Origin of the sequence: Arthrobacter alkaliphilus (genome assembly GCF_021483235.1) — a bacterium.
GTDB classification, from domain to species: domain Bacteria; phylum Actinomycetota; class Actinomycetes; order Actinomycetales; family Micrococcaceae; genus Arthrobacter; species Arthrobacter alkaliphilus.
The window spans coordinates 1-89,339 of the sequence record NZ_JAKEEC010000018.1 but is presented as its reverse complement, the minus strand read 5'-3'; the positions used below and the strand labels follow the sequence as shown (position 1 = coordinate 89,339).

General features: G+C 64.2%; 83 protein-coding genes, 2 pseudogenes and 3 riboswitches. Of the genes and pseudogenes, 38 read left to right on the top strand and 47 right to left on the bottom strand.

All coding sequences use genetic code 11. The annotated features are described in order from the left end of the window. Positions 1-92 precede the first annotated feature (92 nt). Positions 93-201: riboswitch (glycine riboswitch) on the bottom strand. A gap of 85 nt (positions 202-286) precedes the next feature. Continuing rightward, positions 287-385, bottom strand: a riboswitch (glycine riboswitch). 85 nt (positions 386-470) lie between these two features. Continuing rightward, a complete protein-coding gene (gene trmB / locus L0B83_RS13450) occupies positions 471-1,394 on the bottom strand; it encodes a tRNA (guanosine(46)-N7)-methyltransferase TrmB (protein ID WP_234758961.1) in 924 nt (307 codons plus the stop codon). 58 nt (positions 1,395-1,452) lie between these two features. Between trmB and L0B83_RS13445 the strand changes: the two genes are divergently transcribed. Beyond that, positions 1,453-2,730: an MFS transporter gene (locus tag L0B83_RS13445; RefSeq protein WP_234758960.1), complete on the top strand. Its 1,278-nt coding sequence runs from the start codon at positions 1,453-1,455 to the stop codon at positions 2,728-2,730. A gap of 134 nt (positions 2,731-2,864) precedes the next feature. Here L0B83_RS13445 and L0B83_RS13440 read toward each other — a convergent pair whose 3' ends face one another. Together L0B83_RS13440 and L0B83_RS13435 are read right to left on the bottom strand one after the other, a co-directional pair. Then, a complete protein-coding gene (locus L0B83_RS13440) occupies positions 2,865-4,157 on the bottom strand; it encodes an MFS transporter (protein ID WP_234758959.1) in 1,293 nt (430 codons plus the stop codon). A gap of 28 nt (positions 4,158-4,185) precedes the next feature. After that, complete coding sequence (locus L0B83_RS13435; protein WP_234758958.1) at positions 4,186-5,406, bottom strand: M20 metallopeptidase family protein; 1,221 nt, start codon at positions 5,404-5,406, stop codon at positions 4,186-4,188. Positions 5,407-5,558: 152 nt separating this feature from the next. Here L0B83_RS13435 and L0B83_RS13430 point away from each other — a divergent pair, with 152 nt between their 5' ends. Beyond that, positions 5,559-6,614: an Lrp/AsnC family transcriptional regulator gene (locus L0B83_RS13430; RefSeq protein ID WP_234758957.1), complete on the top strand. Its 1,056-nt coding sequence runs from the start codon at positions 5,559-5,561 to the stop codon at positions 6,612-6,614. Positions 6,615-6,657: 43 nt separating this feature from the next. Here the strand turns inward: L0B83_RS13430 and L0B83_RS13425 are convergent, their stop codons facing one another. Further along, positions 6,658-7,809 carry an alkaline phosphatase family protein gene (locus tag L0B83_RS13425; protein ID WP_234758956.1) on the bottom strand — a complete coding sequence of 384 codons (1,152 nt, stop codon included), beginning with the start codon at positions 7,807-7,809 and terminating at the stop codon, positions 6,658-6,660. After that, a complete protein-coding gene (locus tag L0B83_RS13420) occupies positions 7,806-9,071 on the bottom strand; it encodes an alkaline phosphatase family protein (RefSeq protein ID WP_234758955.1) in 1,266 nt (421 codons plus the stop codon). Before L0B83_RS13420 ends, L0B83_RS13425 begins: the two co-directional genes overlap by 4 nt. Positions 9,072-9,224: 153 nt before the next feature. Here L0B83_RS13420 and L0B83_RS13415 point away from each other — a divergent pair, with 153 nt between their 5' ends. Further along, a complete protein-coding gene (locus L0B83_RS13415) occupies positions 9,225-10,643 on the top strand; it encodes an MFS transporter (RefSeq protein WP_234758954.1) in 1,419 nt (472 codons plus the stop codon). Here L0B83_RS13415 and L0B83_RS13410 read toward each other — a convergent pair. Beyond that, positions 10,640-11,344: an SAM-dependent methyltransferase gene (locus L0B83_RS13410; protein ID WP_234758953.1), complete on the bottom strand. Its 705-nt coding sequence runs from the start codon at positions 11,342-11,344 to the stop codon at positions 10,640-10,642. The two genes, L0B83_RS13415 and L0B83_RS13410, sit on opposite strands and share 4 nt — an antisense overlap. A gap of 350 nt (positions 11,345-11,694) precedes the next feature. On the opposite strand from L0B83_RS13410, the gene L0B83_RS13405 reads away from it, so the two are divergent. Further along, on the top strand, positions 11,695-13,437 hold the full coding sequence (locus L0B83_RS13405) for a DEAD/DEAH box helicase (protein ID WP_234758952.1): 1,743 nt from the start codon (positions 11,695-11,697) through the stop codon (positions 13,435-13,437). A gap of 195 nt (positions 13,438-13,632) precedes the next feature. Here L0B83_RS13405 and L0B83_RS13400 read toward each other — a convergent pair whose 3' ends face one another. From L0B83_RS13400 to L0B83_RS13380, 5 genes are all read right to left on the bottom strand, one after another. Further along, positions 13,633-14,283: an MBL fold metallo-hydrolase gene (locus L0B83_RS13400; protein ID WP_234758951.1), complete on the bottom strand. Its 651-nt coding sequence runs from the start codon at positions 14,281-14,283 to the stop codon at positions 13,633-13,635. A 36-nt stretch (positions 14,284-14,319) separates the two neighbouring features. Continuing rightward, on the bottom strand, positions 14,320-15,339 hold the full coding sequence (locus L0B83_RS13395) for an aldo/keto reductase (protein ID WP_234758950.1): 1,020 nt from the start codon (positions 15,337-15,339) through the stop codon (positions 14,320-14,322). A 72-nt stretch (positions 15,340-15,411) separates the two neighbouring features. Then, positions 15,412-15,756, bottom strand: coding sequence for a DMT family transporter (locus tag L0B83_RS13390; RefSeq protein ID WP_234758949.1), 345 nt, complete (start codon positions 15,754-15,756; stop codon positions 15,412-15,414). Positions 15,757-15,758: 2 nt separating this feature from the next. After that, on the bottom strand, positions 15,759-16,073 hold the full coding sequence (locus tag L0B83_RS13385) for a DMT family transporter (protein ID WP_234758948.1): 315 nt from the start codon (positions 16,071-16,073) through the stop codon (positions 15,759-15,761). 9 nt (positions 16,074-16,082) lie between these two features. After that, positions 16,083-16,148, bottom strand: a riboswitch (guanidine-III (ykkC-III) riboswitch). A gap of 118 nt (positions 16,149-16,266) precedes the next feature. Further along, positions 16,267-16,902, bottom strand: coding sequence for a HutD/Ves family protein (locus L0B83_RS13380; RefSeq protein ID WP_234758947.1), 636 nt, complete (start codon positions 16,900-16,902; stop codon positions 16,267-16,269). A 134-nt stretch (positions 16,903-17,036) separates the two neighbouring features. Here L0B83_RS13380 and L0B83_RS13375 point away from each other — a divergent pair, with 134 nt between their 5' ends. The 7 genes from L0B83_RS13375 (at position 17,037) to poxB (ending at position 22,926) form a co-directional block, all read left to right on the top strand. Then, positions 17,037-17,633, top strand: coding sequence for a phosphoribosylanthranilate isomerase (locus L0B83_RS13375; RefSeq protein ID WP_234758946.1), 597 nt, complete (start codon positions 17,037-17,039; stop codon positions 17,631-17,633). 431 nt (positions 17,634-18,064) lie between these two features. Continuing rightward, complete coding sequence (locus tag L0B83_RS13370) at positions 18,065-18,415, top strand: ArsR/SmtB family transcription factor (protein ID WP_234758945.1); 351 nt, start codon at positions 18,065-18,067, stop codon at positions 18,413-18,415. Beyond that, positions 18,412-18,873 carry an SRPBCC family protein gene (locus L0B83_RS13365; RefSeq protein ID WP_234758944.1) on the top strand — a complete coding sequence of 154 codons (462 nt, stop codon included), beginning with the start codon at positions 18,412-18,414 and terminating at the stop codon, positions 18,871-18,873. The genes L0B83_RS13370 and L0B83_RS13365 overlap by 4 nt, the downstream gene beginning before the upstream one ends. Positions 18,874-19,026: 153 nt before the next feature. Beyond that, on the top strand, positions 19,027-19,500 hold the full coding sequence (locus tag L0B83_RS13360) for a hypothetical protein (RefSeq protein WP_234758943.1): 474 nt from the start codon (positions 19,027-19,029) through the stop codon (positions 19,498-19,500). 64 nt (positions 19,501-19,564) lie between these two features. Then, positions 19,565-20,656: an ATP-dependent DNA ligase gene (locus tag L0B83_RS13355; RefSeq protein WP_234758942.1), complete on the top strand. Its 1,092-nt coding sequence runs from the start codon at positions 19,565-19,567 to the stop codon at positions 20,654-20,656. Next, a complete protein-coding gene (locus L0B83_RS13350) occupies positions 20,653-21,054 on the top strand; it encodes a YccF domain-containing protein (RefSeq protein ID WP_234758941.1) in 402 nt (133 codons plus the stop codon). The genes L0B83_RS13355 and L0B83_RS13350 overlap by 4 nt, the downstream gene beginning before the upstream one ends. Positions 21,055-21,189: 135 nt before the next feature. Further along, positions 21,190-22,926, top strand: a complete 1,737-nt coding sequence (gene poxB, locus L0B83_RS13345; RefSeq protein WP_234758940.1) for a ubiquinone-dependent pyruvate dehydrogenase — start codon at positions 21,190-21,192, stop codon at positions 22,924-22,926. 3 nt (positions 22,927-22,929) lie between these two features. Here the strand turns inward: poxB and L0B83_RS13340 are convergent, their stop codons facing one another. The 7 genes from L0B83_RS13340 to L0B83_RS13310 all read right to left on the bottom strand — a co-directional run bounded on the left by L0B83_RS13340 (position 22,930) and on the right by L0B83_RS13310 (position 27,425). Beyond that, positions 22,930-23,691 (bottom strand): ABC transporter permease, encoded by a 762-nt coding sequence (locus L0B83_RS13340; RefSeq protein WP_234758939.1) that lies wholly within the window; start codon positions 23,689-23,691, stop codon positions 22,930-22,932. Next, entirely contained in the window at positions 23,688-24,488 is an 801-nt protein-coding gene (locus tag L0B83_RS13335; RefSeq protein WP_234758938.1) for an ABC transporter ATP-binding protein, read from the bottom strand. The genes L0B83_RS13340 and L0B83_RS13335 overlap by 4 nt, the downstream gene beginning before the upstream one ends. Then, on the bottom strand, positions 24,485-24,865 hold the full coding sequence (locus tag L0B83_RS13330; RefSeq protein WP_234758937.1) for a DUF1048 domain-containing protein: 381 nt from the start codon (positions 24,863-24,865) through the stop codon (positions 24,485-24,487). The genes L0B83_RS13335 and L0B83_RS13330 overlap by 4 nt, the downstream gene beginning before the upstream one ends. Before the next feature lie 2 nt (positions 24,866-24,867). Continuing rightward, positions 24,868-25,197: a PadR family transcriptional regulator gene (locus L0B83_RS13325; protein ID WP_234758936.1), complete on the bottom strand. Its 330-nt coding sequence runs from the start codon at positions 25,195-25,197 to the stop codon at positions 24,868-24,870. Between the two features lie 100 nt (positions 25,198-25,297). After that, positions 25,298-26,077, bottom strand: a complete 780-nt coding sequence (locus tag L0B83_RS13320) for a 2-phosphosulfolactate phosphatase (protein WP_234758935.1) — start codon at positions 26,075-26,077, stop codon at positions 25,298-25,300. Further along, a complete protein-coding gene (locus L0B83_RS13315; RefSeq protein ID WP_234758934.1) occupies positions 26,074-26,943 on the bottom strand; it encodes a DUF4031 domain-containing protein in 870 nt (289 codons plus the stop codon). Before L0B83_RS13315 ends, L0B83_RS13320 begins: the two co-directional genes overlap by 4 nt. A gap of 14 nt (positions 26,944-26,957) precedes the next feature. Then, entirely contained in the window at positions 26,958-27,425 is a 468-nt protein-coding gene (locus L0B83_RS13310; protein ID WP_234758933.1) for an SRPBCC family protein, read from the bottom strand. 155 nt (positions 27,426-27,580) lie between these two features. On the opposite strand from L0B83_RS13310, the gene clpB reads away from it, so the two are divergent. Then, positions 27,581-30,250 (top strand): ATP-dependent chaperone ClpB, encoded by a 2,670-nt coding sequence (gene clpB, locus L0B83_RS13305; RefSeq protein ID WP_234758932.1) that lies wholly within the window; start codon positions 27,581-27,583, stop codon positions 30,248-30,250. On the opposite strand, the gene L0B83_RS13300 is transcribed toward clpB, so the two are convergent. Further along, positions 30,251-30,841, bottom strand: a complete 591-nt coding sequence (locus L0B83_RS13300; RefSeq protein WP_234758931.1) for a septum formation family protein — start codon at positions 30,839-30,841, stop codon at positions 30,251-30,253. Between the two features lie 222 nt (positions 30,842-31,063). On the opposite strand from L0B83_RS13300, the gene L0B83_RS13295 reads away from it, so the two are divergent. Beyond that, positions 31,064-31,297, top strand: coding sequence for a DUF3073 domain-containing protein (locus L0B83_RS13295; protein WP_234758930.1), 234 nt, complete (start codon positions 31,064-31,066; stop codon positions 31,295-31,297). Positions 31,298-31,460: 163 nt separating this feature from the next. Here the strand turns inward: L0B83_RS13295 and L0B83_RS13290 are convergent, their stop codons facing one another. Further along, the gene (locus L0B83_RS13290) at positions 31,461-32,087 is read right to left on the bottom strand and encodes a GntR family transcriptional regulator (RefSeq protein ID WP_234758929.1); all 627 of its coding nucleotides are present in this window, start codon (positions 32,085-32,087) and stop codon (positions 31,461-31,463) included. A 114-nt stretch (positions 32,088-32,201) separates the two neighbouring features. Here L0B83_RS13290 and L0B83_RS13285 point away from each other — a divergent pair, with 114 nt between their 5' ends. Genes L0B83_RS13285 through L0B83_RS13270 form a run of 4 tightly spaced genes read left to right on the top strand, consistent with a single transcriptional unit; the run spans position 32,202 to position 35,920 of the window. Beyond that, entirely contained in the window at positions 32,202-33,263 is a 1,062-nt protein-coding gene (locus L0B83_RS13285; RefSeq protein ID WP_234758928.1) for a succinylglutamate desuccinylase/aspartoacylase family protein, read from the top strand. Next, entirely contained in the window at positions 33,250-34,185 is a 936-nt protein-coding gene (locus L0B83_RS13280) for an ABC transporter substrate-binding protein (protein WP_234758927.1), read from the top strand. The genes L0B83_RS13285 and L0B83_RS13280 overlap by 14 nt, the downstream gene beginning before the upstream one ends. Then, positions 34,182-35,120, top strand: coding sequence for an amino acid ABC transporter permease (locus L0B83_RS13275; protein WP_234758926.1), 939 nt, complete (start codon positions 34,182-34,184; stop codon positions 35,118-35,120). The genes L0B83_RS13280 and L0B83_RS13275 overlap by 4 nt, the downstream gene beginning before the upstream one ends. Continuing rightward, positions 35,117-35,920, top strand: a complete 804-nt coding sequence (locus L0B83_RS13270; RefSeq protein ID WP_308193994.1) for an amino acid ABC transporter ATP-binding protein — start codon at positions 35,117-35,119, stop codon at positions 35,918-35,920. Before L0B83_RS13275 ends, L0B83_RS13270 begins: the two co-directional genes overlap by 4 nt. A 91-nt stretch (positions 35,921-36,011) precedes the next feature. On the opposite strand, the gene L0B83_RS13265 is transcribed toward L0B83_RS13270, so the two are convergent. Then, positions 36,012-37,241 carry a M20 metallopeptidase family protein gene (locus L0B83_RS13265; protein WP_234758925.1) on the bottom strand — a complete coding sequence of 410 codons (1,230 nt, stop codon included), beginning with the start codon at positions 37,239-37,241 and terminating at the stop codon, positions 36,012-36,014. A gap of 20 nt (positions 37,242-37,261) precedes the next feature. Further along, positions 37,262-38,119: a MurR/RpiR family transcriptional regulator gene (locus L0B83_RS13260; protein WP_234758924.1), complete on the bottom strand. Its 858-nt coding sequence runs from the start codon at positions 38,117-38,119 to the stop codon at positions 37,262-37,264. Between the two features lie 105 nt (positions 38,120-38,224). Between L0B83_RS13260 and L0B83_RS13255 the strand changes: the two genes are divergently transcribed. The 4 genes from L0B83_RS13255 (at position 38,225) to L0B83_RS13240 (ending at position 44,535) form a co-directional block, all read left to right on the top strand. Continuing rightward, on the top strand, positions 38,225-38,554 hold the full coding sequence (locus L0B83_RS13255; protein ID WP_234758923.1) for an ArsR/SmtB family transcription factor: 330 nt from the start codon (positions 38,225-38,227) through the stop codon (positions 38,552-38,554). Beyond that, positions 38,551-39,531 (top strand): TIGR03086 family metal-binding protein, encoded by a 981-nt coding sequence (locus tag L0B83_RS13250; RefSeq protein WP_234758922.1) that lies wholly within the window; start codon positions 38,551-38,553, stop codon positions 39,529-39,531. The genes L0B83_RS13255 and L0B83_RS13250 overlap by 4 nt, the downstream gene beginning before the upstream one ends. Before the next feature lie 30 nt (positions 39,532-39,561). Next, on the top strand, positions 39,562-40,347 hold the full coding sequence (locus L0B83_RS13245; protein ID WP_234758921.1) for a VOC family protein: 786 nt from the start codon (positions 39,562-39,564) through the stop codon (positions 40,345-40,347). A gap of 309 nt (positions 40,348-40,656) precedes the next feature. Next, positions 40,657-44,535: a YVTN family beta-propeller repeat protein gene (locus L0B83_RS13240; RefSeq protein WP_234758920.1), complete on the top strand. Its 3,879-nt coding sequence runs from the start codon at positions 40,657-40,659 to the stop codon at positions 44,533-44,535. 82 nt (positions 44,536-44,617) lie between these two features. Here the strand turns inward: L0B83_RS13240 and purM are convergent, their stop codons facing one another. The 3 genes from purM to L0B83_RS13225 form a co-directional block, all read right to left on the bottom strand. Continuing rightward, on the bottom strand, positions 44,618-45,778 hold the full coding sequence (gene purM / locus L0B83_RS13235; RefSeq protein ID WP_234758919.1) for a phosphoribosylformylglycinamidine cyclo-ligase: 1,161 nt from the start codon (positions 45,776-45,778) through the stop codon (positions 44,618-44,620). After that, positions 45,775-47,394, bottom strand: coding sequence for an amidophosphoribosyltransferase (gene purF, locus L0B83_RS13230; protein WP_234758918.1), 1,620 nt, complete (start codon positions 47,392-47,394; stop codon positions 45,775-45,777). The genes purM and purF overlap by 4 nt, the downstream gene beginning before the upstream one ends. 62 nt (positions 47,395-47,456) lie before the next feature. After that, entirely contained in the window at positions 47,457-47,768 is a 312-nt protein-coding gene (locus L0B83_RS13225) for a hypothetical protein (protein ID WP_234758917.1), read from the bottom strand. Positions 47,769-47,903: 135 nt separating this feature from the next. Here L0B83_RS13225 and L0B83_RS13220 point away from each other — a divergent pair, with 135 nt between their 5' ends. The 6 genes from L0B83_RS13220 to L0B83_RS13195 are packed head-to-tail and all read left to right on the top strand — an operon-like array spanning position 47,904 to position 54,642. Next, positions 47,904-49,448, top strand: a complete 1,545-nt coding sequence (locus tag L0B83_RS13220; protein WP_234758916.1) for an amino acid permease — start codon at positions 47,904-47,906, stop codon at positions 49,446-49,448. A 59-nt stretch (positions 49,449-49,507) separates the two neighbouring features. Continuing rightward, positions 49,508-50,242, top strand: a complete 735-nt coding sequence (locus tag L0B83_RS13215; protein ID WP_234758915.1) for a FadR/GntR family transcriptional regulator — start codon at positions 49,508-49,510, stop codon at positions 50,240-50,242. After that, a complete protein-coding gene (locus L0B83_RS13210) occupies positions 50,239-51,651 on the top strand; it encodes a glutamine synthetase family protein (RefSeq protein ID WP_308193993.1) in 1,413 nt (470 codons plus the stop codon). Before L0B83_RS13215 ends, L0B83_RS13210 begins: the two co-directional genes overlap by 4 nt. Positions 51,652-51,710: 59 nt before the next feature. After that, complete coding sequence (locus tag L0B83_RS13205) at positions 51,711-52,457, top strand: gamma-glutamyl-gamma-aminobutyrate hydrolase family protein (RefSeq protein ID WP_234758914.1); 747 nt, start codon at positions 51,711-51,713, stop codon at positions 52,455-52,457. Next, on the top strand, positions 52,454-53,818 hold the full coding sequence (locus L0B83_RS13200; protein WP_234758913.1) for an aldehyde dehydrogenase family protein: 1,365 nt from the start codon (positions 52,454-52,456) through the stop codon (positions 53,816-53,818). Before L0B83_RS13205 ends, L0B83_RS13200 begins: the two co-directional genes overlap by 4 nt. A 41-nt stretch (positions 53,819-53,859) precedes the next feature. Beyond that, a complete protein-coding gene (locus L0B83_RS13195; RefSeq protein ID WP_234758912.1) occupies positions 53,860-54,642 on the top strand; it encodes a 3-oxoacyl-ACP reductase in 783 nt (260 codons plus the stop codon). Here the strand turns inward: L0B83_RS13195 and uraH are convergent. Both uraH and uraD read right to left on the bottom strand, forming a co-directional pair. Then, positions 54,639-54,980 (bottom strand): hydroxyisourate hydrolase, encoded by a 342-nt coding sequence (gene uraH / locus L0B83_RS13190; protein WP_234758911.1) that lies wholly within the window; start codon positions 54,978-54,980, stop codon positions 54,639-54,641. The genes L0B83_RS13195 and uraH overlap by 4 nt on opposite strands. After that, complete coding sequence (gene uraD, locus L0B83_RS13185) at positions 54,977-55,507, bottom strand: 2-oxo-4-hydroxy-4-carboxy-5-ureidoimidazoline decarboxylase (RefSeq protein ID WP_234758910.1); 531 nt, start codon at positions 55,505-55,507, stop codon at positions 54,977-54,979. Before uraD ends, uraH begins: the two co-directional genes overlap by 4 nt. Before the next feature lie 367 nt (positions 55,508-55,874). Between uraD and L0B83_RS13180 the strand changes: the two genes are divergently transcribed. Further along, entirely contained in the window at positions 55,875-56,987 is a 1,113-nt protein-coding gene (locus L0B83_RS13180; protein WP_234758909.1) for a pyridoxal-phosphate-dependent aminotransferase family protein, read from the top strand. 237 nt (positions 56,988-57,224) lie between these two features. On the opposite strand, the gene bcp is transcribed toward L0B83_RS13180, so the two are convergent. From bcp to L0B83_RS13145, 7 genes and pseudogenes are all read right to left on the bottom strand, one after another. Then, positions 57,225-57,692: a thioredoxin-dependent thiol peroxidase gene (gene bcp, locus L0B83_RS13175; RefSeq protein ID WP_234758908.1), complete on the bottom strand. Its 468-nt coding sequence runs from the start codon at positions 57,690-57,692 to the stop codon at positions 57,225-57,227. A 67-nt stretch (positions 57,693-57,759) separates the two neighbouring features. After that, positions 57,760-58,458, bottom strand: coding sequence for a winged helix-turn-helix domain-containing protein (locus L0B83_RS13170; RefSeq protein WP_372461197.1), 699 nt, complete (start codon positions 58,456-58,458; stop codon positions 57,760-57,762). 8 nt (positions 58,459-58,466) lie between these two features. Beyond that, positions 58,467-59,828 carry an allantoinase AllB gene (gene allB / locus L0B83_RS13165; protein ID WP_234758907.1) on the bottom strand — a complete coding sequence of 454 codons (1,362 nt, stop codon included), beginning with the start codon at positions 59,826-59,828 and terminating at the stop codon, positions 58,467-58,469. Beyond that, positions 59,821-61,044: a glycerate kinase gene (locus L0B83_RS13160; RefSeq protein WP_234758906.1), complete on the bottom strand. Its 1,224-nt coding sequence runs from the start codon at positions 61,042-61,044 to the stop codon at positions 59,821-59,823. The genes allB and L0B83_RS13160 overlap by 8 nt, the downstream gene beginning before the upstream one ends. A gap of 25 nt (positions 61,045-61,069) precedes the next feature. Continuing rightward, on the bottom strand, positions 61,070-62,860 hold the full coding sequence (gene gcl, locus L0B83_RS13155) for a glyoxylate carboligase (RefSeq protein WP_234758905.1): 1,791 nt from the start codon (positions 62,858-62,860) through the stop codon (positions 61,070-61,072). A 109-nt stretch (positions 62,861-62,969) separates the two neighbouring features. Further along, positions 62,970-63,851, bottom strand: a pseudogene (locus tag L0B83_RS13150) (2-hydroxy-3-oxopropionate reductase); the annotation flags it as partial. A gap of 60 nt (positions 63,852-63,911) precedes the next feature. Further along, entirely contained in the window at positions 63,912-64,712 is an 801-nt protein-coding gene (locus L0B83_RS13145; RefSeq protein WP_234758903.1) for a hydroxypyruvate isomerase family protein, read from the bottom strand. A 442-nt stretch (positions 64,713-65,154) separates the two neighbouring features. Here L0B83_RS13145 and L0B83_RS13140 point away from each other — a divergent pair, with 442 nt between their 5' ends. From L0B83_RS13140 to L0B83_RS13120, 5 genes and pseudogenes are all read left to right on the top strand, one after another. Next, positions 65,155-65,397, top strand: a complete 243-nt coding sequence (locus L0B83_RS13140; protein ID WP_234758902.1) for a hypothetical protein — start codon at positions 65,155-65,157, stop codon at positions 65,395-65,397. 284 nt (positions 65,398-65,681) lie between these two features. After that, positions 65,682-66,587, top strand: coding sequence for a hypothetical protein (locus L0B83_RS13135; protein ID WP_234758901.1), 906 nt, complete (start codon positions 65,682-65,684; stop codon positions 66,585-66,587). A gap of 86 nt (positions 66,588-66,673) precedes the next feature. After that, positions 66,674-67,078 (top strand): annotated as a pseudogene (locus tag L0B83_RS20000) (ABC transporter ATP-binding protein); the annotation flags it as partial. 157 nt (positions 67,079-67,235) lie between these two features. Continuing rightward, entirely contained in the window at positions 67,236-68,450 is a 1,215-nt protein-coding gene (locus tag L0B83_RS13125; RefSeq protein ID WP_234758899.1) for an ABC transporter permease, read from the top strand. 119 nt (positions 68,451-68,569) lie between these two features. After that, positions 68,570-69,043, top strand: a complete 474-nt coding sequence (locus L0B83_RS13120; RefSeq protein ID WP_234758898.1) for a hypothetical protein — start codon at positions 68,570-68,572, stop codon at positions 69,041-69,043. 24 nt (positions 69,044-69,067) lie between these two features. Here L0B83_RS13120 and L0B83_RS13115 read toward each other — a convergent pair whose 3' ends face one another. The 5 genes from L0B83_RS13115 to L0B83_RS13095 form a co-directional block, all read right to left on the bottom strand. After that, positions 69,068-69,964, bottom strand: a complete 897-nt coding sequence (locus L0B83_RS13115) for an SDR family oxidoreductase (RefSeq protein ID WP_234758897.1) — start codon at positions 69,962-69,964, stop codon at positions 69,068-69,070. 121 nt (positions 69,965-70,085) lie between these two features. Then, a complete protein-coding gene (locus L0B83_RS13110; RefSeq protein WP_234758896.1) occupies positions 70,086-71,213 on the bottom strand; it encodes a glycerate kinase in 1,128 nt (375 codons plus the stop codon). A 1-nt stretch (position 71,214) separates the two neighbouring features. After that, positions 71,215-72,618, bottom strand: a complete 1,404-nt coding sequence (gene dctA, locus L0B83_RS13105) for a C4-dicarboxylate transporter DctA (RefSeq protein ID WP_234758895.1) — start codon at positions 72,616-72,618, stop codon at positions 71,215-71,217. Positions 72,619-72,723: 105 nt separating this feature from the next. After that, positions 72,724-73,821 carry a tartrate dehydrogenase gene (locus L0B83_RS13100; RefSeq protein WP_234758894.1) on the bottom strand — a complete coding sequence of 366 codons (1,098 nt, stop codon included), beginning with the start codon at positions 73,819-73,821 and terminating at the stop codon, positions 72,724-72,726. A 160-nt stretch (positions 73,822-73,981) separates the two neighbouring features. Beyond that, positions 73,982-74,881, bottom strand: a complete 900-nt coding sequence (locus L0B83_RS13095) for a LysR family transcriptional regulator (RefSeq protein ID WP_234758893.1) — start codon at positions 74,879-74,881, stop codon at positions 73,982-73,984. A gap of 378 nt (positions 74,882-75,259) precedes the next feature. Here L0B83_RS13095 and L0B83_RS13090 point away from each other — a divergent pair, with 378 nt between their 5' ends. Continuing rightward, positions 75,260-76,762: an HNH endonuclease gene (locus L0B83_RS13090; RefSeq protein WP_234758892.1), complete on the top strand. Its 1,503-nt coding sequence runs from the start codon at positions 75,260-75,262 to the stop codon at positions 76,760-76,762. A gap of 328 nt (positions 76,763-77,090) precedes the next feature. Here the strand turns inward: L0B83_RS13090 and mctP are convergent, their stop codons facing one another. The 5 genes from mctP to L0B83_RS13065 form a co-directional block, all read right to left on the bottom strand. Beyond that, complete coding sequence (gene mctP / locus L0B83_RS13085) at positions 77,091-78,788, bottom strand: monocarboxylate uptake permease MctP (RefSeq protein WP_234758891.1); 1,698 nt, start codon at positions 78,786-78,788, stop codon at positions 77,091-77,093. After that, positions 78,785-79,066 carry a DUF3311 domain-containing protein gene (locus L0B83_RS13080; RefSeq protein WP_234758890.1) on the bottom strand — a complete coding sequence of 94 codons (282 nt, stop codon included), beginning with the start codon at positions 79,064-79,066 and terminating at the stop codon, positions 78,785-78,787. Before L0B83_RS13080 ends, mctP begins: the two co-directional genes overlap by 4 nt. 217 nt (positions 79,067-79,283) lie before the next feature. Further along, entirely contained in the window at positions 79,284-81,785 is a 2,502-nt protein-coding gene (locus L0B83_RS13075) for a bifunctional YncE family protein/alkaline phosphatase family protein (RefSeq protein WP_234758889.1), read from the bottom strand. A 78-nt stretch (positions 81,786-81,863) separates the two neighbouring features. Next, positions 81,864-82,187 carry a DUF6221 family protein gene (locus L0B83_RS13070; RefSeq protein WP_234758888.1) on the bottom strand — a complete coding sequence of 108 codons (324 nt, stop codon included), beginning with the start codon at positions 82,185-82,187 and terminating at the stop codon, positions 81,864-81,866. 47 nt (positions 82,188-82,234) lie between these two features. Beyond that, positions 82,235-83,575, bottom strand: a complete 1,341-nt coding sequence (locus tag L0B83_RS13065) for an ammonium transporter (RefSeq protein WP_268820890.1) — start codon at positions 83,573-83,575, stop codon at positions 82,235-82,237. Between the two features lie 366 nt (positions 83,576-83,941). Between L0B83_RS13065 and L0B83_RS13060 the strand changes: the two genes are divergently transcribed. Together L0B83_RS13060 and L0B83_RS13055 are read left to right on the top strand one after the other, a co-directional pair. After that, the gene (locus L0B83_RS13060; RefSeq protein WP_234758886.1) at positions 83,942-84,679 is read left to right on the top strand and encodes a glutamine amidotransferase; all 738 of its coding nucleotides are present in this window, start codon (positions 83,942-83,944) and stop codon (positions 84,677-84,679) included. A 28-nt stretch (positions 84,680-84,707) separates the two neighbouring features. Further along, positions 84,708-84,995 (top strand): putative quinol monooxygenase, encoded by a 288-nt coding sequence (locus L0B83_RS13055; RefSeq protein ID WP_234758885.1) that lies wholly within the window; start codon positions 84,708-84,710, stop codon positions 84,993-84,995. Positions 84,996-85,236: 241 nt separating this feature from the next. On the opposite strand, the gene L0B83_RS13050 is transcribed toward L0B83_RS13055, so the two are convergent. Beyond that, positions 85,237-85,422, bottom strand: a complete 186-nt coding sequence (locus L0B83_RS13050; RefSeq protein ID WP_234758884.1) for a hypothetical protein — start codon at positions 85,420-85,422, stop codon at positions 85,237-85,239. Here L0B83_RS13050 and L0B83_RS13045 point away from each other — a divergent pair. Both L0B83_RS13045 and L0B83_RS13040 read left to right on the top strand, forming a co-directional pair. Further along, a complete protein-coding gene (locus tag L0B83_RS13045) occupies positions 85,421-86,107 on the top strand; it encodes a serine hydrolase (protein ID WP_234758883.1) in 687 nt (228 codons plus the stop codon). The two genes, L0B83_RS13050 and L0B83_RS13045, sit on opposite strands and share 2 nt — an antisense overlap. Positions 86,108-86,420: 313 nt before the next feature. After that, on the top strand, positions 86,421-87,020 hold the full coding sequence (locus L0B83_RS13040; protein WP_234758882.1) for a hypothetical protein: 600 nt from the start codon (positions 86,421-86,423) through the stop codon (positions 87,018-87,020). A gap of 308 nt (positions 87,021-87,328) precedes the next feature. Here L0B83_RS13040 and L0B83_RS13035 read toward each other — a convergent pair whose 3' ends face one another. Together L0B83_RS13035 and L0B83_RS13030 are read right to left on the bottom strand one after the other, a co-directional pair. After that, positions 87,329-88,783: an aromatic amino acid lyase gene (locus tag L0B83_RS13035; protein ID WP_234758881.1), complete on the bottom strand. Its 1,455-nt coding sequence runs from the start codon at positions 88,781-88,783 to the stop codon at positions 87,329-87,331. An 85-nt stretch (positions 88,784-88,868) separates the two neighbouring features. Further along, on the bottom strand, positions 88,869-89,339 hold a 471-nt coding region (locus tag L0B83_RS13030), incomplete at its 5' end, for a urocanase-related protein (RefSeq protein WP_504745246.1).

The window sequence follows — 89,339 nt, the reverse complement described above, 5'->3', positions numbered from 1 at the left end:
TTCAACGCGCAGCAGCTTACGGCCTTCAGGTGCCAGGGTCATGAGGAACTCCATAATTCAGGTGGCGCGGACGCACCACGATGATTCGGGTTCCTCCCCGCTCTGTATTGGACCTGAGAGTTTCCGCGCCCCTGCCTTGTGGCTGGACGCTTGCACCGTCGGTGAGTCCGGTTGCCCGGGCTGCTTTCCAGAGTTGCCTTGCCGCGGCGGTANCGCGCCCCTGCCTTGTGGCTGGACGCTTGCACCGTCGGTGAGTCCGGTTGCCCGGGCTGCTTTCCAGAGTTGCCTTGCCGCGGCGGTACATGGGCCTGAGAGATTCCTGGGGAGGATTTGCTCCTACGGCGCCTGCTGAAACGTACCGGCAGGGCTCTCCCGCCGCAGATCATAAGCATGTGCCGCCTCTCGGTGACACGTCTCACATGGTATCGGGTGCCTGTGCGGCACGCAAAGGACAGGGCGCAACCGGGTAGCTAAATCCGGCGATAGCTCAGGTCGAAGATCATGCGTCCGGCTTCGTGGGCCTTGTTTTCGAAGCTGGTGCGGATCCGGCCATCGAACCGCGGAGCCCATCCGCCCACGTGGTCCACTCCCTCGTTGGGGCCGGTGTGCTCGGTGCTGACCGGTGCCCGGCCTTCCTTGACGGGCGCTCCGCCCACCATGGATTCAACTCCGGATTCCCAGACTTGGGTGAGGGGACTCTCCGCGCCGGTCCGCTCGCCGGCGTGCAGGTTTTCAAACTCGGTGGAGCCGGCAAGCACCTCGCGGACGTGGATGGCGTAGTTCGACCAGTCAGTGGCGATCCGCCACAAGCCGCCCTTCTTGAGCGCCCGAGCCGCAAGCTTTGCGAATTCAGGCTGGATGAGGCGGCGTTTGTGGTGCCGGGATTTGTGCCATGGGTCTGGGAAGAAGACCCAGAGCTCGCTCACCGAACCGGCAGGGAGCATGGTGGCCAGGACCTCGGGGGCGTTGGCTTCCACAACACGTACATTGCTGAGTCCGCGGCTGTTGATCTTGATCATGGTGTTGGCCAGGCCCGGGGTGTAGACCTCTACGGCGAGGAAGTCCCGGTCCGGGTTCTGTTCCGCCGCGTGGCATACGGCGTCGCCAAGTCCCGAACCGATTTCGACGATCAGCGGTGCCTTGCGCCCGAACTCCGCTTCGGCGTCGAACACGTAGTCCGGGTGCACGGACGTGTTGGCGACATGCCTCGGAACCTGGATGGCCCAGCGGTCCGAGTGCTCTTCCCAAGCTGCCTGGCGGCGGCCCTGAAGGCGCGTTCCGCGGCGCACAAAACTGACCGGCCGGCCACCATAGGTACCGAAGGAGGCCTGGGTGCCGGGGGTCACGGGGCGCGGAGAATGCGGTGTTTCAGGGGAATCTGGGGTTTCACTCATCTCTTCCAGAATACCGTCGCGGTGCCGGACGTCCGCGGCGGGCTGCCAGAATGGGTTGGTGACCCCCGCTTCAAGCACCCCCAAGAACAGCACCCCGCGCTCCGCCGTCCCCGAGACCGACGCCGAGATCAACGAGCCACCGGCCCGGCCTGCCCCGGCCAGGTCGCGCCGTGGACTCGTCTTCCTCGGGATCTCCCTGGTGCTCATCGGCCTGAACCTGCGGACGGTCTTCTCGAGCTTCTCGGCAGTCCTTCCGGAAGTAACCGCCGACGCCGGGCTGCCGGGCTGGGCGGTGGTTGTGCTCACCACGGTGCCCGTGACCTTATTGGGCGTCTTCGCTCCGCTCGCGCCGCTCCTGGCCCGCCGTTTCGGGGCCGAGAGGGTGTTGCTCGGCGCGATGGCCGTGCTGACAGCGGGCCTGCTGATCCGTCCCGTGGACCTCGCCGGCGCCGGGCATGTGCCGGCCCTTCTTGCCGGCACCGCGGCGTGCGGCGCCGCGATCGCGCTATGCAACGTGCTGCTGCCCGGCGTCGTCAAGCGCGACTTCCCGCATCGGCTGGGACTCATGGGCGGACTGTATACGACGGCGATTTGCGCCTCCGGGGCGCTCGGGGCCGGTTTCACGTACCCCGTCTTCGCGGCCACCGGTCACTGGACCTCGGCGCTCTGGTTCTGGGCGGTGCCCGCCGCCGTCGTACTTGTGCTTTTCCTGCCGCAGGCAATCCGCCAGCATCCCGTCCACCAGTACTCCGGCGACGGGGGAGTGAACGTCTGGCGCTCCGCCGTCGCCTGGCAGGTCACCATCTTCATGGTGCTGCAGGCGATGATGTCCTTCAGCGTGTTCGCCTGGTTGGCGCCGATCCTGCGTGACCGCGGTATCGACGGCGGGACGGCCGGCTTGATCGTGTCCGTGTCGATCGTGCTGCAGATGCTCGGTTCGTTCATTGCGCCCGGGCTCGCGGCCCGTTTCAAGGATCAGCGGGTCATCAATGCCGTGGTGGCGCTCATGACCGGCGGCGGCTTCGCCCTGAGCATTTTCGGGCCCACGAACCTTATCTGGGTGTGGACCGGTTTGTTGGGCCTGGGCCAGGGGAGCCTCACGGCTGTCGCGTTGACGATGATCATGCTGCGGACCCGCGATTCGCACACCGCGGCGCACCTGTCGGGAATGATGCAGGGCGTCGGCTATGGCGTGGGTTCCACGGGAACGCTGATGGTGGGCCAGTTGCACCAAGCGACCGGTGGTTTTGCGGCTGCCGGCATCCTGTTCGTCGTGGTGGGGTCCCTGGCAGCCTTCTTCGGCGTCCGCGCCGGCCGGAAGCGCTATGTAAGTTAGCCGGAAGTAAAGGGGGCCCGCTGGAACTCCCCGGTTTTGGATCCAAACGACGACGGCGACCCGCGCTACTGAGCGGGGGTCGCCGTCGTCGGGACTGAAAAGAGGGGAGTCCCAGCGGCCGGCCTGATGCAGGGTCAGTGCGTCAGGTCCTTGCCCTTGGTTTCCGGGATCGTGAACGTGAACGCGATGCTGATGGCCAACAGGATCACGGCGTAGACGTTGAACAGGTTGGCCTGCCCGATGCCGGCGAGCCAGGTCTGCAGGTACGGTGCCGTCCCGCCGAAGACTGCCACGCAAATGGAGTACGGGACGCCCACACCCACGGTGCGGATCTTGGTCGGGAACAACTCGGCATACACTGCCGGGACAATAGCGGCGCTGCCGGCGATGAAGAACAACGTGACGGACATCGAAACGGCCAGCTGCCAAGGGGAGTCCTTCAGGAGCCACGTCATGGGGAAGTGCAGCAACGCCGCCCCGCCAGCGCTCATGATCATGACGGGCTTGCGGCCGATCCGGTCGGATAGCTTGCCCCAGAATGGCAGCGCCGCGATGAAAACGATGTTGCCGATGACGCCGGCCCACAGGGCTGCGCCGCGGTCCATCTTGAGCGTGGTGGCAGCGTAGCTCGGGGCCACGACACCCCAGATGTAGTAGACAACGGTGAGGCCAACCGTCAGCCCGATCACCTGCAGGGCCTGCTTGCGGTACTTGACGATCTGCGGCCACATGGGTTCGCGCTTTTCTTTCGGCGCCTCGGCTTCGAACGCCTCGGTTTCCTTCATCTTGGCCCGCATGACCAGGGCGTAGACGCCGAGGGCGCCGCCAATCAGGAACGGCACGCGCCAGCCCCAGGCGTTCATGTCGGCCTTGCTCAGCACTCCGGTCAGAATGGCGCCCAGCAGGGTCCCGGCGAGGATGCCGGCGGTGCCGGAGGTGTAGATGAGCGTCGCCCAGAAGCCCCGCTTCTCCTTCGGCGCCATTTCGGACAGGTAGGTTTGCGACGACGGCAGCTCACCGCCATGGGCGAGGCCCTGGACGAGGCGGGCCACCAGGAGCATCACGGAGGCGAGGGCTCCAACAGCCTGGAAGGTCGGGGCGATCCCGATCAGCAGGCTGCCGAGGGCCGCGAGGCCGACGGCAATGGTCATCGATGTCTTGCGGCCGATCCTGTCGCCGATCCAGCCGAAGACGAAGCCGCCGAACGGGCGGGCCACGAATCCGACGGCGAAGATCGCCAAAGTGGAAAGGACCGCGGACGTGGGGTCTGCGCTGCTGAACAGTGCGCTCGCAATGAAGGGCGAGAAGGTGGCGTAGATGGCCCAGTCGTACCATTCGACGGCGTTACCGATGCCGGTGCCGATGAGGGTCCGCAGGTGCGACTTGTGAACCTGGACTGTGGCTGAAGTGCCAACGGTGGCGGTCATGTGTGGCTCCATGGTGTGGGGGTGGTGGTTAGTTGCCAGCGGCGAGGGTGGCGATGCGGGACACTGCGAGTTCTGCGTAGAGCGCCGCACCGTCGGAGAGGACGCCGTCGTCGAACGTGGCGTAGGGGGAGTGGTTGAACGGTGAGGTGGCGTGGTCCACGCCGCGCGGTACGGCGCTGAGCCCCACGAAAGTTCCCGGCACTTCGGCCAAAACGCGGGAGAAGTCCTCCGAGCCGCTTATCGGGGTGGCCCAGCGGGAAAGCCGGGAATCGCCGAACATGCCCGAGATGACGTTTTCGGCGGTGTGGGTTTCGTCCTCGTCGGTGACGGTCATGGGGTATTCACCCCGGTAGTCGACGTCGACTTCCACGCCGTGCGCGGAGGCGATCCCCTTGAGGAGCTGTGGAATGGCGCTCATCATCTTCTCCCGCGAGGCTTCGGAGAAGGTGCGGATGGTGGCTTCGAACCGTGCGGATTCGGGGATCACATTGCGCTTGGTGCCGGCCTGCAGCAGGCCCACCGTCAGGACCACGGGGTCGAACATGTTGAACTGGCGCGTGATCATGACCTGCAAGGCCGTCACCATTTCGGCGGCCGCCGTGACGGGGTCCTTGGCCGCGTGGGGGGCCGAACCGTGTCCGCCGGCGCCCAGGACCGTGACGTAGAGCCCGTCCGAAGCGCTCATCATGACGCCCGGCTTGGTGCAGAACTGGCCATACGGTTCCAGGGAGGAAAAGACGTGCATGCCGTAGGCGGCGTCGGCGCGGCGACCGGCGGCATCGAGGACGCCTTCACGGATCATGTGGCCGGCGCCGTCGAATCCTTCTTCGCCCGGCTGGAACATGAGGACCACGTCCCCTGCCAGCTGATGCCGGCGTTCCGCCAGCAGGGTGGCCGCTCCGGCGAGCATTGAGGTGTGCAGGTCGTGGCCGCACGCGTGCATGGCGCCGTCGAGCTTCGAGGAGAACTCGACGCCGGTGCGCTCCTGGACGGGAAGGCCGTCCATGTCCGCGCGCAACAGCACCACAGGCTTCTCGGGGGACGCGCCAGGGGCGCCTCCACGCAGGACGGCGGTGACCGACGTCGTGCTCTCGCCAAGGGTGATCTCGAAGGGGAGTCCGTCGAGCGCCTTGAGCACCTTTTCCTGGGTGCGCGGGAGGTCCAGGCCGATTTCCGGTTCTTGGTGGAGCTCGTGACGGAACCGGGCGATTTCTGCCTGCATCTCTTTGGCGTCTGCGGCAATGGACATTGATTCTCCTGTTTCCTGAACGATTGTGAGGTATCCATAGCCATTGTGGAGTGACTCGCCTCACAATCTTCCAAAGCCCTGAAAAAATTCACGGGCATGACAGAATTAACAGGAATCACGCACTGCTCCGCGAGGAAAGGGGAGGATTGCCAATGGAACTCAGTGAAGAGGACCTGCGGCTAATCAATGCCCTGCAGATCGCGCCGCGGATCAGTTGGTCCGACGCGGCGGAGGTCCTGGGAGTCCATGCCACCACCTTGGCCTCCCGCTGGGACCGCCTGCGCGCATCCGGAGCCGCTTGGACCACGGCGCACCTCATGGGCGATCCCAAGAACGCCTGCCTGGCACTGCTGGACGTGGACTGCGAAATGCACCTCAGGCCTGAGGTCACGGCCGCGCTGGCAGCGATCCCGGAGATCATCACGGTTGAGGAAGCCGCCAGCAACCGGGATCTCATGCTGACCGTGATCACCCAGGACCTGGGGGAATTCAGCAGCCGGCTATTGCCCCAGCTCAAGGAGATCCCGGGGCTCATCAAGTACAGGACATCGCTCTGTACCCGGATCCACACAGGCGGCTATGCGTGGCGGCTCCACGTCCTGAGCCGGGCGGAGCAGCAGGCCCTCCGCGCGCTGGCAGGCCCCGAAGCCGCTAATCCGTCCGCCCCCAACGCGATCGTGCCGCCGCTGCCGGAGAGCCATCTGGCCCTGCTTCCCTTCCTCGCCCGGGACGGACGGGCATCCGCCGCGGAGATCGCGCGTGCCCTGGGGCGGCATCCCGCCACCGTGCAGCGGCAACTCGGCAGGGTGCTCGCGAGCCGGCTGCTGTCATTCCGCTGCGAGATAGCCCAGCAGTTTTCCGGCTACCCGATCACGTGCCAATGGTTCGCAAATGTTCCGGCGGGGCAACATGAGGCCGCGGCCGCCGAGTTGCGGGCCATCAGGAATATCAGGTTCACGGCCTCCACCACCGGGAGCACCAACTTTGCGATCATCATGTGGTTGCGTTCGCTGGGCGAGGTCATGGAGATAGAACTCGCCATCCAGCAACGCATCCCAAGGATCGAACTCGTCGAAAGCGTCGTGATGCTCAGCACGGCCAAGCGGGTCGGCTGGATGCTGAACCCGGACTCGACGGCCACCGGCGCCGTGGTGCCCACCGCCGCGGGCGGGTTGATCCCCGCGATCGAAGTGCCGACGACGGCCTGACCCGCCGTGCGGGTCAGGCCGTCGTGCCGGTCAGGCCGTCGGGCTAGAGCCCGGCGTTGTAGACGTCGAGACCGAAGCGGTTCAGCCCAGGGGTGCCCGCGTAACCGAGGTACGGAAGACCGAAGGTGTCTTCGATGCTGGCCAGCAGGCTGTAGTGGTTGTACGGCGTGGTGGACCAGGTGCCGCCCTTGGTGAAGGGGGAGAGGACCAAAGCGCCCACCCGGCCGCCACCCTGTCCAACGATCCCGGGAAGCGGAGAGTTGGGTCCGGGACCTTCGCCGCAGCAGGCCGAGGCGTCCGACTGGGGGCTGTCGGATTCGTCAAAGGTGATCACCAGGACACCGTCCTGACGGAACGCCGGAGACGAGGTAATCATCGGAACGTACTGCTTCAGCCATGCATCCGCGCTGGCCAGTCCGCCGGGCTGTCCGTCCACGCAGGGGGAGTCGTGTCCGTCATGGCAGAGATTGGGCGTGATCATGGACAGGTTGGGCGTCGTGGAGACCGACGCGAGATCGGTTTTCAGGGCGCCGAGGTCCACATTGTTCTTGGCACAGTCCGGTGATCCGGTGATTCCCGCGAAGTAGACAAAGGGGTTGTGGCGGGCTGCGTACTGGTCGCCGACCTTCGCCTTCTGGGTGTCATCGGGTGCGCCGAGGGCCGGGTGGCGGCACGGCGTGCCCATGTCCTCCATGTAGCCCTTCCAGGTCTTCCCGGCTGCCGTCAATTGGCCGGCCACCGTGGGGACATCGGCGGGAAACACGCAGCCATCCCCGACCGCCTGGCCGGGAGTTGCGGTGCCGGTCTTCACGAACGGGGAATACGTCTGGCAATCCGCCTGCATCTGCGGGTTGGGGCCCTGCCCCGAAATCTGGGCCACGTAGTTCGGCTGCGAATTGTGCGCCGTGCCGAAGTACTGGTTCAGGAGGACGCCTTGGTTGCGCAGCGTGGTGGAAAGGTACGGTGCCGCAGAGCCCGGCCCCCAGGTGGTGTCGTAGCCCTTGTTTTCCAGGTTGATCACGAATACGTGCTTGGCTCCCGGGAGATATCCGGTGCTCTGGACGGTCTGGGGTTGGCTCGCTTGTGCCTGCGTCTGCTGCATTCCGAAGGCGATGCAGCAGGCGCCCAGCAGGACCACCATCAGCGCAGCCAATCCGAGCCGCACCTTTGTGATGCTAAAGGTCTTGAATGTCATGGCAGGATCCACCCGTCTGCAAGAGCTTTCTGTTTCAAGCCGTCCCATTCTTCCTCCGCCGGTGGACCCACCGGGGAGCACGGCGGCCCGGCAACATAAGGCGGCACGAGGTATGCGGGAGCGGCCAAATTGGGCGCTGACTGGAAGTCGAGTACTTCGGCGATGTTCCGGGCGGCGCTGTCCCGGGGCGTCAGGGCCTGGAGCCCCCAGCGCCATTCGATGGCCTTCAAGACCGAGGTGTGGTCGTAGGTGTCGTGTGCGACGTAACGCCTGCGGGCCCGCGGAGAAATGACCAACGAGGGGACGCGGAAGCCGCGCTGGGCGGTCTCCGGGTTGCTGTCCGGCGCCGTTCCCGGTGGCACGTGGTCGTAGAACCCGCCCCACTCGTCGTAGTTGACCACCAGCATGGTGTTTGCCCAGTTCGGGCTCTTGGTCACGGCGTTGTAGACCTCGGCCAGGAACAGCTCACCCGATCGGACGTCGGCGTGGGGGTGGTCGTCGCCGGAGGTTCCGCTCGACTCATCCATGAAGCGGGGATCCACGAAGGACACCGACGGGAGTTTGCCGGAGCTGCAATCGCTGAGGAACTCCGAGTAAGGCCTGGAGATTGGAAGGTACTTGGTTCCCCAGAGGGCGGTGAAGGGAATGTCGCCGTAGTAGTACTTTCCTTGCACTCCGGCAGCCGCCAGGCGGTCCCAGATCGTGGGCAAGGTGCTGGTGACGGTCGAGTTATGGAGCCTGTCGGTGGCCGCGGAGTGCTGGTAGAAGCGGTTCGGATACGTTTCGGCCATGGTGGCTGCGAAATAGCGGTCGCAAACAGTCCAGTCGGGACCCGCTTGGCGCCAGAAGTCGAGGTCGCTCGAGTCGTAGTATCCGACCGCGAATTCGTCGTTCTCGCCTGCGCGCAGCCAGCCATCGTTCTTGCCGTTGTTGAACTGGATCCGGCCGCCCTCGTAGGAGTGATCGGGGTCCGGATGTCCACACCCCTGGAAATCCATCAGGTGATGGGTCGTATGCGGAATGCCGTAACGGTCAACGTACGTCAGGCCGGCCTGTTTTCCGTCCGCACCGGGCATCCATCCAACGAAATGGTCGAACGAGCGGTTTTCCATCATCACCACGATGATGTGGTCGATGCCTGAGGAACCGGGCTGCGGGAGTGCGGTTGCGGCAGGGGCGGTTCTCACCGTGGCGCCGCTGACAAGCGTCGCGGCCGTGGCGGATCCGGCGACTGAAAGGAAGTTGCGTCTTGTGAAGTTCACGCCAAAAAGTGCATCACGAAATGATTACGGGAAACAACCGAGAGTTAGCTATTTAGTAAATTGTTTGCCCAGAGTTAATTTTAGAAAAGTGTTAATCATTTGAATTGATTTTCAAGCTGGCCCCGAACTCGCCCGCCCTTCTAGGCTGGGATGATGACAAGCCACGACGCAACGGCCGGCATCCTGCAACGCCCCTATCTCTTGGCGACCGCTGGTGCCTGTGCGTTGGTCTTCCTGGCAGCTTTCGAGTCCATGGCCGTCACCACCATCATGCCGCTCGTGAGCCGCGACCTGGGCGGTGCCGGTCTCTATGCGTTGGCGTTCGCGGGGCCGCTCGCCACAAGCGTGATCGGCATGGTGGCCGCGGGGAACTGGGCCGACCGGCGCGGGCCTGCCGCCCCGCTGTACACGTCCGTGGCGCTGCTCGCGGCCGGGCTGCTCATCGCCGGTACCGCCGGTTCCATGCCGATGCTCGTGGCCGGCAGGCTCGTGCAAGGCCTGGGCATAGGCGGGATGACCGTTGCGTTGTATGTGGTGATCGCCCGGGTCTACCCGGCCCGCCTGCATGCCCAAGTATTTGCCGCCTTCTCGGCGTCCTGGGTCATTCCCTCGATGATCGGTCCCTTCGCCGCCGGTGTGGTCGCCCAGTTGAGCAGCTGGCATTGGGTTTTCCTCGGCGTCCTCGGCCTCGTCGTTCCGGCTTTGGCGATGATCCTCCCCGCCATGCGGGGTGTGCAGTCCACGCCTGAAAGCGCAGAGGTTCCCTGGGCATACGGCCGCATGGGGTGGGCCGCGCTCGCGGCCCTTGCGGTGCTCGGCCTGAACCTCTCCGGACAGGTGCCCGGCGTCGGCTGGGTGATGGCCGCCGTCGCGCTCGTCATCGCCATGCTGGCAGTGCGGCCGTTGGTTCCGCGCGGCACGCTCGGCGCGCACCGCGGATTGCCGAGCGTCATCCTCATGCGCGGAGCTGCCTCCGCAGCGTTCTTCGGTACCGAGGTTTACGTGCCGTACCTTCTCACGGAGCGGTACTCGTTCTCCCCGGCATTTGCCGGCCTCGCGCTGACCGGATCAGCGATCGCCTGGGCGGCGGCGTCCGCCGTGCAGGGCCGCATGGGTTCCCGGCTTGGCAACGCCCTTGCGGTCAAGATCGGGGCCGGGCTGGTGCTCGGTTCGGTGGTAACCGTCCTCGTGACCACGCTGTTTGCGTGGCCCGCCGCCGTGGCGATTGGCGGCTGGCTATTTGCCGGCTCCGGGATGGGGCTGATGTACCCGCGGCTGAGTGTCATGACCCTTGCGCTTTCCCAGCCCGAAGATCAGGGCTTCAACAGTTCCGCAATGTCCATCTCCGATTCCCTCGGCGGCGCCCTCTCGCTCGCCGTGACTGGTCTCGTCTTCAGCGCTTTGACGACGACGGCGGGCTCCTTCGCGGGGGTGTTCGTACTGACGTCGGCGATCGCCGTCGTCGGACTCATCATCGCGCCGCGGGTTGCGGTCCTGCGGACTCCGGGTGCTGACCGTGCGGGTGACGCCGAGGCGCACCCCGCCGCGGAGGCAGACGACGTGCCGGCCTAGTAAGGCTGCGACTCGGACGTGTGGGCCTCGGCTGTGCGGGTGGCCCGGAGCACGCTGTCGATGGTGGTGGCGTGCTGGCCATCCGGGCCGGTAACCTCCCGTTCCCGCGAATCGGCAACGTTGATCCGCCATGAACCCGGGCCGCTTGTGAGCGACTCGACCAGGTCCTCGGGAGTGAAGAATTTGTCCTTCATGTCCTTATGCCCGCTCCACGGAGGCAGGCCATCCGGATGATGCCCGACCACCAGCAAAGTGCCGCCAGGAGCCACGGCCGCCGCGGCCGCGGCCAGGGAATCGCGCCACGTAACAAGGGGAGAATGCAGGAATTGGGAGGACACCAGATCGAAGCCCCCTTCGGGATGCCACGGGCCGAAGTCCCGTCGCAGCCAGATGATCCGCCCCTGTAGCCCGAGCTCGGCGGCATGGGTCTCAGCCCGTTCAAGCGCGACGGCGGAGACGTCCACCGCGGTTACGGTCCAGCCATGCCGGGCGAGCCAGATGGCGTCCGCGCCCTCCCCGCAGCCGAGGTCCAGGGCGGTGCCCGGGACTAGTCCCTTGGCTTCCTCGATCAGCTGCGGATTGGGATTTCCGCTCCACCTCTTCGCCTTTTCGCGGTAGACCCCGTCCCAGTATTGCGCAGGGTCGGCGTCGTGGCCGGGGTCGCTGTGCGGGTGGGCTTCTTTTTCGTGCTGGTGCGTCATGGCTCAAGCGTGCCTTGAGAGGCCCGGCGGGGCAACGCCCGCGCTACACCAGACCGACGTGTGAAGTTGCCGCGTGGAAAGTCGCGCTGTCCGCGGATGCTAGAATAGAGGTACTTGATGTGCAGTGATGCCCGCTTAGTTCCCGAATTTGGCCCGGTGCCAAATGTGGGAGGTGGGCCTTTTTCATGTGAGAGGCACATCCTGCGTCGATGAACGCGTTCTATTTGGTCCCGGCCACGGCATTGTCCGCCGTCTGGTAGACCACCTGACTTTTCCTCGGCGAACCCCTGGCCCAACCGGCGTCGGGGGCCGTTGTCCGAACAGGACACCGCCCGAAAGACATGAACTACATGACTACTTTTGCTGCCCTTGGTACGCCCAAGGCCATTGTCGAGTCCCTCGCCGCGGATGGCATCGAAGAAGCCTTCCCCATCCAGGTCAAGACCCTTCCCGATACGCTCGCGGGCCGCGACGTCCTGGGCCGGGGCCGCACCGGGTCCGGCAAGACCATCGCATTCGCCATTCCGCTCGTGGCACGCCTGGCAGAGCGTGAAGCCGCCTACTTCCGCAAGCCCGGCCGCCCCATGGGGCTGGTCCTCGCGCCCACCCGCGAGCTCGCCACCCAGATCAACGCCACGATCGAACCGATGGCCAAGGCGATGGGCCTGAACACCACGGTCATCTACGGCGGCATCTCCCAGGCCCGCCAGGAAAAGGCGCTGCGCGCCGGCGTGGACATCGTCATTGCCTGCCCCGGCCGCCTCGAGGACCTGATCCGCCAGCGGATCCTGACCCTCGAAGCGGTCGAGGTCACGGTGCTCGACGAAGCCGACCACATGGCAGACCTCGGCTTCCTCCCGGTGGTCAAGAAGCTCATGGACATGACCCCTTCCCAGGGCCAGCGCCTGCTCTTCTCCGCGACGTTGGACAACGGTGTTGACAAGCTGGTCAACCGTTACCTGTCCAACCCGCTGACCCACTCGGTGGACGACCCCCAGGCGGCGGTCACCACCATGGAACACCATGTCCTGGTGGTCAACGACCAGACCGTCAAGAAGCAGCTGATCGTTGAGCTGGCCTCCGGCGCGGGCCGCCGCGTCCTCTTCATGCGGACCAAGCACCACGCCCGCAAGCTCGCCAAGACCCTGACCGACTGCGGCATCCCCGCCGTCGACCTCCACGGCAACCTGTCGCAGAACGCCCGCGACCGCAATCTCGCCGAGTTCTCCAGTGGTGAGGTGCGCGTGCTGGTTGCCACCGACGTCGCCGCCCGCGGTGTGCACGTCGACGACGTCGAGCTGGTCATCCACGTCGATCCGCCCACAGAGCACAAGGCCTACCTCCACCGCTCCGGACGTACGGCCCGCGCCGGGTCCGACGGAACCGTGGTCACCCTCACGCTCCCCGAGCAGCAGTCCGACGTCAAGAAGCTCATGAAGGCCGCCGGCGTCGACGTCACGTTCGAGCGCGTCACGGCGTCATCGCCGTTGGTCGCCGAGCTGGTGGGCGAGGTTGCCGACAAGGTCGATCCACGCACCCGCGCGGCGCTTCTGGCTGCCAAGGCTCCGCAGCAGGGTGGCGGCACCTCCAACGGTGCCAACGCCCAGCGCAAGCGGGCCCGTCGTTCCGGCCAGGCTGCACCCACAGCGGGTGGCCGTGGTGGCCGCGGCGGACGTGGCAAGGTCTCGGCCGAGCCCGTGCGCACCGATATCAACCGTGCCGAGCGTCGCGCAGCAGCGAACGACGACGTCGCCCGCAGCTCACGTGGACGCGGCAACGCAGGCTCGGGTCACCGCAACGACGTTCCTGGTGCGCGTGGACAAGGTGGACAGGGTGGTCGCAGCGGCCGTCCGGCAACCGGCCAGCGTGCGGCCGCAGGCAACCGCTCGGCGTCGGCTCCGCGCTCGGAATCCGCAACGTCCATGCGCAGCGGCAACAGCAGCGGCAACAAGGCCGTGTGGTCCTCGAACACGGGCGGAACTTCCGGCGGCTCGTATGGCTCCGGCTCGGGCAAGTCGGGTTCCGGTCGTCCGGCCCGCAGCGGTCCGCGCCGTGCCTCGGCCCCGGCGTCGAACGAGCGCCGCGGCCGCTAGCTAGCAGCTAGGCCAGGTTCCCCGCGGGTTCACCCCCGGACATGCTCAACGTGGGCAACAAGGAGTGGACATAATCCGAATATGTCCACTCCTCGCCACGCAGGCTGGACATGCTCCGCGGTGGGGGTTGGACGAGCACTGAGCATGTCCATCGGTGGCCTCAAAGAGTGGACATGCTCCGCGTGGGCAACGGCATTACCAGCCGCGCTCGCGCCATTCCGCGAGATGGGGCCGCTCCGCACCGAGCGTGGTGGGATCGCCGTGGCCGGGATGCACCACGGTGTCGTCCGGATAGGCCTCGAAGAGTCGTTCCGTCACGTCGTCCAAGAGCGAGGTGAAACGTGCGGAATCACCCTGCGTATTGCCCACCCCGCCGGGAAACAGCGAGTCGCCGCTGAAAATGTGCGCGGGCCCATCCGGGTCCTGGTACACGAAGGCAATCGAACCCGGAGTATGGCCGCGCAAGTGCACCGCGGTGATGTCGAAACCGTCGAAGTTCCCCACATCGCCATGGTGCAGCTGCACGTCCACGGGCACGGGCAGCGCATCGGCGTCGTCCGCCCCGGCCGAGGTCTTCGCACCCGTAGCCTCCACCAACCCGGGAAGCGCGCGGACGTGGTCCCAATGCTGATGGGTCGTGGCGATGAGTGCCAGCTTCGGAGTGGCCGACGTGTCGGCGGCCGACTCCGCAAGCATTGCCTGGATGGCCGGAAGGTCGTCCGCGGCGTCGATCAGCAACTGTGCGCCGCTTGCCTTGGCGGTGAGCAGGTAAACCTTGTTGTTCATCTCGCTGACCGAGATTCGCCGAATGGTGATGTCACGCAGTGAATGAATGAGTGAGTCCATTCGTCCACTCTACGGAAACGGCCTGCGCCTCACCGGCTATTCGCGGCCCTGCGAAACCCAGGTGGGATCCGCGGACCGTGAGCCGACGACGGCGTCCGCGGCGCCGTCGAGCACGTCCAATTGGGCGGCACTCAACTCGAGCGAGAGGGCGCCCAGGTTCTCGTCGATCCGGTGCGCCTTCCGCGTGCCGGGGATCGGGACCACGCTGAGCTGGAGGCGCCGGCCTCGGGCGAATAGCCAGGTGAGGGCGACCTGCGCGGGAGTTGCATTCCGGCCGGTGCTCTCGGATAGCTCGGCGGCCACGGCACGCACCGCGGCGACGACGGCCTGGTTGGCGTCGAGTGCGCCGTCCGCAAAACGGGGGATGCGGTGGCGGAAATCGTCCTTGCCGAGCTGATCGGCGCTGACCGTTCCGGTGAGGAAGCCTCGGCCAAGCGGCGAATAGGGAACGAAGCCGACACCGAGCTCCGCCGCGGTCGGGACGACGTTGCGTTCAACGTCCCGGCTCCAGATCGACCACTCGCTTTGCACGGCGGCTATCGGGTGGACGGCGTTGGCTTCCCGCAGCTCCTCGGCTGTCACCTCCGACAGTCCGAGGTGACGGACCTTGCCCGCCCGGACAAGCTCCGCCATGGCCTCCACGGTTTCCACAATCGGAACGCGGAGGTCACGGCGGTGCATGTAGTAGAGGTCGATCACGTCGGTGCCCAAGCGGCGGAGGCTCGCATCCGCCGCCTGGGCAACGTACGCGGAGTCTCCGCGGACATCGGTGTAACCGTCGCGGGGATTGCCCACGATGCCGAACTTCGTGGCCAGTTGGACCTCGTCGCGGCGGTCCTTCAGCAGCTTTGCGATCAGTTCCTCGTTGTCGCCGGCGCCGTAAATGTCCGCCGTGTCGATGAAACTGATGCCGGCATCAACGGCGTGGTGCAGCGTCTTGAGGGATTCGGCGGGATCCACCTCGCCGTACACGGGAGTCAGCGCCATCCCGCCGAAACCGAGGGGGCTTACGGTCAGGCCGTCGCCGAGCTGTACGTTCTTGCTTTCCGGGCTCATGGTGCTCCTTCGCCGAGGGGTTAGTCACTTGCTGGCAACTCCTCGGAGCGGGGGAGTATTCCGGTGTCTTACTCAAAGCCCAGCCTTCTCCGCGGGCAGGGCCTTCAACCCGGCCGCGCAACCCACGATTCCCGCGATGAACAGCAGCTTGAGCGGGTTGGCCGGTTCGACGCCGGTAGCCATCGCCCAGCCGACCGTCAGCGCAGCGCCGATTCCGACCCAGACGGCGTAGGCCGTGCCCAGGGGAATCCGTTTTACTGCGACGCCGAGGCCGATCATGCTGAGGCATGCCGTCACGGCGAAGACCACGGTGGGCAAGGCTTGGCTGAAGCCATCGGACAGCCCGAGGGCCGTCGCCCAGACGGCTTCGAGGGTAGCGGAGGTAACGAGTACGGCCCACGCGAACTTGGCGGTCATGGCTACGCCACCACCTTCAAGCCAACCACGCACACACCGATCCCGGCGAGTAGGAGCAGGCGGGCCGCCGTCGGGCGCTCAACTTTGGTGACCATCGCGTAAGCCGCCGTGAGGACAACCCCGACTCCCACCCACACCGCATACGCGGTTCCGGTCGGAATGGATTGCATCGCGAAGGCCAGGCCGGCGGTACTCGCGATGACGGCGACGAGGAAGACCGCGGACGGCACCGGCTTACGGAAGCCTCTGGAGCGGTGGAGGGCTGCGGCCCAGACGGCCTCGAGCGCACCGGAAAGAATGAGGATTAACCACGACATGACGGATCCTTTGGCCAGTCTTGTCGCGTGCCGGGTACTGAACCGTCGTCCGGAGGTCCCTGTGCGGGCCTTGTTTAGAGGCTAGCAAAGGCCGACGCCGGGCTGCCAGCTTTGGTGGCGAGCCTCACCAAGGGACATGTCCAGTCTTCGGCTCAGCGAACGGCCATATCGGCATGATGTCCAGTGCTTGGACCTAGGGGTGCGCATGCTCCACGCGGTCGATGGAAATGACGGCGAGTAATCCACGGCCCAGGATTTCCGGACTGCGAGTATCGGAACCTACTACCGCGTCATAGCGCGCCAACTCGGCTTGCCCGACGCCGGTTCCGCCCTCCGAGCCGTCCGCAGACGCAGCCGGTTCCGCAGGCTCCGCGCCGGGACTCACAGAAGCCTTGCCCTCCAGAAGGACCGCCAACTGGCCTTCGAACACGGGGTGTGCGCGCTTCTTGGAGAGCTCGATGATGGACGTATAGCCCTTGAACTCGCCGGCCCGGGCAATCACGTTGAGGTCCCGGATGTCGCCTGTGGGGAGTGCGCTGGCCGAAGCCGCCTCGCCGGAAAACCGGAACGGCCGATACTTTTCCAAGGGGTGCTCTTCGCCGTCCACGGTGAGCAGCAGCAATTCGCCATCGATCACTGTGATGACGCGCTCCATGCCGGGGAACGTCGAGAAATCGCCTGCCGATCCGACGTCGGCGATGCTGACCCGCCAGTCCCATGCTGCGTCCTGGCCCGACCCCGCCTTGGGGTGCCTGGCGATTTCGCGGGTCACGCCGCCTCCATTGCGCCACGGTTCGGGTTTGAGCTCGGCAAAGCGGATGATCTCCATGCGGTCCAGCCTAGCCCGAGCCCATCGCCGGCCGGCTGCACGCGCGCGTAACATCGGTGCAACCTTGGTGCGGTTCAACAATCCCGTAAGCGCTTGCTAACGTCGTAGGGAGGTAAACGGTTGGAGGCCCCGGAATGTTCGTCAAAGTGTGCGGCTTGAGCACGCCGGAATCCGTTCGGGCCGCCGTCGAGTCCGGCGCGGATGCCGTGGGTTTCGTGCTGACGAAGAGTCCGCGCGAGGTATCGCCCGGCCGCGCCCGGGATTTGCTGGAACATGTACCGGAAGGCATTGCCGCCGTCGGCGTCTTCCGCCACGAAGCAGCCCCCGAAGCCGTCGCGACCGCGCGTGAAGCGGGGCTTGAATGGATCCAGCTGCACGGCACCCGCTCGCAGGAAGACGTAAAAACCGTGCACGACGCCGGCATGCGGCTCATCCGGGCCGTCACCATGGTTTCCGCTCCGGACGAGTTCGAAGAGTGGGGCGAGGACCTTCTCCTCATCGACGCCGCCATCCCGGGCTCGGGTGAGGTGTGGGACTATTCCTCAGTGCGGAGGCTTGGGCTGGGTACGCGCCCGTGGTTGTTGGCCGGAGGATTGACCCCGTCCAACGTCGGGACCGCGGCTGCTGAGGCCGGCGCGTGGGGAGTGGATGTGTCCAGCGGAGTGGAGTCGTCCCGCGGAGTGAAGGACCTGGACCTCGTGGGCGCCTTCGTCCGATCCGCAAAGGCCTAACCCTCCATCCTGACGGTCGGTCACGTTTGTCGCCGTTTGACGGGACGCCCGGCCACGTCTGTCGCTGTTTGACGGGACGCCCGGTCACGTTTGTCGCTGTTTGACGGGACGCCCGGTCACGGGATGAGAGCGGGCGTCGGTCCTTTTGCCCCCTGATGTGACCGGGCGTTGCGGGCTTTGGCCCGGGATGTGACCGGGCGTTGGCCGTTTTGGCCCTGGATGTGGCCGGGCGTTGGCCGTTTTGGCCCGGGATGTGGCCGGGCGTTGGCCGTTTTGGCCCGGGATGTGGCCGGGGGTTGGGGTTTTTGGCCCGGGATGTGAGCGGGCGTCGCAAGAAACTCTTGACAGCCGCCACGCCAAGTTGGATATTTTACGCATCGGTTAATTAGACAGGATGTTAAATACTGAAAGGCTAAACAAAGGCGCCAGCAATGTCCACAGATCGGCTCAGTCTCATTTTCTCGGCGCTTGCCGACCCCACCCGCAGGGCCATTTTGGCCCGTCTTTCGGAGGGTGAGGCCACCGTGAACGAGCTTGCTGAACCGTTCGACATCAGCCTTCCCGCCGTCTCACGGCATCTCAAGGTCCTGGAAAACGCAGGGCTGATCAGCCGGAGCCGGAACGCGCAATGGAGGTCTTCCAAGTTGGAAGCGGAACCACTGCGCGAAGCCACCGAATGGATGGACAGGTACAGGCGCTTCTGGGACGCCAGTTTTGTCCGCCTCGACGCCCACCTACGCAAGATTCAGCACGATTCACAGGATCCAGGAGTCAAGCAATGAACACGGAACAGCACATCCTCACCATGACCCGCGATTTCGACGCTCCCCGCGAGCTCGTCTTCGACGCCTTCGTGGACCCCGATCAGCTCGCGGCATGGTTCGGCCCGGTGGGAGTGGACTCGCCGCGCGAGCGGATAACGGTGGACCCCAGGGTGGGCGGCGCCTGGCAGCTCGTCATGACCTGGGACGAGGACGGGGTCACCAAGGAGTCACCGATCGACGCGGTCATCACGGCGTACGACCCGCCCGCCCTGCTGGTGGCCACCCAAAAGGCAGAGCCCGACGCCGGGACCATGCTTTTGCTGGAGATGCGCCTTGAGTTTGAGGTGCTGGATGGGGGCCGCACGCGGCTTCATCTCACCCAGGGCCCGTTCGACTCGGACGAATGGGTGGAAATGACGAGGGAGGGATGGGGCACCTCGTTCACCAAACTGGACACCTTGCTGGCGCGGGAATAGGACACGGGAATAGGGGCGCGGTTCCAAAAAAGGGGCCCGAAGTCAACTTGGAAGGCCGGTGCCCATCCGGGCTACACTCCACGGCGGGGACAGAATGCCATTGCCTTGGAGACCGGACGGCTTCGGGCAGACGACCAAGCAGAATGCGACCTTTTGAAAATTTCCAAGCCTCGTAACAGCCCTTTCCGATACCTGACAGCCGCTCTCTTCGCCGCACTGGCGCTGTCCGGTTGCTCCACGCAGGGAGGGGGCTCCGCCGCGGCGGGCACGCCGTCGCCCTCCTCCGCGGGCGGCTCCGCATCCGCATCCGCAAGCGCAACTCCGTCATCGGGGCCGTTCGGGGGCTTCGCCTCGGCAGCCGAATTGTGCTCCACCGTATCCAAGGAAGCGACGGGAGCTTCGTTGTTGCCGATGTCGGCGGCGCAAGGGAAAACCGCCGAGCTGGAGCAATACAAGGCCGAGCTCGCCGACACGGCCGACCGCGTTCCGGATGCCCTCAAGGCTGATTTCACCAACCTCAAGGACACTGCTATCGCCGGTTTGAAAGACCAGACCGTGTACTCGAGCGGCAAGTTCGAAAGGGCGATGGCTCCGGTCACCACGTGGCTGAGCGCCAACTGTAAGTAGTCCGTTATCCACTTATGCAACTGAATAGGTAGCGCGTTCCCGCAACCGGGGCAAGAATGGCTTCATGCAGCTGCCAGTCATGCCCCCTGTCGCGCCCATGCTTGCCAAGGCGGTTGGCGCCATCCCGGACGGCGCCATGAGCTACGAGCCCAAATGGGATGGTTTCCGCTCCATCGTTTTCCGTGACGGTGACGACGTCGAAATCGGCAGCCGCAACGAGAAGCCCATGAACCGGTACTTCCCGGAGCTTGTCGAGGCGTTGAAGGCGAACCTTCCGGAACGCTGCGTCCTCGATGGCGAGATCGTCCTGGTCGGCCGCTCCGGCGACCGTTTGGACTTCGATGCCCTCCAGCAACGCATCCACCCCGCCGCCAGCAGGGTCAAGCTGCTGTCCGAGCAGACCCCGGCGAAATTCGTGGCGTTCGATCTGCTCGCCCTTGGCGATGAGGACTTCACGGGAAGGCCTTTCGCCGAGCGGCGGGCGGCGCTCGAGCAGGCCCTCGCCGACGCCGCCGCTCCCATCCACCTCACCGCGGCTACCCGGGACAAGGCAACGGCGGAACAGTGGTTCAACCAGTTCGAAGGCGCGGGCCTGGATGGACTGCTCGCCAAGCCGCTGGATGGCACTTACCAGCCGGACAAGCGCGTGATGTTCAAGATCAAGCATCAACGGACCGCCGACTGCGTGGTGGCCGGTTACCGGGTTCACAAGACCGGGGGAGACGTCATCGGGTCCCTTCTGTTGGGGCTTTACGACGACGGCGGCCGGCTTTCCAACGTGGGCGTGGTGGGATCCTTCTCGATGCAGCGGCGCAAGGAGCTCTTCCAGGAGCTCCAACCGCTGGTGACGGGGTTCGAAGGGCACCCCTGGGCGTGGGCCGGGCAGGAGGAAGGCAGCCGGACACCCCGGAACGCCGAAGGCAGCCGCTGGAGCGCCGGGAAGGACCTGTCGTTCACGCCCCTGAGGCCGGAGCGCGTTGTCGAGGTGGCTTACGACCATATGGAAGGGGAGCGGTTCAGGCACACAACGCAGTTCGTTCGGTGGCGGCCGGACCGGGATCCGGCGTCGTGCACCTATGAGCAGCTCGAGGAACCCGTGAAGTTCGATCTCTCAGCGGTTCTGGACGCAAACAAGGGAGCAGAATTGAAACTATGAAAACGCTGCTCAACATCATCTGGCTCGTCTTCGGCGGGTTCGTTCTGGCCCTGGGCTATTTCACGGCCGGAATTGTCTGCTGCTTGCTGATCGTCACCATTCCGTGGGGTATCGCCTCTTTCCGGATCGCCTCGTATACGCTCTGGCCGTTTGGCCGGACCATCATCGAGAAACCCCGCGGCGGGGGCGTCTTCCCGCTGATCGGCAACGTCATCTGGTTGCTGGTTGCGGGGATTTGGATTGCAATCGGTCACGTCGTCACGGCCTTCGCCATGGCGATCACGATTGTCGGGATCCCGCTGGCTATAGCAAACCTCAAGCTCATCCCGGTATCGCTCATGCCGCTGGGCAAGCAGATCGTGCCTAGCAACCGCCCGTTCGTCAGGACGTACCGGTAGCGCCGCGGCGCCGCCCCTCCGGTAGAGCGGCGGCGCCGGCCATCCGGTTCCCGGCGTCGGGCACCGGGGCGCCACTGACTGTTCCGGAGTAGCGTAGGCAGTGTCTGCACTGCCTCCCGTCGAAAGGAACAGTCCATGTCCGCCGCCAGGAACACCGTCGCCAAGAACATCGTCGCCACCCTCAAAGCCAACAATGTCCAGCGCGTCTACGGGATCCCCGGGGATTCGCTGAACGGATTCACGGACGCGCTGAGGGAGGAACAGGATATCCGCTGGGTGCACGTCCGGCACGAGGAAGCGGCGGCGTTGGCCGCCGCAGCCGAAGCGGGTCTCACGGATGAACTGGCGGTGTGCGCCGGGTCATGCGGCCCCGGGAACCTGCACCTGATCAACGGCCTCTACGATGCCAACAAGTCCAGGGTTCCCGTGCTGGCCATCGCCGCGCACATTCCCAGCGAAGAGATCGGCAGCCAGTACTTCCAGGAGACGCATCCTCAGGAGTTGTTCCGGGAATGCAGCGTGTATGTCGAGCACGTAGCGCACCCTTCCCAGATGCCCCGGGTCCTGGAAATCGCCATGCGGACGGCCGTCGAGAAACGGGGTGTCGCCGTCGTCGTCATTCCCGGCGACGTTGCCCTCGCGGAGGCGCAAAGCAACCGGACGGCCGTGATCCGGGCCGCGCGTCCGGAGATCAGGCCCAATCCCATGGAACTCGCCGAAGCGGCGGACATTCTCAACGCCGCCGGCAAAGTCACCATCCTGGCCGGTGCGGGCACCGCCGGCGCGCACGGCGAGGTCATGGCCCTGGCGGACGCGCTGGGCGCGCCGATCGTCCACGCGATGCGCGGCAAGGAGCACATCGAATACGACAACCCCTTCGACGTCGGCATGACCGGACTTTTGGGATTCAGCTCCGGCTATCGCGCGATGGAGAGCTGCGAGGCATTGCTGATGCTGGGCACTGATTTTCCGTACCAGCAGTTCTTTCCGGAGGACGCAAAGATCATCCAAGTGGACATCAGGGGCGAGCAACTCGGCCGGCGGGCCCGGATCGATCTTGGCCTTGTGGGCACCGTCAAGGACACGGCAGCCTCGCTCCTGCCCTTGATCGAGCGCAAGTCGAAGCGGACACACCTGAGTACTTCCCTCAAGCACTACGCCAAGTCGCGCGCCAAACTCGATGACCTGGCATCTCCGGCCAAGGACGGCCAGCCGATCCACCCGCAGTTCGTGGGCAGGCTCGTGGATGAGTTGGCCGCCCCCGATGCGGTTTTCACGTGCGACGTCGGGTCCCCCACCGTGTGGGCGGCCCGGTACCTGGGCATGAACGGCCGACGCCGGCTGCTCGGCTCGTTCAACCACGGAACCATGGCAACTGCGTTGTCGCACGGTATCGGCGCGGCGGCCGCTTACCCCGGGCGGCAAGTGGTGGCACTCGCCGGAGACGGCGGCCTGACCATGCTTCTCGGAGAGTTGATCACCCTGGTGCAAAACAAACTCCCCGTCAAAGCGGTGGTCTTCAACAACTCGTCGCTGAACTTTGTGGAGCTCGAAATGAAGGCCGCCGGATTCGTCAATTTCGGCACCGGACTCGAAAATCCGGATTTCGCCAAGCTGGCAGAGGCGCTGGGCATCCGCGGCATCCGGGTGGACGACTCGTCCGGACTGAAGGCGGGACTGGCCGAAGCTTTCGCGCACGACGGTCCGGCCCTGATCGATGTCCGCACGGCCCGGCAGGAACTGTCCATTCCGCCGGCGGTCAGTGCAGCGCAAGTCAAGGGCTTCACGCTCTACGCGATCCGGACGGTCCTCTCAGGCCGCGGTGACCAGCTCATCGACCTCGCGAAGACCAACATCCGCCAGATCTTCTAGCCCTCAGCTGATCCTGCGCCGGTAGGCGGCCGCGGCGAAGAAGTACGCGAGGACCAGAATGCCGAGGCACCACGCGAGGGCTACCCATATGTCGCTTCCGATCGGCCGTTGTTCAAACAGATCCTGGATCGTGTTGACGATCGACGTGACTGGCTGGTTCTCGGCGAAGGCCCGAACAGGACCCGGCATGGTGGTTGTGGGGACGAAAGCCGAACTGATGAACGGCAGGAAGATGAGCGGGTAGGAGAACCCGCCCGCGCCGTCGACGGACTTCGCGGTCAGGCCCGCGATGATTGCCAGCCACGTGAGGGCGAGGGTGAACAGTGCCAGGATTCCGACGACGGCGAGCCATGCCAGCAGGCTTGCCGACGTGCGGAACCCCATAAGGAGGGCCACCAGCAGGATGATCACGAGCGAGAGCGCGTTAGCCACCATGGAGGTCAGCACATGTGCCCACAGCACGGATGATCGGGCGATCGGCATCGAGTGGAACCGCTCGAAGATGCCGCTCTTCATGTCGGTGAACAAGCGAACGGCGGTGTATGCGATACCCGACGCGATGGCGATCAGCATGATTCCGGGCAGCAGGTAGTTGACGTAGTTCTCGTTGCCTGTCCTGATGGCGCCGCCGAACACATAGACGAACAGCAGCATGAGGGCGATCGGCGTGATTGCCGTGGTGATAATGGTGTCCGCGCTGCGGAAGATGTGGCGCATGGAGCGGCCCAGCAAGACGGACGTATCTCCAACGAAGTGTGTGCTCATGACGGGTCCTTAGTTGACGCGACCTTGCCTTGGTTGCCCACCAGTGCGAGAAAGATATCCTCCAGGCTGGGCTGCTTTTCGACGTATTCGACTTTGGCGGGCGGAAGAAGTTGCTTGAGTTCGGCGAGGGTGCCGTTCGCGATGATGCGCCCTTGGTGAAGGATGGCGATCCGGTCCGCGAGTTGTTCGGCTTCGTCGAGATACTGCGTGGTGAGCAGGACGGTGGTGCCCTGATCCGCGAGCTCCTGGATTACCTGCCATACTTCGATGCGTGCTTCCGGGTCGAGTCCGGTGGTCGGCTCATCGAGGAAGATTATCTCGGGCTGGCCGATCAGGCTCATGGCGATGTCAAGGCGACGGCGCATGCCCCCTGAATACTCTGACACCTTCCGGGATGCCGCATCGCTCAATTTGAAGCGCGCCAGGAGACGGTCCGCCGCTTGGCCGGGGTCCTTCAGGTGCCGCAACTTGGCAACCAGCACCAGGTTTTCGCGGCCGGAGAGAATCTCATCGACTGCTGCGAACTGTCCGGTAAGGCTAATGGATTCCCGGACCCGCGACGGGTTGCTCACCACGTCGAATCCGTTGACGCTGGCCGTGCCGGCATCGGGACTCAGTAGGGTGGACAGGATTTTCACGATCGTGGTCTTGCCTGCTCCGTTTGAGCCCAGAAGGGCAAAGATGGAGCCGGGTGCCACGTCGAAGTCCACGCCGCGGAGCACGTGCAGCTCCTTGTAGGACTTTTCCATGCCCTGCACGCGGATCGCGGGTTCACGGGCAGCGGATGCGGTGGTCATGGTTGCTCCTCCTTCCGATTGTCTCCGGCGGCGGCGTCGATCGCCTTGACCAGGCGTTCACGCTCCTTGTTGATCCACTGGCCGCCCGTGTAGTTGCGCATGAACGTTTCGGCGAACTCCACTGGATCGTCGCCGACGATGCCGCGGATCGGCGTTCCGTCCGCGGCGCTCTGTTCGAAGAGATCGGTGAGATCGCCGAGCATCCGTAGCAGCACGTCGCCCTTGGTGATGGCCCCGAAATACATGAGGTACCGCTCCAGCGCGGTCGCCGCCTCGCGATAGTCCGCGGGAAGCTGCGCTATGCGGGCCTTGTTTTGCCGGTATTGCTTCTTCTGTTCGAGCGATCCCGTGAGCTGCTCGATCCATCCTGCTGCCATGATCACTTTCCATCCTTTCGGAGCTGTTCCAGCCGCTCGGACAGGAAGCTCCATGTGTTCCAGAATTCGTCCAGTTCCTTTTCGCCCTGGCTGTTGAGCGAATACACCTTGCGCGGCGGACCCTTCTCGGATGGCCGCTTCTCGACGTCGACTAGGCCTTTCTGCTCGATCCTGACGAGCAGCGCGTACACGGTGCCCTCGGCGATCTCGCTGAAACCCTGCTCCCGGAGCAACGTCGTAATTTCGTACCCGTACGCGGGCTTCCCGGTCAGGAGGGCGAGAACGATGCCCTCCAGGGTTCCTTTGAGCATCTCCGTCATCTGCCTGCCCATCGGACACCTCCTTGCACTACTCAGTGTTACTAGCTACTGGTATATAGTAACGCTAAGTAGTGAAGATGCAAGCCCCCCGGAGAATCATGCCGAAACGCCCTCAGGGCCGCCGGAAAGCGCCGTCGGCCAACAGGGCCACAGCTGTGCCGGCGTCGAGTTCGGCGGCGATCTCGACGTCATCGGCGTAGCCTGCGTCGATTAACTCCCGCCCGCTGGAGCAGCCTCGGAGCGCATCGGCGAGCCGGGGCTCTGCGGCGTTGAATACGGCCATCGCGGCATCAGCCTCCGGCGCGAAACCTTCCCTGCCGTCTTCCGCGGTGAAGCCGCCCCGCCCTGCCGCGGCGAGCCCGGCGATGAATGCGCCGGCTCCGATCTGATCCTCGACGGCGGGGCGGAGCGAACCGCCGGGCCAGAGCTCGCCGGCCGCGATCACCGCCACCACCGCATCCGGGGGGAGTTCGGCCGCGACCCAATCCGCGGTGGCGGCTGCGTTGCGGAGCGACACGGCCGCGACGAGCGGGACGTCCCGGGCGAGCTCAAAGGAGATTGAAGAGCCATCGGGCGAAGGCAGCACGACGCGCTCCAGCGTCTGCGCGGCCCGCAAGCTCGACGGCGAGAGGCTCAGTCCGCCGGCACCGCGCGGACCGGCCAGCCGGGCATCATGGCGGGCGGCGAAATCTTCGGCCCCGGCGTCGTTCCACGGGTACGGGAACACCGTGGCACCACGATCGACGGCGATACTGACGCAGGTGGTGAAGGAGAGGACGTCCACCACGACGGCGAGGTCCGCTCCGGACGTAACGGCGCGGGCGCCGTCGAGCCCCCACTCAAACCTCACGGTGAACGGAAGCTGCCGCTGCGCCCTCCCCGCCAGGGTCATGACAGTTCGGCCGCCAGGTTGCGCCGGGCAGCTTCCAGCCACAGGCCTTTCGCGCGTTCGCTGTGGAAAAGCGGGTCCAGGGCGAGCAATCGCCGAACGACGGCCGCCCTGCCGGCTGCGAAGGCGGCATCGCTGACATGGGCGTAGTCCTTGCGGACCGCATCAAGGTACCGGGCGTAAGCCGCTGGTTCCGCACCGAGGATGGAAAGATCGGCGTCGCACAAGAGGGCTCCGGCGTGATCGCCCGGCTCGGGGCTGTGGGTGGACGTCAGCCTGACTAGCCGGGCAACTTCGTCGATCACCGCCCCGGGAAGACCCGCGGCGGCAAGCCGGTCCTCGGCCAGCCGGGCCGATTGCTCTTCGTCCTGCCCGGCGATTCCTTCGTAGACGGCGTCATGGAACCAGGCGGCCAGCGTTACCGGCCGCGCAGGCTGGGCGGGTTCGCTGAGGAGGTCCAAGGCTTCCAGGACCGACAGCAAATGCGTGCGGCTGTGATACTTCCGGTGGTCCTCGCCCCAGCGTTCGAGGAGCTCAAAACCCAGCTCCTCATGTCCCGGAAGTGTCGAATTCCAGCGCTCGAGCAAGGGTACCGTGAGCGCCTTGCTGCGTTGGCGGGCGGGAATCCGCAAGCCGCTCGCAATCAGTTTCCGCACAAGAATGCGCGCTTCCACGGGGATGGCGCCTGCGGACAGCAGATCCTGGTACCTGCGTTCCGGGACGTCGTAGTGGTCGCCGTCGAAGGCACGCCCGGGTATCCCTGTGGCTTCCGCGAAGGCATGCAGTTCCTCCAGCGAAGTGTCCGAGACGAGGTGGGAAAACACGGTCCCGTGCGCTGGCCACAGCGGCGGATCGACGTAGACGGCCATGACCCGGTGGTGCTCTAGGAGGCCTTTTGGGTGGCCGCCGCGGAGAGTGCGCCCAAGCCCTTTTCGAAGTCGCGGCCCACAAGCTTGTCCATGTTCATGAACAAAGCGAAGATTTTGCCGAGGCCCTTGTTCTCGCCGGTCATGGTCCAGGTCACGCGGGTGCCGTTCCCTTCGGGCACAAACGTGAATTCGGTGGGGTTGACTGCCTTCATCGGCCGGGTGAACTCAAGGCGGATATCGATCTTGCGGGGCTCCTCCGAGCCGACGATTTCCATGGTGCCGCTGCCGGCCTTGTTATTGCCACTCCAGGCGTACTTTGCTCCCACGCCGGATTCGTTGCCTGAATAGGTGCGGTTCATCTTGGGGTCGACGCCTTCCCACGGAGACCACTTGGTCCACTCGTGGAAGTTGTTGACGAGGGGGAAAATGTCGGCGGCCGCGGCCGGAACCAGTGCATTGCGAGTGACTGTGAAGGGTGCCATGTGCATATCGTACGGCGCTTTATCCAGAGTGGGACCAAGGGTCTGGACAGCGGTTTCGCCGTGGGCAAACATGGAGCAGGGAAGCCGCACACGTAAAGTTGAGCATAGTAGACTCAACTTTGACACAAGCACACGGTCCCGAGAGGAGCTCTTCCATGGACGTCAAATTCACCACCAAGAGCCAAGAGGCTCTTTCCGCGGCGGCCATGAACGCCTCCACCGCCGGAAATCCGCAACTCGAACCGGCCCATCTGCTCAAGGCGCTCATGGACCAGCGCGAGGGCGTCGCCGTGGCCCTTTTGCGCGCCACTGGAGCGGACCCGGATGCCGTGAGCGTACAGGCGAGTTCCGCCATCAAGGCCCTGCCGTCGTCGTCGGGCAGCTCTGTCCAGCAAGCGCAGCTTTCCCGTCCATCCATGCAGGCCATCCAGGCCGCCCAGAACGAGGCCGAGAAACTCGGCGATTCCTTTGTATCCACCGAGCATCTCCTTTTGGGCCTTTCTGCCGGTAGCGACGCCGTAGGGAAGTTATTGCGCGACGCCGGCGCCTCCCACGAAGCGCTCCTCGCCGCCTTGCCGGGTGTCCGCGGCGACCGGAAGGTCACCTCCCAAGACCCGGAAAATACTTTCCAGGCGCTGGAGAAATACGGCACCGACCTCACGGCCGTTGCGCGCTCCGGCAAGCTGGATCCCGTGATCGGGCGGGACAGCGAGATCCGGCGGGTGGTCCAGGTCCTGAGCCGCCGGACCAAGAACAACCCCGTACTCATCGGTGAACCCGGCGTCGGCAAGACGGCAGTGGTCGAAGGGCTGGCCCAGCGCATTGTGGCCGGCGACGTCCCGGAAAGCCTGCGGGGCAAGACCCTGATAGCGCTGGACCTCGCATCCATGGTGGCCGGCGCGAAATACCGCGGCGAATTCGAGGAACGGCTCAAGGCCGTGCTGGAGGAGATCAAAAACTCCAACGGACAGATTGTTACCTTCATCGACGAAATCCACACGGTGGTGGGCGCCGGTGCCACAGGTGACAGTGCCATGGACGCAGGCAATATGCTCAAGCCCATGCTGGCCCGGGGTGAGTTGCGGCTCATCGGTGCCACCACCCTGGACGAGTACCGCGAGAACATCGAAAAGGATCCTGCCCTGGAACGCCGCTTCCAACAGGTCTTTGTGGGCGAGCCGAGCGTGGAAGACACCATCGGCATCCTCCGCGGCCTCAAGGAACGCTACGAGGCCCACCACAAGGTGGCCATCGCGGACTCCGCCCTGGTGGCCGCGGCCACGCTCTCCAACCGCTACATCTCTGGCCGCCAGTTGCCGGACAAGGCGATCGACCTCGTGGACGAGGCCGCTTCCCGCCTGCGCATGGAAATCGACTCGGCTCCTGAGGAAATCGACCAGCTTCGCCGGATCGTGGACCGTCTCACCATGGAGGAACTGGCCCTCGCCCACGAGACTGACGCAGCCTCCGTGGAACGCCTCGCCGCGCTTCGCGCAGACAAAGCGGACAAGCAGGAGGCCCTCGCCGCGCTGAATGCCCGTTGGGAAGCCGAGAAGGCTGGCCTGAACCGCGTCGGTGACCTCAAAGCGAAGATCGATGAGTTGCGTTCCGCTGCCGAGAAGTACCAGCGCGAGGGCGATCTCGAAGCCGCCTCCCGCATCCTTTACGGCGAATTGCCCGCCTTGGAGCGCGAGCTCAGTGCGGCCGCCGCGGAAGAATCCGCCCGGGGAACCGGGGGTGAAGGAAAACCCGAGCTGATGGTCGCGGAAGAAGTCACCGCGGACGATATCGCCGAGGTCATCTCCGCCTGGACCGGGATCCCCGCCGGCCGCATGCTGCAGGGCGAATCCCAGAAACTGCTGCACATGGAAGCCGAGCTCGGCAAACGGCTGATCGGTCAGTCCAAGGCCGTGGCCGCGGTTTCGGACGCCGTCCGACGTGCCCGTGCGGGCATCAGCGACCCGAACCGCCCCACAGGTTCGTTCCTCTTCCTGGGACCCACAGGCGTTGGCAAAACCGAGCTCGCGAAGGCCCTCGCCGACTTCCTGTTCGACGACGAACGTGCCATGGTGCGGATCGACATGTCCGAATACGGGGAGAAGCACTCCGTGGCCCGGCTGGTCGGCGCCCCTCCCGGATACGTGGGCTATGAGGAAGGCGGCCAGCTCACCGAAGCGGTCCGCCGTCGCCCGTACTCCGTGATCCTGCTCGACGAGGTGGAGAAGGCCCACCCCGAAGTGTTCGACATCCTCCTGCAAGTACTCGACGACGGCCGCCTCACCGACGGGCAAGGCCGCACCGTGGACTTCCGGAACACCATCCTGGTGCTGACGTCGAACCACGGCAGCCAGTTCCTCGTGGATCCGACCCTGGACGCCACGGCGAAGCGAAACGCCGTCATGGCCGTGGTCAACGCCTCCTTCAAGCCCGAGTTCCTCAACCGGCTCGATGAGATCGTCCTGTTTGATCCGCTCAGCGTGGACGAACTCGCCAAGATCGTCGAGCTGCACGTGGACGAGCTCGCCAAGCGGCTGCACGACCGCCGGCTCACCCTGGAGGTCAGTGACGGCGCCCGGGCCTGGCTCGCGATGTCCGGTTACGATCCCGCTTACGGCGCCCGTCCGTTGCGGCGACTGGTCCAGCGGGAGATCGGCGACCGCCTGGCCAAGGAGATCCTCGCCGGACAGATCACGGACGGTGACACGGTGCTCGTGGACACCGCCACCGACGTCGACGAACTAACCATCGAGGGCCTCGAGGCTTTGGCGAGTCCCGACGGCGGCGTGCTGGCGGGCAGCGGCCTGATAGTCAGGCGAAAGGAGTAGCTACTTCTGCAGCACGGATTCCTTGAGCGTGTTTCCCGAGTTCACCACGATGAAGCAGTCCACGCGACGGTCGCCGTTGCCCCAGCTCGAGGCGCTCGGGTACACGTTCTGCTGCAGGAGTGCGTACTTGGTGGAGGCCTCGTTGAAGATCACGCCTCGGCAGATTTCGCGGCCTTTGTCACGTAGCGCGGCGGTGCCCGGAAAGGTGTCGTCGGACTTGTACCGGAAGATGGCGCCAAGCTGGGCCGAATGGGCCGTGGTGCAGTCCACCACCATGGATTTGGCGGCATTGGAGTCGAAATCGGCGAAGCAATCGCCCAATTGGTAATCCTTGGCCTCCACCTCCGCCGGGAGGGGGCCCCGGCTGGTGGACGCGGCCGGCGCGGGGGCGGGAGCGGCCGCCGGGTGGTCGGCCAGCGCTCCGACGAGGAACCAGATGGCCAGGCCGATGAGGATCAGCACTGCCAGGATGACGCCGCCAATAATGAGCCGGTACCGCGTCATGGCGTCCAGGGCGCTCCGCAGGGACGAGCCTTTTCCGGAGGGAAGGTGGTAGTTGTCCTGGCCCATGTCTGAGTTAGCGCCTTTCATGCGTGCGGCCCGATGTTTAGGGCGACTCTACCCAAGTTTTTCATGCCGATGGGCGGAGAAGCGCCCGGGTGTAACCGTGACGGCGCTTTCAGGACGGTCGTGGCAAGCAGCCGCTCCGGAAAGCATGTAATCTAGACATACGACAAATTGACCAAACATTCCGGGGCCTCACCGATCGCCAAGGTGACCACCTCCGGTCCAAGTACAAAAGGGGGTCACGCCATGGGGCGCGGCCGTCAAAAGGCAAAAGCTACCAAGCAGGCTCGGGACATTAAGTACTACTCCCCGAACACCGACTATTCGGCCCTTCAGCGCGAGCTGACCGGGCCATCAAGTCGTGCGACGAGCCGATTCGCGGATGACCCGCCGGAGCCGGACTACTCGGCTTACGAGGACAAGTACGCACAGGACTTGGAAGACGATGACGACGAGGTAGACTCCCGCCGTATCGGATAGCTGTAGCAACAATCAGGTGCCTTTCGGCATCGAGTTGCGTACCGCCGTCGTACATAAAGTCATGTGGCATCCCCGGATGCCTCCCAAAACGACAAAGCCCGCAGGGCGCCATGTTTGGCGTGCCCTGCGGGCTTTTTTCGTGCGCTTTTTCTCGTTTTCCCGCTCAGTCCTTCTGGTGGCACAAATCCAGCAACGGGATTAGTGTCTCGAGGTCGCCGGCGCGGGCGGCGGCGAGGATCCTTCGGTGATCGTTTGCCACACGCTCAAGCTTGGCATCGTCCAGTGGATAGGAGCGGCTAATGAGCCGTTGGACGGGGTTGTCCCAGACAGATTCGAGCGTTTTCAGCAAGAAACCGTTGGACGCCGGCGCCGCAAGGCCCAAATGGAACGCCTTCGTGGCGATAAAGAGTTCGTCTGAGTCGGCGCTTTCCGCACCTTCGGCGATGAGCAGCTCAAGCCGTGCGAGCTGAAGGGGCGTGTACTTGGCCCCGCACTGCCTGATGGCCATGGTCTCGAGGGCTTTGCGCACCTCATAGACTTCCTCGACCGCCGAGCGGGTCAGCGTGGTCGCGAAATAGCCGGCGCCGGGCACCAAGGTGGCAAGTCCTTCGTGGACCAAGCGGTTCAGGGCGTCGCGGACCGGCGTCCGGGAAACGCCGTATTCTTCCGCTAGCTGTTCCTGGACCAGGGGAGCGCCAGGCTCAACCACGCCGGTGACAATCTCATTGCTGATCCTGTCGTAGACGCGCTCGCTCAGCGGCCGGGTCCCCTTGGCAACTTGCGTGCTCATCCGCTTCATCCCCCTCATTGTTATCAAAACCGGTTTCAATCCTACGTGCTTTACATCACAGGATTCACTGTATACAGTGAATCCAATTCTACCAACCCCAACGAAAGTTGCCAGATGAGCATGCACATTCCACGTATTCCCGGCATAGACTTCGCCGCCGTCGGCAGGCAGTTGGGCTACTTGGAGATTGAACACTCGGACAACGAGAATGACGCCGCCGTCATCCCCTCGCCGATCGCGGTCCTCAGTGGTGGAGACGGCCCCACGGTGCTCCTGATCGCGGGTACGCACGGCGACGAATATGAAGGCCAGATCCTCTTGCAGGAGCTCATCCGCTCGCTGAACCCGGACGAAGTGACCGGGAGATTGATCATCCTGCCGGCCCTGAACATCTCTGCCGTGCGGGAAGGAAGGCGCGTTTCAACCGTCGACCGGGCCAACCTGAACCGGGCGCTCCCCGGCCGCGCCGACGGAGGGCCAACCGAGCAGATCGCCTCGATTGTGGCCGAAGAACTCATCCCCATGGCGGACTTCGTCATGGACATCCACTCGGGCGGCATCGCCTCCGAGTATGTTCCCTCGGCCTTCGTCTATCAGGGACCGACGCCGGAACTATGGGCTGCGAAAACGGCGGCGGTCGCGGCATTCAATGTCCCGTATTCCGTGGTGGTCAAGCCCATGCTGAAAGCGGGTTCCATCAGCGGAGCCGCGGATCGGGCCGGTGTTCCCATGATCTCCACCGAACTTGGCGGCCGGGGAACTGTCTCCTTGCAGATCCTCAACAGGGCCAGAAGCGGACTTCGCTCCCTTCTTGGACATTGGGGTGTGCTCAAGGATGCGGCCGCCTCCGTCGCTTCCGGGGCCGGAAGCCAGTCCAACGCCGAAGCTCCGACGCGGTGGATTCAACTCACCGCGCAGTCTCCGGTCCATTCCAGCATGGCGGGGCTGTTCGAACCGGTGGTGGAACTTGGCCAGCAGGTCATGGCAGGTGATCTCGTGGCCCGGGTCCATTCCGTGGAAGAGCTCGACCGGCCCTCAAAAGACTTCTTCGCACCCATGGACGGGGTGGTCGCGATCGTGCGGCATCCAACCCTCGTCAATGTCGGCACCACCCTGGTCAACATCGCCGTTGACCATGGAACCATCCCACCGAAAGGCAATCATGTCCCGTCCTAGCGTCATCACAAGCAGCACCCTGCTCCTGGTTGCTGCCCTCGGACTGTCCGCTTGCAGCACCGCTTCCGTCGATGAGGCCAAGCAGGCGGCGAACGCCACGCCGAGCGCCGACGTCGCCGTCGCGCAGCTCAACAAGGCCGCCGCTGATCTGCTCCCGGCCGACGTGAAGGCCAAAGGTGTCCTGACCGTCGGCACCGACCCCACCTATCCGCCGTTCGAGTCCTACGCCCCGGACAACAAGACGGTGATCGGCCTGGACGCCGATCTGGCCAAGGCCCTGGGCGAGACTCTGGGCGTGAAGGTTGAAATGGTGCCGGCTACCTTCGACACCATCCTGCCGGGTTTGGCCTCCCATAAGTACGACATCGGGATTTCGGCTTTCAACGTAACCTCCGAGCGGAAGAAGAACGCCGACTTCGCCATCTACCAGCTCAGCGGCTCCGGCCTCGCCGTCAAGGCGGGCAACCCCAAGAAGCTGAACGTCGACCCGATGACTCTCTGCGGCACCAAGGTCGGCGGGGAGAAGGGCACCACCCAGGGCATCGAGACACTGCCAGCGTTCTCCAAGAAGTGCACGGACGCGGGCAAACCCGCCATCGATATCCAACTCTTTCCCACGCAGGACGAGGCCAATACGGCACTGGCGTCCGGCCGGGTGGACAGCATTTTGTCCGGCCTCATCGGGATGGGCTACGCGAGCAAGCTTTCCGGCGGCGCGTTCCAGCTTGCCAGCGATGAATCCTTCAACCCCACCCCGGTGGGCATGGCCATGGCCAAGGGGTCGCCGTTGACGCCGGCGGTGGTTGCCGCGGTGAAGTCCCTCATGACCAGCGAGACCTACAAGTCGATCAACGCGAAGTACGGTCTGCCCCAGTCCGTGGCCGTTGCCCCGGACGCCGTCGACGCCAGCGGTGCCAAATGAACCGAATAGACGCTTATGCACCGGCCCGGGTTGGCTCAGGGAACTTCACCGTGGTCCCGGCCCGGCACCCGTGGCGCTGGCTGGCCGGGCTGGGCCTGACAGCGATCATCCTCCTCCTGGTGGTCTCCGCTGTGACAAACCCCCGTTTCGGCTGGGACAAGGTAGCCAGGTATTTCCGCGACGTCACGATCGTCAACGGCATCGGCATCACGTTGTTCCTGACCGTGGTGTGCATGGCCGTGGGCATCGGCCTCGGCGTGCTCCTGGCGGTGATGCAGCTCTCGCCCAATCCCGTGGCGAGCGCTTTCGCGGGCGGTTACGTAACGATCTTCCGCGGCACGCCTGTGCTGGTCCAGTTGCTGGTCTGGTTCAACCTTTCCGCGCTGTATCCGGAGATCAGCTTCGGCATCCCCGGCGTCAACCTGGACGCCAACCAGCTCATCACGCCGTTGACGGCCGCGATCCTGGGCCTGGGCCTGAACGAGGCGGCGTACATGTCGGAGATCGTGCGGGCCGGGATCCAGTCCATCGACCACGGTCAAACCGAGGCCGCGGGCGCCCTGGGCATGCCGCGGATCCTGACGTTGACCCGGGTAGTACTTCCCCAGGCCATGCGGGTCATCATCCCGCCCACGGGCAACGAGTTCATCGGCATGCTGAAGACCACCTCGTTGGTGAGCGTGCTGGCCGTCCCCGACCTGCTGTATTCCGCACAGATCATCTATTCCAAGAACCTCCAGGTCATACCCCTGCTCATCGTGGCCAGCCTTTGGTACATCATCGTCACCACCGTCTTCACCATTGGCCAGGGCTACCTGGAACGTCGCTTCTCCCGGGGATCTTCACGTTCCGTGCCGCCCACGGCATTGGAGCGGGCGGCGAAATTCTTCAGGGTCCACTCCCCGCTGGCCAAAGGAAAGGGCAAGTCATCATGACCACGGAAACGATGAAACCGGCGCGTTCAGCACAGGCAACGATGCCGCTGGTCCGGGCAGAAGGCGTCCGCAAGAGCTTCGGGAACAATGAAGTCCTCAAGGGCATCGACCTGACGGTCGAAAGCGGCGAAGTGGTCTGCCTGATCGGGGCTTCCGGCTCCGGCAAGAGCACCTTCCTGCGCTGCGTGAACCATTTGGAAAAGATCGACGGCGGGTTGCTTTGGGTAGGTGACAGGGTTGTCGGCTACCGGCTCAAAGGCACCAAGCTCCACGAACAGTCCCACAACGAAATATGCGCCGACCGGACCGACATCGGGATGGTCTTCCAGCACTTCAACCTGTTTCCACACATGACGGTCCTGGAAAACCTCATGGAAGCACCGCTCAGGGTGCTCAAACAGCGCAAGGAGGAGGTCCGGCGTCGGGCGGTGGAACTTCTCGAGAAGGTAGGACTGCAAGACAAGGCGAAAGCTTACCCGCGCCACCTCTCGGGCGGCCAGCAGCAGCGCGTGGCGATTGCCAGGGCGTTGTGCATGCAGCCGAAACTCATGCTCTTCGATGAGCCGACGTCGGCGCTGGACCCGGAGTTGGTGGGGGAGGTGTTGCGCGTCATGAAGGACCTCGCGAGGAGCGGAATGACCATGATCGTGGTGACGCACGAAATGGGCTTCGCGCGCGACGTGGCCGACCGTGTGGTGTTCATGCACGACGGCCGGATCATTGAGGACGGTCCCGCGGAGCGGGTCATTAACAACCCGGAGCATGAACGGACCCGGGCCTTTCTGTCCGCGGTGCTCTAGGCAGGGCCTGAACCCCTGAAGAAGCGAGAAGCGGCCGGCGGTTTCCCTCAAACCGCCGGCCGCTTCTTGCGCTTCCGCCCGGATCGGGCCCCTATCGCACCGCGCCGAGACTTTCGGCCGCCCCGACGTACATGGCCGCCAAAGCCCTTGCGGCTGCTCCCACGGCCGAGTCCGGCGGGAGGAAATCAGCTGAATGCAGGGACGGCTGGTGCCCGTCGACGACGCAGTCGACGCCGAGGAAGGCCATCAGCCCGGGAACCTGTTCGGTGAAGAAGGAAAAATCATCGGCTCCGCAGCTGCGAAGGGGTTCGACGATCGACAGGCCGGCGGCATTTAGCCACGTGTCGGCATGGGACGCCAGCTTGGCGTCGTTCTCCAGGACCGGTACGCCCTGAATTATCGTCACGGCCGCTTCGGCTCCGGAAGCTTCGGCAATATGCTCCGCCATCGTCGTGATGCCGGCATGCATGCGTTCCCGATCGGACTTGTCCATTGTCCGCAGGGTTCCGCGCAGGACAGCCGATTCGGCGATGACATTGGGCGCGGATCCCACATGCAATTCCCCGATGGTCAGGGTGGCTGTGTTCACAGGACTGATATTGAGCCGCAGGAGGTCATACAGAGCAAGCGCAGTACGCGCGGCTACCGGGACAGGATCGATCGCAGCATGGGGATAGGCTCCGTGTCCGCCACGACCGCTGATAACAACCTCGAACTCGTCATCGGCTGCGTTGATGGGCCCGCTTCCCGTCGTGATCGAACCGGCCGGAATCCCGGGATGAACGTGCACGGCAAGGATGGCCTCCACTCCGAACTTTTCCAAGATGCCTTCGCTGACTGCGTCCTTCGCCCCCGAGGGGTTGACTTCCTCCCTGGGCTGGGCGATCGGAACAAGTGCCACTGGAAGGTCCACCCTGGATGCCGCGCGCGTGAGGGCAACAAGGGCCGCTTGGTGGACATCGTGCCCGCATGCGTGCATGGCCAGGCTGTCCGAAGCCCAGGCAACGCCGGTTGCCTCCCGGATAGGCAGGGCGTCCAGTTCCGTGCGGATTCCGATTCCCGGACCATCGGTGGGCCCGATTCTCGTGACGAAGCCGGTTTGCGCTACAGGCTCGACGTCGACGTCCAATTCCGCCGCGAGCATCGTTGCGGCTACCGACTCGTCCCCGGACAGGCAAGGACTCCGGTGCAGGCGGTGGCGTAGGTGGACGGCGGAGGGCAGTTCCTTATCTAGTTCGGCGAGCAGGGCATCGAAGAGCTTCCGCGCCGTCCATGCCGTTGAAGCCGGTGCAGGAGGCGATTCGTGCAAGGAGTACGTCATGTTAAATTCATAACAGAAATTCAAGACGAGACAGAGTTTGGAATTTTTATTTCCTCGATCGCCGCAAGCCGTTCGCGTGCGCTGGACCCGAGCCGCTCCGTCACGGAGGCGATCAGGGTTTCGACGACGGCCAAGGCGGGAACCATTGAGTCGAAGGGGCTGGGTGACTCCACGCGGCTTGGAATCACCACCTCGGCCACCTCGGCGGCCGGAGACATCCAAGGGTCGGTGAAGAGGATTACGTGGGCCCCTTGCGTGCTGGCCCGCGTTGCAAACTGGACTATGCCGGCGTCGTAACGGCGGTAATCGAAGGCGACCAGGACATCATGCCGGCCCATGTCCAGGAGTGCGGACGTTCGCCCGGGACCGCTGGACGGCACCATCCGCACGCCCTTGCGGACCATTGTCAGGTGGGCTGCGAGGTAGGACGCGAGGACGCCACTGAACCTGCCGCCCATCAAGTGAAGTTGCAGCCGGGGGTCGCCAAGCATCGACGCCGCGCGGGAAAGCTCGGCCTCCGGCAAGGCCTGAAAGGTGCTGCTCAGGACACTCTGGAAATTGGCCGCAGCTCCTGCAACGCTGCTGCTCCCGGTGGACGGCTCCGGCGCCTCCGCAATCCGGCGCAAGGGGGAGCCCATCTCTTCGTGGACTTCGCGCATGAGGGCCTTTTGGAATGCCGGATAACTGTCGAACCCAAGGCGGAAGGCGAAGCGCAGGATGGTGGGGGCGCTGACCTTTGCGCGCGCGGCAAATTCGGCTGCCGTCTCAAGGCCGGCGAGGGGGTAGGTGGCCAGCAGTGCGCGTGCGGCCTTTGCTTCGCTTGGCTTCATCTCGCCGAGTTTGGCGCGGGTGCGTTCGGCGATTGTCACTTGTGCCACCAAATTTCTTCTCTGAGCCGGGAACCTTGAGGGTCGCAACCCTGGACCACAATCGTCGCACGGCGGTGTTGACTTAATACGTTAGTGGTCACTAACGTATTAATCATGCTCGACCCACTGGAAGTCGCCGCGGAGCCGAATAGGCGGCGTCTGTTGCACCTGCTTGCGGCGGGCGAGCGCACCGTGACCGAGCTGGCTGGCGAATTTACGGTGAGCAGATCCGCCGTCTCGCAGCACTTGTTATTGCTGGAGCAGGTAGGCCTTGTTGTGGCCCGCAAAGAGGGACGCAACCGCTACTACCGCTTGGATAGCGGCGGCATGAGAAATCTCCGAATGCTTTTTGAGCAGTTCTGGACCGCTGAGCTGGACATGCTCCTCGCTGACGCACAAAACTTCACCACCGACCGCCTTCAAACAACCGAGGAATCACCTTGATCTACGACAAGACCGTCCTTCTTCCCCTCAACGTCGACCAGGCGTTCGAACTCATCACCCAACCTGAACGCCTCCGCCGCTGGCAGGCCGTTGCCGCCCGCGTCGACCTGAAGGTCGGCGGCGAGTACCGCTGGACCATCACCCCGGGGCACCACGCGGCCGGCAAGTTCACCGAAATCGAGCCGGGCAAGCGCGTCGTCTTCACGTGGGGCTGGGAGCAGCCCGAGGCCCCGGCGGACAACGTCTCCACCGTCGCCATCACGCTTGAACCTGCCGACGGCGGCACCTCGGTGCGCCTTGTGCACGAAGGCCTGCCCACGCCGGAAGCCGTCGCTGCCCACGCTGAGGGCTGGGACCACTACCTCGACCGCCTCATCGCCGAGGCCGCCACGGGCGACGCCGGTGCCGATGAATGGGCGGCAGCCCCCGCCGATCTCAATGAACTCACGTCCGCGGACGCCACGCTTGCCATCCTTCAGCGTGTGCTGGCGAACGTCACCGAAGCCGATGCGCAGACCCAGACTCCCTGCGCCGACTTCAACATCTCGCAATTGCTTGACCACCTCGCCGGATCGATTGCCGTCATCGCCAAGGCCCTGGGCGCCGAAGTGGCTGACGACGCCGGCAAGTCCCCTGAGGTGCGCATCGCCGACCTTGCCCAGCCGACCCTGGAAGCCTTCTACCGCCGCGGCCTTGAGGGCACCATCGACATGGGCTTCGCCGAATTGCCGGCCACCATGGTCGCCTCGATCCTCAACCTCGAGTTCCTGGTCCACGCTTGGGACCTCTCCAAGGCCCTGGGCCTTGAGGTGACGGTGGCTGACGAGCTCACCGACTATGTCGAGGTCCTCGCGCAGAACACCATCAGCGAGCAGGTCCGCGCCAGCGGGAGCTTTGCTCCGGCCCGGGAAGTCGCAGAGACGGCATCGAGCCTGGAACGCCTGGTCGCCTTCACCGGCCGGACTGTCCACGCATAAGCTTGAGCCAACTTCAACGAAGGGATAGCAATGCCGCAGGTTGATAGCTATAAGCAGGGAACCCCGTGCTGGGTGGACCTGTCGTCGTCGGACATTGAGGCTTCCAAGGCCTTCTACGGTGATCTGTTCGGCTGGGAACTCGACGCGATGGACGCCGGCAACGGCGGCACCTACTACATGGCGAAGCTGCAGGACCGCTACGTAGCGGGCATGATGCAGCAGATGCCGGACATGGCTGCGGCCGGGATGCCGTCATACTGGGCCAACTATCTCGCCGTCGATTCGGTTGATGAGGCCGCCGAGCGCGCGACGGCGGCCGGGGGCACCATCCTCTTTCCGCCGGACAGCGTCCCCAACGGGAGCGGCCGGATGTTCTTCGCCGCCGATCCGACGGGTGCGCAGATTGGCTTCTGGGAGGCCGGAAACCACCATGGCGCCGGGTTGGTCAATGAACCGGGAACAGTGGTCTGGAACGAACTTCAGACAAACGACGTCCCGAAGGCCGTTGCCTTCTACGAATCCGTGACGGGATGCTCCAGCGAGACGGCTGCGGCCGGCGATCTGCAGGAGTACACCCAGCTCGTGGTGGACGGCAAGTCAGTGGCCGGCGCCATGAAGCAGCCCGTGGAGGGCATGCCGCCGTTCTGGATGACCTATTTCAATGTCTCCGACGTGGACGAGTCCGTCGCGAAGGCCGTGGAACTCGGCGCCCAGGTCTTCGCACCTGCCTTCGATGTCCCCGGTGTTGGCCGCATGGCAGTGCTCGGCGATCCTGCCGGAGCAGCCTTCAGTGTGATGGCTGGCGAAAGCTCCTAAAGAAATCGAGTGCCCACCCAATGGCCAGAACGGTCGTTGGGTGGGCACTCTTTTGCGTTAAATCGAATTGACTTGATTATACAAGTTTCGGCGCACGGTCTCGCGGTGTTGGGCGTAATTAAGGCGTCCTGAAGATGAACCGTAGGTTCCCTAAGCAAATATTTTCTAAACTTGTATATACATCTGCCGTTCTGCCTTGATTCGACTATTCCCCGGAGGGCACAGTCGGATCGTGAGCATTGGAGGTGCGCCGACGTCGGCCCAAACCTCCAGCGCTGGATCATCCATCCAGAAAGACAGGACCCCAACATGGTCAATCCAAAAGATCGAAGAGCATCCGTCTGGCGACGGCCCGTTGTAGCCGTTGCGACGGCTGCGGCACTGGTCATCGGCGGCGGCGCCGCGGTTGCCGGAATCGCCCTCAACCAGCATGCAGGCCCCCAGGGCGATGGCACGGCATTCACCCCTGCCGGGTGGAAGGTAACTCCGGCAGGTCAGCAGAAGGCCGCAGGGTTCTTCCCTGCGAACGCCGTCCTGTCGCCCGACGGGAAAGCCTTGCTGGTCCCGAATATCGTCAAGAACGCAAACAACAAGCAGACGGTCCAGGTGATCGAGGTCAAGGACGGCGACGTCCTCCAGGAGCTGGAACTCGACAATTCCAACAGTGCAGTGCCCCAGGGCGTTGCGCCGGGACTTGCTTTCAGCCACGATGGCAAACAGGTCTTCCTGGCTACGGCGAACAAGAACGCCATCCTTGTCCTGGACTGGGACGCCTCCGCTCAGAAGCTTTCCGTCAACCGATCGCTCAAGCTGCCCGCCGGGAGCTACCCGCAGACCGTTGCCGTCTCGCAGGATGACAAGACCGTTTACGCCACCGGACAGCTGTCCCGTCAGCTCATCGCCGTGGATGTAGCTACGGGACAAACCAAACAGGCTGCCGTGGGTTCATACCCATACGGCGTGGTTCTGTCCGAGGACGGGCATACCGCCTACGTCAGCAATCAGGGCGGTAACACCCTCAGCGTGTTTGCCGTTGACGGCCTGGCGCTGGCTCCCAAACCGGAGATCACCGTTGGCACGCACCCTAACTCCTTGGTAGTGGACAAAGTGGGCCACCGAATCTTCGCTTCCAATGGCGACAGTGACACTGTTTCGCTCATTGATCCGGCCCAGAACAAAGTGACCGCCACCATCCCGCTCGCACCATACAAGGGCGCGCCGTCGGGGACCCAGCCAACCAATCTTGCCCTGTCGCCTGATGCCAAGACGATGTACGTCACCGGCGGAGGCAACAACGACGTTTCGGTGGTTGATCTGTCCTCACAGGAGAATTTCGGCAAGATCAAGGGTTTGATCCCCACCGGGTGGTACCCCACCGGAGTGCAGTCGAGCCAGGACGGCAAGAAGCTGCTCGTGACCAGTGCGAAGGGTCTTGGGACAGGACCCAACAAGGGCACTGACCCGAGCAACTCCAACAACCACCCGTACATCGAGGGCCAGCTCAAAGGCTACGTCTCAATCGTTGATACTCCGGACGCGAAGCAACTGGACACGTACACCCAGCAAGTGCGTTCAAACAACGGTTTCGATAAGTCGCACGACGGCGGCCAGCGAGGCAGCGATGAGGGAGACCAAGGCGACAACAACCAGAACCAGGACGAGCAAAAGACGATTGTCCCCCGGCGCCCCGGTGAGGATTCCCCCATCAACCACGTGATCTACGTGGTCAAGGAGAACCGCACCTATGACCAAGTGTTCGGCGACATGGGCAAAGGCAACGGCGATCCCTCACTGGCCATCTTCGGCAAGGATGTCACACCCAACCACCACAAGCTGGCCGACCAGTTCGTCACGCTGGACAATTTCTACGCCAACGGCGAGGTGAGCCAGAACGGCTGGCAGTGGGCCACGCAGGCCAGCTCCAACCCTTACAACGAGACCGGAACGGCCCAAGGCTACGCGGGCAACGGCTCCCAGTACGACTCTGAGGGCTACCACCCCGATGTCGCGGCGGCCGGACCGGACTCCGCGCACGCCTACCTGTGGGACAAGCTTGCCCAGAACAAAATCCCGTTCCGCAATTACGGCCAGTTCGTTGTCCCTGCCGGGAGTATCGCCTCCAACGAGACCGTGAAGTGTGCGGCAGGCTCCTTCTGCGCCCACGATCCGCTCTTGGATGCCAACACTGCGCACAACTTCCCGTGGTTCGACATGGGCGTGAGCGACCAGCACCGGTTTGATCTGTGGGACCAGGAATTCCAGCAGTACAAGGCCAACGACAACCTTCCGGCCATGCAGTTCATCGACCTTCCCCGCGACCACACGGCCGGCGGTGGCACGGCCAAGCAACTCGTGGCTGACAACGACCTTGCCTTGGGCAAGATTGTCGACGAGGTTTCCCACTCCCAGTTTTGGAAATCGACGGCGATCTTCGTGGTGGAGGATGACGCCCAAGGCGGTCCGGACCACGTGGACGCTCACCGGACAGTAGCCGAGGTCATTAGCCCCTACACCCAGACCGGCATTGTGGATTCCCACTTCTACAGCCAAGTTTCGATGCTCCGCACCATGGAACTCTTCCTCGGCGTTGCCCCGATGTCCCAGTACGATGCCGCGGCTTTGCCCATGATCTACTCGTTCTCCAACAAGCCCAACTTCGCAGCCTACGACGCCGTCGCCGCCCCGGCTGTCTCGGCCAGCATGGCCAGCACGGTTCTCAAGCCTGGCACGCAGGTGACCGTCACCGGCAAGGTCACCAACAGCGCGAACACCGAGCTGAAGGGCGCCACGGCCTCCCTGAGCGCGCCCGCGGGCTGGAACGTCACGCCGTCGTCGGCTACTCCTCTTGGCACTATCGCTGCCGGAGCCTCGGCAACCGTGTCCTGGAAAGTCGATGTCCCCGCGAACGCCGCACAGGGCCAGCAACTGCTCACCGTCAAGGCTGACTACCCGATCGACGGCCGCATGACGGGAACCCAGCAGGCCACCGTCGCAACCGTGATTCCGGACCCGCGGGTGGCTACTATCCCGCAGGCCTTTGTCGCGAATTTCTCCAGCAACACGGTTTCGGCGGTGGACCTGAGCACCGGAAAGTCCCTTGCCGAGATCCCGGTGGGCGCAGGGCCTGGCATGGTGGTCACGAGCCCGGACAAGACGAAGGCCTTTGTCGCCAACCAGAACTCGAATTCCGTCACCGAGATCGATGTAGCCTCCGACGCCGTCATTGCAACGATCCCTACCGGCAAGGTGCCGGCGGGGCTTGCTGTCAGCCCCAACAGCAAAACGCTGTGGGTCGCCGACTATTCCGACAACGCGGTCCAACCGGTTGACGTCGCCACCGGCGTTGCTGGAGCGAAGATCGCAGTAGGAGCCGGCCCGGAAAATCTGGGCATCACTCCAGACGGTTCCACCTTGGTGGTGGCGAACAAGAACGGCAACAGCGTGTCCTTGGTGGACACCGCGGCCCGGACGGCCAAGGCGCCGATTGCCGCAGGTCAGCAGCCCTTTGGCGTTGCCGTGACCGCCGACGGCAAAACCGCCTTTGTCTCAAACATGGGATCCAACGACGTCACGCCGATAGATCTCACGAGCGGCGCGGCCCGCAAGCCGATCCCGGCAGGCTCGACGCCGTTCAATGTGCTGCTGTCGCGTGATGGTGCAACGCTCTATGTTGCCGATACAGGTGGGAACACCGTGACGCCGATCGACGTCGCCACGGAGACCGCCAAGCCCGCGTTCACGACCGGCCAGGCGCTGACGGCCGTCGCCCTCGGCGCTGACGACACCACGGTCTACGCGACATCCGCGGGGACAGGCCAGTTGATTCCGATCAACACGGCGACAGGGGCCGCAGGAGCACCGATCAAGGTTGGGTCCTACCCGATTTCGGTCGCCTATGCTGCGCCCGCAGGGGCAGCCAGCACGACGGCGGCTCCCGGCTCGCAAACGCCCGGCGCCCAGGCGCCGGCCTCGGCAGCTCCGGTGACCATGAGCAGCCCGCCGCTGACTCCCGCGGTCAACCGCTCATTGGTCATGACCGAAGAGGAGATGTCCGGGCACCCGGACCAAGCCGATCCGGACAAGCTGAACCGGGAACTCTGGAAGGCCGTCCGTGGCCAGGACAGCGAGATGCCGGCGCCGCAGCACAACCTCTTCGGTGCGCTGCAAACCGTTGACGCCGACGGCTAGCTGACCGGACCCAGCAAAAAGCCCCGGCAAGTCCAGTCATGGCTGGACTTGCCGGGGCTTCCTTCTTTGGCGCTAGGAACCCTTACGCGTAAGCGTTCACCAGGCGGACGGCGCCGCCGTCGACGCCCTTGGCGCCCTGGACGTAGTCCGGGCCGCTCTTGATGATGGAGTCCGAGTCCGCCTCGACGGTACCCATGACCCATGACGGCAGTCCGCGCTCGTTGAGGCGGGCCACGGCTGCGTCGGCGATTTCGGGGGACACGATGGCCACCATGCCGACACCGAGGTTGAGCGTGCGCTCAAGGTCGGCCAGCGGCACGTTGCCGAGCTCGGAGACCAGTTTGAAGATGGCGGGAAGTTCCCACGTGGCGCGGTCAACCGTGGCCACGAGGCCCTGCGGCAGGACACGGGCCAGGTTTGCCGCCAGGCCGCCGCCGGTGACGTGGCTGAATCCGTGCACCGCGCCGGGCGCCGAAGCCAGGCCGCTGACCGGGAAGGCGCGGGCGAGGTCCAGGCAGTCAGCCGCGTAGACGCGGGTGGGCTCCAGCAGCTCTTCCCCGAGGGTACGGCCGAGCTCGGAAACCTGGCGGTCCAGGGCCCAACCGGCGTGGTTGATCACGCGGCGGACCAACGAATAGCCGTTGGAGTGCAGGCCGGAGGAAGCCATGCCGATCACGACGTCGCCGGCACGGACCCGGTCCGGTCCGAGCAGGGCGTCGGCTTCGACAACACCGGTAGCAGCACCGGCGACGTCGTACTCGTGCTCACCCAGCAAGCCGGGGTGCTCAGCGGTTTCGCCACCCACCAGGGCGGTGCCGGCCACGGAGCAAGCCGCCGCGATGCCGCGGACAATGTCGGCGATACGCTCGGGGACAACCTTGCCGCACGCGATGTAGTCGGTCATGAAGAGCGGCTCTGCACCGACCACCACGATGTCGTCCACCACCATGCCCACCAGGTCGAAGCCGATGGTGTCGTGGATGTCCATGGCCTGGGCGATCGCCACCTTGGTGCCCACGCCGTCCGTGGACGTGGCCAGCAGCGGCTTCTTGAAGGCAACCAGCTTGGAGACGTCGTACAGTCCGGCGAAGCCGCCGACGCCGCCGAGGACCGAGCTGTTGTGGGTCGCCTTGACGGCGTCCTTCATGAGTTCCACGGCACGGTCGCCCGCTTCGACATCAACGCCGGCGGACGCGTAGGTGATGCCGGTGGTGTTCTCGGCGGCGGAGGATGCGGAGGTCATACAGACTCTTTCTTATCGGCGTCAGTCAGCAGGTTCTCAAACTCGGCGTCGGGTCCCGGGTCGCAACCCGTGGCTCCGGGCTTGTTGGCGGGATCGTCCGAGTCCGCGGTCGCGGCTTCGGCGGAGGTGTCCGACGTCGGCAGCCCGCCGAGGTCGGTGCGCTCCAGGAGGTTCTTGCCCAGTTTGTTCGAACCCGGAAGTGCGATGGGGTACTTGCCGGTGAAGCAGGCAGTACAAAGGCGTTCGCGCGGCTGCTGGGTGGCGCCGATCATGCCGTCTTCGGAAATGTAGGCCAGCGAATCTGCTCCGATGGCCTGGGAGATTTCCTCGATGGTGGCGCCGTTGGCAATCAGTTCGGCGCGGGAGGCGAAGTCGATGCCGTAGAAGCAGGGCCACTGGACCGGCGGGGAGGAGATCTTGACGTGGACGGCCGCGGCCCCGGCCTCGCGGAGCATCCGGACGATGGCGCGCTGGGTGTTGCCGCGGACGATCGAGTCGTCCACCACCACTACGCGCTTGCCGCGGATGACGGACTCGAGGGCGTTGAGCTTGAGCCGGATGCCGAGCTGGCGCAGGGTCTGCGAGGGCTGGATGAACGTGCGGCCCACGTAGGAGTTTTTGACGAAGCCGTGGGCGAACGGGATCCCGGATTCTTCGGCGTAGCCGACCGCCGCCGGGGTTCCGGATTCGGGGACCGGGATGACGATGTCCGCTACCTGGGTGTTTTCGCGGGCCAACTGGCGGCCCATCTCCACACGTGATTCGTACACGGAGCGGCCGGCAATCGAAGCATCCGGGCGCGCAAGGTAGACGTATTCGAAAACGCAACCGGCCGGCGTCGCTTCGGCGAAACGCTGGGAACGGACGCCGTTCTCGTCGATGGCGATGAACTCGCCGGGCTCGATCTCGCGGATGAAGCTCGCGCCGACAGTGGCCAGGGCGGACTGTTCCGAGGCAACAACCCAACCGCGTTCGAGGCGGCCAAGGCACAGCGGACGGATGCCGAAGGTGTCGCGCGCGGCGTACAGGGTTCCTTCATCCATGAACACGAAGCAGAAGCCGCCACGGATCTTGGGAAGCAACTCGAGCGCAGTCTGTTCGAGGGTCTTGCCCTCTTCGCCCTCGAGGAGCGCGGTAACCAAGGCGGTGTCCGAGGTGTTGCCTTGCTTCATTTCTCCGGTCAGCTGACCGCCGTTGAGTCCGAGGATCATCTCCCGCAGCTCGGCAGTGTTGGTCAGGTTGCCGTTGTGCGCGAGGGCAACAGTTCCGGTGGCGGTTGCGCCGAGGGTGGGCTGCGCGTTCGCCCAGTGGCTCGCTCCGGTGGTGGAATAGCGGCAGTGGCCGACGGCGAGGTGCCCGGTGAGGGTATTCAGCGTTGTCTCGTCGAAGACCTGGGACACGAGGCCCATGTCCTTGTAGACATTGATCCGCTTGCCGTCACTGGTAGCAATACCAGCCGATTCCTGTCCGCGGTGCTGCAACGCATACAGCCCGTAATAGGTAAGTTTTGCTACTTCTTCGCCCGGAGCCCAGACCCCGAAGACGCCACAAGCATCCTGAGGTCCTTTTTCGTCGGGGAGAAGATCATGAGAAAGTTTTCCGTCGCCACGTGCCACTGGTCAATTGTCGCATGATGTTGGCGTGGTACCTTCCCCCACGCGGCATTGTGACCGGGATCCTATGCCTCGGCGTCGTCCTCTGTGGGGCTCGGAATGGCCTCGACGACGGCACGCCGGGTGCGCCGCACGCTGAGCTTGTCGAGGATGAGGGCCGCGATGGCACCGAGCAGCACTCCGCCTGCGGCGAATGACACGAGGAAGAATCCGAAGACTGCCCCGGTGTCAAAACTCTCGTCGCCGGGGATCCCGTACGCCACGAACGCTGCGACGATGATGCCGAGGATCCCGCCCAATGCCATGAACGGAACGAACTTCGGCGCGCGGCGGACCGTGATGTCGCGGCGCTCGGGGGCGCTGTCCTCAGAAACCATGTCTTCCAGCCTACCGTTTCGAAGAAATAGTTTTGTGGTCTGAAGTCAGACCATTGACAGCCGTATGTGAAGTAGGTCACTATCGATGCGAACGGTGCCGGCCCGTTCCCCCGTCCGTTTAGAAAGAGAATAATCATGAGTGATCGTTCTACGGCAGCTGAGGTGCAGGCTGTGCAAGACGCAGATGCTGCGGCCCTCGCCGAGCTTGGCTACAAGCAAGAGCTGCACCGCGGCATGTCCGGCTTCTCCAACTTCGCAGTCTCCTTTTCCATCATTTCGATCTTGGCTGGCTGCATCACCTCCTTCAGCATCGCGCTCAAGTCCGGCGGCCCGGCCGCCATCAACCTCGGTTGGCCCATCGTCGGACTCCTGGTTCTGACCGTCGCCCTTTCCATGGCCGAGGTTTGCTCCCGGTACCCCACGGCCGGCGGTTTGTATTTCTGGGCCGGCAGGCTGGCAAAACGCAATAAGAGGGCCTGGGCCTGGTATGTCGGCTGGTTCAACTTCCTCGGTGAAGTGGCTGTCACGGCCGCGATCGACTTTGGCTGCGCCACCACGATGATGGCCTTCGCGGCACTGACTTTCGGCGTCGAGCCCACCGCTGGCGCTACCTTCGCATTGTTCGTCGTGCTGATGGTCATCCACGCCCTGCTCAACAGTTTCGGCGTCAAGATTGTCAGTTTCCTGTCCAATGTCTCCGCGTGGTGGCACATCGTGGGCGTCGCGATCATCGTGGCTGCCCTGTGGATCATGCCTACCCGGCACCAGTCCTTCGACTGGACGATGACGGCGTGGCACAACGAAACCGGCTTCACTTTCGGGCCGTACGTCTTCCTCATGGGCCTGCTGATGTCGCAGTACACCTATACGGGCTACGACGCTTCGGCCCACGTTGCAGAAGAGACCAAGAATGCAGCCATCGCGGCCCCGAAGGGGATCGTCATGAGCGTGGTCATCTCAATCATTGGCGGCTGGATCCTGCTCTACTCACTCGTCGCGGCCATACCGGACGGTTCAGAGGAAGGCCTCACCGCGCTTGGCGCCACGGCCACCGGATTGCCCCCGGCCCAGATCTTCCTGGATGCACTGGGCAACCCCGACGTGGCGAAGTTCCTCCTCGCCATCGTGGTGGGAGCACAGTTCTTCTGCGGCATGGCGTCCGTGACGGCAAATTCGCGCATGACGTACGCTTTCTCCCGCGACAATGCATTGCCGGGCTCCCGCATCTGGGCGAAAGTCAACGCCCGGAGCGGCACGCCCACCAATTCCATTTGGCTCTGCGTTGGCTGCGCGATCGTGCTCGCCTCACCCGCCCTGTTCAACACAACCGCGTATTTCGCAGTGACGAGCGTCGCCGTCATCGGCCTCTACATCGCGTACATCACCCCGGTGTTGCTCCGCAGGCTCAACGAGAACTTCGTGCCCGGTCCATGGCACCTCGGGAAATGGAGTCCTATCATCAACTGGACGGCGATTGTGTGGGTCGCCATCATCGTGATTCTGTTCGTCCTTCCGCCGGTCGCGGATATCACCATCGACACCTTCAACTACGCGCCAGTCGCCGTCGTGGTCGTCTTCCTTCTTGCGACCGTTCTTTGGTACACCACGGGGCGCCGGACGTTCATGTCGAGTGCCGAGCAGGAGCACCTGACGATTGACGCGGATAAGCTGCTCAATTAGCACACTCGCGGGCCGCCGGCGGTTCCCCGCCGGCGGCCTCCCAACAAGGAAGGCTCCCAATGTTGTTTGCCGAACCGATGGAATCGCCCCTGCTGGAGGCGGTCTTGCTTCCGGCGCGCGGACACATGGCCTTCGAGTCTTGCGTCGAGCACCTGGGATCGGCAATACAGTTGGGGATCTTCAAGACCGGCGAACGGCTCCCGCCCGAGCGGGATCTGGCAGAGCGTATGCAGGTCTCCCGGGCGACGTTGCGGGAAGCGATCAGCGCGCTGCGTGCGGCGGGCTTCGTCACGACCGTCCGGGGGAGGGGCGGCGGAACCATCGTGGAGCCGGTCGGCAACGCACGGCCGCCGGAGCGTCCCGGCAACAAGGACCGCCAGGAGGAAATGAGCGACATCCTCATCTTCCGCTCGGTGATTGAACCTGGTGCCTGCCAGCGGGCGGCCTCGATGCGGCTGAGCGAGGATCAGCGCCGGCTCCTCACTGATTCCTTGGCTGAAGTTGAAAACGCGGGTTCACCGGTGGAGTACAGGCAAGCGGATGCCCGCCTCCACCTGGCCTTCTCCGCCGTCGCGGGGTCCTCGGAACTCAGTAAAGCCAGCACCACCATTCAGACAAAGATCCATGAATTCCTCGCGGAAATCCCCTTTCTGCAACGGAATATCGAACATTCAAACCAAGAACATCGATTGATAGTGCAGGCCATCCTCGACGGCGAGCCTGCAGCAGCCCGAAGCGTCATGGAATTGCACTGCGAGGCCACTGCCGCACTACTCAAGGGACTACTGAAATGAGCGTGACAATGAACGACAATCCGAATGAGATATCCACCACCGTCCACCCGCGCAATGACCGTATGCTCAGCGTCGAGCAGCTCAAAGCGCAGATTGGCAATGGCTCCATAGACACCGTCATTCTTGGCTTCACCGACATGCAGGGCAGGTTGCAGGGCAAGCTCTTCCACGCGCAATTCTTCCTGGATTCCGTCCTGGAACATGGCACAGAGGGCTGCAACTACCTCCTCGCCGTGGACACCGAAATGAACACCGTGGATGGCTACGACATTTCCTCGTGGGAAAAGGGTTACGGAGACATGCTCTTCGACCTGGACCTGGACACGATCCGCATCCTTCCCTATCGCGAGGGGAGTGTGCTGATCCAGTGCGATCTGTCTACGACCGATGGCACGCCGGTCTCCGTTTCGCCCCGGGCCATGCTCAAGCGCCAAACGGCCAAGGCAGCCGAGCGCGGTTGGAAGGCACTTGCCGGAACCGAGCTCGAGTTCGTGGTCTACAACGACTCCTACGAGCAAGCGTGGGACCTGGACTACAAGAACCTCACTCCCGCCAACCAATACAACGTGGACTACTCGCTCCTGGGCTCCGGCCGCGTGGAGCCCCTGCTCCGCCGGATCCGGAACGAGATGTACCGAGCCGGCATGACTGTCGAATCGGCCAAGGGCGAGTGCAACCTCGGCCAGCACGAGATCGCGTTCAAGTACGACGAAGTAGTCACCACGGCGGACAACCATTCCGTCTACAAGACCGCGGCCAAGGACATCGCGCACGAGCTGGGCCAATCCATCACGTTCATGGCAAAGCCCAACCAGCGGGAGGGCAATTCCTGCCACATCCACTTGTCCCTTCGCGGACTCGATGACCAACTGGTTTTCTGGGACGACGCCACCGGCGCCCGCACCAAGACCTACGATCACTTCATCGCCGGCGTGCTGGCCACGATGCGGGAATTCACGCTCTTTTACGCTCCCAACATCAACTCCTACAAGCGGTTCGTCAAAGGCTCTTTCGCCCCCACCGCGGTGGCCTGGGGCCTCGACAACCGCACATGCTCGGTGCGCCTCGTGGGGCACGGTCAAAGCGCGCGGCTGGAAAACCGGCTGCCGGGTGGCGACGTGAACCCGTATTTGGCGTTGTCGGCCATGCTCGCCGGAGGGCTGTACGGAATCGAAAATGAGCTCGAGCTCGAACCTGCGACAACCGGCAATGCCTACACTTCCGGCGCTCCTACCGTGCCGACGACCATGCGGGAAGCGCGGGATCTGTTCGCCAACTCCGTGATCGCCAAGGAAGTTTTCGGCGAGGACGTGGTGCGGCACTACGTGAACTACGCCGACGTCGAACTGGCAGCTTTTGAGTCCGCCATCACGGACTGGGAGCTCCGCCGCGGTTTCGAAAGGCTGTAGGGACGATGGCTCGAAATGGGAATCCGGCGCCAAGTCCGGACCGTCGGCCGAGGATCGCCTTGACCACCTACCTCCAAAACGCGAAGTGGGGGGTTTGGGACGCGGGGGCGGCGGTGCTGCCGGCAACATATTTGGAAGCCGTAGTGGCAGCAGGCGGCACCCCGCTCCTGCTGCCGCCCATCGGCACCGATACCTCCGTCCTTGACCTCGTGGATGGCTTGATCGTGGTGGGAGGAGCCGACGTCGATCCCGGAAATTACGACGCCGAGCCCCACCCGACCACCCGCAGCCAGCCCGCCCGGGATAAGCACGACATCGCTTTGACGCTGGCTGCATTGGAGAAAGGGGTTCCGCTCTTCGCAATCTGCCGCGGCGCGCAAATCCTGAACGTGGCCTTGGGCGGAAACCTCATCCAGCATGTGCCGGATGTGCTGCCCGAGGCGGACTACCAACCCGCTCCGGGAGTTTACGGCGAGGTGGAGTTCCGCACCGAACCGGGCAGCATCAGCGCTGAGCTTCTAGGCGAAAGAGCATCCGCGCCCGTCTATCACCACCAGATCCTGGACCGGGTTGCCGAAGGCCTTTGCGTCACCGCGCGGGCAGCGGACGGCACGATCGAAGCAGTCGAGTCGACCCGAGGAAGCTGGGCGTTGGGCGTTCAATTTCATCCGGAACAAAATCGTTCCGACTTGCGCCTCTTCGAAGGATTCGTTGAGGCCGCCAGAAGGTACCGTGACGGTGAACCCCACGCTGAGCGCCGCAATGCCTCCATGGACTTCAAACCCACAGAAAGGAGCTGGGCGTGACCGCCACGACTTTTGACATTATCAATCCGGCCACCGAGGAGTTCCTTGAAACTGTTGAACTGGCATCCCTCGCCGAGACCGACACCCTGATTGCCCGCGCGGCTGCTGCCTTTGAGACCTGGCGGAAGGTGTCGCCGTCGGACCGGGCGCTCCTCTTGCGCCGGTTCGCTGCCGCCGTCGACGCCGACCTCGAAAACCTCGCGCAACTGGAAGTCCGCAATGCGGGACACACGATCGGCAACGCCCGCTGGGAAGCAGGCAATGCACGCGACGTCATCAATTACTACTCGGCGGCTCCCGAGCGGCACTTCGGGCGGCAGATCCCCGTTGCCGGCGGCCTCGATGTGACGTTCCACGAGCCACTCGGCGTGGTAGGCGTCATTGTGCCGTGGAACTTTCCCATGCCGATCGCGGCGTGGGGATTCGCTCCGGCGCTTGCGGCAGGCAACACCGTGGTGCTCAAGCCTGCGGAAATTACGCCGCTGACCGCGATAAGGCTGGGTGAGCTCGCCCGCGAGGCCGGACTGCCCGACGGCGTGCTGACGATCATCCCGGGGAAGGGTTCCGTAGTGGGGGAACGCTTCGTTACCCACCCGGCGGTGCGAAAGGTCGTCTTCACCGGGTCCACCCAGGTCGGCAAGCAGATCATGGCCGGTTGTGCCGAACAAGTGAAGCGCGTGACGCTCGAGTTGGGTGGCAAGAGCGCGAACATCGTGTTCGCCGACGCCGACCTTCAGGCCGCTGCTGCTGCCGCTCCCGGTGGCGCGTTCGACAACGCCGGCCAGGACTGCTGTGCCAGGTCCCGGATCCTCGTCGAAAAATCGGCCTACGACAGCTTTTTGGAACTACTGGAACCCGCGGTCCGGGCCGTCAAAGTCGGCGACCCGACGGACGAAAGTACGGTCATGGGGCCGCTGATTTCCGCCCGGCAAAGGGAAACCGTTGCGGGCTTTGTGCCCTCGGGAGCGCCCATAGCCTTCCAGGGCGAGGTGCCCGAAGGGCCGGGATTCTGGTTCCCGCCCACCGTCCTGGCTCCCGATTCCTTCGACGACCGCGCAGTGCGGGAAGAGATCTTCGGACCCGTGGTCGTCGTCGTACCTTTCAACGACGAGGCGGACGCGGTGCGGATCGCCAACGACACCGAATACGGACTCTCCGGATCCATCTGGACACAAGACATCGGCCGGGCCTTGCGCGTGGCCCGTGGAGTGGATGCCGGAAACCTCTCGGTGAACTCGCACTCTTCAGTCCGGTATTCGACGCCGTTCGGCGGCTTCAAGCAATCGGGCCTCGGCCGCGAGCTGGGTCCGGACGCGCTCGATTCCTTCAGCGAAGTAAAAAACGTCTTTATCGCGCACTGAACCCACCGACTTTGAACCCCATCATTCAAGGAGAGATCACCATGACCGAATTCATTTCAAACCGCCTCAAGGACCGCACCGCCGTCATCACCGGCGGTGGCAGCGGGATCGGCTTGGCCACGGCCAAGCGTTTCGCCTCGGAGGGTGCCAACGTGGTCATCGCCGATATCGATCCCGCAGCCGGAGAAGCAGCAGCGGCCGCCGTTGATGGCATCTTCGTGAAGGTCAACGTCACGGACGAGCAGGAAGTCATCGACCTCTTCGCCGCCGCCAAGAGCCACTACGGCAGCGTGGATATCGCGTTCAACAACGCGGGCATTTCGCCTCCGGACGATGCCTCGATCCTCGACACCGGAATCGACGCCTGGCGCCGGGTCCAGGAGGTGAACCTGACCAGTGTCTATTACTGCTGCAAATACGCGCTGCCGTACATGTTGGAGCAGGGCAAAGGCTCGATTATCAACACCGCGTCTTTTGTGGCCGTGATGGGCGCGGCGACATCGCAGATCTCCTACAGCGCTTCCAAAGGCGGCGTGCTGGCAATGACCCGCGAGCTCGGCGTCGAATTCGCCCGCAAGGGTGTCCGGATCAACGCCTTGTGCCCCGGACCGGTTAACACCCCGTTGCTGAAGGAACTCTTCGCCTCCGATCCGGAGCGGGCAGCGCGCCGCTTGGTCCATGTGCCCTTGGGACGCTTCGCCGAGCCCGAGGAACTGGCCGCGTCGGTGGCCTTCCTTGCGAGCGACGACGCCTCGTTCATCACCGCGTCGACCTTCATGGTTGATGGCGGAATTTCCGGAGCGTACGTCACCCCGATCGACTAACTTCCTCGATACGTCGAGAAGGCGAAAGGGCTCAGCAGGAGCGGCACGTGGTAGTGCTCGCCGGCGTCGGACACCGTAAAGCTCAGGTCCACTTCCGGGAAAAAGGTGTCCACGCCCTGGGCCTTGTAATACGGGCCGGTCGCGAAGTTCAGGCGGTAACTGCCGCCCTCGACCCTCTCGGGACCCAGGTCCTTGATCCGGCCGTCCGCATCGGTGGTGCCGCTTGCCACGCGCCGCCAAGTGTCGCCGTCGCGCACAGAGAGCACGACGGCGACACCGGACGCCGGGCGCCCGGAACCGGTGTCCAGGATGTGGGTGGTGATCTGGGAAACACTCATTTGCTGGGTACTCCTTCGCTGCTCGCGCTGTTTTCGCTGACCACGCCGGCAAGGCGCAGCAGTGCGATTTCGCGCAATTGTCCGGCCACGATGACGTCTTCTTCTTCCGCGGTATGGGTCAACCGTTCCCGGAGGGAGGCCAGGATGTCCTTGGCCGACCGTCCTGCTGCGCGGATAAGGAAGACGCGGCCGAATTTGGCCTCGTATTGACGGTTGCCTTCGGCCAATGCTGTTACGACGTCCTCGTCGCCGGGGTCGACGCCGGCTTGTTCCGAGCGGGACATCGCGGCCTCGGTGGTCTGCGCCTTGGGCCGTTCGCCGATCCGGGGGTGGTGGGCCATCGCGGCGGCTACTTCGTCCGATGTGAACGGCTCGGCCGTTTCCCGGGCGAAATCGATCAAGGAGTCCAGACTGTTGAATGGGCGCGCATCCGCGATGTGCTCCACCCAACGCTGGATGTCGAGGCATGGGCGGAGGACGTCGATGGCGTCCGGACGGTCCACGCTGTTGAATACGTCAAGCTGCATGCTTGTTCATTCCTCGTGCGAGTGCTGGCATCCATGGTGTTGGCTATGCGGAACTCCGGCGATTCCTGCCGGATGGACTCGTTGTCTTTGTTCGCGAGTCTTCCACATCATGGAACTGTTATTTCAGCATACGTAATAGTGAAATCGAATGACCGCCACGGTGTCAAGAGAATACCGCATCCCGGCCCTCCGCTCGCTGCCGTCCTTGGAACGCGCGGTCACCTTTGGGGGTGTTCCCCGGGACGCCCGGTCACCTTTGGGGGTGTTCCCCGGGACGCCCGGTCACCTTTGGCGGTGTTTCCCGGGACGCTCGCTCACATGAGCCGTCGGGTGGACAATGTCAGCAACGAGCCAAAGGAGTTGCGCCATGCCAGAGGTCCTGACTTCCCGGTATCTTTTCGGGCCGGGTCCGAGCAATTGCTATCCGGAAGTCACGGCAGCGCTGGCATATCCGGTGATCGGCCACCTGGATCCTGTGTTCATAGAGCGACTCGACCGGGTCTGCGCCGGGCTCCGGAAAGTGTGGGGGACCCGGAACGCCCGGACCCTACCGTTGAGCGCCACGGGTTCCGGCGGCATGGAGGCTGCCTTTGTGAATACGGTGTCCGACGGCGACGTGGCAGTGATCGCTGTCAACGGATTGTTCGGAGAGCGCATGTGCGAGATCGCGCGCCGCTGCGGGGCGACTGTGGTCCGCGTCGAGCACGAATGGGGCCAACCCGTCGATGCGGAGCGCGTCCTCGCCGCCCATCCGCATCCCAAGGTGATTGCCGCGGTCCACGCCGAGACCTCCACGGGTGTGCTGTCCGACGTCGCACCCCTGGGCGCCGGCAAGGGGGACGCGCTGCTGATCGTGGACGCAGTGACGTCAATCGGCGGCCTGGAACTGTCGGCCGATGAGTGGGGGATCGACGTCGGATATGCGTGCACGCAGAAGTGCCTCGGTGTGCCTCCCGGGCTGTCACCGTTCACGGTGTCGGATCGCGCCTTCGAGCGGCGCGTCAAGGAGCCGCGTTCGTGGTATCTGGATATCGGCCTCCTGGGCGGCTACGTCGGCGCGGCGAGCGGCAGCCGCACGTATCACTACACCGCGCCCGTGGCCATGATCGCCGGGCTCGAGGCCGGACTTGACCGCATTCTGGCCGAGGGGCTGGACAATGTCCAGGAGCGGCACCGCGCCGCCGGCGCCGAGTTGCGCGATGGCCTGGAAAAGATGGGTCTCGAACTGTTCGCCGCGGAGGGCGCACGATTGCCGAGCCTCACCACGGTCAAAGTGCCCGACGGCGTGGACTCGGCTGCCGTCCGCACTTACCTTCTGGAGAACTTCAGCATCGAAATCGGCTCCGGCGCGGGTGCGTTTTCGTCGACCGTTTGGCGGATCGGGATGATGGGTCCAAACGCCAACAGGGCGTCGGTGCAACTTGTCCTTGGCGCGCTGGAAGAGGCGATCGCGAACTCGGGCCGGTGGGCTGGAAGCTAGTGGCCGTTGGCTTGGGTGGGCATCGGGCCAAACGGCGCTATAGGTGACCGGGCGTCTGGCCGGGAGGGGGTTTATGTGACCGGGCGTCCCTCTCCAGACGCGCCGACGCCCGCTCATCTTCCTCAAGGAAGTGACCGGGCGTCGGGTTAGACGGGGCTATAACTGACCGGGCGTCGGGTTAAACCACGCTATATGTGACCGGGCGTCGGGTTGGGAGGCGTTATAAGTGACCGGGCGTTACAGGCCGAGCTCGGCCTTGAGCGCTGCGACGTGGCCCTGGGCCTTCACCTGGTAATGGGTCAGCTTGACCTTGCCCTCGGGGTCGAGCACCACGGTGGAGCGGACCAGGCCTTCGACGATTTCACCGTCGCGCAGCTTCTCGCCCCAGGCGCCGTAGGCCAAAGCCACGGCGTGGTCTTCGTCGGAAAGGAGCGGGAACGTGAGGGAGTACTCGTCTACGAAGCTTGCGATCTTTTCCGGAGCGTCCGGGGAAATGCCCAAGACCTCGTAGCCCGAGCCCTGGAGGCTGGACAAGCTGTCACGGAAGTCGCAGGCCTCGGTGGTGCAGCCCGGGGTGGAAGCTTCCGGGTAGAAGTACACAATGACGTTGCGTCCACGGTAGTCCGACAGGGAAACCTTTTGGCCCTCGGAGTTGAGCAGTGCGAAATCGGGGGCCTGGGTTCCGGCGAGGAGTTTCTGGGTCATCTTGCGATCCTTGACTAGTCGGGCAACCGCCGTGGCCGGCGATCAATCTATTGGTGTAACGGGCTGCCTAGATGCAGTATTCCGCGGGTCCGCGGACTGTGCAGCCTGGTCCGGGCACGAATTGGTAGCCCCCTCCACGCACTGTGGCGATGACATGGCGGGCCGAGCCCAGCTTGCGCCGGACGCGTCCAACATACACGTCGATCGACCGGAATGCCGCGCCGGGACAGTCAAGTGACTCCAGGAAGCGTTGCAATTCTTCACGTGGGATGGCCCGCGAGAGGTTTTGCACTAGGTATCGGAGGAGGCTGTGTTCCATCGCCGTGAAGCTGACCGGGACACCGTCCAGGAGGACGGTGTCCGCGGCCAGGTCCACTGCCACGCTGCTGCGCCGGCCCGCCGTTGCGAGAGGCGGCTTGACCGCAGCGGGGCGGTTTCCGGCGTCGGACGCCTCCGGCGGAGTGCCGCCGTCGGACGCGCCAGACACCGAAGCGCTGGATGTTGCGGCTCCGGCGGCGGGCCAAACAAGGACTTCCGCCTCCGGAGCAAGCTTTCGGGCCCGCGCCAGGACCGCTTCAGCGGCCCGGGCCCAGACCTCGGAGTCGATCTCCTGGCCTTCGCCAGGCTGCACCCATATGGCCAGGCCGCGCGGTTGCAGGCCGGGCCGCAGGGCAGACTGCGTAGGCGGCATGGACGCCGGCTGGTGCCGCGAGGGGTTGAGCCGCGCGGGCAGCTTTCCGTACGGAGCGTGGACGTTGACGGCCATGGCGCCCCTTAGACGCCGCCGCGGCGAATCAGCTTGCCGCTGGGCGTGCGACCGTCGATCTCGTTGCCGCGCAGGTACGTCTTGCGTACGACGCCGGAGAGCGCCTTGCCGTCGTACGGCGTGATCGGGTTCTTGTGCTTGAGCTTCTTGACGTCGACGACGAACGCGTCATCCGCGGCAAAGATGGAGAAGTCGGCGTCGTAGCCCAGGGCGAGCTGGCCCTTGTTGTGCAGGCGGGCGAGTGCCGCCGGCTTCTCCGACATCCAGGAAACAACCTGCTCGAGCGGAATGCCGCGGTGTCGCGCCTCGGTCCAGATCAGGGAGAGCCCCAGCTGCAGCGAGGAGACGCCGCCCCAGGCCACGGCGAAGTCGCCGTTTTCCAGGTCCTTCAGGTCAAGGGTCGACGGCGAGTGGTCCGAGACGATGCAGTCGATCGTGCCGTCCTGCAGGCCTTGCCAGAGCAGCTCGCGGTTGGAGGCTTCGCGGATGGGCGGGCAGCACTTGTAGGCCGTGGCGCCGTCGGGGATTTCCTCGGCCATGAGCGTGAGGTAGTGCGGGCACGTCTCGACGGTGAGGTGCACGCCGTCGCGCTTTGCCGAAGCGATCATCGGCAGGGCGTCCGACGACGAGAGGTGCAGGATGTGTGCACGGGCACCCGTCCAGCGGGCCCGCTCGATCACCTCGGCGATGGCCTTGTTCTCGGCGCCGCGGGGGCGGGAGGCCAAGAACGTGGAGTAGTGCGCGCCGCCGGGGTGGGGTGCGTGGTCGATCGCGTGGGAGTCCTCGGCGTGGACGATCATGAGGGAATCGAAGGACTTGAGCTCGGCCATGTCCTCTTCCATCTCGTCCGCTTCGAGATGCGGGAACTCGTCCACGCCGGAGTGGAGCAGGAAGCACTTGAAGCCGAACACGCCTTCGTCGTGGAGCGGACGGAGGTCTGCCTTGTTGCCTGGAATGGCGCCGCCCCAGAATCCGACGTCCACGAATGCCTGGTCCTCAGCGACTTCGCGCTTGAGCTTGAGGCCCTCCACGTTGGTGGTGGGCGGGATGGAATTCAGCGGCATGTCGATGATGGTGGTGACGCCGCCGGCGGCCGCGGCGCGGGTGGCCGAGGCGAAGCCTTCCCACTCGGTGCGGCCGGGTTCGTTGACGTGGACGTGGGTGTCCACGAGGCCGGGAATGAGCGTTTCGTCGTCGGAGAGTTCGATGACCTCGGCGCCTTCAAGGCCGTTGCCAAGGGGCTCGATGGCCACGATCTTGCCGCCGCGGACGCCCACTTCGCGGGCGGCGATGCCGGCCGTGGTGAGGATGCGCCGGCCACGGATGACCAGGTCAAACGGGCCGTGTGCCGTGGTGGTTTCTTCAGACATGGAGGTCCTCCTTGGTGTCGATCCGCGCTGGGTATTCGGATTTTTCCGCTAGGTGCACGCCGATGTGCCTACCTAATTCTTCAAGCAGCGGACCCGCTTCAGCTATACATTTCGCTACATCGGATTCGAGTTCGGTCAGCGCGTGGACCGACCCGAAACCGGATTTCGTGAGTTGCTCCGGGCCCAGCGTGCTGCGGCCGCAGACCGCTATCACGGGGATCCCGGAACGTGCTGCTGCCCGGGCGACGCCCATGGGCGTCTTGCCGAGCAGGCTTTGTTCGTCGAGGCTGCCTTCGCCGGTGATCACCAGGTCCGCGCCCTGTAGCCGCTGCTCGAGTTCGGTGAATTCGAGGACGACGTCGATGCCCGGCCTGCGTGCCGCGCCAAGCGCCGCGATGGCAATGTAGCCGACTCCGCCTGCCGCACCTGCGCCCGGAGCGATCGCCGCGTCGCGGGCTTCGGGGCCGATCTCTCCGGCGAGGACGTCCACGAAACGGGCCAGGGCGGCGTCGAGCGTGGCGACGTCCTCCGGCGTCGCGCCCTTCTGCGGTGCGAAGATCGCGGCGGCGCCGGTGCGGCCCAAAAGGGGATTGTCGACGTCGGACGCCAGCACGAACTCGGTGGCCTCGAGCCGGACGTCGAAGTTGGAGAAGTCGATCCGGTCCAGGCGGGCCAGGGCCGCGCCCCCGCCACGGAGTTCGTTGCCGTCCGCGTCAAGGAGGACCGCACCCAGTCCTTGCAGCACGCCGGCGCCGCCGTCGGTGTTGGCGCTGCCGCCGACGCCGAGGATGATGTGCCGGCAGCCCAGGTCCAGGGCGGCGCGGATGAGTTCGCCGGTGCCCAGGCTGGTGGAGGTCTGGGCCGTTTCGGAGTTCGGCGCCGTGTTGCCGAAGCCGGGCAACACAGCGAGTCCGGAGGCCGCGGCCATTTCGATGACCGCTTCGGTGCCGCGGATTGCGAACTCCGCCGTTATCGGCTGGCCCGTGGGGCCGGTGACTGTGGCGCTCCGGCGGGTGAAGCCGGAGCCGACAGCGGCGTCGAGAGTCCCCTCGCCGCCGTCGGCCACTGGAATGAGCGTGGCCTCGAAACCTTCGCCAGGGCGGCTGGCTGCTTGGCCCGCCGCGAAGCCGGCCCGCAGTCCGGCGCTCAAGCGGCTGGCGACCTCGGGGGCTGACAGCGATCCCTTGAACTTGTCCGGGGCTATGACCACACGCATTCCGTACCTCTTCCCAGTCCAGTTACTAGTCCAGCATCGCGATGATCGACGTCGGGGCGTCCGCGCCGCGCTCGGCGAGTTCTTCGAACTCGTTCACGCCGTCGATTTCAACACCCATGGAGATGTTGGTGACCTTTTCCAGGATCACTTCAACCACCACGGGAACCTTGAACTCGCCCATCAAGGCCTTGGCCTTGTCGAACGCGGCCGGCAGGTCGGACGGGTTCTCCACGCGGATGGCCTTGCAGCCCAGGCCTTCGGACACCTTGACGTGGTCCACGCCGTAACCTGCTGTCTCAGCGGAAAGGTTGGTGCTGTTGATGTTCTCGAATGCCAGGGACACGTTCTGTTCCATGTTGAAGCCGCGCTGCGACTGGCGGATGAGGCCCAGGTAGGAGTTGTTCACCACCACGTGGATGTACGGCAGGTTGAACTGTGCGCCCACGGCCAGCTCTTCGATCATGAACTGGAAGTCGTAGTCACCGGACAGCGCAACAACTGTCTCGTCCGGCTTGCCGCGCACGACGCCGAGGGCGGCCGGGGCGGTCCAGCCCAGGGGACCTGCCTGGCCGGCATTGATCCACTTGCGCGGACCGAAAACATGCAGCAACTGTGCGCCGGCGATCTGCGACAGGCCGATGGTGGACACGTAGGTGGTGTCCTTGCCGAACGCCTTGTTCATCTCTTCGTACACGCGCTGCGGCTTGATGGGCACATTGTCGAAGTGGGTCTTGCGCTGCAGGGAACCCTTGCGGGCGACACACTCGGCGACCCAGGCGGAGTAGTCCGGCAGGGCTGCTGCGGCCTTGCGCTCACGGGCGATCTCCAGCAGCCCGTCCAGCGCCGCACCGGCGTCGGACGCGATGCCGAAGTCCGGCGAGAACACGCGGCCGATCTGCGTGGGCTCGATGTCGATGTGCACGAACTTGCGGCCGGCGGTGTAGGTGTCCAGGCCGCCGGTGTGGCGATTGGCCCAGCGGTTGCCGATGCCGATCACGAAGTCGCTCTGCAACATTGTTGCGTTGCCGTAGCGGTGGCTCGTTTGGAGGCCGACCATGCCCGCCATCAGCTTGTGGTCGTCCGGGATGGTGCCCCAGCCCATCAGGGTGGGGATGACCGGAACGTTCAGGATCTCGGCCAGTTCAACCAGCTGCGCGGAAGCGCCGGCGTTGATGATGCCGCCACCGGCGACGATCAGCGGACGCTCGGCTGCGGTGAGCATGTCCAGTGCCTTTTCCAGCTGCTTGCGGCTGGCCTTGGGCTTTTCGACGGCGAGCGGCTCGTAGGCGTCGATGTCGAACTCGATCTCGGCCATCTGCACGTCGAACGGCAGGTCCAGCAGGACCGGGCCGGGACGGCCGGAGCGCATCAGCTGGAAGGCCTTCTGGAACGCGCCGGGAACCTGGCCCGGCTCCAGGATGGTCATGGCCATCTTGGTGACCGGAGCGGCGATGGACTCGATGTCCACGGCCTGGAAGTCTTCCTTGTGCAGCTTGGCGACCGGAGCCTGGCCCGTGATGCAGAGCATGGGGATGGAGTCCGCCCAGGCGGCGTACAGGCCCGTGATCATGTCGGTTCCTGCGGGGCCGGAGGTACCGATGCAGATACCGATGTTGCCGTCCGCGGCACGGGAGTAACCGTCAGCCATGTGGCTGGCGCCTTCGACGTGGCGGGCCAGGGTGTGGCGGATGCCGCCGTGGGCCCGCATCGCGGAATAGAAAGGGTTGATTGCCGCGCCTGGCAGGCCGAACGCCTCGGTGGCGCCCTCCTTTGCCAAGATGGCGACGGCTGCGTCAACAGTGCGCATCTTCGTCATGGTGTGCTCCTTGAAAAGTCTGTTTTGGGGTGTGCTGAGGGAGCCGCCGTCGTGAAGTACGACGGCGGTTGCCCTGTTTTGCTTGGTGTCGCGCCTTAGCGCGGTGGCTTTACTTGCGGCCGCTAAGTTGAAGGACCTGCTTGAAGAGTCCCGAGTGGTCGAGTCCGCCGTCGCCCTGGTTGACAGTGGCGGCGACAAGCTGTGCGACGACGGCGCCGAGCGGGATGGCCACGTTGGCTTCGCGGGCTGCGGAGGTGACGATGCCGAGGTCCTTGTGGTGCAGGGCCAGGCGGAAACCGGGGTCGAAGTTGCGGTCGAGCATCTTCTGGCCCTTCTGGTCGAGGACCTTGGACCCGGCCAGGCCGCCGCCGAGCACCTTGAGGGCGGCGTCGGTATCTACGCCGTAGGCCTCAAGGAAGGCGATGGCCTCGCCGAGGACCTCGATGTTGACCGCGACGATCAGCTGGTTGGCTGCCTTGACGGTCTGGCCGGAGCCGGAGGGGCCGACGTGGACGATCGTCTTGCCGACGGCGTTGAGGACGTCCTGTGCGGCCTCGAAGTCTGCTGCCTCGCCGCCGACCATGATGGACAGGACGGCGTCGATCGCGCCCTGCTCACCGCCGGAAACCGGGGCGTCGAGCGGGCGGATGCCGGCTGCCTTGGCGTCTGCCGCGAGGCGTGCCGCGACGTCCGGGCGGATGCTGCTCGCGTCGATCCAGAGCGCGCCCTGCTTCGCGTTGGCGAAGACGCCGTCTTCGCCGCTGACGACGCCTTCGACGTCGGGGGAGTCCGGCACCATGGTGATGACGACATCGGCGTCCTTGACGGCGTCGGCGATGCTCGTGGCGCCCTTGCCGCCTTCGGAGACGAGTTTGTCGATCTTGTCCTGGCTGCGGTTGAAACCGGTGACGGTGTGGCCGGCTTTGACGAGGTTGATGGCCATGGGCAGGCCCATGATTCCGAGTCCGATGACTGCAACGTTGCTCATTGTGGTTCTCTTTCTGAAAGTCTGTGTTTTAGCTCAGGTGTGCTGAATTGGCTAGCGGGCTGTTTAGCGGGCGGCGCGTTCGCGGATGGCCCAGCTGAAGGCGGTTTCCTGCGGTTCCTTGTACTCGAGGCCGATGTAGCCTTCGTAGCCGAGTTCGCGGCTGCGGGCGATCCATTCGCCGAGGGGAAGCGTGCCGGTACCGGGGGCGCCGCGGCCGGGGTTGTCGGCGATCTGGATGTGGCCGAAGTCCTTGGCGTGGTTCTCGATGACGGCTTCGACGTCGTCCCCGTTCACCGCCAGGTGGTAGAAGTCGGCGAGGAGTTTGACGTTGTCGACGCCGGTTTCTTCCTTGACGCGGGCGATGACCCTGAGTGCGTCTTCTGCCGTGAGGAGCGGGTACTTGGGTGCGCCGCTGACAGGCTCGAGGAGGACGGTGCCGCCGATGCGCGCCACCCCGGCTGCCGCCGTCGCAAGGTTTTCAGCGCCGATGGCGTCCTGGTTCTCAGCTGATTCGCCGTCCACACGGTTGCCGTAGAGGGCGTTGAACGCCTTGCAGCCGAGGCGCTCGCCGATTCCTGAGACAACGTCGATGTTGTCTTGGAACTCGGAAGAGCGGGCCGGCCAGGAGACCAGGCCGCGGTCGCCGCCGGGCATGTTGCCGGCGTTGAAGTTCAGGCCGGTGAGCTGAACGCCCGCGTCCTTGATGGCGTTCTCGAACTCGCTTACCTGAGCGTCCGACGGTACGGAAGTCTCAAAGGGCCACCAGAATTCGACGGCGTCAAAACCGGCAGCCTTCGCGGCTGCAGGGCGCTCGAGCAGGGGCAGCTCCGTCAGGAGGATGGAGCAGTTCACTGTGTACGTCATCGTAGGTGTCCTTCCGGGGGAGGGCTTGGGATCTATCTTCCTAGGCGTTTCCGCTTTGTGGAATTTAGATTCTGCTTTATGAAAAGTTTAGGGAAGGTAGGGGTGGGAGTCAAGGGGCGTTCGGAGGGGTGGAGGTAGCGAGGGTGAATCGGGGTTGGCCTGAGCATAAGGAGGAGTTGCGTTTCCATCTACGTGTTGCCAGGTTGCCATCTACGTGTTGCCACGTTTGACCACTGAGATTGGTCGAGGGCACCACTTAATTCGTCGTTTTCAACACTGAGACGCGATTTTCGCCCTTAGGGTTCCTGTACCGGTTCCGAACTCGGATCCGAACAACGGAAGACACTGGGGGGATTCATGGAAAAGCGCGTATCGCTTGTTCGAAAAGGCCTTGCTGGAACGTCGGCCTTCGCGGTTGGCATCGCCGAGATAGCGGATCAAAATGCTCTACTACCTGTCTGAACTTCAGGCGGCTCGACGAGCGACTCCGGGCCGGCGTCGGTACAACTGGATCAGTTGCGTCCTGTTCATCGTCATCGTGGTCGCCCTCTTTGCCGCTGGCGCGCCATTTCCCATCTTTGTTGCCTTCTTTTGCGTTGTTCTCGCCCTCGACGTTGCCCTTGCTGTCACCTGGGCCCGCCGAGACGCCTTGGCGGCCTATCGCCTTGCAGAGGGCGAACCCTAATGTCCACCTTTGGGTGGATTCCCCTGCTCGCTTCAACTTGGTCCGAAGAGGTAATGGATGGACAGCTCGAATGGTCCAAGCGAAAAGGTGTGGATGTCACGCTTCGGAAGGGCTGGGCTCTTGACGATCATTCTGATGCTTGTGAACAACAGTTGGTGGACTGGCCGAAATTCAGTTCGGGAGGCACTTACGATCGCCCTGGCTTTTGCCCTATCGCTTGGCCTCGTAGCCCTATCTGACGTTACAAGCCGGTGGCTCCGGTCCCGTCAGAAAAGGTGAATTGGGTGTCCAATGATCTCGGGCGCGGAGGTCGGAGCCACTGGCTACGAAACGCAAGGCGTCTTTCCACCCTGGGGCTGGCTCTGCTTGGCTTGACCGCTTGCCATGCAGGTCCCGGCCTCACGGCCAACGATGTCTCCGCCGTGAAAGAAGATCTGACGAAGCTGCGCGGAATCAACGGCCTCGTAAGGATGCCCGAGTCAGCCTCCCCCGAAACGGGCTCGGTCCATGGGACGTATCTTGCCGTGAGGCTCCTCGACACCAGATTTTCAGAGCTCGCAAACGAACAGACCCTGGACGAACTGGAACTGGTCCTGCGGGAGCCCGAAACCAATCTCATCACTCAGCTCAAGGCGCTTGTGGCCCTCAAGCGGTCTGGTTCCTCGTCATGGGTGAGCTACGGTCCGGTGATCGAGCGGGGAAAGACAGCGCTTCCGACAGACGTGACAATCGCCAATCTCAGCGGGTATATCGACCTGGTGGAGGTCCTGGTGCAGCTCGAGCCCAATGCCCCCTTGGCGCGGCTGGCGGCGTTCGAAGCAGACCCCGGAGTTGACGACCTGCTCTCCGGAGCGCTGATGGCGCTCTCCAACTCCATGTACTTCTCAAACAGCGAAGAAGTGAGATCAATGTTTCCGGCCGTGCAGTCCGCGCTCCCGCAACTCGTCAGTTCACCGAATGGAAACGGCATGAACTATTTTCGGGCGCTGACCGCCATGACGAACGCAAGCCGCTCCGGACTTGGATCAAACGACTTCGACAAGGCGGCCGAGGGACTCCGGACACTGAGAGGCTGCAAGGAATTCCCCTCCTTGTATCGGCTGGAAGCAGGCAAGGAGTCGCCGTGTAGCCTCTCGGTTTCAGCCGCAATGATCGCGGTCCCCGGTGCATACGACTTCGGGGTGAACTAGTGACCTCGGTACTGCGCCTTGAGAACATCACCAAGTCTTTTGCAGACGAGCGCGGGAACCGACAATTGGTCCTTCCCGGCGTCAGCATGAATGTCGAGGCGGGTGAGATCGTCTGGCTGCGTGGTGAGTCGGGCTCGGGGAAGTCAACCATCCTCAACATCTCCGGACTCCTCTCAACCCCCGATACCGGCAGAGTGTGGATCGATGGTGACGACAGAACCAACGCATCGCCCCGGACGGCGAGTCTGGTCCGCTCGATAGAGATTGGAATGGTGTTTCAGAGCAGCAATCTACTGCCCGAACTTACGGCGATGGAAAACGTCCTCCTGGCCAGCCGCGAGTCCACGACGCGCGCGGCGATGATAGAGCAGCTGGAACGCTTCGGCTTGGCCGCGGTCGCAGACCGGCAGGCGAAGAGGCTTTCCGGAGGGCAGCAGCAACGGGTCGCGTTTTGCCGCGCGCTGATCAACAGGCCTTCACTACTACTGGCGGATGAACCAAGTTCGGGTCTTGACCGGGCAAATACCGAAGTCATCCTGGACGCCATGAGGACGGGCGCCAACAGCGGGTGCGGTGTCCTGGTCGCTTCCCATGACGAAGTCTTCCAGCAGGTGGCCCACCGTCAGCTTCCCATGAAGGAGTTGCTCCTTGAACAGAAATAGGGTCTTTGCTGCCAGGTCAGTGCGGCTTTCCCTCTCGAAATTGAGGCCACTCGCGGTCCTGATGAGTCTTGGCATCGCGGTATTCATATTCGCCGACAGCATCGTAGGGGCCGGAATAAGCTCATACTCAAACAAGATCAGCACCAATTCCGCCCTGAATTATGTGGAGGTCACTTCAGTAGGTCCGGACTCAGCTCGTGAGATCACTGACGAATCATTATCCCGGTTCAGCCAAATCGATCACGTGGTGGGGTCCTCCGGTTGGGCACAAATAGACCTCGCGATAGAGGACCCTGCGAACTGGCCATCACCGAACAACCCCGGTGCATTCATCGGCACGCCATTCATCAGCGGCATCACTCCGAAAGTACTGCTGGGAGAAGTGTCCGCGGACGGCCCTGGGGAAGGCCAGATCCTGCTTCCCGACAAGGGGCAGGGCCAGAAATATGATCAGCTGCTTGGCAAGGAAATGAACTTTGTGTACACAAGGGAAATCGGCCCTGGTAATGGGGAACCCGTTTCCATGTCTCTCCGAGTGGCAGGCATCTATGACAACTCGTCGCCTGGTACCGATGGCGCGCAGGCTGCTTACGTATCCAGTAAGGTGGTCCAGTCAACGCTCGCCAATGCCCGGCCGAATACGAAAGCGCTGACCTACCCCCGCGCATTTGTTCGCGCTGACTCAGCAGACGAAGTGGTCAATGTGCAAAACCAGGTCCGAGCCCTCGGATATTCCGTGAACAGCGTCGCTGGCCAAATTCGGTCCCTGTCAGGCCTGTTTGCTCTTCTTGCCCTGGTCAGTTGGTTGATCGGCGGCTTCCTCGTTATTTTCTGCCTCGGTGTTGGAGTGTCGGTCGGTGGCAGCTGGATTAAGCAAAGAGCCCGCGAGGTGGGTCTCCTCAAGGCCATCGGCTGGTCAGGGGCCTCGATAGCAGGGGTTTACATGGTCGAGTTGGCAGCGGTTGGCCTCATCATTGGGCTGACGGGAGCGCTCCTGGGGACACTTTGCTCCAGCGTAGGGACGGCAGTCTTCAGCGGCCTGCAGCTCGACCTCCTGCCGGTGGCCGCGTGGGCAATGCCCAACTGGCTGCTCGTGCTCGGAGCACTCTTCTGCGTGCCCTTGTTCCTGTGCCTGGGCGCCGTTGGGCACGTCGCAAGACTCGCCCGGCTCGACGCCGATTCTTCGCTGAGGGACCTGTAGCTTCTGCTGCGCTTGCCGGGCTGGTACCCCACAGCTTTCCCGCCTTTGCCCGCGTTATGAATCCGGTGAGGACCTCCAAAGGCCGACGTCTGCGATGGTCGGTCATTGCGGGCAGCTCGATGACCGTCGACAGCGAAACCCAGTGGAGTGAGATCGTTTCGACAGCCAACCCTGATCCGAACGAATACTACGAACCGGAGACAGGCACCATTGAGAGCTCAGTTGCTCTTCGGCTGTCCGCAGTCTTGGCCGAGCACACTCAATCTTCCGCTTTCACTTTCTTGTCCTGGGAAGGCTACGACTCTCTGCTGGAGGAGGTACGCGAGAGTCCAACCATCACCATTGGCGAGCAGAGGGTCATGCATGTCAGGAATGGAAGCATTGAGCTTGCTCTCAAACCGATCGATTTTCCGCCGACCCGACTTGCCATGAACTGGATACCGGACGATGCCGCCTGGTTTGTCGGGAACGACATCTACGCGAGATCTGTTTTCGTTGGAGGTTCGGTCGCCGCCGTCGCTGCGGTGCTGAGTGCCCCAGGTCTAGAGGCTTACCTTGTTCGCCCGGGGCAGACCGTGGTTCCGGAGGACTGACTGCGCCGTCCGACTTTCGCGACCTTAGTGCCCCAAACTGCGGGCGAAGCGCGCGACGGCGTCTTCCGGCGTCGGGACTGGCCCGAAGACTTCCGCTTGGCGCGTGGTGTCCGCGACGTATTTGCCCGTCTCGAACCAGCCGAGCATGGAGCTCATGTCCTTGACCATCGGGACGAACGGTCCCATCACCGCGCCTAGCCCGTTGACAAACCAGGCAGGGACCGACCGCACACTGACAGGTCCGCCGGCAAAAGTCGAAGCGATGTCCGCGATGTCCTGCATGCTCACCGGGCGGTCCCAGCCGATGTCGATACGTTCGCCGTTGGCGACATCCGCATCGACCGCTGCCGCGAGGTATCCGGCGAGGTCAGAGGTGAGGACGAAGGTCAGCGGGATTGTCTTGGTCCCGAACCATGTGAGGCGCTTCTTCTCGAACGGGTCGCCACCCATCCGGGTGACCTGGTCGAGGAACGCGCCGGGCCGGAGGGCGACAAATGGAACCTCAAGTGCCTCCAGCTTGTCCTCGGTGAGCTTCTTGTGCCAGAAGTGCGGGACATCCGGCGTCTGGTCGGCGGTGAGGATGCTGACCAGGACAAACCGCCGGACGCCGGCCCGGTGCGCGGCGATGGCGAGGTTGGTGTTGCCCTCGGTGTCGATCTCCAAAGCCTGCTTGTCGCGGCGGGTATACCCGGCGGCAGAGCTGATCACGGCGTCGGCCCCCGTCATCGCGGAGATGAGGGAATTAACGTCCAGCATGTCGCCGCGGGCAATCTCGACACCTTTTCCCTCGAGCTTGCCGGCATCCGAGCTTGGCCGGACCAAGGCCCGGACGCTCTTCCCCCTTGCGAGCAGTTCGTCGACCACTTTGCCGCCCACCTGGCCGGTGGCGCCGACGACGAGGACCGGTTTCGCGTCAGTCATGGGATGCTCCTTCGTTCAGGCTTTGTGCTGGCGGTGTTACCCGTCGGAAGGTCGTGTAGCTCAGGTCGAGATCCACCTCGAATATATCGCGCAGAGGGTTGCCGGGCGAGAGCGACGACGCTCACACCAGTCCCTCTCCAATATCCCGCCCGATCCGCCTCAACAGCTCCGCCGACAACCCAGGATCCTTCGACGAATCCAGATCCGTGTAATCCGCCAGCGCATAAACCCCCGAGAGCGACATTTCGGACCAGCGCTCGCGGGGCAGCAACGAACGGCCCGCGACGGCGATGATCGGCCGGGTGCCCGAGCGGCGCGCGACGGCGGCTGGCAGCTTTCCAGCCAGGGTCTGCTCGTCGATGCTGCCCTCGCCGGTTACCACCAGCTCGCATACTTCCTTCCGGGCGTCGAAGTCGAGGAGATCCAAAAAGTAGTCCGCCCCGGAGACCTGAGAAGCGCCCAGCAACAGGCACGCGAAGCCGACCCCGCCCGCGCTGCCAGCGCCGGGGTACTCGGCCAGAGCTGCCGCCTCCCCGAAACCGCTGGAACCGAGGATGGAGACAAAGTGCGCCAGACCGGCGTCGAGCGCTGAAACATCCTGGGCCGAAGCGCCCTTCTGCGGACCAAACACCGCAGGCGCACCGTCCCGCCCGCAGAGCGGGTTGTGCACATCGCTCGCGACAATCAGTTCAGTATCGTCCAGCCCGGGGAAAGGAGACCCGAGAACAGTGTGGATAAGGCCAAGATTCCGCCCGTTTCCCTCCAAGGATCGCCCGGAGGCGTCGAGGAACCGGAAGCCCAGGGCCGTGAGCATGCCCATTCCTCCGTCGGTGCTGGCGCTCCCGCCAAGAGCCAGCACGATCCGCGCCGGCCGCAACGCCAGGGCAAAGAGAACAGCCTCGCCAAAGCCGCGGCTCGACGCATCCAGCGGCGCCAGCCGCCCGTCCGGCAACAGCCCCAAACCGCAAGTGTTCGCCACCTCCACAACAGCAGTGACGCCGTCGAACGCGATGCTCGCTAGCGCGGCCTGTCCGGTCGGTCCCGGGACCGCCAAAGCGTGGCGGGCGAAGCCGGAGGCGACGGCGGCGTCGACGCTGCCGTCACCTCCGTCCGCTAGTGGGAGCAGTTCACAGTGAACTGCTCCGACGGAACAGATCCCTGCCGCCACCGCGTCCGCTACCTCGGCGGCGGTAAGGCTGCCTTTGAACTTGTCGGGCGCGATGAGGACGGTCTTCGGGGTTGCGTTCATGTCAGTTGGATTCGGAGTAGGCCGGGCGGCGTTCGTTGGCCTGAAGAGGCTCGACGGCGGGAGCGGGGACTTCAGCCGACGCTTGGACAGGTTCCACAACTTCGCCCGCGAAGACGCGACGGACGCGATCGGCGTCGAGGGTGTGGTCCCACCATGCAATGAATAGGGTAGCGACGGCGTTGCCAGTGAAGTTGACCAAGGCGCGGCATTCGGACATGAACTTGTCGATGCCGAAAATGAGCATGATGCCTGCGGCAGGAATGGTGCCGATGGTTGCCAACGTCGCAGTGAGGGCGATGAAGCCGCCTCCCGCCACCCCGGCAGCACCCTTGGACGTAAGCAGCATGACTGCGATGAGTCCCAACTGCTGGCCAATGCTCAAGTGGGTGTTGGTGGCCTGGGCGATATATACGGCGGCCAGGGAAAGGTAGATCGCGGCGCCGTCGAGATTGAAGCTGTAGCCGGTGGGGACAACGAGCCCCACGGTCTCCTTCTTCACGCCGGCGTGCTCGAGCTTCCGCATCAGGCCGGGCAGTGCAGGCTCGGCCGTGGACGTGCCAAGAATGATCAGGTACTCCTCCTTGAAGTGCCTGATCATCGTGAAGATGTTCAGCTTCAGGAAGGCCATGATGGAACCGAGGACAACCACCACAAACAGGATTGACGTGGCGTAGAAAAGCGCGATCAGCCCGCCCATGCTGGTCAGGGAGGATACGCCGTACTTGCCCACCGCGAAGGCCATGGCGCCGAATGCACCTAGCGGCGCGGCCTTCATGATGAAGCCCAGGATCTTGAACATCACGCCGGTGAGCCGCTGCACGCCGTCAAGCACAGGGGAGCCGAACTTGCCCATCGCATTCAACGCTATGCCGAAGACGACCGCGATGAAGATGATCTGGAGAATATCGCCCGCGATGAAGGGTTGAACGATGCTCGTGGGGATGATGTTGGTCAGGAACTGCCACCATTCCTGGTGCGCCCCGGCGTCGATGAGTTTTGCGGCGGCATCAGTAGTCTTGATGGTGCCGGGGTTGGCATTAACGCCTTCTCCCAGGCGGAAGATGTTGATCGCCACCAGCCCGAACACGAGCGCACAAATAGTGCCGAGCTGGAAATAAGTGAGGGCCTTCAGGCCCGTCATTCCGACCCTCTTCAAGTCCGCGACGCTCGCGATCCCGCCAACGATAGTCAGGAAGACGATCGGGCCGATGAGCATCCTCATCGCATTGACGAACGTGGTCCCGATCGGTTCCATCGCGATGCCCGCGGTCGGTGCGAGCCAGCCGAGCAGCACGCCGATCAGGATGGCGGTCAGCACCCAGAAGTACAGTTGCCGGTACCAGCGCTTTCTAGGGGCCGGCGCCTTGGGCGCCGGTGCTGCGTCGGCTTTGTTGATGTGTCCCATGATTCCTACCTCATTGTGGAATGTCTGTGGAGAAGTTTGGCTTGGAAGTGCGTGGTGGCCGTACGACGGCGGCCAGCCGGCCGCCGTCGTACGCTCGCTCCGCGGTTAGACGGCTGCGAAGCTGCGCGTGAGGGCCTCGATGATCGCTCCGGTGACGTCGTTCGTGTTGGCTTCGCCGCCGACGTCGCGGGTCAGGTGACCGGAACCGGTGGCCTGCTCGATCGCGGCCTCCACCAGTCGGGCTTCCTCGTGGAGCCCGAAGTGGTCCAGCATGAGGGCGGCGCTGGCGATGGCGCCGATCGGGTTGCTGATGCCCTTGCCGGCAATATCCGGGGCGGAGCCGTGGACTGGCTCGAACATGCTGGGGAAGCGGCGCTCCGGGTTCAGGTTGGCGCTCGCGGCGAGGCCGAGGCTGCCCGCGAGGGCGGACCCGAGGTCGGAGAGGATGTCGGCGTTCAGGTTGGACGCAACCACCACGGAAAGTTCCTCGGGGTGGAGGACGAACTTGGCGCTCATGGCGTCCACCAGGACGCTTTCGGTCTGGACATCCGGGTAGTCGAGGGCGACGCGCTTGAACGTTTCGTCCCAGAGGACCATCCCGTACTGTTGCGCGTTGGACTTGGTGACGGAGGAGACCTTCTTGACTGTGCGGGTCCGGGCGAGATCGAACGCGAAACGCATTATGCGCTCGCAGCCCTTCTCCGTGAAGAGCGCGGTCTGCAGGGCGACTTCGTTGCCGGGACCGCGCCCGCTCAGGTTGCGGCCGCCGAGGCCGGCGTATTCGCCTTCGCTGTTTTCGCGGACCACAATCCAGTCGAGTTCAGTATTGTCGGCCTTGCGCAGCGGGGACTGAATGCCGGGGAGGAACTTGACCGGGCGGATGTTGGCCCACTGGTCGAAGTTCTGGGTGATGTTCAGGCGCAGGCCCCAGAGGCTGATGTGGTCCGGGACGTTTTCCCAGCCGACCGCGCCGAAGTAGATAGCGTCGAAGTCCTTGAGGGCCTCCAGCCCGTTGGGATCCATCATCATGCCGGTCTTGGCATAGTATTCGGACCCCCAAGGGAATTCGGTCCAGTCGAAGGCGAACTTCCCGTTGGAGTTCGCAGCCAGGGCGTCCAAGACGCGGCGGCCGGCGGAGACAACTTCCTTGCCGACGCCGTCCGCGGGGATGGATGCGATGCTGAATTTTTGGGTGGCGCTCATGCCTACCTCCTCGTTGAGTTTGTTAGCAGAGTCACACTGCTTTCCTCTTCAAGTAGACGGGCGGCGGGTAGACGACGTCCAAGACTTAGTTTGGATACGACTGATAGGTAGCGCCTATCTTTTCTGGGATCGATTGCTGAGGCAACGTCGTTTTGGGCGTCTAAAACGACGTTGTCTCAGCAGTGGATGAAGCGACTTTGAGGAAAGCTCTGGCCGCGGGGGTGAGGTTGTCCTTGCGGCTGAGCACTGCGACGTCCAGATGGCTGACCGGTTCGATGAGCAGGGTGCGCAGCCCAGCTTTGTGCGCCGTGGGAGCCCACGACGACGGCATCACCGCATGCCCGACGCCCGCAAGGACAAGAGGCAGGATGGAGGTCCGGTGGGCCACCTCGACGACGATCTCCACTTCGACGCCGTGCGCCAAGGCATCATCAACGAGCCAACGCATCAGGGAGCCGCGCTGGCTGGCGATGATTCGGTGGCCCCCGAGGTCCTCGCGTTGGATGGCCGTCTGGTTGGTTTTGAACGTATCGGCCTGCGGGTTGACAATCAGAATCAAGGGTTGCTTTTCGAGCTCGAGGACCTGGACGCCGGGGACCAGGATCGGCGTCGGGGATCCTGCCAGTCCGATCTCGCTAGTGCCGTTCCGGACGGATTCAATCACCTCTTCCGGCGTGAATGCTGCGGTGACGTTGAGCCTGACCGCCGGGTGGGCCTTGGTGAAGGCCGCGATCATCGATGTCAGCGGCTCGATGCCGGGGGAAGGCATGGTGACGATGTCCAGCCGGCCGCTTTGCATTCCCCTTAGCGACTGGACAGCTGATTGTGCTGCGTCGAGATCCCGCATCACGAGCCTCGCGGGGCCGACCAACTCCCTTCCGGCCTCGCTGAGCACTGCCCTGCGCCCGACGCGGTGGAAGAGTGGAACGCCGAGTTCCTTCTCGAGGCTTGCGATGGTTTGGGAAAGCGAAGGCTGGGCGATAAGGAGATGTTCGGCAGCTCGGTTGAACCCGTCATGATCGACGACGGCGAGGAAGTACCTCAGTTTGCGCGTGTCCAACGGTTCGGCTCCTCTGTCTGGGCAGTTTCCGGCTGCGCTGTCTCTCGACACGAGCGATAGCCTACGCCTATGGATGGGAGGATCGCTGGGGGGCGGTGCGCGGGACGGCGGCCACGGCCGATGTCGGAGTGGGCCAGGCGGTGTGGTTGCTGGCGGTGCGCCGGGTGTCGGGCGGTTGGGGCCACGGCCGATGTCGGAGTGGGCCAGGCGGTGTGGGCCGGCCGGTGCCGACGTGGTCCAGCCGGTGTGGGCCGGCGCGACAGGATTTTGGCCGGCTGAAAGCGCGCCTGGATGTCGCGCAAAAAAGTCCTGCGGTTTGTTTGGCGGGTGTGGGTTCTCCGGCCTTATTTTGTCGGTGCCTCCTGGGAGAGTTTTCTTATGGACGGCATTCAGGGAACCGAGCGGATCGGGACGGGCACGCCTTCGGGCTGCGCTGGCCTGGATGCTGCAGTGCCGGATGCTGTAGTGACGGGCGCGAAATTCGAGGAACTAACCCGCGCCGTTGCTTCATTCAGGCCGGGCTCGGACAGTGCTGAATTGATCAGCCAGTTGCGTGCTTTGGAGGATTTGAAGTCCGCTGCTGCGGCTGCGCAGGCGAGGATCGCGGTGGCGTTCGACACTGTCCAGCGCAGGGCCCAGGCTGATCTGGGTGTTCCGGTGGAGGAGCGTGGCCGCGGGGTGGCGGCGCAGGTTGCTTTGGCGCGGCGGGAATCCCCGTCCCGCGGGTCCCGGCTGCTGGGCTTGGCGAAAGCCCTGGTCACGGGGATGCCGCGCACCCTCGCCGCCCTGAATGCCGGACGGTTGAATGAGTGGCGGGCGACGGTGCTGGTGAAGGAAACAGCCTGCCTATCCGCCGAAGACCGGTCCGCGGTCGATGAGGAACTCGCCGCGGACACCGGGATCTTTGACGGCGCCGGAGACAAAACCATCACCGCCGCGGCCCGGGCCGCGGCGTACCGGCGGGATCCGCGCTCGGTCGCGGACCGGGCCGCCCGTGCTGCCGGGGAACGGTGCGTGAGCCTGCGCCCGGCACCGGACACCATGACCTATCTGACCGCCCTGCTTCCCGTGGCGCAGGGTGTGGCGGTGCATGCGGCGTTGTCCCGGCACGCCGACACTCTCCGGGCCAGCACCGGCGACACCCGGTCCCGGGGCCAGGTCATGGCCGATGCCCTGGTTGAACGCGTCACCGGCACCCCGGCAGGAATCACCGGGGTCGAGGTCCAACTCGTCATGACCGACCGCACCCTGTTGCAGGCAGACAGCGAACCGGCCCGGCTCACCGGGTACGGGATCGTCCCGGCCGCCTGGGCCAGGACCCTCCTGACCGGGAACCCCGGCACCGCCGAACCCGGCCAGACAGAACCCAGCCAGCCCGAGCCGGGGGAGCAGGATTTCAAGGTCTGGCTCCGGCGCCTCTTCACCGCCCCAAAAACCGGGGAGCTCCTCGCTGCGGACTCAAAGGCGCGGTTCTTCCCGCCCGGGATGCGGCGTTTCATCCAGGCCCGCGACGATACCTGCCGCACCACCTACTGCGACGCGCCCATCAGGCACTTCGACCACATCATCCCCTGGCACCAAGGCGGCACCACCAGCCTGGACAACGGGGCAGGCCTGTGCGAAGCCTGCAACCACACCAAAGAACTCCCCGGCTGGACAACAAAGTCGGGTATTGGCACACGGAACGTCCTCGAAATCCGCACCCCCACAGGACACCACTACCGCTCCACAGCCCCACCCCTGCCCGGAACACCCGGAACATTAGGTATACCCCTGAACGGAAGCCCGCCCGGCGGCCCGGTACCGGAAACCGTGGACCTGTACTACTGGAGCCACCGAAAGTACTGGGGGCGGCATCCTGACCTGCGCCAGCCGGCCTAGGCAAAGGACCGCGGCTGAAGGATCGTTTGGACGATCCGCTGTGGTCGGCCAAAGTGCTGCTGAAACAGCCGCAGTTGATGAAGCAGGCGCTGCTGGCCTGTGCAATGCTGGCCTTTTGCGCAGCGCCGGTTCCACACAGCGGCGGCGCCTCGCCGGTTGCGCGCTGCAGCCGCACCCGGCACCCCCACCGGCGCCGCAGACGCGAACGTCCGTCGGGTCCGGGCTCATCGGCGGCTGCTGCCGCACGACGCCGCCGCCCCGGGAACCCCGCGACAAAGTGGCCGCGGGCCAAGCCGCTACCGCTCGAGCCTCCTGCTCCCGGACCCAGTCAGAGCCTGCTGCCTCCCGATTCGCCCAGCGGGTACTCGCGTTGGAGTTGGGCAACCTTTGGATCGTTCTCGTCGGCTCCGTAGTCCGAGTTCCGGGTGATGTCCTTTCCGTCGGGGAGTTTCATGGCGCGGAAGACCAGCGACAGGATGGCAGCAACGATGAGGTTGATCGCGAACGCCACCACCGCGATGTAGACCTGCACGTTGGTGCCGGGGATGGCGGCGATCGAACCGCCAAAATTGGCCTTCGTCACGGGGTTGACCACGTTGTACGCGGCGACGGTGCCGTAGATGATTCCGGCCACCCAACCTGCGAAGAGCGCCCAGCGGTGGAACCAGCGGGTGTACAGCCCTGCCACGATCGCCGGGAAGGTCTGCAGGATCCAGATACCACCGAGGAGCTGCATATTGATGGCTGCCGACTGGTCCATCGCGATGACGAAGATCAGCGCCCCGAACTTCACCACGAGCGAGGCGATCTTGGAGACTTTCGCTTCCTGCCGCGGGCTGGCGTCGGGCCGGATGAGGTCGCGGTAGATGTTGCGGGTGAACAGGTTGGCGGCTGCGATCGACATGATGGCGGCCGGGACCAGCGCGCCGATGGCGATAGCCGCCAAGGCGATCCCTGCAAACCACGCGGGGAAGTTGTCCAGGAACAGCTGTGGAACTACGAGTTGCGGATTGACGGCACCGTTCAAGTCAATCGGCTTGGTGCCCGCATAGATGGCCGCGTAACCCAGCAAGGCGAGGAACCCGAGCATGAGCGAATACAGCGGAAGGACCGCAGCATTCTTGCGGATGGTGTTCCTGCTCTTCGTCGCCAGGACTCCGGTGACCGAGTGCGGGTACATGAACAGCGCCATGGCCGAACCAAGGGCCAGTGTCCAGTATGCCGAGTAGCTGGCGGCACCGGGGATGAAGACGCCGGCAGGCTTGCCGGTGGCGGGGCTGACGGCGTCCAGCTTTGTCTGGGCTGCACCGAAGATGTTGTCCCAGCCGCCAAATTTGATCGGCAGGTAGACCACGGCGACGATGACAGCGAGGTAGATCAGGAGGTCCTTCACGACGGCGATGAGCGCCGGCGCTCGGAGGCCCGAGGTGTAGGTGTAGGCGGCCAGGACCACGAATGCGATGATCAGCGGCAAGTCAGTGAGCAGCGCATTCTGCGCGCTGCCAAGGCCCAACACCGTGAGAACGGCTTTAATGCCAACCAGTTGCAGCGCAATATAAGGCATCGTCGCGACAATGCCGGTGAGTGCCACTGCAACCGTCAGGGCCCTACTGCCGTAACGCCCGCCCACGAAGTCCGCCGGCGTGACGAAGCCATGCCGGTGCGAGACCGACCACAGACGGCTCATCAACAGGAACACGATCGGGTAGAGCACAATCGTGTACGGGACCGCGAAGAAACCGCTCACGGCACCAGTGGCCCACATCGCCGCCGGCACCGCCACGAACGTGTAGGCCGTGTAGAGGTCCCCGCCTAGGAGGAACCACGTCACCCAGGTTCCGAAACCGCGTCCACCGAGCCCCCACTCATCAAGGCTGTGCAGGCCGGTTTCCTTGCCCGCGCGCCACCGCGCCGCGAAGAAGCCCAAGACGGCCACGAGGACAAAGAGGACGACGACGACGGCAAGGGCGACGCCGTTGACGGGCCGATCCGGTGTGGTCGCCAATGGGACGGTGAAGCCGCTCATTGTTCCACCCCCTCGGTGCGCGCGCCACGCACGGCCTCGCGCCGGCGTCGGTCTTCCTTGGTCACCAGCCGATAAGAGATGCCGACCATCCCGGCAGTGATCGGAACCCAGAGCATTTGGTACCAGTAGAAGAACGGCATGCCCGCAAACCGCGGCTGATCAATCGAATACGCCGGGACGAACAGCGGAACCAGAATGGCTATGGCCAGCAGGACACCGGCCACAATATACGGACCGGGCCTTGCGGGCCCCCGGGTTGGCAGATCGGGAGTTGACATGGACGCCTCCTCGTTGAGACGGCCCCCGGAGCGGGATGGGCTTCCCGACAGGTGCCGGCGGCCTGGCGGACCGGATATCCACCCGGTCAATCAATAGAATAGGTTCTGGACTAATTCTTTGACAGGGCAATTGTGGCCGTTTTTTCCGAGTTCAACGCAGGAACAGCGAAGGGCGGCCACCGCATGCTGGTGACCGCCCCCGCCAAATAAGATCTGGCTAGCCGTCGGGATCCTTGGTAGCAGGCTGGCTGCTGGAACTGGAACCGGAACCGGAGCCGATCACGCTGTGCTGGGGTTCGGGCATCTTCGAGTCAGCACCATTTACCGACTGCCAAATGGACTTATTGAACAGCTGCTCGTCCATCTTGTCTTCGGTGGCAGTGTCCTGCGTGGCCACCTGCGGAGCCATCGGAGCGTTTGCCCCGTTGACGGCGGTCATGTCATAGCTGGGTTTGAGCGCGGTGTACGGCGTGTTGTCGGGCTTCGCCGTGAAGGACGCGTTCATCGGAGTGGCGAAAGCATCGAACTGTGTCAGGGGCCCGATGCCGGCGATGAGGCCGATGGTCCGGACCATTGAAGCCGTGCTGTAGAACGTCGAATCGACTTTGCCGGTCTGGGTGTAGGGGCTGATGGCGAGCGCCAAGGTGCGGTGAGCGTCCACGTGGTCAGGTCCGTTCTGCGCGTCATCCTCGGTGACGAAGATGGCGGTGTCCTTCCACGCCGACGAGTGGGACACGGTGTCCACCAGTTTGCCCAGCGCGTAGTCGTTGTCTGCGACGTACGCTTTCGGCGTGGGGGCGCCAACGCGGGTTGCCTGGGTGTGGTCATTCGGCAGCCTGACGAATTGGACCGTCGGAACGGTTCCTGACGCCACGTGGTCCTGGAAGTCCTTGGCCCACTCTTCGATGCGCGGAGTACCGCAGCCAGGCTTCAGCGGTGCGAACGATCCCGCTGAATCAGGGCAGCTCAGGTCGTAACCGTGGTAATTGTGGTCGGTCTGCGCATCCAGGACAGGGTCCGCGGCGTTGAACGCGCCTGCGTTGTTGGAAACGTAGAAGCCGTAGTTGCGGAAACTGACTCCGGCCTTGGCGAGTCGCTGCCAGACGTAGGTGTTGTCAGGTTGCTGCGCGGCGATCTCCGGTGCGTTCCCTTCACTCGGATACGGTGCCTTGCGGCCCGAGTAGTTGGCCGGCCACATCTGCTCTGCGTACGGGTTCGAGTTGGCCGAGGCCACCCAGTTCCAACCGTTGGCGCTGACTTCGGCGTCGGCGTAGAAGTTGTCAATCGTGGTGAACTTCTTGGACAGGGCCCGCATATTCGGAGCAGACTCGTCGCCGAAGAGGTTCAGCGACGGATCCCCGTTGCCCTTGCCAAGGCTTCCAAGAACCTGGTCGTACGTGCGGTTTTCCTTGACCACGTAGATGACGTGTTTGATGGGGCTCTCTTGGCCGGGTTGGCGCGGAATGATGTTGCCGCCCGCGGTGTCCGGGCGATTGTTGTTCTTGACCTGCTCGGTTGCTTTCTGCAGCTGGCCGCCCTCCGGCACCCTGAAACTGCTCAGCGTGCCGACGATCATCGAGCCGCTGTACTGGTTTTCGCTGGTCGGAGCGGTTGACTCGGGGTTCGGGTGTCCGGGACCGTTGTTGGGCCCGGCGCCGAGCCCCTTCGCGTTGGTGACATGCAATGTCCCGCCGGTGAAGGCCAACGAACTCGGGTACCAACCAACAGGGACCACGCCGGCCACTGCCTTTTGGGCAAGATCGACGACGGCGACGTCGTTGTTTCCGGAGTTGCTCACGAAAAGGCGGTGGCCGGCTTCGTCCAAGGCCAGCCCGGTGGGATTGGTTCCCACCGGTGCGCCCTTTTCAGGAGCGACGCTGAGACTCGTGCTTGTACCTGCGGCGGTGTCGACAACCGAGACGGTGTCGTCGTCGCCGTTGGCGACGTAAAGGGTGCGGCCGTCCTTCGACAGGACGGACTTGTTGGGGTGGAGGCCAACCGTGACGGTGCGGGAAACCTTCGGTTCGGCGCCTGTGATGTCCAGCGCCGTAAGGTCCGATGCGCCCTGATTGGTGACGAACGCCGTCGTGCCGTCCGGGGAAACTGTGACTGAAAGCGGCCGGTGACCTGCCGGCGTCGTCGATACGTTTCCTGTGGAGAGGTCGACGACGGACACGGCGTCGGCCAGCTGATCTGCGACGACCAGGCGCTTCCCATCTGGGGTGATCGCCAATCCGGCCGGGAAGAGGTTCAGTGCCTTGCCCGCGGGCGTCGTAGTGGGAAGCTGGATGGGCGCGCCTTCTGCCAGCTGGCCGCCGGCGTAGCTGTAGGTGCGGATCTTGGAGTTTGCCGCGGCGCTTGCGTAAAGCTTGGTGCCGTCCGGACTCCATGCGAGGCCCATGTAGAGGGACTCAGGAGACTTGTACGAGATGGTCTGGTCTACCTCGTGGTCTGCGAGATCAACGAGTTGCAGGGATTGGGTACCTTGACCGTTGTTCGTGACGGCGAGCCGCTTGCCGTCGGGGGAGATGGCGGAGTTGAGCGGCAGGTCTCCGAGTTGGGTCTGCTGTCCGGTTGGCGTGACACGCATACCGATTGAAGTGATTGCCGTCCCATCCTCGCGGGGGCCGGCGAACGTGGAGACCGCCGCGAAGGCAGCGCCGCCGACGAGCACACAAGACAATGTTCCGATGACGACCGGGATTGTTTTGATTTTCATGCTCCCAAGCTAGGAGCCGTGAAACACGTGGGTCCGACTCACAAGGAACCGTCAGCTAAACCAACAGTGAACTGACAGCTACGTCCCCGCCAGCCACTCCGGCTCAAAGTCCGGATGGTCGGAGTACGGCAGCGCGAGCGCATTCAACGATTTCGTGGTCCACTCGATCGATTCCGGGATCCACTGCGGGGCGTCCCCAAGCGTGCCGCGAACCATCGTGGCCAAGGCTGTCTGCCGCGCGGATTCAACGATGCTGAGCAGCCTTCGCTTTGACTCGCATTCCCGGAGAAGACGGCGCTCGTACCATTTGCCTGCCTCGGAGAGGGAACGGTCAGCGAGGAGTTTCCGTGCCGCAGCCTCGTCCTCATCCAGACGGTCCGACAGGAAATCGACGATATCCACAGATTGAGCGTACGCGTCCCTCGCGGCCGCGGAAATGCCTGCCGCCGCTAAGCGGGATCGGCTTGCTTTTCGGCTCGGGCCGAGACGGGGATGTTGACGTGGGGGAGGGAGTCAACGTGCGGGAGGGCGTTGAAATGGCTCCGGGACATGCTGCCGAACTCGTAGGCGGTCTCGGCATGCTCGGACAAGTCCACGCCGGCCAGTTCGGCTTCGTGGCTGACCCGGAAGCCAACGGTCTTGTGGATGATCAAGGCGATGATCGCCGTCATGATTCCAGACACCGCCAGGGTGACGAGAATGGCGACGATCTGGGCCACGAGTTGCTGGAGCCCGCCTCCGTAGAGCAGTCCTCCGCCCTTGCCGTTTACCGGCAGTGCGATGAATCCGAGCGCGAGCGTGCCGACCAGCCCGCCACCAAGGTGCACGCCCACGACGTCGAGGGAGTCATCGAAACCGAACTTGTGCTTCAGGTCCACAAAGACTGCGCAGGCTGCGCCGGCCACCAGGCCCAGGCCCAGGGCTGCGGCGGGAGCGACGTTGGCGCATGCCGGAGTAATAGCCACGAGGCCGGCAACGACGCCGGACGCGGCACCCAGGGATGTGGGGTGGCCATGCCGGATCTTCTCGGTGACCAACCAGCTCAGCATGGCACCGGCCGGGGCAACAAGCGTATTGACCCAGATCAAGCCGGCCTGCGCCGACGTCGTCGCAGCGCCTGCGTTGAAACCGAACCAGCCGAACCACAGGAGGCCGGCGCCGAGCATGATGAAGGGGAGGTTGTGCGGGCGGTGGTTCGGGTCTTTTCCAAAACCATGGCGCTTGCCAAGGATCAATGCCAGGACGAACGCGGCGGCGCCGGAGCTGATTTCCACCACCGTGCCACCTGCGAAGTCGATCACCTGACCGAAGACAGAGCTGATGGCTCCGCCGGGGCTAAGCAGGCCGCCTCCCCAGACCATGAAGGCCAAGGGGCAGTAGACCAGGGTGATCCAGATGGGAACGAAAATGACCCAGGAAGTGAATTTGGCCCGGTCGGCGATAGCGCCGCTGATCAGGGCCACGGTGACCATGGCGAACGTAGCGCTGAAGCCGAGCTTGATGAGATCGGTGGAACCGACCAGGTCCGCCGAGCCAAAGCTGCTGAACGGGTTACCGAAAATCCCCAGGACACTCTTGCCGCTGATCATCGAGTAGCCCCACAGTATCCACACGGCGCCCACGATTCCCGCGGAGATGAAGCTCATCATGATCATGTTGAGGGAGGCCTTGGCCCGGGTCATACCGCCGTAGAAGAGCCCGAGTGCCGGGGTCATGAGCAGTGCGAGTGCCGCCGACACCATCACCCAAACGTTTTCCGCAGTGATATCCACGTGCGTTTCCCTTCTCATCGGAATGCCCTGGCAGGGCCGCCATACCTTGGCCTCGTTCTTCCCTTGCCCAATATTTCCGGTTCCGTGTTTCAAGCAATGGGAGGAAAAATTGCGGGGACGTTACATAACTTGGCCCGGCGTGAAGAACGCATGTCAGATATGTTTCAGGGATGTAAACGCCGTCCCGGTGCGGATGCGTGGCCAGCCGGAGCGAGCGGCGGGGATCCCAGTGATTCCGCGGATTCCGGAACCAATGGAAGTGAAACCGTTCCGGGCGGCCGGAGCCCGAAACATTTCTTGCGCGTGAACGGCGGCTCACGGCCCTCGACGGGATGTTTCGGCCGAACGCTGGCGCGTCACGGGCACCGGGGGCACACTTAGCCTGTGAAGCCGTTTCTCCTGCTCGCATCTCGCGCCGAAGACGCCGCCGCCGAGGAAGAATACCAGGCGTATCTTCGCTTCGGAGGGCTGGCCCCTGAGCAGCTGCAGCGCATCCGAATGGAGGCGGCACCCCTGCCACCACTTGAGCTCTCCGACTATTCCGGCGTGATTGTGGGCGGCAGTCCCTTCACTTCGAGTGACCCGCCCGAACACAAGAGTCCGGTCCAGCATCGGGTGGAGAAGGAACTCGCGCAGCTGCTGGACACGATTGTTGCCGCCGACTTTCCCTTCCTGGGGGCCTGCTATGGAGTCGGAACGTTGGGACTCCACCAAGGGGCTGTGATTGACCGGACCTACGGCGAAGGACTCGGCGGGGTAACCATCAAACTCACGGCCGAGGGCCTTCAGGATCCGCTCCTTCAGGGGATGTCCGAGCGCTTTGTCGCCTTTACCGGCCATAAGGAAGCCTGCACGGTCCTGCCGGCGAACGCCGTGTTGTTGGCTGTTTCTGCCGCCTGCCCGGTACAGATGTTCCGGATCAAGAAGAACCTTTATGCCACTCAATTCCATCCGGAGCTCGACGCCGAGGGACTCGTGACACGGATAGACACCTATCGCCACGCCGGATACTTCCCGCCGGAGGCTGCTGAACATCTCATGGCCGAGGCCCGGAAGATCACGGCAACCGAACCAATGAAGATCCTCGGCAACTTTGTTCGCCGTTACGCGGTTCCTCAATAGCGTTTGGGGGATGAAGCACAATGGGCCCATGACTTTTGCAAATGTAGGGACCCTCGGCACAAAGCCGGGCCAACGCGACGCCGTCGTTGCCATCCTGCTCAGGCCGAAACCGGAGCTCCGGGACGCGGGCTGCCTCCTCTATGAGGTGGGCGTCAACGAAGAATCCCCGGACGCGGTCTTTGTCTGTGAACTGTGGGAATCGGAGGAGGCGCATCAGGAATCGCTGACGCTGGAGAGCGTCCGTGCCGCGATCAATGAGGCAATGCCAATGCTCTCCGGAGAAATGGGCGGGACCCGATTCACGGTGTTGGGCTGACCGATCCGCGACACCTGATCTTTACGCAGACGACACGCGGATTACAGACAGGATCTTCATAGCTCTCACATAGCTGCGGTAGCTACGGTTGGGTCATTATGGAAGAGCAAGAGCCCCGTCGTCCCGGCCAAAAGTCCGGACGAAAGCGAAATCGGTGGAACAGCTGGAGTCCCCGCCGACGTCGATCGGTCTTGTTCCTGGCCTCCGCGGCTATTTTGGCCTTGCCGCTGACGGCAACGGTCTACTCGGCTGCGCATGCCCGTTCATTCGTCTCCCGGACCGCACCGGCGGCAGCCAGCGCCCGGCCGACGGCGGCTGCGCGGACCATGACGCCAGCGCCGACAGCGGCACCGACTGCGCCGCCTACCGTGCCGACTGCGCCGAAAACGGCGCCGCATACCGCGGCGCCTGCGCCGGCGGCTGGCATGGACACCTCGTTGGACTCCGAGATCAACGCCATCATTGACGCCAATAGCCAGTACCAGATCGGCGCCACCCTGATCGACCTATCCAACGGCTCAATCCATCAGTACGGGGTCCAAGCGCCCTTCGAAGCGGCAAGCACCGCAAAAGTCCTGGCGGCCGCCGCCTACTATCACCTCGTCGAAACGGGAGCTGTGTCCCTTGACGATCCCTTGGGTGACTACACGGCCGGATACCAAATCAAAGAGATGATCAAGGATAGCGACAACGAATCCTGGTCCTTGATCATGGACGCGGTTGGCTATTCGGAACTGCAGTCCTACGCCGAGTCGATCGGCGTCAGCTATGACCCCATGAACAACACGCTGACTCCGACCGAAATGGCCAGCATCATGGCCGGGCTCTATGACGGGAAGCTGTTGAACCAACAAGACGCGGCACAGTTGTTGTCCTACATGCAGAACACAAACTACGAATCACTCATCCCGGCTGCGGTGCCGGCCGGAATCACTGTCTTCCACAAGTACGGACTGCTCGACGACGAGCTCCACGACGCCGGCATCCTCACCAACGGGGCCAATTCCTACGCCTTCGTGGTCTACACCAAAGGCAAGGACGAGAGCGATATCCCCGCCCGCACCGAGATCTTCCACGAGCTCACCCAGGCAGTGGTGAACGGCTTGTTCTAAGCGGTTGTGTCCTATGGTCGGCATCAGTTCGCCGGCCGCGCAGTCTGACTGACTACGCGGCCGGCGAACTTGTTCCCTTATGGGCGCTGAGCGCCTTGTGCGAAGTTATCTATTTACCTCCCTTCTGCATGGGGTCGGGCCAATTTCCAATGGTTCGTTGATAGTTCTGCATGGTCTTCTCCTGAGTAGGCGGATCCTGCGCGGTGTGGCGCAATTGCTCGTGCCTGCCAAAAGACAGGAGCGGCCGGATCAGTCAGGGGAAGACCCAGGGTCGAAGAAGGGTTCGGCCGAGGGGCTCTGTCCGGGATCGGGGATGGGTCCGTTGCGCGGCGGCGGTCCCAGCGCACGCTGTTCGGGCAGATCCGCCGTTCCAAAGAAGGAGCTGCCTTCCGGCTCCGACGTCGATCCTGCCCCGGGTGGCGACACTGACGCAGGAACCCGCGCGTCAGGCCGCGGCCCGGCCTGGGCCGGAGACGCAACCGTTGTCACGACCACGGCGGGCGGCATGAAGGCCGCCCCGATAGGGATGAATTCGGTGTTCGTTCTGATCTGCCCAGGATCGTCCGGGGCTGGAACCCGTGGTCCGCCGGGAAGCGCGGTACGGGACACGACTGGGACTACCGGCACCGGCGGCACCACTGGAACCGACGGCGGTACCGGTACGGCTGGCGCGGAGGGCAGTGGTACTGCCGGCACCGACGGCGGTACCGGTACGGCTGGCGCGGAGGGCAGTGGTACTGCCGGCACCGACGGCGCGGCTGGCACCGACGGCAGTGCCGGCACTGGCAAAGCGGGGAGTTTCCCGATCGTGTCGGTGACTGTACCCGGCACGGCGTCGACGACTCCAACGACTGGTGTCAAGACCTTTTCTGTTATCTGGCCGACCACTGTCCCGGGAACTGCCGCCAATTGACTCGGGGCCGGAACCCTGGACGGGACCTGGCTGACGAGTGGAGCTATGGGCTCGGGGAGTTGAACCGGAGCGGGCGAACCCGGAGGCGACGGAACAGCAGGGATCGCCGGCAGGAGGTCGGCGGCCTGCGAAGTGCCAGCCAGCCACAACAACCACGCCAATGCGCCAAAAACGGCGAGAAGAAGGGTGCGCATCAAAGAAACCTGACGGCACCCCAGATGCCGAGACAAACACCCCACCTCCCCAGCGTGCCGTGTTTGGAGACCAAGCTACGCCCGTACGACGCGGCAGTCCATAGCTAAGCATACTTAGTTTCCGAAACCGGGCAGCATCGCCATTCGCACCGCGGCCTCGAGATCTGCACGGAGATCCCGGTCCTGCACGTCGGCTGGTAACGACAGTCCGGCGTCGAACGCTCTTTGGAACTGTGAACTCGCGAACTCCTCCGGCCGCCGGCCCTGCATCCGGAGGGCCCTTGAGGCGCAGACGAGTTCGACACCGACCACCGTGGCAAAGGCCTTCGCTGTGGAGTCCAAACGCGAGGTCGCCACGCTGGCGAAACTGGCATCTTCCTCGGCACCCAACGAGAGGACGACGGTTTGAAGGCTCACAGGCTGGGCATTAGCCCGGACCTGGCCTGCTGCAGCGGCGGCCACGTATTCCAGCATCATGACGCCGGATTGGCCGGCGTCGTCGGCCGCGAGGAAGCGGTGCAGCCCCGTGTAGGCGGGATCGCACAGCAGGCTGATTCTCCGGAGGTTCGTTGCGCACGCCGAACCGATGGCCAATTGGAGGGCATCCACGCGCCTGGCCAAGCTCGTCATTTGGAACAAGCCGTGGTGGGCAACGTCGCTGCTGCCATCGTCCGCGGACCCGAATACCAGCGGGTTCTCGTGCCCGGCCACTACCAGGCGTTCGAGGAGGACCCCGAGCGCGTCGAGTTCTTCCGCTACCGAGCCAAGAACCTGGGGCAGCGTGCGCAAACAATAGGGGTCCTGAATCCTGGCAGGTTCCCCGCTGCCCTGGATCAGCCTGCGAAGTACCCCGGCCATCTCCGTGATCGCGGGGGAGTCCGCCGCCCGGGCGACGGCAGGACTCAGCGCTTCGGGATTGCCTGACATTGCCACGAAGGACAGTGCGCTGAGCGAGGTCAGGTTATCCAGGAGCGTTGTGAGCTTCTGGTGGGCGAGCACGGCCTGGGCGATGGTGAGGGCGCTCGAGCTGATGAATGGAAGCGCGTCTTCGGTCGGCCACGTAGACAAAGGTGCCGGAACCTGCCCGCCGTCCATCGTCTTGCGCTCGCCGAGGAGGGTGAGGGCGGTTCCCGCCAAGGCAGGCAGGTCGGCCGTGCCGATGCCGCCGAATTCGCGTATCTCGGGCAGGGCGTCCGAGTTGAGCATGTTCAACACGGCCTCGGCCACCGCCGGGTTGATCCCCGACGAACCGGCAGCCAGCTGGGACAGCCGGATGAGCAGCATAGCCCGGACCGTTTCCCGCCCAAGCACCCGGCCGGCGTCGACCGCGTGGCTGCGAAGGAGGTTCAGTCCGTGCACGCTCTCGGCTGCTTCCAAGGCGACCGAACGATTGGCGCCGACGCCGGTGGACCGGCCGTAGACGGGCCGCCTCAAGGCAGTTGCGCGAGCGGACCGCTGGGATGCGGTCATCCGCTCAACTGCCGACGGCGAGAGGGTCACCCTCTTGCCGCCAGCAGCGACGTGAGCGATGTCGGCCAAAGCGAGCCGCACGCCGTCGATTTCAAGCACTGTGGTCCCCTAAGTCTTATCGATTGCTCCGTAGGTGTCGTTTTGGGGGGTCAGAATGACGGTTACGGAGCAATCGATGTGTTGGTTAGAGTGATTCGTTCATGGGGATGCGGACGCCGCGTTCGCGGGCGACGTCGACGGCGCGGTCGTAGCCGGCGTCGGCGTGGCGGATGACGCCCATGCCGGGGTCGTTGGTGAGGAGGCGTTCGAGTTTTTGGGCGGCGAGTTCGGTGCCGTCGGCGACGGAGACCTGGCCGGTGTGGATGGAGCGGCCGATGCCGACGCCGCCGCCGTGGTGGATGGAGACCCAGGTCGCGCCGGAGGACGCGGCGGTCAGGGCGTTCAGCAGGGGCCAGTCGGCGATCGCGTCCGAGCCGTCTTTCATGGATTCGGTTTCCCGGTAGGGGGAGGCCACGGAGCCGGAGTCCAGGTGGTCACGGCCGATCACGATGGGGGCTTTGACTTTGCCTTCGGCGACGAGCTGGTTGAACAGCAGCCCGGCCTGGTGGCGTTCCCCGTACCCGAGCCAGCAGATCCGGGCCGGGAGGCCTTCGAA

Excerpts from the sequence above, each read along its gene's own strand:
- L0B83_RS13370 (WP_234758945.1), top strand. The coding sequence starts at position 18,065 with ATGTCCACAGATCGGCTCAGTCTCATTTTCTCGGCGCTTGCCGACCCC.
- L0B83_RS13215 (WP_234758915.1), top strand. The coding sequence starts at position 49,508 with ATGTTGTTTGCCGAACCGATGGAATCGCCCCTGCTGGAGGCGGTCTTG.
- L0B83_RS13090 (WP_234758892.1), top strand. The coding sequence starts at position 75,260 with ATGGACGGCATTCAGGGAACCGAGCGGATCGGGACGGGCACGCCTTCG.
- L0B83_RS13290 (WP_234758929.1), bottom strand. The coding sequence starts at position 32,087 with ATGAGCACGCAAGTTGCCAAGGGGACCCGGCCGCTGAGCGAGCGCGTC.
- L0B83_RS13415 (WP_234758954.1), top strand. The coding sequence starts at position 9,225 with ATGACAAGCCACGACGCAACGGCCGGCATCCTGCAACGCCCCTATCTC.
- L0B83_RS13365 (WP_234758944.1), top strand. The coding sequence starts at position 18,412 with ATGAACACGGAACAGCACATCCTCACCATGACCCGCGATTTCGACGCT.
- L0B83_RS13280 (WP_234758927.1), top strand. The coding sequence starts at position 33,250 with ATGTCCCGTCCTAGCGTCATCACAAGCAGCACCCTGCTCCTGGTTGCT.
- L0B83_RS13225 (WP_234758917.1), bottom strand. The coding sequence starts at position 47,768 with ATGGTTTCTGAGGACAGCGCCCCCGAGCGCCGCGACATCACGGTCCGC.
- L0B83_RS13405 (WP_234758952.1), top strand. The coding sequence starts at position 11,695 with ATGACTACTTTTGCTGCCCTTGGTACGCCCAAGGCCATTGTCGAGTCC.
- L0B83_RS13110 (WP_234758896.1), bottom strand. The coding sequence starts at position 71,213 with ATGAACGCAACCCCGAAGACCGTCCTCATCGCGCCCGACAAGTTCAAA.
- L0B83_RS13075 (WP_234758889.1), bottom strand. The coding sequence starts at position 81,785 with ATGAAAATCAAAACAATCCCGGTCGTCATCGGAACATTGTCTTGTGTG.
- L0B83_RS13285 (WP_234758928.1), top strand. The coding sequence starts at position 32,202 with ATGAGCATGCACATTCCACGTATTCCCGGCATAGACTTCGCCGCCGTC.
- L0B83_RS13435 (WP_234758958.1), bottom strand. The coding sequence starts at position 5,406 with ATGTCCATTGCCGCAGACGCCAAAGAGATGCAGGCAGAAATCGCCCGG.
- purM (WP_234758919.1), bottom strand. The coding sequence starts at position 45,778 with ATGACCTCCGCATCCTCCGCCGCCGAGAACACCACCGGCATCACCTAC.
- bcp (WP_234758908.1), bottom strand. The coding sequence starts at position 57,692 with ATGACCCAGAAACTCCTCGCCGGAACCCAGGCCCCCGATTTCGCACTG.
- L0B83_RS13375 (WP_234758946.1), top strand. The coding sequence starts at position 17,037 with ATGTTCGTCAAAGTGTGCGGCTTGAGCACGCCGGAATCCGTTCGGGCC.
- L0B83_RS13100 (WP_234758894.1), bottom strand. The coding sequence starts at position 73,821 with ATGAGCGCCACCCAAAAATTCAGCATCGCATCCATCCCCGCGGACGGC.
- L0B83_RS13255 (WP_234758923.1), top strand. The coding sequence starts at position 38,225 with ATGCTCGACCCACTGGAAGTCGCCGCGGAGCCGAATAGGCGGCGTCTG.
- L0B83_RS13335 (WP_234758938.1), bottom strand. The coding sequence starts at position 24,488 with ATGACCACCGCATCCGCTGCCCGTGAACCCGCGATCCGCGTGCAGGGC.
- L0B83_RS13355 (WP_234758942.1), top strand. The coding sequence starts at position 19,565 with ATGCAGCTGCCAGTCATGCCCCCTGTCGCGCCCATGCTTGCCAAGGCG.
- trmB (WP_234758961.1), bottom strand. The coding sequence starts at position 1,394 with ATGAGTGAAACCCCAGATTCCCCTGAAACACCGCATTCTCCGCGCCCC.
- L0B83_RS13390 (WP_234758949.1), bottom strand. The coding sequence starts at position 15,756 with ATGACCGCCAAGTTCGCGTGGGCCGTACTCGTTACCTCCGCTACCCTC.
- L0B83_RS13045 (WP_234758883.1), top strand. The coding sequence starts at position 85,421 with ATGGACACCTCGTTGGACTCCGAGATCAACGCCATCATTGACGCCAAT.
- L0B83_RS13195 (WP_234758912.1), top strand. The coding sequence starts at position 53,860 with ATGACCGAATTCATTTCAAACCGCCTCAAGGACCGCACCGCCGTCATC.
- mctP (WP_234758891.1), bottom strand. The coding sequence starts at position 78,788 with ATGAGCGGCTTCACCGTCCCATTGGCGACCACACCGGATCGGCCCGTC.
- L0B83_RS13055 (WP_234758885.1), top strand. The coding sequence starts at position 84,708 with ATGACTTTTGCAAATGTAGGGACCCTCGGCACAAAGCCGGGCCAACGC.
- L0B83_RS13385 (WP_234758948.1), bottom strand. The coding sequence starts at position 16,073 with ATGTCGTGGTTAATCCTCATTCTTTCCGGTGCGCTCGAGGCCGTCTGG.
- L0B83_RS13440 (WP_234758959.1), bottom strand. The coding sequence starts at position 4,157 with ATGACCGCCACCGTTGGCACTTCAGCCACAGTCCAGGTTCACAAGTCG.
- L0B83_RS13350 (WP_234758941.1), top strand. The coding sequence starts at position 20,653 with ATGAAAACGCTGCTCAACATCATCTGGCTCGTCTTCGGCGGGTTCGTT.
- uraH (WP_234758911.1), bottom strand. The coding sequence starts at position 54,980 with ATGAGTGTTTCCCAGATCACCACCCACATCCTGGACACCGGTTCCGGG.
- L0B83_RS13080 (WP_234758890.1), bottom strand. The coding sequence starts at position 79,066 with ATGTCAACTCCCGATCTGCCAACCCGGGGGCCCGCAAGGCCCGGTCCG.
- L0B83_RS13310 (WP_234758933.1), bottom strand. The coding sequence starts at position 27,425 with ATGGCACCCTTCACAGTCACTCGCAATGCACTGGTTCCGGCCGCGGCC.
- L0B83_RS13265 (WP_234758925.1), bottom strand. The coding sequence starts at position 37,241 with ATGACGTACTCCTTGCACGAATCGCCTCCTGCACCGGCTTCAACGGCA.
- L0B83_RS13315 (WP_234758934.1), bottom strand. The coding sequence starts at position 26,943 with ATGGCCGTCTACGTCGATCCGCCGCTGTGGCCAGCGCACGGGACCGTG.
- L0B83_RS13380 (WP_234758947.1), bottom strand. The coding sequence starts at position 16,902 with ATGGAGATCATCCGCTTTGCCGAGCTCAAACCCGAACCGTGGCGCAAT.
- L0B83_RS13050 (WP_234758884.1), bottom strand. The coding sequence starts at position 85,422 with ATGCCAGCCGCCGGCGCAGGCGCCGCGGTATGCGGCGCCGTTTTCGGC.
- L0B83_RS13275 (WP_234758926.1), top strand. The coding sequence starts at position 34,182 with ATGAACCGAATAGACGCTTATGCACCGGCCCGGGTTGGCTCAGGGAAC.
- L0B83_RS13160 (WP_234758906.1), bottom strand. The coding sequence starts at position 61,044 with ATGCGTGTGGTCATAGCCCCGGACAAGTTCAAGGGATCGCTGTCAGCC.
- dctA (WP_234758895.1), bottom strand. The coding sequence starts at position 72,618 with ATGGGACACATCAACAAAGCCGACGCAGCACCGGCGCCCAAGGCGCCG.
- L0B83_RS13425 (WP_234758956.1), bottom strand. The coding sequence starts at position 7,809 with ATGACATTCAAGACCTTTAGCATCACAAAGGTGCGGCTCGGATTGGCT.
- L0B83_RS13430 (WP_234758957.1), top strand. The coding sequence starts at position 5,559 with ATGGAACTCAGTGAAGAGGACCTGCGGCTAATCAATGCCCTGCAGATC.
- gcl (WP_234758905.1), bottom strand. The coding sequence starts at position 62,860 with ATGACGAAGATGCGCACTGTTGACGCAGCCGTCGCCATCTTGGCAAAG.
- L0B83_RS13140 (WP_234758902.1), top strand. The coding sequence starts at position 65,155 with ATGCTCTACTACCTGTCTGAACTTCAGGCGGCTCGACGAGCGACTCCG.
- L0B83_RS13210 (WP_308193993.1), top strand. The coding sequence starts at position 50,239 with ATGAGCGTGACAATGAACGACAATCCGAATGAGATATCCACCACCGTC.
- L0B83_RS13065 (WP_268820890.1), bottom strand. The coding sequence starts at position 83,575 with ATGAGAAGGGAAACGCACGTGGATATCACTGCGGAAAACGTTTGGGTG.
- allB (WP_234758907.1), bottom strand. The coding sequence starts at position 59,828 with ATGTCTGAAGAAACCACCACGGCACACGGCCCGTTTGACCTGGTCATC.
- L0B83_RS13330 (WP_234758937.1), bottom strand. The coding sequence starts at position 24,865 with ATGGCAGCAGGATGGATCGAGCAGCTCACGGGATCGCTCGAACAGAAG.
- L0B83_RS13320 (WP_234758935.1), bottom strand. The coding sequence starts at position 26,077 with ATGACCCTGGCGGGGAGGGCGCAGCGGCAGCTTCCGTTCACCGTGAGG.
- L0B83_RS13340 (WP_234758939.1), bottom strand. The coding sequence starts at position 23,691 with ATGAGCACACACTTCGTTGGAGATACGTCCGTCTTGCTGGGCCGCTCC.
- uraD (WP_234758910.1), bottom strand. The coding sequence starts at position 55,507 with ATGCAGCTTGACGTATTCAACAGCGTGGACCGTCCGGACGCCATCGAC.
- L0B83_RS13270 (WP_308193994.1), top strand. The coding sequence starts at position 35,117 with ATGACCACGGAAACGATGAAACCGGCGCGTTCAGCACAGGCAACGATG.
- L0B83_RS13145 (WP_234758903.1), bottom strand. The coding sequence starts at position 64,712 with ATGACGTACACAGTGAACTGCTCCATCCTCCTGACGGAGCTGCCCCTG.
- L0B83_RS13240 (WP_234758920.1), top strand. The coding sequence starts at position 40,657 with ATGGTCAATCCAAAAGATCGAAGAGCATCCGTCTGGCGACGGCCCGTT.
- L0B83_RS13220 (WP_234758916.1), top strand. The coding sequence starts at position 47,904 with ATGAGTGATCGTTCTACGGCAGCTGAGGTGCAGGCTGTGCAAGACGCA.
- poxB (WP_234758940.1), top strand. The coding sequence starts at position 21,190 with ATGTCCGCCGCCAGGAACACCGTCGCCAAGAACATCGTCGCCACCCTC.
- L0B83_RS13120 (WP_234758898.1), top strand. The coding sequence starts at position 68,570 with ATGACCGTCGACAGCGAAACCCAGTGGAGTGAGATCGTTTCGACAGCC.
- L0B83_RS13040 (WP_234758882.1), top strand. The coding sequence starts at position 86,421 with ATGGGTCCGTTGCGCGGCGGCGGTCCCAGCGCACGCTGTTCGGGCAGA.
- clpB (WP_234758932.1), top strand. The coding sequence starts at position 27,581 with ATGGACGTCAAATTCACCACCAAGAGCCAAGAGGCTCTTTCCGCGGCG.
- L0B83_RS13395 (WP_234758950.1), bottom strand. The coding sequence starts at position 15,339 with ATGAGCCCGGAAAGCAAGAACGTACAGCTCGGCGACGGCCTGACCGTA.
- L0B83_RS13115 (WP_234758897.1), bottom strand. The coding sequence starts at position 69,964 with ATGACTGACGCGAAACCGGTCCTCGTCGTCGGCGCCACCGGCCAGGTG.
- L0B83_RS13400 (WP_234758951.1), bottom strand. The coding sequence starts at position 14,283 with ATGGACTCACTCATTCATTCACTGCGTGACATCACCATTCGGCGAATC.
- L0B83_RS13170 (WP_372461197.1), bottom strand. The coding sequence starts at position 58,458 with ATGGCCGTCAACGTCCACGCTCCGTACGGAAAGCTGCCCGCGCGGCTC.
- L0B83_RS13180 (WP_234758909.1), top strand. The coding sequence starts at position 55,875 with ATGCCAGAGGTCCTGACTTCCCGGTATCTTTTCGGGCCGGGTCCGAGC.
- L0B83_RS13245 (WP_234758921.1), top strand. The coding sequence starts at position 39,562 with ATGCCGCAGGTTGATAGCTATAAGCAGGGAACCCCGTGCTGGGTGGAC.
- L0B83_RS13295 (WP_234758930.1), top strand. The coding sequence starts at position 31,064 with ATGGGGCGCGGCCGTCAAAAGGCAAAAGCTACCAAGCAGGCTCGGGAC.
- L0B83_RS13325 (WP_234758936.1), bottom strand. The coding sequence starts at position 25,197 with ATGGGCAGGCAGATGACGGAGATGCTCAAAGGAACCCTGGAGGGCATC.
- L0B83_RS13300 (WP_234758931.1), bottom strand. The coding sequence starts at position 30,841 with ATGAAAGGCGCTAACTCAGACATGGGCCAGGACAACTACCACCTTCCC.
- L0B83_RS13410 (WP_234758953.1), bottom strand. The coding sequence starts at position 11,344 with ATGACGCACCAGCACGAAAAAGAAGCCCACCCGCACAGCGACCCCGGC.